This window comes from Bradyrhizobium sp. UFLA06-06 (assembly GCF_054820065.1).
Genome location: NZ_JADFUD010000032.1, coordinates 1 through 96048, shown reverse-complemented (window position 1 = coordinate 96048; position 96048 = coordinate 1). Strand labels below are relative to the sequence as shown.

The 96048-nt window shown below is 65.1% G+C and carries 87 protein-coding genes and 1 pseudogene; 34 read left to right on the top strand and 54 right to left on the bottom strand.

The features are described 5' to 3' along the window. Both IF803_RS25625 and IF803_RS25620 read right to left on the bottom strand, forming a co-directional pair. Window positions 1–362 (bottom strand): DnaJ domain-containing protein (locus IF803_RS25625; RefSeq protein ID WP_461193931.1); only part of this gene is annotated, 362 nt, incomplete at its 3' end. 118 nt (window positions 363–480) lie between these two features. After that, window positions 481–888 (bottom strand): RT0821/Lpp0805 family surface protein, encoded by a 408-nt coding sequence (locus tag IF803_RS25620; RefSeq protein WP_028339514.1) that lies wholly within the window; start codon window positions 886–888, stop codon window positions 481–483. A gap of 108 nt (window positions 889–996) precedes the next feature. Between IF803_RS25620 and pdxH the strand changes: the two genes are divergently transcribed. Both pdxH and IF803_RS25610 read left to right on the top strand, forming a co-directional pair. After that, window positions 997–1638: a pyridoxamine 5'-phosphate oxidase gene (gene pdxH / locus IF803_RS25615; protein ID WP_028339515.1), complete on the top strand. Its 642-nt coding sequence runs from the start codon at window positions 997–999 to the stop codon at window positions 1636–1638. Between the two features lie 156 nt (window positions 1639–1794). Beyond that, window positions 1795–2547 carry an SDR family NAD(P)-dependent oxidoreductase gene (locus IF803_RS25610; RefSeq protein WP_028339516.1) on the top strand — a complete coding sequence of 251 codons (753 nt, stop codon included), beginning with the start codon at window positions 1795–1797 and terminating at the stop codon, window positions 2545–2547. Window positions 2548–2681: 134 nt separating this feature from the next. On the opposite strand, the gene IF803_RS25605 is transcribed toward IF803_RS25610, so the two are convergent. Further along, window positions 2682–2903 (bottom strand): hypothetical protein, encoded by a 222-nt coding sequence (locus IF803_RS25605; protein ID WP_063607063.1) that lies wholly within the window; start codon window positions 2901–2903, stop codon window positions 2682–2684. Between the two features lie 130 nt (window positions 2904–3033). Beyond that, complete coding sequence (locus tag IF803_RS25600; RefSeq protein ID WP_304499071.1) at window positions 3034–4011, bottom strand: magnesium transporter CorA family protein; 978 nt, start codon at window positions 4009–4011, stop codon at window positions 3034–3036. 337 nt (window positions 4012–4348) lie between these two features. Here IF803_RS25600 and IF803_RS25595 point away from each other — a divergent pair, with 337 nt between their 5' ends. Continuing rightward, window positions 4349–5026 carry a L,D-transpeptidase gene (locus IF803_RS25595; RefSeq protein WP_028339518.1) on the top strand — a complete coding sequence of 226 codons (678 nt, stop codon included), beginning with the start codon at window positions 4349–4351 and terminating at the stop codon, window positions 5024–5026. Between the two features lie 17 nt (window positions 5027–5043). Here IF803_RS25595 and IF803_RS25590 read toward each other — a convergent pair whose 3' ends face one another. Next, complete coding sequence (locus IF803_RS25590) at window positions 5044–6219, bottom strand: extensin family protein (protein ID WP_461193929.1); 1176 nt, start codon at window positions 6217–6219, stop codon at window positions 5044–5046. A 76-nt stretch (window positions 6220–6295) separates the two neighbouring features. On the opposite strand from IF803_RS25590, the gene IF803_RS25585 reads away from it, so the two are divergent. Both IF803_RS25585 and IF803_RS25580 read left to right on the top strand, forming a co-directional pair. Further along, window positions 6296–7924: a fatty-acid--CoA ligase gene (locus tag IF803_RS25585; RefSeq protein ID WP_411780958.1), complete on the top strand. Its 1629-nt coding sequence runs from the start codon at window positions 6296–6298 to the stop codon at window positions 7922–7924. A gap of 289 nt (window positions 7925–8213) precedes the next feature. Continuing rightward, window positions 8214–9071: a DUF1499 domain-containing protein gene (locus IF803_RS25580; protein WP_304499070.1), complete on the top strand. Its 858-nt coding sequence runs from the start codon at window positions 8214–8216 to the stop codon at window positions 9069–9071. A 4-nt stretch (window positions 9072–9075) separates the two neighbouring features. Here IF803_RS25580 and IF803_RS25575 read toward each other — a convergent pair whose 3' ends face one another. The 4 genes from IF803_RS25575 to IF803_RS25560 form a co-directional block, all read right to left on the bottom strand. Next, on the bottom strand, window positions 9076–9993 hold the full coding sequence (locus IF803_RS25575; protein ID WP_461193928.1) for an MBL fold metallo-hydrolase: 918 nt from the start codon (window positions 9991–9993) through the stop codon (window positions 9076–9078). 111 nt (window positions 9994–10104) lie between these two features. After that, the gene (locus IF803_RS25570; protein WP_028334515.1) at window positions 10105–11319 is read right to left on the bottom strand and encodes an acyl-CoA dehydrogenase; all 1215 of its coding nucleotides are present in this window, start codon (window positions 11317–11319) and stop codon (window positions 10105–10107) included. Between the two features lie 148 nt (window positions 11320–11467). After that, the gene (gene ribB, locus IF803_RS25565) at window positions 11468–12544 is read right to left on the bottom strand and encodes a 3,4-dihydroxy-2-butanone-4-phosphate synthase (protein ID WP_028339523.1); all 1077 of its coding nucleotides are present in this window, start codon (window positions 12542–12544) and stop codon (window positions 11468–11470) included. Between the two features lie 251 nt (window positions 12545–12795). Continuing rightward, window positions 12796–14529: a cation:proton antiporter gene (locus IF803_RS25560; RefSeq protein WP_304499068.1), complete on the bottom strand. Its 1734-nt coding sequence runs from the start codon at window positions 14527–14529 to the stop codon at window positions 12796–12798. A gap of 59 nt (window positions 14530–14588) precedes the next feature. On the opposite strand from IF803_RS25560, the gene IF803_RS25555 reads away from it, so the two are divergent. Beyond that, complete coding sequence (locus IF803_RS25555) at window positions 14589–15131, top strand: DUF3124 domain-containing protein (RefSeq protein WP_461193926.1); 543 nt, start codon at window positions 14589–14591, stop codon at window positions 15129–15131. 55 nt (window positions 15132–15186) lie between these two features. After that, window positions 15187–16425, top strand: coding sequence for an aminotransferase-like domain-containing protein (locus IF803_RS25550; RefSeq protein ID WP_461193925.1), 1239 nt, complete (start codon window positions 15187–15189; stop codon window positions 16423–16425). 121 nt (window positions 16426–16546) lie between these two features. Here the strand turns inward: IF803_RS25550 and IF803_RS25545 are convergent, their stop codons facing one another. Continuing rightward, window positions 16547–17827, bottom strand: coding sequence for an amidohydrolase family protein (locus IF803_RS25545; RefSeq protein WP_461193924.1), 1281 nt, complete (start codon window positions 17825–17827; stop codon window positions 16547–16549). A 232-nt stretch (window positions 17828–18059) separates the two neighbouring features. Here IF803_RS25545 and IF803_RS25540 point away from each other — a divergent pair, with 232 nt between their 5' ends. Continuing rightward, complete coding sequence (locus IF803_RS25540) at window positions 18060–18290, top strand: hypothetical protein (RefSeq protein WP_050387960.1); 231 nt, start codon at window positions 18060–18062, stop codon at window positions 18288–18290. A gap of 89 nt (window positions 18291–18379) precedes the next feature. Here IF803_RS25540 and IF803_RS25535 read toward each other — a convergent pair whose 3' ends face one another. From IF803_RS25535 to IF803_RS25520, 4 genes are all read right to left on the bottom strand, one after another. Then, window positions 18380–19198, bottom strand: a complete 819-nt coding sequence (locus tag IF803_RS25535; protein ID WP_461193923.1) for an aldo/keto reductase — start codon at window positions 19196–19198, stop codon at window positions 18380–18382. 167 nt (window positions 19199–19365) lie between these two features. Further along, entirely contained in the window at window positions 19366–20946 is a 1581-nt protein-coding gene (locus IF803_RS25530) for an alkaline phosphatase D family protein (RefSeq protein WP_461193922.1), read from the bottom strand. A 308-nt stretch (window positions 20947–21254) separates the two neighbouring features. Beyond that, window positions 21255–21686, bottom strand: a complete 432-nt coding sequence (locus tag IF803_RS25525) for a hypothetical protein (RefSeq protein ID WP_028339531.1) — start codon at window positions 21684–21686, stop codon at window positions 21255–21257. Window positions 21687–21855: 169 nt separating this feature from the next. After that, window positions 21856–25329, bottom strand: coding sequence for an indolepyruvate ferredoxin oxidoreductase family protein (locus tag IF803_RS25520; RefSeq protein WP_461193921.1), 3474 nt, complete (start codon window positions 25327–25329; stop codon window positions 21856–21858). Between the two features lie 232 nt (window positions 25330–25561). On the opposite strand from IF803_RS25520, the gene IF803_RS25515 reads away from it, so the two are divergent. The 4 genes from IF803_RS25515 to IF803_RS25500 all read left to right on the top strand — a co-directional run bounded on the left by IF803_RS25515 (window position 25562) and on the right by IF803_RS25500 (window position 28347). After that, window positions 25562–26512 (top strand): hypothetical protein, encoded by a 951-nt coding sequence (locus IF803_RS25515; protein WP_461193920.1) that lies wholly within the window; start codon window positions 25562–25564, stop codon window positions 26510–26512. A 47-nt stretch (window positions 26513–26559) separates the two neighbouring features. Then, entirely contained in the window at window positions 26560–27114 is a 555-nt protein-coding gene (locus IF803_RS25510; RefSeq protein ID WP_461193919.1) for a carboxymuconolactone decarboxylase family protein, read from the top strand. Window position 27115: 1 nt separating this feature from the next. Next, window positions 27116–27916, top strand: coding sequence for an SDR family NAD(P)-dependent oxidoreductase (locus IF803_RS25505; RefSeq protein ID WP_461193918.1), 801 nt, complete (start codon window positions 27116–27118; stop codon window positions 27914–27916). A 212-nt stretch (window positions 27917–28128) separates the two neighbouring features. After that, a complete protein-coding gene (locus IF803_RS25500; RefSeq protein ID WP_016845043.1) occupies window positions 28129–28347 on the top strand; it encodes a hypothetical protein in 219 nt (72 codons plus the stop codon). A 36-nt stretch (window positions 28348–28383) separates the two neighbouring features. Here the strand turns inward: IF803_RS25500 and IF803_RS25495 are convergent, their stop codons facing one another. Both IF803_RS25495 and IF803_RS25490 read right to left on the bottom strand, forming a co-directional pair. Continuing rightward, window positions 28384–31566 (bottom strand): efflux RND transporter permease subunit, encoded by a 3183-nt coding sequence (locus IF803_RS25495; RefSeq protein ID WP_461193917.1) that lies wholly within the window; start codon window positions 31564–31566, stop codon window positions 28384–28386. A gap of 23 nt (window positions 31567–31589) precedes the next feature. Next, window positions 31590–32834, bottom strand: a complete 1245-nt coding sequence (locus IF803_RS25490) for an efflux RND transporter periplasmic adaptor subunit (protein ID WP_461193916.1) — start codon at window positions 32832–32834, stop codon at window positions 31590–31592. 204 nt (window positions 32835–33038) lie between these two features. Between IF803_RS25490 and IF803_RS25485 the strand changes: the two genes are divergently transcribed. Beyond that, the gene (locus tag IF803_RS25485; protein ID WP_028339538.1) at window positions 33039–33638 is read left to right on the top strand and encodes a TetR/AcrR family transcriptional regulator; all 600 of its coding nucleotides are present in this window, start codon (window positions 33039–33041) and stop codon (window positions 33636–33638) included. Window positions 33639–33691: 53 nt separating this feature from the next. After that, a complete protein-coding gene (locus IF803_RS25480; protein WP_461193915.1) occupies window positions 33692–35416 on the top strand; it encodes a SulP family inorganic anion transporter in 1725 nt (574 codons plus the stop codon). 135 nt (window positions 35417–35551) lie between these two features. Here IF803_RS25480 and IF803_RS25475 read toward each other — a convergent pair whose 3' ends face one another. The 9 genes from IF803_RS25475 to phnG all read right to left on the bottom strand — a co-directional run bounded on the left by IF803_RS25475 (window position 35552) and on the right by phnG (window position 42553). Beyond that, window positions 35552–36163: a pyridoxamine 5'-phosphate oxidase family protein gene (locus IF803_RS25475; protein WP_461193914.1), complete on the bottom strand. Its 612-nt coding sequence runs from the start codon at window positions 36161–36163 to the stop codon at window positions 35552–35554. A 72-nt stretch (window positions 36164–36235) separates the two neighbouring features. Continuing rightward, on the bottom strand, window positions 36236–36829 hold the full coding sequence (phnN, locus tag IF803_RS25470; RefSeq protein ID WP_461193913.1) for a phosphonate metabolism protein/1,5-bisphosphokinase (PRPP-forming) PhnN: 594 nt from the start codon (window positions 36827–36829) through the stop codon (window positions 36236–36238). Further along, window positions 36826–37980, bottom strand: a complete 1155-nt coding sequence (locus tag IF803_RS25465; protein WP_461193911.1) for an alpha-D-ribose 1-methylphosphonate 5-triphosphate diphosphatase — start codon at window positions 37978–37980, stop codon at window positions 36826–36828. The genes phnN and IF803_RS25465 overlap by 4 nt, the downstream gene beginning before the upstream one ends. Window positions 37981–37993: 13 nt before the next feature. Further along, window positions 37994–38692: a phosphonate C-P lyase system protein PhnL gene (gene phnL, locus IF803_RS25460; RefSeq protein WP_028339543.1), complete on the bottom strand. Its 699-nt coding sequence runs from the start codon at window positions 38690–38692 to the stop codon at window positions 37994–37996. 8 nt (window positions 38693–38700) lie between these two features. Next, complete coding sequence (gene phnK, locus IF803_RS25455; protein WP_461193910.1) at window positions 38701–39498, bottom strand: phosphonate C-P lyase system protein PhnK; 798 nt, start codon at window positions 39496–39498, stop codon at window positions 38701–38703. Next, window positions 39491–40375, bottom strand: a complete 885-nt coding sequence (locus tag IF803_RS25450; protein WP_461193908.1) for an alpha-D-ribose 1-methylphosphonate 5-phosphate C-P-lyase PhnJ — start codon at window positions 40373–40375, stop codon at window positions 39491–39493. The genes phnK and IF803_RS25450 overlap by 8 nt, the downstream gene beginning before the upstream one ends. Further along, complete coding sequence (locus tag IF803_RS25445; RefSeq protein ID WP_411782325.1) at window positions 40372–41475, bottom strand: carbon-phosphorus lyase complex subunit; 1104 nt, start codon at window positions 41473–41475, stop codon at window positions 40372–40374. Before IF803_RS25445 ends, IF803_RS25450 begins: the two co-directional genes overlap by 4 nt. Window positions 41476–41478: 3 nt before the next feature. Next, window positions 41479–42087 (bottom strand): phosphonate C-P lyase system protein PhnH, encoded by a 609-nt coding sequence (gene phnH / locus IF803_RS25440; RefSeq protein WP_461193906.1) that lies wholly within the window; start codon window positions 42085–42087, stop codon window positions 41479–41481. 4 nt (window positions 42088–42091) lie between these two features. Then, the gene (gene phnG, locus IF803_RS25435; protein WP_082653675.1) at window positions 42092–42553 is read right to left on the bottom strand and encodes a phosphonate C-P lyase system protein PhnG; all 462 of its coding nucleotides are present in this window, start codon (window positions 42551–42553) and stop codon (window positions 42092–42094) included. A gap of 128 nt (window positions 42554–42681) precedes the next feature. On the opposite strand from phnG, the gene phnF reads away from it, so the two are divergent. Then, the gene (phnF, locus tag IF803_RS25430; protein WP_461193904.1) at window positions 42682–43407 is read left to right on the top strand and encodes a phosphonate metabolism transcriptional regulator PhnF; all 726 of its coding nucleotides are present in this window, start codon (window positions 42682–42684) and stop codon (window positions 43405–43407) included. 166 nt (window positions 43408–43573) lie between these two features. Here the strand turns inward: phnF and phnE (IF803_RS25425) are convergent, their stop codons facing one another. The 4 genes from phnE (IF803_RS25425) to phnC form a co-directional block, all read right to left on the bottom strand. Further along, window positions 43574–44422 carry a phosphonate ABC transporter, permease protein PhnE gene (gene phnE / locus IF803_RS25425; protein WP_461193903.1) on the bottom strand — a complete coding sequence of 283 codons (849 nt, stop codon included), beginning with the start codon at window positions 44420–44422 and terminating at the stop codon, window positions 43574–43576. Further along, window positions 44419–45303, bottom strand: coding sequence for a phosphonate ABC transporter, permease protein PhnE (gene phnE, locus IF803_RS25420; RefSeq protein WP_461193902.1), 885 nt, complete (start codon window positions 45301–45303; stop codon window positions 44419–44421). The genes phnE (IF803_RS25425) and phnE (IF803_RS25420) overlap by 4 nt, the downstream gene beginning before the upstream one ends. Window positions 45304–45385: 82 nt before the next feature. Next, complete coding sequence (gene phnD, locus IF803_RS25415) at window positions 45386–46318, bottom strand: phosphonate ABC transporter substrate-binding protein (protein WP_028334544.1); 933 nt, start codon at window positions 46316–46318, stop codon at window positions 45386–45388. Window positions 46319–46397: 79 nt separating this feature from the next. Continuing rightward, window positions 46398–47213 (bottom strand): phosphonate ABC transporter ATP-binding protein, encoded by an 816-nt coding sequence (gene phnC / locus IF803_RS25410; RefSeq protein ID WP_461193901.1) that lies wholly within the window; start codon window positions 47211–47213, stop codon window positions 46398–46400. A gap of 210 nt (window positions 47214–47423) precedes the next feature. On the opposite strand from phnC, the gene IF803_RS25405 reads away from it, so the two are divergent. The 3 genes from IF803_RS25405 to IF803_RS25395 are packed head-to-tail and all read left to right on the top strand — an operon-like array spanning window position 47424 to window position 49966. Continuing rightward, window positions 47424–48089 carry an LbetaH domain-containing protein gene (locus IF803_RS25405; RefSeq protein ID WP_461193900.1) on the top strand — a complete coding sequence of 222 codons (666 nt, stop codon included), beginning with the start codon at window positions 47424–47426 and terminating at the stop codon, window positions 48087–48089. After that, on the top strand, window positions 48086–49258 hold the full coding sequence (locus tag IF803_RS25400; RefSeq protein WP_461193898.1) for an alpha-D-ribose 1-methylphosphonate 5-triphosphate diphosphatase: 1173 nt from the start codon (window positions 48086–48088) through the stop codon (window positions 49256–49258). The genes IF803_RS25405 and IF803_RS25400 overlap by 4 nt, the downstream gene beginning before the upstream one ends. A 9-nt stretch (window positions 49259–49267) precedes the next feature. Beyond that, window positions 49268–49966 carry a DUF1045 domain-containing protein gene (locus tag IF803_RS25395; protein ID WP_461193897.1) on the top strand — a complete coding sequence of 233 codons (699 nt, stop codon included), beginning with the start codon at window positions 49268–49270 and terminating at the stop codon, window positions 49964–49966. Window positions 49967–50137: 171 nt separating this feature from the next. Here IF803_RS25395 and hemC read toward each other — a convergent pair whose 3' ends face one another. The 18 genes and pseudogenes from hemC to IF803_RS25305 all read right to left on the bottom strand — a co-directional run bounded on the left by hemC (window position 50138) and on the right by IF803_RS25305 (window position 68630). Next, window positions 50138–51148 (bottom strand): hydroxymethylbilane synthase, encoded by a 1011-nt coding sequence (hemC, locus tag IF803_RS25390; protein WP_461193896.1) that lies wholly within the window; start codon window positions 51146–51148, stop codon window positions 50138–50140. 65 nt (window positions 51149–51213) lie between these two features. After that, window positions 51214–51834 (bottom strand): bifunctional nicotinamidase/pyrazinamidase, encoded by a 621-nt coding sequence (gene pncA / locus IF803_RS25385; protein ID WP_461193894.1) that lies wholly within the window; start codon window positions 51832–51834, stop codon window positions 51214–51216. Next, window positions 51834–52652: an aspartate dehydrogenase gene (locus tag IF803_RS25380; RefSeq protein ID WP_461193933.1), complete on the bottom strand. Its 819-nt coding sequence runs from the start codon at window positions 52650–52652 to the stop codon at window positions 51834–51836. The genes pncA and IF803_RS25380 overlap by 1 nt, the downstream gene beginning before the upstream one ends. Further along, window positions 52652–54070: a M20/M25/M40 family metallo-hydrolase gene (locus IF803_RS25375; protein ID WP_461193893.1), complete on the bottom strand. Its 1419-nt coding sequence runs from the start codon at window positions 54068–54070 to the stop codon at window positions 52652–52654. The genes IF803_RS25380 and IF803_RS25375 overlap by 1 nt, the downstream gene beginning before the upstream one ends. Window positions 54071–54199: 129 nt before the next feature. After that, window positions 54200–54700 (bottom strand): RidA family protein, encoded by a 501-nt coding sequence (locus IF803_RS25370; RefSeq protein WP_461193892.1) that lies wholly within the window; start codon window positions 54698–54700, stop codon window positions 54200–54202. Between the two features lie 22 nt (window positions 54701–54722). Further along, complete coding sequence (locus tag IF803_RS25365) at window positions 54723–55133, bottom strand: c-type cytochrome (RefSeq protein ID WP_461193891.1); 411 nt, start codon at window positions 55131–55133, stop codon at window positions 54723–54725. Then, window positions 55130–56722 carry a flavin monoamine oxidase family protein gene (locus IF803_RS25360; protein WP_461193890.1) on the bottom strand — a complete coding sequence of 531 codons (1593 nt, stop codon included), beginning with the start codon at window positions 56720–56722 and terminating at the stop codon, window positions 55130–55132. The genes IF803_RS25365 and IF803_RS25360 overlap by 4 nt, the downstream gene beginning before the upstream one ends. A 124-nt stretch (window positions 56723–56846) precedes the next feature. After that, window positions 56847–57599 (bottom strand): 2-amino-5-chloromuconate deaminase CnbZ, encoded by a 753-nt coding sequence (cnbZ, locus tag IF803_RS25355; RefSeq protein WP_461193889.1) that lies wholly within the window; start codon window positions 57597–57599, stop codon window positions 56847–56849. A 254-nt stretch (window positions 57600–57853) separates the two neighbouring features. Next, window positions 57854–58279 carry a GFA family protein gene (locus tag IF803_RS25350; RefSeq protein ID WP_038386545.1) on the bottom strand — a complete coding sequence of 142 codons (426 nt, stop codon included), beginning with the start codon at window positions 58277–58279 and terminating at the stop codon, window positions 57854–57856. 243 nt (window positions 58280–58522) lie between these two features. Then, the gene (locus IF803_RS25345) at window positions 58523–59743 is read right to left on the bottom strand and encodes an ABC transporter substrate-binding protein (RefSeq protein ID WP_461193887.1); all 1221 of its coding nucleotides are present in this window, start codon (window positions 59741–59743) and stop codon (window positions 58523–58525) included. A gap of 231 nt (window positions 59744–59974) precedes the next feature. Then, entirely contained in the window at window positions 59975–61420 is a 1446-nt protein-coding gene (locus tag IF803_RS25340; RefSeq protein ID WP_461193886.1) for an amidase family protein, read from the bottom strand. A gap of 24 nt (window positions 61421–61444) precedes the next feature. Then, window positions 61445–62863, bottom strand: a complete 1419-nt coding sequence (locus IF803_RS25335) for an amidase family protein (protein ID WP_461193885.1) — start codon at window positions 62861–62863, stop codon at window positions 61445–61447. Between the two features lie 43 nt (window positions 62864–62906). Continuing rightward, window positions 62907–63701, bottom strand: coding sequence for a FadR/GntR family transcriptional regulator (locus IF803_RS25330; protein WP_461193884.1), 795 nt, complete (start codon window positions 63699–63701; stop codon window positions 62907–62909). Between the two features lie 198 nt (window positions 63702–63899). After that, window positions 63900–64544: a hypothetical protein gene (locus IF803_RS25325; protein WP_461193883.1), complete on the bottom strand. Its 645-nt coding sequence runs from the start codon at window positions 64542–64544 to the stop codon at window positions 63900–63902. Between the two features lie 198 nt (window positions 64545–64742). Next, window positions 64743–65125: pseudogene (locus IF803_RS25320) on the bottom strand (amino acid ABC transporter permease); the annotation flags it as partial. Between the two features lie 17 nt (window positions 65126–65142). After that, entirely contained in the window at window positions 65143–66069 is a 927-nt protein-coding gene (locus IF803_RS25315; protein ID WP_304499032.1) for a hypothetical protein, read from the bottom strand. 250 nt (window positions 66070–66319) lie between these two features. After that, window positions 66320–67441 (bottom strand): amino acid ABC transporter permease, encoded by a 1122-nt coding sequence (locus IF803_RS25310; protein WP_461193882.1) that lies wholly within the window; start codon window positions 67439–67441, stop codon window positions 66320–66322. Window position 67442: 1 nt separating this feature from the next. Continuing rightward, window positions 67443–68630: an amino acid ABC transporter permease gene (locus IF803_RS25305; RefSeq protein ID WP_461193881.1), complete on the bottom strand. Its 1188-nt coding sequence runs from the start codon at window positions 68628–68630 to the stop codon at window positions 67443–67445. Window positions 68631–68784: 154 nt separating this feature from the next. Between IF803_RS25305 and IF803_RS25300 the strand changes: the two genes are divergently transcribed. The 5 genes from IF803_RS25300 to IF803_RS25280 all read left to right on the top strand — a co-directional run bounded on the left by IF803_RS25300 (window position 68785) and on the right by IF803_RS25280 (window position 74046). Next, entirely contained in the window at window positions 68785–69660 is an 876-nt protein-coding gene (locus IF803_RS25300; RefSeq protein WP_028339573.1) for a MurR/RpiR family transcriptional regulator, read from the top strand. A 5-nt stretch (window positions 69661–69665) separates the two neighbouring features. Continuing rightward, window positions 69666–71021, top strand: coding sequence for an aspartate aminotransferase family protein (locus IF803_RS25295; protein ID WP_461193880.1), 1356 nt, complete (start codon window positions 69666–69668; stop codon window positions 71019–71021). 85 nt (window positions 71022–71106) lie between these two features. After that, window positions 71107–72117: an amino acid ABC transporter substrate-binding protein gene (locus IF803_RS25290; protein WP_304499029.1), complete on the top strand. Its 1011-nt coding sequence runs from the start codon at window positions 71107–71109 to the stop codon at window positions 72115–72117. A gap of 163 nt (window positions 72118–72280) precedes the next feature. Continuing rightward, window positions 72281–72916, top strand: coding sequence for an aspartate/glutamate racemase family protein (locus tag IF803_RS25285; protein WP_304499028.1), 636 nt, complete (start codon window positions 72281–72283; stop codon window positions 72914–72916). A gap of 179 nt (window positions 72917–73095) precedes the next feature. Beyond that, window positions 73096–74046, top strand: coding sequence for a YiiG family protein (locus IF803_RS25280; RefSeq protein WP_304499027.1), 951 nt, complete (start codon window positions 73096–73098; stop codon window positions 74044–74046). Between the two features lie 228 nt (window positions 74047–74274). Here the strand turns inward: IF803_RS25280 and IF803_RS25275 are convergent, their stop codons facing one another. Continuing rightward, window positions 74275–75609, bottom strand: coding sequence for an MFS transporter (locus IF803_RS25275; RefSeq protein WP_461193877.1), 1335 nt, complete (start codon window positions 75607–75609; stop codon window positions 74275–74277). A gap of 328 nt (window positions 75610–75937) precedes the next feature. Here IF803_RS25275 and IF803_RS25270 point away from each other — a divergent pair, with 328 nt between their 5' ends. Next, the gene (locus tag IF803_RS25270; protein WP_461193932.1) at window positions 75938–77137 is read left to right on the top strand and encodes a multidrug effflux MFS transporter; all 1200 of its coding nucleotides are present in this window, start codon (window positions 75938–75940) and stop codon (window positions 77135–77137) included. A gap of 197 nt (window positions 77138–77334) precedes the next feature. Here IF803_RS25270 and IF803_RS25265 read toward each other — a convergent pair whose 3' ends face one another. Next, on the bottom strand, window positions 77335–77760 hold the full coding sequence (locus IF803_RS25265; RefSeq protein WP_461193876.1) for a DUF983 domain-containing protein: 426 nt from the start codon (window positions 77758–77760) through the stop codon (window positions 77335–77337). 95 nt (window positions 77761–77855) lie between these two features. Here IF803_RS25265 and IF803_RS25260 point away from each other — a divergent pair, with 95 nt between their 5' ends. From IF803_RS25260 to IF803_RS25250, 3 genes are all read left to right on the top strand, one after another. After that, window positions 77856–79232: an aminotransferase-like domain-containing protein gene (locus tag IF803_RS25260; protein WP_461193875.1), complete on the top strand. Its 1377-nt coding sequence runs from the start codon at window positions 77856–77858 to the stop codon at window positions 79230–79232. A 107-nt stretch (window positions 79233–79339) separates the two neighbouring features. Then, complete coding sequence (locus IF803_RS25255) at window positions 79340–80638, top strand: serine hydrolase domain-containing protein (RefSeq protein ID WP_461193874.1); 1299 nt, start codon at window positions 79340–79342, stop codon at window positions 80636–80638. A 700-nt stretch (window positions 80639–81338) separates the two neighbouring features. Then, window positions 81339–82334: an NHL repeat-containing protein gene (locus IF803_RS25250; protein ID WP_461193873.1), complete on the top strand. Its 996-nt coding sequence runs from the start codon at window positions 81339–81341 to the stop codon at window positions 82332–82334. 604 nt (window positions 82335–82938) lie between these two features. On the opposite strand, the gene IF803_RS25245 is transcribed toward IF803_RS25250, so the two are convergent. Continuing rightward, window positions 82939–84171, bottom strand: coding sequence for a rhodanese-like domain-containing protein (locus IF803_RS25245; protein WP_461193872.1), 1233 nt, complete (start codon window positions 84169–84171; stop codon window positions 82939–82941). 246 nt (window positions 84172–84417) lie between these two features. Between IF803_RS25245 and glgC the strand changes: the two genes are divergently transcribed. Both glgC and glgA read left to right on the top strand, forming a co-directional pair. Then, entirely contained in the window at window positions 84418–85680 is a 1263-nt protein-coding gene (glgC, locus tag IF803_RS25240) for a glucose-1-phosphate adenylyltransferase (RefSeq protein ID WP_026192423.1), read from the top strand. Further along, window positions 85677–87131 (top strand): glycogen synthase GlgA, encoded by a 1455-nt coding sequence (gene glgA, locus IF803_RS25235; RefSeq protein ID WP_461193871.1) that lies wholly within the window; start codon window positions 85677–85679, stop codon window positions 87129–87131. The genes glgC and glgA overlap by 4 nt, the downstream gene beginning before the upstream one ends. 10 nt (window positions 87132–87141) lie before the next feature. On the opposite strand, the gene IF803_RS25230 is transcribed toward glgA, so the two are convergent. From IF803_RS25230 to IF803_RS25215, 4 genes are all read right to left on the bottom strand, one after another. Next, a complete protein-coding gene (locus tag IF803_RS25230) occupies window positions 87142–87456 on the bottom strand; it encodes a hypothetical protein (protein ID WP_028339587.1) in 315 nt (104 codons plus the stop codon). Window positions 87457–87587: 131 nt separating this feature from the next. Beyond that, window positions 87588–88718 (bottom strand): serine hydrolase, encoded by a 1131-nt coding sequence (locus IF803_RS25225; protein ID WP_461193870.1) that lies wholly within the window; start codon window positions 88716–88718, stop codon window positions 87588–87590. Between the two features lie 526 nt (window positions 88719–89244). Next, a complete protein-coding gene (locus IF803_RS25220) occupies window positions 89245–89733 on the bottom strand; it encodes a DUF417 family protein (protein ID WP_461193869.1) in 489 nt (162 codons plus the stop codon). Between the two features lie 214 nt (window positions 89734–89947). Continuing rightward, on the bottom strand, window positions 89948–90583 hold the full coding sequence (locus tag IF803_RS25215) for a TetR family transcriptional regulator (protein ID WP_461193867.1): 636 nt from the start codon (window positions 90581–90583) through the stop codon (window positions 89948–89950). Between the two features lie 253 nt (window positions 90584–90836). On the opposite strand from IF803_RS25215, the gene IF803_RS25210 reads away from it, so the two are divergent. From IF803_RS25210 to IF803_RS25190, 5 genes are all read left to right on the top strand, one after another. After that, window positions 90837–92147: a phytoene desaturase family protein gene (locus IF803_RS25210; protein ID WP_461193866.1), complete on the top strand. Its 1311-nt coding sequence runs from the start codon at window positions 90837–90839 to the stop codon at window positions 92145–92147. Window positions 92148–92152: 5 nt separating this feature from the next. Then, window positions 92153–93007 carry an ABC transporter ATP-binding protein gene (locus tag IF803_RS25205; protein ID WP_461193864.1) on the top strand — a complete coding sequence of 285 codons (855 nt, stop codon included), beginning with the start codon at window positions 92153–92155 and terminating at the stop codon, window positions 93005–93007. After that, window positions 93004–93798, top strand: coding sequence for an ABC transporter ATP-binding protein (locus IF803_RS25200; protein WP_461193863.1), 795 nt, complete (start codon window positions 93004–93006; stop codon window positions 93796–93798). Before IF803_RS25205 ends, IF803_RS25200 begins: the two co-directional genes overlap by 4 nt. Next, window positions 93798–95732, top strand: a complete 1935-nt coding sequence (locus tag IF803_RS25195) for an AMP-dependent synthetase/ligase (protein ID WP_461193861.1) — start codon at window positions 93798–93800, stop codon at window positions 95730–95732. The genes IF803_RS25200 and IF803_RS25195 overlap by 1 nt, the downstream gene beginning before the upstream one ends. Next, the coding region (locus IF803_RS25190; RefSeq protein ID WP_461193860.1) for an ABC transporter permease subunit at window positions 95733–96048 on the top strand (316 nt) is incomplete at its 3' end.

Here is a 96048-nt window from a genome sequence, read left to right as displayed (position 1 = left end):
TTGCCGAACATGCTGTTGAGGATGTCCTCGAAGCTGCCGCCGCCCGTGCCGCCGCCGGGCCCAGAGCGGAAACTGTACTCGAAGCCGCCCGGACCGGCACGGCCGCCGGCGCCGCCACCAGGGAAACCCTGGAAGCGCGGCTTGCCTTCGGCATCGATCTCGCCGCGGTCGAACTGCTTGCGCTTGTCCTCGTCGCCGACGATCTCGTTGGCCGTGTTGATCTCCGCAAAGCGGGCCGCCGCCTTCGGATCATTCTTGTTGTTGTCAGGGTGATGCTTCTTGGCGAGCTTGCGATAGGCGCTCTTGATCGTCGCAGCGCTAGCGCTCCGCTGCACCCCCAAGACCTCATAGGGGTCGCGCATCCGTCACGTCTCCTTCACGGGAAAAATCAGTCCTGGCCGCGAACCCGTCCGGGCCCACTTTGCCTTCATGTGGGGGCTCAGTGGCATTTTTGCAACTAGTCCGGCTTCACCGGAATTCTCAGGATTTTCTCCAGGGCTTCAGGCTATGGATTTCCCACCGCCCTTGTCCAGCCTTGCACGCGGCGCCCTGCAGCCAGCTCTCGGTGGCTCCATTGACGTAGCTGGCAAGGAAATCCCGGCACGTCTTGCCGTCCTCGCCCGAATAGGCCTGGGCCAGCGGCGTCACCGAGCCGCGCGCGCCGGTTTCCGGATTTTCCCAGGGTTGGCTGGAATCCTTGTCGCCCTTGGTCAGCACGTCGGAGGCGGCATTGCGGGCGAAGGCGAGATCGCTGTCGGTCGGCATCACCGCATTGACCTGGGTCGGGCTGATCGAGCCCGTCACATCCTTGTCGTCGATCTTGGCGAAGGCGTCGCTGCGCGACAGGCTGCAGCCGCTTGCGCCGACGCCGATCAGGATCAATGTCACCACCGCGCCTGCGGGGTGGATCGCCGATAGGCCAACGCGCCCCCATGCCCTATATAGGGCTAGTAACGCGCTTTCAGACGCGGGCGGATGCAAATCGGGACTCCTGACATGACCGACACGACCTCCATCAAACACCCGACACCGTTAACATCGGGTGATTTCACCGCGGCGGAGGAGCCGTTCGCCCTGTTCGCCGAATGGTTTGCGGAGGCGGTCAAGTCCGAGCCGAACGATCCGAACGCGATGGCGCTTGCGACCGTCGATCCCGACGGCCTGCCCGACGTGCGGATGGTGCTGATGAAGGGCTTCGATGCCGACGGCTTCGTGTTCTACAGCCATATTGCAAGCGCCAAGGGCCGCGAATTGGCCGCAAATCCTAAGGCCGCTTTACTCTTCCACTGGAAATCGCTGCGCCGGCAGGTGCGCATCCGCGGGCCGGTCACGCCGGTGACCGATGCCGAGGCCGACGCCTATTTCGCCACGAGGCCGAAGCAGGCACAGATCGGCGCCTGGGCCAGCAAGCAGTCGCAGCCGCTGGAGAGCCGCTTCGCCTTCGAGCAGGCGATCGCCAAGACCGGTGCAAAATACGTCATCGGCGAGGTGCCGCGGCCGCCGGGCTGGAGCGGCTGGCGGATCACGCCGCAGCGCTTCGAGTTCTGGCACGACCGCCCCTACCGCCTGCACGACCGCATCGAATTCCGCCGCGACGGCGGCGACAGTGCCTGGTCGAAGGTACGGCTCTATCCCTGAAAGCTGCGACCGTCGTGGCCGGGCGAAAGCGCGAAGCGTGTCTTCGTGTAAGATGACCCCGGCCATCGACGTCTTGATCCCAAGTCATCCCAAGTCGTTCGAAGGCGTGGATGCCCGGCACGCCGCCGTGCATGACGAAAACGAAAGAAACCGTCGATGCCCCACCCATCCAATGCACCGCGGCGCACGCTGCTCCTGACCGGCGCAAGCCGCGGCATCGGCCATGCCACCGCGATCCGGTTCTCGTCCGCCGGCTGGCGCGTCATCACGCTGTCGCGGCATGCGTTTCCCGAGGTCTGCCCGTGGGGCGCCGGGCCGGAAGATCACATCGAGGTCGACCTCGGCAGCCATGACGACACCGTGCGCGCGATCTCCGAGATCCGCAGGCGGCTCGAGAACGATGAACTGCACGCGCTGGTCAACAACGCCGCGATCTCGCCGAAGGCTGCGGGCGGCGGCCGGCTCGGCACCATGGACACCGACATCGAGACCTGGACCCACGTTTTCCACGTCAACTTCTTCGCGCCGATCATGATCGCGCGCGGGCTGCTCGAGGAGTTGAAACACGCCAAGGGCGCGGTGGTGAACGTCACCTCGATCGCCGGCTCGCGCGTGCATCCGTTTGCCGGCGCGGCCTATGCGACGTCGAAGGCCGCGCTCGCGGCGCTGACGCGCGAGATGGCATCGGACTTCGGCCGCGTCGGCGTCCGCGTCAACGCGATCGCGCCGGGCGAGATCGATACCTCGATCCTGTCGCCGGGCACCGAGAAGATCGTCGACCAGCAGATCCCGATGCATCGCCTGGGCACGCCGGACGAGGTCGCCAAGATCATCTACGTTCTCTGCACGGAAACCAGCTCTTACGTGAACGGTGCGGAGATCCACATCAACGGTGGTCAGCACGTCTGAAGCTGGGAAAGAGCCGTATTTCGGGGAAGGAAGTTTTGAGGCGATCCCGGCCGCCGCCGCGGCCGTCATTGGGATTGCTTCACTTGCAGGCGTAACAAACGCAAACGAGGCTTCTGCCTCCGAGGCTTCGGCCTCTAGTCTGCGTAGAACCGACGCGACTTCTTCTCGGGCTGCCGCAGCGCGACGTCATTCAGCGCGCTGGAGCATTCGTCTTCGTCCTCGCCATCCAGCAACGCAGCGCCACAGTAACGGCAAAGTGTCGGCGAGATCGCCTGCACCTTGCCTGCTGCGCGGTCCTGTTGATAGCGCGCAAAGTCGATGACGTTACGCCGTGGCGTTATGATCTTCTCAACCATTGCTGTCCTCCGGCTTCGAGGCGGGCGTTATCGCAGACAAGTTTCGCCCAAACGTTCAGCGCAACGCTCAAATTTTAGCAGAGGAAATAAGGCAGAAAGCGCGTCCCAAAGCGCGACGTGTGGAACCGGTTTACAGCCACTTCTTCCACTTGAAGATCCAGTACGGCACAACGGCCGCAATCAGCATCAGCACCAGTGCATACGGATAGCCGTGGGCCCATTCGAGTTCCGGCATGATCTTGAAATTCATGCCGTAGATCGAGGCAATCAGCGTCGGCGGCATCAGCACCACCGCCATCACCGAGAACAGCTTGATGATGTTGTTCTGTTCCAGATTGACCACGCCGAGCATGGCGTCGAGCACGAAGGTGATCTTGTTGGAGAGATAGGAGGCGTGGTCCGTCAGTGAGGCCACGTCACGCTGCATGGTCTTGAGCTGCTCGCGCATGTCCTTGGACCATTTCACGCCCTCGACCACCGCGGAGAGGAAGGTGACGAGGCGGCCGATCGAGACCAGGCTTTCGCGAACCTTCGAGGTCAGGTCGCCCTTGCGGCCGATCGCGATCAGGATCTGCGAATATTGCTTGGCGTGACCGTGGCGCTCGCTCTCCGGCTCGAAGATGTCGTGGGACACCTGGTCGATATCGGCTCCGCAGCGCTCCAGGAGATCGGCGCAACGGTCGATCACAGCGTCCAGCAGTTCCATCAGCACCTGCTCGCCGGTGATGCCGGGAGCACAGGCGCGGGCCAGCTTGTTCTCGACCAGCGCGAAAGGTTTCGGCAAGTCGTAGCGTACCGTGACCAGGCGATGGCTGGTCAGGATGAAGGTGACCGCCGTGGTGCGCGGCATGTCGGTGTCGGACTGGCACATCAGCGTCGCGGTCATGTAGCGGGCGCTGTTCTCGATATAGAGGCGGCTGGAGATCTCGATCTCCTGCATGTCTTCCCGGGTCGGCACCGCGATCCCCGCGAGCTTCTCGACCGCCCGGTCCTCCTCCACCGTCGGATTCACCAGATCGACCCAGACCGCTCCCTCGGGCAGCGCGCCGAGGTCGGTCGCGGTGGCCTTCTTGAGCGAAAACTCGGACGGAACGAACACCGACAGCATCACGAACTCCACGAAACAGGGCTGGCAGGACCCGCCGACTTAGCGCGATTCTGGGGGGCGCTTCATGACCGGGGCATTAACCGGGCATCCATACTTGTGGCGGCCAGGCGGCAGTGACGTGGCGCCGACTCGTCGACCGTTGCCTGTTTGCACAAAAACCAACCCGGCGCCAGAACAGTTGCGGCAAAAAAGCCACAGACGACGTCCCGCGATGCGGGAAAGGCATCTAAAGTCTGGGAATAATGGCGCGTTTCAGCAATACTGCCCTCATGGAATCGTGGCGTTTGGGGCGTAATAGTGGCGCTTTCGGGCGCGGATTTTCGATTGGAATGTAATCATGTCGTCGCTCAAAGTTACCTTCGGGATTCTGGCCGCGGGCCTGATGTTGTCAGGCTGCATGCAGGCCACAACCTATGAGGCAACCAATACCTCGAACTTCAAGCCGCGTGACAAGGAACTCCTGGCCAAGACCACCTACGTCAAGACGCCGGTGGCTGAACCGTTCCGCCGCGCCATCGTCGAGTATCACCGCAAGGAAGCCCCCGGCTCGATCGTGGTCGATTCCGACAACCATTACCTCTATTACGTGCTGAACGACGGCAAGGCGATCCGCTACGGCATCACCGTCGGCGAGGAAGCCATGGCCTGGTCCGGCATCGCCAAGGTCGGCAGCATGACCGAATGGCCGGCCTGGCACCCGACCCCCGGCGAAATCTCGCGCCTCGGCGTCCCGACCTTCGTGGCCCCCGGCCCGGACAATCCGATGGGCTCGCGCGCGATGTATCTCTATTCGGGCGGCAAGGACACGCTGTTCCGCATCCACGGCACCAACCAGCCGGAATATATCGGCGCGTCGATCTCCTCGGGCTGCATCCGCATGACCAACGAGGACGTCATCGACCTCTACAACCGGGTCAAGCTCGGCACCATCGTCGTGGTGCTGGAGCCAAAGCACGGCGACTCGCCCTACAAGCCGCAGATGGCGCTACAGGGCGGCGGCGGCACGACCTACTGATCCCATCGCGACCGCGATCAAAAGCGCCGGCTTTGCCGGCGCTTTTTTGTTGGCTGCGTCTTGGTCTCGGCGCTGCGGTCAGGCGCAGCCGCATCATCTGATTTTGTGCCGTCCGGCTTCTTGCCGGCGTCAGACTTGCCGTGGTCAGCCTTGCCTTGGTCAATTCTGGGTGCGTCCGTCTTCGACGCGTCGGATTTGGCGGCGACCTCGCGCGGCGGCGCCTCTTCGGGGCGCTCGGCCGGCAACAGCGGCGCGACTTGCGGCAGCGGGTCGTCCACGTTCCACTGGCAGATCCGGTAATTGTTGCGACGCTCGATCAGGTCGAGATGGATGTGGTCCTCGTGGTACCAGTCCGAGCCCGGCCCGAGCACCGTGGAGAAGCGGGCGCAAACCGAGTGCAGCACCGTCTCGCGCAGATCACGCGGCACGCTGCGGTCAGTCAGCGAGATCGACTTGCCGTTGGCGAGACCGAGGGCGCGCACGTCAAGCGCATTGGCGCGGCCGTGCTCGGAGAGCTGCGCGCCGGCGACCCGATTGCGGCCGCGGCATTCGAACGAGTCGAAATTGTCGAGATTGCTGATCCCGCCCCCGAGGCTCTGCGCGAGCGGCGCGATATCGGTGCGGACCCAGTCGGCGACCGCAGCGGCCATCTTGCAGCGGAGGATCGCCGCGGGCTTGACCGCGACCTTGCGCTTGTCCGCCAGCACGATCGCCTCGAGCCGCACCAGATCCTCGCCGCCGCAGCCCCCGGCGCCGTGAATATCCGGAATGCTCGGGGCGACCGCGATCTCCTCGGTCAGGGCCTGCCGGCAGGCCGACAGCTGCGGCGCGGCGGGCTCGGCCGGCTTGGCCGTCTCGGCGGGCCTCGCAGCCTCAGTAGGCGCGGCCGGAGACTGCGTCTCGGCCGCGGGCGGCTCGGGCTCGGTTGCCGCCGGCGCGTGGGTTGGCGCCTGCGCCGGGCGCGGCTTCGGCAGCGGCACCGCTGAGCGGCGGACCGCCTTGTGCGGCCTTTGCGGCCGGGTGCCGAACAGATCATCCCACGGAAAGCTGGGCGCGCGGCGGGCGGCCTCGGCGGGGCCTGCTTGCATGCCAAGGCAAAGCAGCAGGGCGGCGGCGGTAACCATTGCCGCGCCCCCGCGACGAAACGCGCCAACAGGCCATTTTCGGCTTGCTTTCTCCGCGCTAAAGTTCATGTCAGTTCCATGATTTTACTGCCGGCCGTCCAAGATGCCGGCGGATCACGCGTGAGGATCGAGGAGGGATTTGCGTATGCTTGGTTTGATGCAAGATTGGCCCTTGCTGTGTCACAAGATTATTGAGCACGCCGCCAAATATCACGGCACGCAGGAAGTCGTGACGCGGTCGGTCGAAGGCCCCATTCATCGCACCACCTACGCCCAAATCCATGCCCGCGCATTGAAGGTCTCGCAGAGCCTGGAACGCGACGGCATCAAGCTCGGCGACCGCGTCGCCACCATCGCCTGGAACACCTGGCGCCACCTCGAGGTCTGGTACGGCATCATGGGGATCGGCGCGATCTGCCATACGGTCAATCCGCGCCTGTTTCCGGAGCAGATCGCCTGGATCGTCAACCACGCCCAGGACCGCATCGTCATCACCGACCTCACCTTCGTTCCGGTGCTGGAGAAGATCGCAGGCCAGCTGCCGAGCGTCGAGCGCTACGTGGTGTTGACCGACAAGGCGCACATGCCGCAGACCACGCTGAAGAACGCGGTCGCCTATGAGGACTGGATCGCGGCATCCGACGGCAAGTTCGAGTGGAAGACCTTCGACGAGAACACCGCGGCGGCGATGTGCTACACCTCCGGCACGACGGGCGATCCCAAGGGTGTACTTTATTCGCACCGCTCCAACGTGTTGCACGCGCTGATGGCCAACTCGAAGGACGCGCTCGGCACGTCCGCGTCGGACACAATGCTTCCGGTGGTCCCCTTGTTCCATGCCAACAGCTGGGGCATCGCCTTCTCCGCGCCGTCGATGGGCACCAAGCTCGTGATGCCGGGCCCGAAGCTCGACGGCGCCTCGGTGTACGAGTTGCTGTCGACCGAGAAGGTCACGCACACCGCCGGCGTGCCGACGGTGTGGCTGATGCTGCTGCAATACATGGCCGCCAACAACGTCAAGCTGCCGGATCTGCAAATGGTGATCTGCGGCGGGTCGGCGATGCCGCGCTCGATGATCAAGGCGTTCCTCGACATGGGCAGCCAGGTGCGCCACGCCTGGGGCATGACCGAGATGAGCCCGCTCGGCACGCTGGCGACGCTGAAGCCGCCGTTCACCGAGCGCACCGGCGAGGAGCGGCTCGACGTCCTGCAGACCCAGGGCTATCCGCCGTTCGGCGTCGAGATGAAGATCACCGACGATGCCGGCAAGGAGCTGCCGTGGGACGGCAAGACCTTCGGCCGTCTCAAGGTCTCGGGCCCGGCGATCGCCAAGGCCTATTTCCGGGTCGACAGCAACATCCTCGACGATACCGGCTATTTCGACACCGGCGACGTCTCGACGATGGACGAGCACGGCTACATGCGGATCACCGACCGCTCCAAGGACGTGATCAAGTCCGGCGGCGAATGGATCTCCTCGATCGATCTCGAGAACCTCGCGATCGGCCATCCGGCGGTCGCGGAAGCCGCCGTGATCGGCGTCCATCACCCCAAATGGGATGAGCGGCCGCTGCTGATCGTACAGCTCAAGCAGGGCCAGAGCGCCACGCGCGAGGACATCCTGAAGTTCATGGACGGCAAGATCGCCAAATGGTGGATGCCCGACGACGTCGCCTTCGTCGACGGCATCCCCCACACCGCGACCGGCAAGATCCTGAAGACGGCGCTGCGCGACCAGTTCAAGGACTACACGTTCCCAACCGCCGCGGCGTGAGGCAACACGAGAAATCGTAGCCCGGATGGAGCCAACGGGGCGCGCGTTCGCGCGACCCGTTGGCTCAATCCGGGCTACACAATTGCTGCGGCGTGAACGATCTGGGTTGACGCCGCAGCCCGGCAAGAGCGTGAAGCGCATCTTCGGCCAGATGGCCCGGGCACGACGGCCCATCCAAGGCGCTTCGACACCCAAATCCCTTGAATTCGCCGCAGGTCCGTGGTCTCACACCACTGATCGCGGCGGCCGAGGTCGCCTGAGGACATCTCAACCGGCAGATTTTTCGACGATGGCGCGCAGGTTTTCCGCTCCCTACCAGCAGGAGCCCGTGTCCGGTCTCGCCACCTGGTCGCGCAACCTCGCCATCTTCTCCGTCGTCGCGGTGGTGGTCTCGATCCTGATCGTCCGCTTCGGGTTCCTGGAGGTCAAACCGGCGCTGGCGACCTTCTTCGGCGCGCTGGGCCTGGCCGGCCTGTCGATCCTGCTTGGGCTGGCCGCCTTTGCCGCGATCTGGCAGAACGGCACCCGCGGCATGGGCCGGATCCTGCTCGCGCTGCTGATCGACGCGGCGATCCTCGCTTACCCGGCCTACCTCATCTATCAGTACCGCAAGCTGCCGCGGATCTACGACGTCACCACCGACGCGATCGACCCGCCGAGGTTCGAGGCGCTGGCGCGGCTGCGCACCGGGGAAGGCACCAATCCTGCCGCCTATGCCGGCCTCTATTCGGCCGAGAAGCAGCGCGCGGCCTATCCGGATATCGAAACCGTCGAGCTCGAAACCCCGGTCGACCGCGCCTATGAGCTGACGCTGCGGCTGGTGAACCGCCGCAAATGGCTCGTCATCGACGCCCGCGCGCCGCAGCCGCCGCGCCGCATCGGCCGCATCGAGGCGGTGGCGCGCACGCCGATCATGGGTTTCCGCGAGGACGTCTCGATCCGGGTCACGCCTGACGACGAGGACTCCCGCGTCGATATCCGCTCGGCATCGCGCTATTTCGACACCGATCTCGGCAGCAACGCCGCCCGCGTCAAGAAGCTGATCGAGGATCTCAACAGCGCCGCCGAGAACGACAATTCCAAGCCGGCGAAGAAGGCCGCTCCTGTCGCGCCAAAGGCACCGCCGGCGAAGACGGTGAAGAAATAGCGCCCTACGCCATCCGGTACGTCCCGCCGATCACGGGATCGCCATCCGTCGCCACGACACCGCGCGCGACGAGGTCCTCCAGATGCGCCAGCACCGAATAGCCGGCGGCATTGGCGAGGCGCGGATCGAGCCCGATATAGATCGCCCGCACCATGGTGGGGATGTCGGCCTCGCCCTTGCCGAGGCGATGCAGGATCGATGCCTCGCGCGCCCGGCGATGCCGCGCCAGGAAACGGACGTAGCGCGGGCCTTCCGGAATCTCCGGGCCGTGGCCGGAGAAATAGAGCTGCTCGGGCCGCTGCTCCAGCCGCTCCAGCGAGGCCATGTAGTCGATCATCGAGCCGTCCGGCGGCGCCACGATCGAGGTCGACCAGCCCATCACATGGTCGCCGACGAAATTGATGCTGCGCTCGGTCCAGGCGAACGCCAGATGGTTAGCGGTGTGGCCGGGGGTGGCGACCGCCTCCAGCGCAAAGCCCGCCCCCTCGATGACGTCGCCATGCTTGACCTGCACATCGGGCCGGAAATCGCGGTCGGCGCCGGATTCCGGATTGTGCTTCTCGCTCTCGAAGCGCGGGCGCGAGGCGCGGTGCGGTCCCTCGGCATAGACCGGCGCGCCGGTCGCGGCCTTGATCCGCGGCGTGTTCGGCGAATGGTCGCGATGGGTATGGGTGACCAGGATATGCGTCACGGTCTCGCCCTTGACCGCATCGAGCAGCGCCCTGGCATGCGCCTCGTCGTCGGGACCGGGATCGATGATCGCGACCTTGCCCTCGCCGACGATGTAGCTGACCGTGCCGGTGAAGGTGAACGGGCTCGGATTGTTGCAGAGGACACGGCGAACGCCGGGGCGGACCTGTTCGACCACGCCGGGCTTCAGCGGGAAATCGCGGTTGAACGGGATGTCGTAGGCGTCGGCCATGGGGATTTTCTCTGCATCGTCATTCCGGGGCAGCCCGACAGGGCTGAACCCGGAATCTCGAGATTCCGGGTTCGATGCTGACGCATCGCCCCGGAATGACTGTGAAAGGATTTACGAGAACGCCTGGATGCCGGTGATCGCGCGGCCGAGGATCAGCGCATGGACGTCGTGCGTGCCCTCATAGGTGTTGACCGTCTCGAGGTTCGCGGCGTGACGCATCACGTGATACTCGATCTGGATGCCGTTGCCGCCGTGCATGTCGCGCGCCATGCGGGCGATGTCGAGCGACTTGCCGCAATTGTTGCGCTTGACGATCGAGATCATCTCGGGGGCCATCTTGCCCTCGTCCATCAGGCGACCGACGCGCAACGAGGCCTGCAGGCCGAGCGCGATCTCGGTCTCCATGTCGGCGAGCTTCTTCTGCACCAGCTGGGTGGCGGCGAGCGGCCGGCCAAACTGCTTGCGGTCGAGCGTGTATTGCCGCGCGCGATGCATGCAGTCCTCGGCGGCGCCCAGTGCGCCCCAGGAGATGCCGTAGCGGGCGCGATTGAGGCAGCCGAACGGACCCTTGAGGCCGGAGACGTTGGGCAGCAGCGCGCTTTCCGGCACCACCACATTGTCGAGCACGATCTCGCCGGTGATCGAGGCGCGCAGCGAGAGCTTGCCGCCGACCTTCGGCGCCGACAGGCCCTTCATGCCCTTCTCGAGGATGAAGCCGCGGATCTGGTTGTCGTGCGCAGCCGACTTGGCCCACACCACGAACACGTCGGCGATCGGCGCGTTCGAGATCCACATCTTGGCGCCGTTGAGCTTGTAGCCGTCGGCGACCTTCTCGGCGCGGGTCTTCATGCCGCCGGGATCGGAACCGGCATCGGGCTCGGTCAGGCCGAAGCAGCCGACCCATTCTCCGGTCGCGAGCTTGGGCAGATATTTCTTGCGCTGGTTTTCGTCGCCATAGGCGTAGATCGGATACATCACCAGCGACGACTGCACCGAGTTCATCGAGCGATAGCCGCTATCGACGCGCTCGATCTCGCGCGCCACGAGGCCATAGGCCACGTAGCTCGCATTGGCGCAGCCATACTCCTCGGGCAGCGTCACGCCGATCAGGCCGAGCTCGCCCATTTCGTTGAAGATCTCGCGGTCGGTTTTCTCTTCCAGATAGGCCTTGGTGACCCGCGGCAGCAGCTTGTCCTGCGCATAGGCTCGCGCCGTGTCGCGGATCAGGCGCTCGTCTTCGGTGAGCTGGTCGTCGAGCAGGAACGGATCATCCCACTGGAAGCTGGCGGCAGCCGGCTTGTCCTTGGCCTGGGGGCGCACGCTCATGAAACATCCTTTCGCATCGTCTATCGGAAATTGGCGGATAAATTAAAGCGCTATGCTGCGAAGCGCAATTGGTGATCCTCTCACCGTCATTCCGGGGCGATGCGTCAGCATCGAACCCGGAATCTCGAGATTCCCCGGAATAACAGCGCTAGCTCTCCAGCTTCTCGTTCGACACAATCTCGATGCCGAAACCTGACAATCCCTTGTAGTCGTGCACCGACGAAGTCAGGTGCCGGATCGAGGTGACGCCGAGATCGCGCAGGATCTGTGCCCCGACGCCGACCTCGCGCCACTGCCTGTGGCGATCGGCCTCCGCCGTCTTCTGCTCGCCGACCGGCTCGACCGGAACACCGGCGGCACCATCGCGCAGATATACCAGCACGCCGCGGCCGGCGTCCTTGAAGTGCCGCAACACGGCTTCCATTCGCGCCGGCCCGGTGAACAGGTCTTTCACGATGTTGGGCTTGTGCAGCCGCGTCAGCACGTCCCGGCCGTCGCCGATGCCGTTATAGACGAAGGCGGCATGCATGATCTCGTCGAACGGCGAGCGATAGGCGTAGCCCTGCAGCGGGCCGATCGGGCTTTCGGTGGTGAAGGTCGCGACCCGCTCGATCAGCTTCTCGCGCGCCTGGCGATAGGCGATCATGTCCGCGATCGTGACATGCTTGAGCTTGTGGGCGGCGGCGAATTTCGCGACCTGCTCGCCCTTCATCACGGTTCCATCGTCGTTCATCAGCTCGCTGATGACGCCGACCGGCGGCAGGCCCGAGAGCCGGCACAGATCGACCGCCGCCTCGGTGTGCCCGGAGCGCAGCAGCACGCCGCCGTCGCGAGCGATCAGCGGGAAGATGTGGCCGGGGCGCGCAAAATCGTTGGCGCCGGCATTGGGATTGGCGAGCGCGCGGCAGCAGGAGGCGCGCTCCTCGGCCGAGATACCAGTGCCGCCGTCAGGCTTGTAGTCGATCGAGACCGTGAAGGCGGTGGTGTGGTTGGACTCGTTGTGCGCCACCATCGGGTCGAGCCGCAACCGGCGGGCGTCCTCGGTGGTGATCGGCGCGCAGACGATGCCGGAGGTGTGGCGAATGATGAAGGCCATCTTCTCCGCCGTGCAGAACGACGCCGCGACGATCAGATCGCCCTCGCCTTCCCGATCGTCATCGTCGGTGACGACAACGAGTTCACCCTTCGCAAAGGCTTGCAGCACTTCCTGGATCGTATCGGCCATTGTCCTGACATCTCGCTATATGCAGGCAGTGGATTAGCCGGGTTCCGATGTCAGCGCCAGTATCATTATGCAACCCGCCATGCATCCGGCAGGCATACCAGGGCGGTGACGGCGGTTTCCGTAGCCCGGATGGAGCGAAGCGCAATCCGGGACATTTCCGCGTGCACGATCCCCGGATTTCGCGGAGCCTGTCATCGGGCGCGCGTTCGCGCGACCCGTTGGCTCCATCCGGGCTACAAAACTGGCTCGCCCTATGGCAGCACCTCGCGCCGGTCGCTGAGCTGGACGTCAAGCTCGGCGCGCTTGTCGTCGAGCAGGCCGGCGTCGGCCGCCTCGATCACCGAATAGAGCTCGCCGGCGTCGCTGAGCCGGGTCACCGTCACGTAGTCGGCGCCGGCGCTGTAGAGGTCGTCGACGCCGGTCAGGAGGTCCGCGGTGGCAACGATCCGCGCGGTCGGATTGAGGGCGCGGACGTGGCGCACCAGCTTCTCATTGTCGGCGCCGACCAAGAGGAAGTCCGGCACGCTCAGGATGATGATCTCGGCCTTGCCGATGCCGGCATGAACCAGGGTGTCGACATTGCTGATGTCGCCATAGATCACATGCATGCCGCGGTCGGACAGCGTGCGGAACACCAGCGGGTTGAAATCGATGACGCTGATCTGCTCGAGCAACGACTGGTTCTGCCGCTCGATCTGGCTGATCAGCGCGCTCGCCGCGCGGAAAAAGCCGAGGATGACGATGCGCCGGATCTCGCCATGTCCGCCCTCCTGCCCGGCCTCGCCGCGGCCCTGGCCTTCCTGGTCGAGGTCGCGCAGCCCGATCCGCTTCAACGGACCGATCAGGCCGCGCACGATCTGGTCGCTGCGCCCCATCGCGAAGGTCGAGAGCACCGCCAGCACCACGAAGGCGAACGAGACCGCACTCGCGGTTTCGGTTCCGATGTGGTTGGCGGCGACACCGGTCTGGATCACCACCAGCGAGAACTCGGAGATCTGCGCCAGGTTGATCGCCGGCAGCAGGCTGGCGCGCAGGCCCTGCTTCATCAGGTAGAGCGGCGTGAACGTCGTGATCAGGCGGCTCGCCACCGTGAAGGCCGCGATGACAAGCGCAAGCCAGATCACCGAGAGGCCCGGAATCGGGATCGTCATGCCGAGCGCGACAAAGAACAGGGTGATGAAGAAATCCCGCAGCGTCGTGACCTTGGCGGTGACGTCGAGCGCGTAGGGAAAGGTCGAGATCGAGACGCCGGCGACCAGCGAACCCATCTCGCGCGACAGATGCAGCCGCTCGGCGATCTCGCCGATCAGGAAGCACCAGGCGAGCGCGCCGAGCAGCACGAGCTCGGGCCGCCGCGCGATCTGGTGGAACAGCCGCGGCAGCACGTAGCGGCTCAGCACTAGCGCGGTCGCGACCAGCACCGCGACGCGGGCAATCGACAGCAGCACGACACTGATCTGCAGATTGTCCAGGCTCGGCTGCACCGCCAGGAACAGGATCGCGAAGATGTCCTGCAGCACCAGCACGCCGAGCGTGATGCGGCCCGGCAGCGTGTCCAGCTCGCGCTTCTCGTAGAGCACCTTGACGATGATCACGGTCGAGGACAGCGCGCAGGCGACGCAGAGATAGATCGCGTCGAACTTGCCGCCGCCGACCGCAAGCCCGATAGCGGCGAAGAACGCCACGCCGATCAGACAGCCACCGATCAGCTCGCCGGCACCGGCGAACAGGATGACCTTGCCGGCACGGATGATCTTCTTGAGGTCGATTTCCAGCCCGATCATGAACAGCATGAAGATCAGGCCGAGCTCGGAGATGACGCTGATCGATTCCTGGGACTTGACCCAGCCCATGCCGAATGGACCAATGAAAAAGCCGGCGATAAGGTACGCCAGTATCAGCGGTTGCCGGGAGAAGTGGGCCAACAGCCCGATCCCCCAGGCAAAGAGAATACAGAGCGTGATATCGGGAATCAGTTCATGCATGCGTCAAAGACTTCCTGTTGCCGCAACCTAGAGGGCCGGGCGTGAGGATCAACCGAGCAATGTGTCACATCCGCGCAGGCGGCATTTTTCTCGCAGTTTTGCTCTGCCTGCTCACCGTGCGCATGTCAGAGGCGCTAGCACAATCCCCCGGAAGTATTGAACAAAATTTCGCGAACTCGTTGACGGCGGTGCCATCGGAGGGCCTCACCGCGTCCGGTGCATTCTACGTGCCAGTGTATTCCAGCGTGTCGATGAGCCAGGGCAAGCTCAGGGCCGATTTTTCGGTGACGCTCAGCGTGCACAACGCTTCCGAGACGAAGCCGCTGGTGCTGAAGCGGATCGCCTATTTCGACACATCAGGCAAGATGGTGGAGAGCTACCTCAAATCGCCGGTCGCGCTAAAACCGTTTGCGACCGTCGAGGTCGCGATCGCCACGACCGATACCCGCGGCGGCACCGGCGCGAATTTCGTGGTCGATTGGGCGGCCGCCGGCGACATCGCGGAACCGGCGGTCGAGGCCCTGATGGTCGGCAGTGTCGGCGCAGGGCACTACGCCTTCATCAGCCAGGGCCGGCCGATCCGGTTGGCCGGCAAGAACTAACCTCATGGAAGGCCGCGCGGCCTTCTCAACGATAACAACACGGAGCGAAACATCCATGTCCACCTCAGCCCAGTTCGACTTTGCACCGCTGCTCCCGGCCGGCCTGCCTGCGCCGGCCGCACGCTGGACCGGGCTCGCCAAATACAGCTTCGTCGGCGGCAACAACGATCCCGACCAGGTCCCGGTCGACGGGCTGCTGGAGGCGGTCAACGCCGTGTTGAAGCGCGAGGGCAGGAATCTCGCGACCTACAATCTCGCGCACGGGCCGCAGGGCTATCTGCCGCTGCGCCAGTTCCTGACCGAGAAGCTGAAGCGCGACGCCGGGATCGCCTGCACGGCGGACGAGATCATGATCGTCTCCGGCTCGCTGCAGGCGCTCGATCTGGTCAATCACACATTGCTGGCCAAGGGCGACACCGTGCTGATCGAGCAGGAAACCTATCAGGGCTCGCTGAACCGGCTGACGCGGCTTGGCGTCAATGCGGTCGGCATCCCCCTCGATGGCGATGGCATAAGGATCGATGCGCTGGCCGCGGCGCTCGCCGATCACAAGCGGCGCGGCATCACACCGAAATACATCTACACCATCCCGACGGTGCAGAACCCGACCGGCTCGATCCTTCCCGAGAGCCGCCGCGCCGAGATGCTGAAGCTGTCAAGGGAATACGGCGCGCCGATCTTCGAGGACGATTGCTATGCCGATTTGATCTGGAGCGGCGAACGGCCGCCGGCGATCTATGCCATGAGCAAGCATGGCGGCGTGATTCATATCGGCTCGTTCTCCAAATCGATCGCGCCTGCGCTGCGGGTCGGCTTCATCGTCGCGCCTTGGGAGATCATGTCGCGAATGCTGCCGCTGAAGACCGACGCCGGCTCCGGCGCGCTGGAGCAGATGGTGCTCGCGGAATATTGCGCCCCGCATTTTTCGACCCATGTGCCGCGCCTGACCAAGGGCCTGCGCGCCAAGCTCGATACGCTGATGGAGGCGCTGAACGAGCAGTTCGGCACCGCGGCCGAGTTCGAGGCGCCCAAGGGCGGCATCTTTCTCTGGGTCAAGCTGCCCGACAATGTCGACACGCTGAAGCTTTATCAGGCGGCACTTGCCGCCGGCGTCTCGATCAATCCGGGACCGGAATGGTCGACCAGCAAGGCCCATTCCGGCAGCCGGCTCCGCCTCTGCTTCGCCAGCCCCTCGCACGAGCAGATCCGCGAGGGCGTTGCCGTGCTGGCGGAGGTATGCCGCAAGGAGTTCGGTGTGCCGGCGCGCAGCAGCAATGTGGAGAAGCGCGGCTAGCCGTTTCGCTCGCCGGAAGATGGATTGCTTCGCTTTGCTCGCAATGACGAGGTAACCCGTCTCGACGTCATTGCGAGGAGCGAAGCGACGAAGCAATCCACGTTTCCACTTGCACGGAGTCTCACCTCACCGAGAACGGCGCCTGATAGGGCCGGCCGAACGGCACGCCGTTGACCACGGTCTGCACCGGCTTCAACAGCAGATTGCCGTCGCGCTTGTTGTTGCGGGTGTCGACGAAGGAGACCGGGCCTTCGACGAGGTCCATGATCGCGACGTCGCCGGGCGCGCCACGCTGCAGCGTGCCGATCTTCGGGGTGCGGTTGATGATCCGCGCCGGCACCGAGGTCGCCATCGCCACCACCTGATCCAGCGACGAGCCCATCGCGAGGAACTTGCTCATCACGTTCGGCAGGAACGGGATGCCGGGCGAGTTGCCCGAGAAGACGTGGATGTCGGAGGAGATCGTATCGGGGGTGCAGCCGGCGGGGATCGCCACTTCGGCCACCGTGAAATCGAAGCTGCCGCCGCCATGGCCGACGTCGAACAGCACGCCGCGCTGCTTGGCTGCGAGCGCAGCCGGCAACAGCTTGCCCTCCTGCACGATATTGGTGAAAGCGCCCGACATGTTCGGCGCGCCGGAATAGGCATGGGTCAGGATATCGCCGGGCCGCAGCAGATTGAGAATGTCGGACATCAGCTCCCTGGTCTCGACGCCGCCGATATGCACCATCATCCGCGCCGGCCAGCCGCACATCTCGCAGGCCTGGATGCCGCGCTTCAATGGCTCGAGGCCATGCTTGAAGATGACGTTTTCCGACATCCGCACCTTGACCCCGATCAGGAAGTCGGCGTTCTCGGCCAGCGCCATCGCGCAGGCTTCGACCTGGGCGTTGTCGATGTTGTAGAGCTCGGCCACCGGGAATGCCGATAGGCCGTTGTTGGCGATATGGACGAAGGCGTAGATCCGGGCCCGCGATTGCGCCACGATGAAGCGCCGCAGCGCCGCGAGGTTGTTGACACCGGCGTCGCCCGCCGAGACCACCGTCGTGGTGCCCTGGAATTGCACCAGCTCGTCGGCGGGAATGCCGATCGCCGATCCATACGGGTAGACGTGGCAGTGCAGATCGACCAGGCCCGGCATCACGACCTTGCCCGAGGCGTCGATGGTCTTGGCGGCGCGGGCAGCCGGGATCTCGTCTTCGATCGCCTCGATGATGCCCCAGCGGATGCCGATGTCGCGCTTGCCGCGCAGCGACTGGCTGGGATCGATGACATCGCCGTTCTTGATCACGAGGTCGAACTTGTCGTCCGGCCCCATCGCCGCAGCGGCCGGCCCGGCGATGGCGGCGGCAGCGGCCGATCCCGTCACTTTCAAAAAATCCCGGCGTGAAAATTCGCTCACGGCAACGTCCCCCCGAACATTGATTTTTATGACGCGATGATGCGTCGGACGCCGAAGTTAGGCAAGACCGCCGAGAGGGGGCGGCGGCGCTCGCTGTCGGTTATGCAGCCTGCTCGCGGCGAGCGCCGCAACGGCTGTTGTTGCTGAACAACTGTTCAGAAAACTCCTCTGGTTCCTGAGGAACGTTTCAATGTTCGCACGGTTTTCTCTTCACTTATTTGAGGAGGATGAGATGAAAAAGATTGGCTTTGTTCTTGCGGCGGTTGGTGCGCTTGCGGTGGCCGTCCCGTCGATCGCGAGCGCCGAGACGGTCGTGATCAGACATGGCGGTCATCATCACTGGGACCGCGGCTGGGGCGCACGCGCCGAAATGCGCCATGACCGTGGCTGGCATCGCGGTTGGCATCATGGCTGGCATCACGGCCATGACCGGACGGTGATCATCAAACGTCATCACTACTAAAACCGACACAACGGAAAAAAGACCGACACAACGGAAAATGGCTCCTCACGGAGCCATTTTCTTTTCTGCTTTCCTGAGGGCCTGCAGCCTCAATCCCACGCCGGCGCAAACCCCGGATTGACGCAGCGCATGTCCTTGCGCAGCGCCGCAATCGCCTTGCGGTCCTCGTCGTCGAGCTTGACCTTCAGTGCGTCGAGATTGGCCTTTTGGCTTTCGGCGCGCGAGGCTTTCGGAATAGCCGCCACGCCATCCTGATCGAGCAGCCATTTCAGCGCCACCTGTGCTGCCGTCGCATCATGCTTGCTGCCGATTTTCGCCAGCGTCTCGTCGGTGGCGAAGCGGCCCTGGGCGAGCGGACAATAGGCCACCAGCGGGATCGATTTCGCGGCGAGATATTTGCGCACCGGCGTCTGGTCCAGCATCGCGTGATATTCGATCTGGTTGCAGGCGATCGGTGCCTTGATGTCCTCGACCACGGTCTTGAGCAGCGCGGTGGTGAAATTGGCGACGCCGATCGCGCGGGTGCGGCCTTCCTCCTTCAGCTTCATCAGCGTCTCGAAAACGGCAGGCAGCTTCATGCTCCGCGACGGCCAGTGCACCAGATAGAGATCGACGTGATCGAGCCGCAGCTTCTTCAAGCTGGCGTCGAACGCTGTCCGGATCGCATCCGGCGCCAGGTTCTCGTGCCAGACCTTGGTGGTCACGTGCAGGTCCTTGCGTGCGACATTCGATGTCGCGATCGCCGCCCCGATTGCCTCTTCATTGCCGTACATCTCGGCGGTGTCGATATGCCGATAACCGAGCCCGAGCGCGCTCTCGACCGCCGCGCGGCAGGCGTCGCCCTGCATGCGGAAGGTGCCGAGCCCGAGCTGCGGCAGGCTGATGCCCTGTGTCTGCAGATTTTCCATGGATAGCTCCTGACGCGTGGGACGCCGATGCCATCGACGACGTCACGCCAGCAAATTGTTTCGTGGGAATGAAATTGGCAGGACTGCCGACATGCAGTCTGCCCGCAAACCGGCCCTTCGGGCAAGACGCCGGCAATCAAGATGTCGCGACGGGATCAGAGACGGCGCTAGATGTGTTGCGCCATGATCTGGCCGGGCCGCGCGTCCGGCCGCGGCTCGATATCGACCGACCAGAGATCGTGGTTGTCGACGTCCTTCAGCGTCACCGTCATCACCCCGGTCTTGCCGTCGATGTCGACGCGGCCGAAGAATTGCAGGCCGAAGCACGGCGCGAGATTGTCGCCCTGCTCGGCCGAGCAGCCCTTCTGGTACATCGCCTTCGGGCCAAAGGTGTTGTCGAGCTGGCCCGGCGACCAGGTGCCGGCATGCAGCGGACCGGAGACGAACTCCCAGAACGGCTCGAACTCCTGGAACATCGCGCGGTTCGGATCATAGTGATGCGCGGCGGTGTAGTGCATGTCGGCGGTGAGCCACACCGTGTTGCGGATGCCGGCGCGCTTCATGAAGGACAACAGATCGGCGATCTCGTGCTCGCGCCGCGCGGGCGGGCCGTCGCCGAGCGCGACCGCATCCAGGCTGACGAGGCCGATCGGCAGATCCGCCGCGATCACCTTCCACACAGCATCCGACGCCACCAGCTCCCGCTTCAGCCAGGCGAGCTGACTCTGGCCGAGGATGCAAGCCTGCTCCGGATCGCCCTGCTTGTTCCAGCTGGAATCGCGGTACGAGCGCATGTCGATGATGAAGACGTCGAGCAGAGGCCCGTAGGGAATCTTGCGGTAGACGCGGCCATCGCGCTCCGGCATCAGCCGCATCGGCATGAATTCGTGGAAGGCGCGGCGTGCCCGCGCCACCAGACGCGAACTGCCGTCCGCCTCATAGCCGGTCGCATCAGTGGTGCCGAGCGGCGACCAGTCGTCGGCCACCTCGTGGTCGTCCCACTGCGCGAACATCGGCACCTCGGCGTGGAAGGCGCGGAAATTCTCGTCGAGCCAGTTGTATCTGTAGTTGCCGCGAAACTCATCGAGGCTGTGCGCGACGACGGATTTCTCCTCGGTGACGATGTTGCGCCATACCTCGCCGTTCGGGAGCTTCTGCTCCGACGGCACCGTGCAATCGGCATAGATGTGATCGCCGGAATGGATGAAGAAGTCCGGGCGCTCGTCCAGCATGGTGCGGTAGCTGCGCAAGCCGCCGCGCGCGGGGTCGATGCCCCAGCCCTGCCCGACGACGTCGCCCGACCAGACGAAGGAGACCGAGCGGCGGTCGACCGGCGCGGTGCGGAAATGCCCGATGCGGCTTTCGCCTGATGTGCCGTCGCGGTCCTCGAAGCTGACGCGATAGAACAGGTCCTGGCCCGGCGGCAGGCCGTCGAGCAACAGCTTTGCGGTGAAGTCGCGCTCGGGCAGCGCGTCAGCGGACGCGGCGCGCAGGATGGTGGCGAAGCTTTCGACCGCCGCGCATTCGATGCGCATCCGCGCCGCGCGATCGGCGCGGGCCCAGATGACAGCGGAATCGCTTGCGACGTCGCCGGACTGGATGCCCGCGATCGCGGGCCGATCCGCGGCGCGGCTCAGATACGGTCTTGCCAGCGCGCCGAATCCCGCCAGCGCCGCGGTCGACGCCGAGCGCACCAGAAGCTGACGCCGGGTGAGGCCTCGCCGCCTCGCGGAGTTCGCTGTCGGCATCGAATAACCTTCGTCGAATCGCAACGAAGGTTTTGCCTGCGCTCCTTGACTCCGGCCTTACGGTTTCTTGACTCTCCGTCGACGGTTTTGCGACGGCGGGATGACTCGGCCACGTCGATTGGAACGCAGCACGCCGAGCATTCGATCTAAACCCGTCATCCTGAGGCGCGAGCGGAGCGAGCCTCGAAGGATGAATCGGCCACGGACGGGGCCGTCCATCCTTCGAGACGGCCGCTTCGCGGCCTCCTCAGGATGACGGGCTTAACATTCTTGTGGATGCGCACGTGGATCTGCGCCAGAGCGCCGCCTCACCGATGCCAGTTGCAGATGCCGCCGGTGCGGCACGGCCAGGTCTGGATCCGTGTGTCGCGGGCCTCCGCATCGAGCGGGTTCGAGTGGCGGCGCGCGAGCTTGGCGCGGGCGGGAACGTGCGCGGCCGCGCGCTTCCGCTCACGCGGCGCGGTTACCCCGGTGGTCCGCACGGCTTTCTTCGGCGCGACTTTCGTCTCCTCGACCTGCGGCTCGACATTCGCATGCTGATCGGGACCGTGGTCGGCCTTCGCCTCGACCGGAACCGGCTCGAACTGCGCCGGCGGGCCAAGCCGCTTCGGCGACAGCACCGCCTTGGAGAGATCGAGGCTGAAGAACTCGCTGGGGCCGTACTCGTCGGCAAACGCCACGCCACCCCAAGTCAGGCACGCGGTGCAGACGATTGCAACAAAAGCGTTTTTCAGGACCATCAAACGGCCTCCTGAAATCACTCGAACAGAACAGCCATCATGTAGGGGCCCCGGCCGCGCGAATCCAGCCACGGCTTGCGGCAGGGTTACCGGTCAACCAGGGCGGCGGTGGAAAGTTCCCCAGCCGCCACCTGGAGCCCTTTCCGTTCCGATGGAATAACGCTCTGCCCTATTCGGCCGCCTGCGCCAACGGCTGGCCGATCGCGCGCTCCAGCCGCGCGCATTCGGTGCGGTAGCGGGCGACGTTGCCTTCCTTGATGTGGCCATAGCCGCGCACGAGATCCGCAGCCTTTGCCAGCGCCACGAGCCGCGGCAAGTCGAGCGGCTTCCTGCCGTCGAGGTGACGCAGGATCATCGCCGAATAGTCGACCGGCAATGCGCGCTCCATCTTGCGCTCCGCGGTGTAGCCGAAAATGTCGAAGGCGGTGCCGCGCAGACCCTTCAGCTTCGCCAGCATGCCGAACGCGGTGAAAATCCACGCACCGAATTCACGCTTCTGCAGCCGCCCGGTGACGGAATCGCGCTGGGCCAGCAGCGGCGGCGCCAGCAAGACCTTCAGACCGGAATTGCCCTCGAACTGCTCCCTCAAGGCCTTGCTGAACTCGCCGTCGGAATAGAGCCGCGCGACCTCGTATTCGTCCTTGTAGGCCATCAGCTTGAACAGGCCCTTTGCGAAGGCTTCGGTCAGGTCCTGCGAGCCCGGCGCGGCCGCCGCCTCGGCGGTGCGGACGCGCGCGACGTCGTCGAGATAGCGCTTGGCGTAGGCTGCATCCTGATAGTCGGTGAGGAATTTGGCGCGGAAGGCGATCGCCTCGTCGAGCGTCTTCTTGGCCGGCGCGGCACCGGCGCTCTTGAAGCGCGCGGCGCTGACCACGCGCTGCAGATCATGCGCGGCGAGCCGGCCCCATGAGAACGCGGTCTTGTTCATCTCGATGGCGGCGCCGTTGAGCTCGATCGCCTTCAGGATCGCTTCCAGCGACAGCGGGATCGCGCCGCGCTGGAACGCAAAGCCGAGCATGAAGGCGTTGGTGGCGATGCTGTCGCCCATCAGCGCGGTGGCCAGCCCGGTGGCATCGAGGATGTCGAGATCATCGGGTCTCACCGCGCCGTTCAGCGCATCGCGCATCGAGCTGGCCTCGAAGTCGATATCGGGATCGATCACGAAGCTCGCGGTCGGCAAGAGATCCGCGTTGACGACAGCGCGGGTGACGCCGCGCTCGGCGCGGCTCAGCGCCGGCACGCTGGTGGCGACGACGAGGTCGCAGCCGAGGATCAAGTTGGCATTGCCGGGCGCGATGCGCACCGTGGTCAGCATGTCGGAGGCGGGTGCGAGCCGGACGTGGCTCATGACCGCGCCGTTCTTCTGCGACAGGCCGGTGAAGTCGAGCGTCGAGCAGGCAAGACCTTCGACATGCGCGGCCATGCCGAGCAGCGCGCCGATGGTGATGACGCCGGTGCCGCCAATGCCGGTGATCAGGATGTTGTAGGGATTGCTCAACGTGGCCACAGGAGGCGTCGGCAAATCGAGGAACAACGCCTTGGGATCGGCGGCGGTACGGTCGGCCTTGCGCAGCTTGGGATCCTGCACCATCACGAAGCTCGGGCAAAAGCCCTCGATGCAGGAGAAATCCTTGTTGCAGTTCGACTGGTCGATGCGGCGCTTGCGACCGAGTTCGGTCTCCAGCGGCTGCACCGAGACGCAGTTCGACGCCACCGAGCAGTCGCCGCAACCCTCGCAGACGCGCTCGTTGATGAAGACGCGCTTGGCCGGATCGGGGAACAGCCCGCGCTTGCGGCGGCGGCGCTTCTCGGCGGCGCAGGTCTGGTCGTAGATCAGGACGGTGAGGCCCTCGATCTCGCGCAGGGTGCGCTGCACGGCATCGAGCTCGCGGCGATGATGGATGGTGGCACCCGACGGGAAATAATTGGCGGGATATTTGTCGGGATCGTCGGAGACGATCGCGAGCCGCTTGGTGCCCTCCGCCCAGACCTGGTGTGCGATCTGCGACACCGTAAAGCCGCCTTCGGCCGGCTGGCCGCCGGTCATCGCCACCGCGTCGTTGTAGAGAATCTTGTAGGTGATGTTGACGCCGGCCGCGGCCGCCGCACGCAGCGCCAGCAAGCCGGAATGCGTGTAGGTGCCGTCGCCGAGATTCTGGAACACATGCTGTTCGCTGGTGAACGGCGCCTGCCCGATCCAGCTCACCCCTTCCGCGCCCATATGCGAGATGGTCTGGGTGTTGCGGTTCGGCACCGACAGCGCCATGCCGTGACAGCCGATGCCGGCCATGGCGCGGCTGCCCTCGGGAATCTTGGTCGACGAGTTGTGCGGGCACCCCGAGCAGAAATACGGCGTGCGTTGCAGCTTCGCGGTGCCCGTGCCCTCGGCCGGGCGATCGAATGCCTCGAGTTTTGCCAAACGCTGCTCAAGCAGCGGGCTGCGGTGACCGAGCCGGCGCAGCCGCGCCACCACGGCGGCGGCGACCATGGTCGGCGTCAGCTCGCCTTCGCTCGGCAGCAAGGGAGCGCCGCTCTCGTCGCGCTTGCCGACCACCGACGGACGCTTTGAGGCGTCCATGTTGTAGAGGATGCGGACCAGCTGGTCCTCGATGAAGCCGCGCTTCTCCTCGACGACAAGCACATCCTGCAGGCCCTCGGCGAAGGCGCGCGCGCCGCGCGCTTCGAGCGGCCAGGTCAGCGCCACCTTGTAGATGCGCAGGCCGAGCGCCTGCGCATCGGCATCGGTGATGCCGAGATCAGCGAGCGCCTGGCGCAGATCGAGATAGGCCTTGCCGGTCGCCATGATGCCGAGCCGTGCCGGCTTGGAATCCAGCACGATGCGGTCGAAGCGGTTGACGCGGGCGAAGGCCGCGACCGCCTCCATCTTGGGCCCGTGCAGCCGGCGCTCCGCCTCGAGCGGCGGATCCGGCCAGCGGATCGAGAGCCCGCCCAGTGGCATCTCGAAATCGTCGGGCGTGATGATCTTGATGCGATCGGGGTCGCTGACGATCGAGGCCGAGCTCTCCACCGTCTCCGAGATCGCCTTGAAGCCGACCCAGCAGCCGGAATAGCGCGACAGCGCGAAGCCGAGGATGCCGAGATCGAGATAGTCCTGCAGCGTCGCCGGATTGACCACCGGCATCAGCGCCGAGGCGAACACCTGCTCGCTCTGATGCGCCAGGGTGGAGGATTGGCAGCCATGGTCGTCGCCGGCCAGCGCGATCACGCCGCCGTTCGGCGAGGCGCCGGCCGAATTGGCGTGCTTGAGCGCATCGAGCGAGCGGTCGACGCCGGGGCCCTTGCCGTACCAGATGCCGAACACGCCATCGACCTTGGCGCCGGGGAACATGCCGACCTGCTGGCTGCCCCACACCGCGGTCGCCGCCAGATCCTCGTTGAGGCCGGGAACGAAGGCGATGTCGTGCTCCTTCAGGAAGGATTTCGCCCGCCACAGCGCGTGGTCGTACATGCCGAGCGGCGAGCCGCGGTAACCGGAGATGAAACCGGCGGTGTTCAGCCCGTGCGCGCGGTCGCGTTCGCGCTGCAACATGGGCAATCGGACCAGCGCCTGGGTACCGGAGAGGAAGATTCGTTTGGTATCCAACCGGTACTTGTCGTCCAGTCCAACTTCCATCAACGCCATCAGTTTCCCCGTCAGTCAGCCACGCCGGTCCGAACCGGTCTGATTATCTTCCGAATGATCATGCATCAGCATGCACTGATTTTGTTATGCATGAACAGCCCCGTTCCATGGCCGCAGCACATATCTCATGTTGCGCATGCGAGGCCTTGTTCTCTGCGAGGCCTTTGTTGCTCTGCGAGGCTTGCCGAACCCCGGCATCTTTGAAACGGTGGCGCGCAAAGGGAGACCAAGGATGATTACAGTCGAATCCGCGTTCACGACGGAAATCGTGGAGAACGGCGATCTGCTGGTGGGTCCCTGGCGCAGCCCGAAGCAGATGCTGCAGGCCCAGACCTACGATTCCCACGCTTCGATTCACGACGACGCAACCGCGCAGAAGCTCGGCTTCCGCGGCGGCACGATCGAGGGACCGACCCATTTCAGCCAGTTCGCGCCGCTGTGCGAGCGGATCTGGGGCCGCGCCTGGTTCATGACCGGATGCCTCTCGGCGCATTACCGCAACCCGGTGTTCGAAGGCGAAGAGGTGCAGGCCCAGATCGAGAAGCCGAAGCCCGGCCAGACCGTTTGCACGATCGCGATGATCAAGCGCGACGGCACCGAGATCCTGCGCGGCACCGCCTCGATCGACGGCGACGGCAGCGAGACGGCGCTCAGCCACCGGCTCGGCGAATTGAAGCCGCTGACCGATCCCGTGATCCTCGCCGACATCAAGGTCGGCATGAAGACGCCGCGGCAGGCGATCAAGATGGATTTCGACCAGAACATGGGCGATCTCTATCCGTTTTCGCTGGCCGACAAGCTCAAGGTGATCACCGAGCCATCGGACTATTATTCGCTGGAGCACAATCCCTGGGGCCGCGCCATCATCCCGATGGAGATGCTGAGCGTGCTGTTCCAGTACCGCGCGCGCGAAGACCGGCTGCCGGTCCGCGGCCCCGCGGTCGGGCTGTTCGCCGACCAGGAGATCCGCCTTTTGCGCGGGCCGCTATTCCCCGGCGAGACCTATTGGGTCGAGCGCGAGGTCGTGGCGCTCTCGGGCAGCAAGCGCACCGAGAGCATGTGGGTGCGCTTGACCGTGTTCGATGCCGACAACGCCTTGGTTGCGACCATGCTACTCAACGGCGCCAGCATGAAGGACTCCTACGCCAACTACGACAGCGAACACAAAGCCCTCTACGGCTGAAACAACAGCCGCCTCTTCCGCAAGCCGCCGAAAAAAGGACAACAACAATGGCCCGCCTGCCCTATCTCGAAGCCGATCAGGTCGCCCCCGAATATCGCGACATGCTCAAGCGCAACACCAATCTGCACAAGCTCCTGGTGAACTCGCCGGACATGGCGCGCGCCTTCAACGGCGTCGGCGGCTATATCCGCTTCAAGAGCAAGCTCGATCCGCGCTTACGCGAACTCGCGATCCTGCAGGTCGGCTGGCTCGAGCAGTCGGAATACGAGTTCACCCACCATGTGAAGATCGGCAAGGAGTTCGGCGTCACCGACGAGGACATCCGGGGCTTGATCGCGGAGACCGATGGTAGACCCTCGAAGCTCGAGCCGCTGGCGAAGGCGATCCTCAAAGGCGCCCGCGAGATGGTGCGCGAGCTCGCGATGTCGGATGCGACCTTCGCCGAGATCAAGCAACATCTTTCCGACGAGCACATGACTGACCTCGTGCTGACGATCGCGTTCTACTGCGCCGTGGTGCGCGTGCTTGCCACCATGCAGATCGACAACGAACCGCACTACAAGGAGGTACTGCAGCAGTACCCGCTACAGGGAGTGAAGTGACATGCGCCTGCAAGATCGCGTCGCCATCGTCGTTGGCGCCGGCCAGAGCCCCGGCGAGGGCATCGGCAACGGCCGCGCCACCGCGCTGACCTTCGCGCGCGAAGGCGCCAGGGTGCTGTGCGTCGATTACAATCTGGCTTCGGCGCAGGAGACGGTCGACCTGATCGCGGCCAAGGGCGGGACTTCAGTCGCCTTCAAGGCCGACGTCACCAAAAATGCCGACATCAAGGCGATGGTGGCAGACGCACATGGCCGCTGGGGCAGCGTCGACATCCTGCACAACAATGTCGGCGTCAGCCTCTCCGGCGGCGATGCCGAACTGCTCGACATATCGGAGGAGGCGTTTGATCGCTGCGTGGCGATCAATCTGAAGAGCTGCATCCTCGCCGCCAAGCATGTGATCCCGATCATGCGCGCGCAGCAGCGCGGCTCGATCATCAACATCTCGTCGATGGCCGCGATCACAACCTATCCTTACGTCGCCTACAAGGCGACCAAGTCGGCGATGATCGCCTTCACCGAACAGCTCGCCTACCAGAATGCGCAATATGGCATTCGCGCAAACGTGATCCTGCCGGGATTGATGAACACACCGATGGCGGTGGACACGCGCGCCCGCGAATTCAAGAAGAGCCGCGCCGAGATCGAGGCCGAGCGCGACAGCAAGGTGCCGCTGCGTCACAAGATGGGCACCGGCTGGGACGTCGCCAATGCCGCGCTGTTTCTTGCCTCCGATGAGGCCAATTTCATCACAGGTGTGACGTTGCCGGTCGATGGCGGCGCAAGTGTGCGTCGCGGTTAACCGCGACGAACCTATGTGACGATGCCGGTTAATCACTGTGACGACATCACGCGTCAATGCGCCGCAATGATTCGAAAAAATTGAAGTATTCCAATGACACGGCGATGTGACGACGCGTCCACATAAATCGAAATCCTGACTCGTTGTGGTCGCACGAAATTCATCTGCGCTCTGTATCTCGCACGCCAAGAACTTCTGGAGTGCCTGGACCGATGAGCGAAGAATTCGAACTCAGACCCGATCAGTGGGATGCGCTGAAAGCGTTGCGGGCCCCCGCAGCAAACCCTTCACGGCTGAACCGGTTTGCCGTCGAAAGCCTGGTCACGCTCGGCTATGTTGCGGTGCGAGGAGACTCGTTCGAGCTGACGCCCGCGGGCCGCAAGGTGCTGGTCCGCGGTTCGTCACTGCTGCTGCTCGATATCGCAGCCTGATCCTTCGAAGCTGACATCAAGCTTACACACGCGGCATCATGCCGCGTGTGCTTTTCCGGGGATGGTCGTCTCGCCGTGCTGCGTCAGCGGCTTCATCCCGGTGAGGCTGCGCAGCAGCACATAGAACACCGGCGTCAGGAACAGGCCGAACACCGTGACGCCGATCATGCCGGAGAACACCGCGACGCCCATCGCGCGCCGCATCTCCGAGCCCGCACCGGTCGACAGCACCAGCGGCAGCACGCCCATGATGAACGCCATCGACGTCATCAGGATCGGCCGCAACCGCAACCGGCTCGCCTCGATCGCGGCACGGATCGGTGACCGCCCGGCGAATTCGAGCTCGCGCGCGAATTCGACGATCAGGATGGCGTTCTTGGCCGACAATCCGACCAGCACGATCAGGCCGATCTGGGTGAAGACGTTGTTGTCGCCCTTCGACAGCCAGACCCCGAACATCGCGGCCAACAGCCCCATCGGCACGATCATGATGATCGAGAGCGGCAGCGCCAGGCTTTCATAGAGCGCGGCGAGCACCAGGAACACCAGGAGGATCGCCAGCGGAAACACCCAGATTCCGGAATTGCCGGCGATGAACTCCTGATAGGTCAGGTCGGTCCATTCGAAGGCGAATCCGGGCGGCAGCACTTCGGCCGCGATCCGCGTCGCCGCCTCCTGCGCCTGGCCGGAGGAATAGCCCGGCGCGGCGGCGGCGTTGATGTCCGACGACAGGAAGCCGTTGTAGCGGATCGCACGCTCCGGACCTGCGCTCTGGCGGACCTTCAGCAGTGCCGACAGCGGCACCATGTCACCCGACGACGAGCGCACCTTCAATTGCCTGATGTCGTCGGCACGCGCGCGGAACGGCGCGTCCGCCTGCACATAGACCGAATAGGTGCGGCCGAATTTATTGAAGTCGTTGACGTAGTAGGAGCCGAGATAGATCTGCAGCGTGTTGAAGACCTCCGTGACCGGCACGCCGAGCTGCAACGCCTTGGTGCGGTCGATGTCGGCGAACAGCTGCGGCACGTTGACCTGGAAGCTCGAGAACACGCCGGCGATCTCCGGCGCCTTCTGCATCGCCGCCATGAACGCCTTGGTCGCGTCGTTCAGCGCCTCATAGCCGAGGCCGGCGCGGTCCTCGATCTGGAGCTTGAAGCCGCCGATGGTACCGAGGCCGTTGACCGGCGGCGGCGGGAACATGGCGATGAAGGCATCCTGGATGCCGGCATATTTCTTGTTCAGCGCCGCCGCAATCGCCGGACCACTGAGCGAGGGATCCTTGCGCTCGTCGAACGGCTTCAAGGTCGAGAACACGATGCCGGCGTTGGAGGAGTTGGTGAAGCCGGAGATCGACAGGCCGGGGAACGCCACCGAGCTTTCGACGCCGGGCTGGGTCAGCGCGATGTCGCTCATCTTGCGGATCACTTCCTCGGTGCGGTCGAGCGTGGCGCCGTCAGGCAGCCGCGCGAAGCCGACCAGGTACTGCTTGTCCTGACCAGGCACGAAGCCCGACGGCACCTGCTTGAACAGCACGCCGGTCAGGCCGATCAAGAGCACGTAGAGGCCGATCACCACGGCCTTGCCGTAGATCACCTTGGTGACGGTGCGGCCGTAGTTCTCGGAGGACTTCGTAAAGACCTTGTTGAAGCCGCGGAAGAACCAGCCGAGCGATCTTTCCATGACCCGGGTCAGCCAGTCCTTCGGCTCGTGATGGCCCTTCAGCAGCAGCGCCGACAGCGCCGGCGACAGCGTCAGCGAATTGATCGCGGAAATTACGGTCGAGATCGCGATGGTCAGCGCGAACTGCTTGTAGAACTGTCCGGTGAGGCCGGAGATGAAGGCGAGCGGCACGAACACGGCGATCAAGACCAGCGCGATCGCGATGATCGGGCCGGACACTTCGCGCATCGCCTGGTTGGTAGCGTCGCGCGGCGACAGGCCGGACTCGATGTTGCGCTCGACGTTCTCGACCACGACGATGGCGTCGTCGACCACGATGCCGATCGCCAGCACCAGGCCGAACAGGCTGAGTGCGTTGATCGAGAAGCCGAACACATGCATCACCGCGAAGGTGCCGACGATCGACACCGGGACCGCGATCAATGGAATGATCGAGGCGCGCCAGGTCTGCAGGAACAGGATCACGACCAGCACGACGAGCGCGACCGCCTCGAGCAGCGTGTGGATGACGGCCTCGATCGACGAGCGCACGAATTGCGTCGGATCGTAGACGATCTGGTACGACACGCCTTCCGGCATGTTCTTCTTGATCTCGGCCATCGTCGCGCGAACATGGTCGGAGATCTCCAGCGCGTTCGAACCGGGCGCCTGGAAGATCGGGATCGCGACCGCCTGCTTGTTGTCGAGCAGCGAGCGCAGGCCGTATTCGGAGGCGCCGAGCTCGACCCGCGCGACGTCGCGCAGCCGCACCACCTCGCCGGCCGAACCGGTCTTCACCACGATGTCGCCGAACTGCTCCTCGGTCGACAGCCGTCCCTCGGCGTTGACGGAGAGCTGGAGGTCGATGCCCTTGACGCTGGGCGAGGAGCCGACCACGCCGGCGGCGGCCTCGACGTTCTGGGCCTGGATCGCGCGCACCACATCGCTCGCGGTCAGGCTATGCTCGGCGGCTTTCCGCGGGTCGACCCAGACCCGCATCGAATAGTCGCCGGCGCCATAGAGCTGGACGTCGCCGACGCCGTCGATCCGCGCCAGCCGGTCCTTGACGTTGAGCACCGCGTAGTTGCGCAGATACGTCATGTCATAGCGGTTGTTCGGCGACAGCAAATGCACGACCATGGTGAGGTCGGGCGAGCTCTTCTTGGTGATGATGCCGAGCTGGCGCACCACGGCCGGCAGGCGCGGCTCGGCCTGCTGCACGCGGTTCTGCACCAGCTGCGTCGCCTTGTCGGGGTCGGTGCCGAGCCGGAACGTCACCGTCAGCGTCATCGCGCCGTCGGTGGTCGCCTGGCTCGACATATAGAGCATGCCTTCGACGCCGTTGATCTGCTCCTCGATCGGGGTCGCGACGGTCTCGGCGATCACCTTCGGATTGGCGCCGGGATAGGTTGCGCGCACCACGACCGACGGCGGCACCACGTCAGGATATTCCGAGATCGGCATCGCCAGCAGCGAAATCAGGCCGGCCAGGAAGATCAGGATCGAAAGCACGCCGGCGAAGATCGGCCGGTCGATGAAGAATTTTGAGAGATTCATGGCTCCGCCCCCGCGCGCAGCGCCTAGCGCCGCACGACGTGCTGGTTGGTTTCAGTGGATGCCTGCTGCATGCCGCGCGCGCCCATTTCGGCGACTTCCATCTTCAGAAGCGCACCCGGACGCACACGCTGCAGGCCGTTGACGACGATGCGGTCGCCGGATTTCAGGCCGGCGGTCACAATCCGCAGGCCATCGACCGCGCCGCCAAGCGTGACGGAGCGATAGACCGCGCGGCTGTCGTCGCCGACCAGCATGACGAACTTCTTGTCCTGGTCGGTGCCGACGGCGCGCTCGTCGATCAGCACCAGCGTCTGCTGCTTGGGCTGGCCCATGCGCACGCGGGCGAACTGTCCCGGGATCAGCCGGCCGTCATCGTTCTTGAACACGGCGCGGACGCGGATGGTGCCGCTCTGCCCGTTGACCTGGTTGTCGATCAGCTGGATGTGTCCCTTGGCGCCGAGGCCGCCCGACGTCACCATGTCGACCGGAATCTGGTCGAGATTGCCGCGCTTGCCGGAGGCGTCCGCGATCGAGTTCAGCGCGCGCAGCACGACTTCCTCGTCGGCATCGAAGCTCGCATAGATCGGATTGACCGAGACCAGCGAGGTCAGGACCGGCGAAGACGTACCTGCCGCGACGAGATTGCCGACGGTGACCTCGATCCTGCCGACCCGGCCGTCGACCGGTGCCCGCACCTCGGTGTAGTCGAGATTGAGTTTGGCCGTCTGGAGCGCGGCCTCGGCGGCCTTGACGTTGGCGACTGCCTCGCGATTGGCGTTGTCGCGCTGGTCGAAATCGCGCTTGGTCACGATGTTGTTGCCAACCAGCTGCGCGCCGCGCTCGACTTCGCTCGTGGTGAACACGACGCGGGCCTTGGCGGCCTCGAGCTGCGCCTGGGCGCGATCGACCTCGGCGGCGTAGGGCGCAGGGTCGATCTTGAACAGAATATCGCCGGACTTCACCAGCGCGCCCTCGGTGAAGTTGGTCGAAAGGATCGCACCGGCCACCCGCGGCCGGAGCTGGACACGATCGACGGCTTCGAGCCGGCCCGAAAAGTCATCGAACAGCGTGGTCGGCCGCGGCTGGATCACGGCAACGGTGACCGGGACCGCCGGCTCGGGAGCCGCGGCAGTCGCGGTCGCCTGTGCGGCATGAAAATAGTGGCCGGTCGCGATCGAACCGGCCACCGCGAGGGCGCCAAGGATCACGATACCGCCGACGACACGTCGGAAGCGGCCGGAACGGGGATTTTGGGTTGACGAGGGCATTCAGGCGCTCCAGATATCTGTAGTGTTCGCTACAGATGTGGAGCTGGACGCCGGTTCGCAAGATACTTATGTATCGAGCACTATGAATTTCTTATCTCATTCATGGGGAAATGGGAAGTCGCGGAAAAACATCACGTGCAACAAGAGGATAAGCCAGGGACAATCCGTCATAGAAACGGCACCCGGCTTACGGAGCAACGAAAAATGGGAATGGGACGCCCCCGCGCTTTCGACGCGGACGCCGCTTTGGACCAGGCCATGGATGTGTTCTGGCGCCACGGTTACGAGGGCGCGACGATCGCCCAGCTCACCGAGGCGATGAACATCAATCCCCCGAGTCTCTATGCTGCCTTCGGCAGCAAGGAGGGCCTGCTGAAGGCCGCGCTCGACCGTTACACCGAGAAGCGCGACGCCTGGATGGAAAAGGTTTTGGGCGCCGCCACCGCCCGAGAGGTAGCCGAACGATTTCTGATGGAGCACGCGGACGCCCAGACCGATCCCGCCAACCCGCCGGGCTGCCTGCTGGTGCAGGGCGGCCTTGCCTGCGGCACCGGCTCGGAGAATGTTCCATTTGAACTGGCAGCTCGCCGCACCCGAACCGAGGACCAGTTGCACGAACGTTTCGTCCGCGCGAAGGCCGAACGCGACCTGGGTGAAAGCGCCGATCCGGCCACCCTTGCCCGCTATCTCTCCGCGGTGACATCAGGCATGTGCGTGATGGCCTCCTCGGGCGCCGACCGCAACGCGCTGCGCGAGATTGCAGCGGTGTCGCTGAAGGCGTTTGATGAGCAGGCGAAGGGGTAGAGCAGTTCACGTCAAGCGCCTGCGAACCCCAACGAAGTTGGGAGTGACCGGGGATGAATCATTGGACCGGCTGGCTGCCGGGTCTCGACACGCTGCGTCGATATCAAGCGGCGTGGCTCCCACACGACATCGTCGCCGGGCTGGTGCTCGCGACCATGCTGGTCCCGGTCGGCATCGCCTATGCGGAAGCATCCGGCCTGCCCGGCATCTACGGGCTCTATGCGACGATCGTTCCGCTGCTCGTGTACGCGCTGTTCGGGCCGAGCCGCATCCTTGTCCTTGGACCTGACTCGGCGCTTGCGGCCATCATCCTCGGCGTCGTGGTTCCGCTGTCGGGCGGCGATCCGATGCGTGCGGCAACCCTGGCCGCCATGATGGCGGTCGTCTCCGGAACGATATGCATCGTCGCGGGCATCGCGCGGCTGGGATTCCTGACCGAGCTTCTCTCCAAGCCGATCCGCTACGGCTACATGAACGGAATAGCCCTGACCGTGCTGATCAGCCAGCTGCCAAAGCTGTTCGGCTTTTCCATTGAAGGCGATGGACCTCTGCGCAGTCTCTGGGCGGTCATCGGAGCAATCGTCGACGGAAAGACGCATTGGGCGACCCTCGGGATCGGCACCGCGACGCTGGCGGTGATCCTGCTGCTCGCCCGGAACAAGCGGCTGCCGGGCATTCTGATTGCCGTCGTCGCGGCGACGGTCATCACCGGCGTTTTCGATCTCGGGGCACGCTTCGGCGTGACAGTCCTGGGTTCGCTTCCCCAGGGCCTGCCGGGATTTGCCATTCCCCGGATCGGCTATGGCGACATCGTGCAGGTGCTGATCGGCGGCAGCGCCGTCGCGCTGGTGTCGTTCGCCGACACCAGCGTGCTTTCGCGCGCCTATGCGGGACGATTGGGCGATCGTGTTGATCCCAACCAGGAGATGGTGGGGCTCGGCGCGGCCAATCTGGCGGCCGGCTTTTTTCAGGGTTTTCCGATCAGCAGCAGCGGATCGCGCACGCCCGTTGCGGAAGCTGCCGGAGCGCGCACTCAATTGACCAGTGTCATCGGCGCGCTTGCCATCGCCTTTCTGCTGCTGATAGCGCCGAACCTGCTCCAGCACCTGCCCAACGCCGCGTTGGCCGCCGTCGTCATCGCCGCCGCACTCGGCCTGTTTGAGGTCGGCGACCTCAGGCGAATCTACCGCATTCAGCAATGGGAATTCTGGCTATCGATGGTCTGCTTTGTCGGCGTGGCCGTGCTGGGCGTGATTCCCGGAATAGGCCTCGCCATCGTGCTCGCCATCGTCGAGTTCTTGTGGGACGGCTGGCGGCCGCATTCCGCAGTGCTGGGCCGCGCCTCCGGCGTGAAGGGCTATCACGACATCACGCGATATCCGGATGCGCGCCAGATCCCCGGCCTGGTGCTGTTCCGGTGGGATGCGCCGCTGTTCTTTGCCAATGCCGAGTTCTTCAAGGAACGCGCGCTGGATGCGGTGGCGAAATCTCCGACGCCGGTGCGCTGGCTGGTGGTCACGGCCGAGCCGGTCACCAGCGTGGACGTGACCGCGGGCGACATTCTCGCCGAGCTCGACGAGGCGTTGCACGCACAGAAGATCGAGCTGTGCTTTGCCGAGCTCAAGGATCCTGTCAAGGACAAGCTGAAGAAATTCGGCCTGCTGGCGCAACTCGGCGAGAACAACTTCTTCCCGACCATCGGCGTCGCCGTTGCGCGCTACCTCGAGATCAATGCTGACGTGACCTGGGAGGACTGGGAAGACCGGGCTGAAGCCTAAGGCGCGATGGGTCCAATCGTCTGCGCGCTAAAGCGCTTTTGTTTGAGCATGATCTCCGCGCAAACGCTTCGCGTTTGTCGCAGGGAAAACCGCTTCGCACTTTTCCGGATCATGCTTCCCAGCCGTCCGCGCGGATCACCACATCGTCTGCCGCGCGCGCTCCGGCCATTCGCGATCGTATTTTTCGCCGCCAACCGTGTGCTCGCTCATCTCGGCGAGGATCTGGCCCGGCGTCGGCAACGCCGTCGGATCGACCCGCTTGTCCGGATTCCAGAGATCGGAGCGCACGATCGCACGGGCACACTGGAAGTAGATTTCATCCACGGTCATCACGATCACCGTGCGCGGCGCCTTGCCTTCCATCATGAAGGAGGCGAGCAGCTCCGGCTCCGCCGTGACATGGGCTCGGCCGTTGACGCGCAGCGTGCTGCCCGAACCCGGAATCAGGAACAGCAAGCCGATGCGGGGATCGCGAACGATGTTGCGCAGCGAATCGCAGCGATTGTTGCCGCGGCGATCCGGCATCATCAGCGTCTTCGCATCATGGATGCGCACGAAGCCCGGCAGGTCGCCGCGCGGCGAGCAATCGAGCCCTTCGGGGCCTGCGGTCGCAAGCGACACGAACGGCGACTTCTCGATGAGCACACGATAGAGCGGCGTCACTTGATCGGCGACCTTCACGGTCGACGCGTCATTCGGGAAGCCGTAGATCGCCTCAAGTTGCTCGACCGTTTCGATCACCGACATTCGTGCCGTTCTCCTCTTCTTTTTGACGCGTTTTCTTCACGCGAACCGGTATCCACTTCGCTCGAAAACGCTCTAGTCGTCCCAGCGTTCGCCTTTGATGATGCGGACAAGCTGTCGCGCATGATAGTCGGCGGTGCCGGAATTGACGATGGTGAAATCGGGCGTCGACGTGCTCTCGTCGACGGTGCGGGCCAGCCGCTGCTCGAGAAGGCCGTCGCTGCTGCGCGCCCGCATTGCGAGCCGCGCAACCAGCACCTCCGGCGGCGCCGTGACCAGCACCACGACAGCATTGGCATAGTTGCGGCGCGCCGCCGCGATCACGGTGCGCGAGACGTTCGCGATCACGGTGCGTCCTGCAGCGATATCGTCGTTGATCGACCGCGACAGCGCGTAGCGATGGCCGTGCGCTTCCCAGTGCATGGCGTAGTCACCGGCAGCTACCGCGCGCTGGAAGCTTTCCGCGCTGACCTCCTCATTGTCCTCCGACGCCGAGGCCTGGCGGGTGATCAGCCGGCGGGGAAACACGACATCGCGATCATCGCCACAGGCCGCCTTGGCGAATCCCAGCAGCGTGTCCTTGCCGGCGCCGCTCGGGCCGACCACCAGGATCAGCCGGCCGGGACCGCTTCCGGCGCGCCGATCGGCGACGACGGATGCATCGGTCATGCGACCCTCCCTCCTTCGCGCCAGACGCTGCGCACGACAGGCAGGTCGCGCGCGACGTGCACGCGGATCAGATCGGCACGCCGGCCGACCGCGATCTCGCCGCGGTCGTTGAGCCCGACCGCCTCGGCCGGTGTCTTGGTCACGGTGCGCACGGCGGAGGCGAGATCGATCGCCGGCACATGCCTCGGCAATTGCAGCGCCGCCATCAGCAGGCTGGACGGAATGTAGTCCGACGACAGGATATCGAGCATGCCCTCATTGGCGAGATCGACCGCTGCGATATTGCCGGAGTGCGAGCCGCCGCGCACCACATTCGGCGCGCCCATCAGGATGTCGATGCCGGCGGCGTGCAAGCCCCGCGCGGCTTCCATCGTGGTCGGGAATTCCGCCACCGCGACCTTGTCGTTGACGGCGTCGACCACGTTCTCGTCGGTGGTGTCGTCATGGCTCGCCAGCGGGATCCGGTATTCATGCGCCAGCGCGACGATGGCGCGGGTGTTCGCCACCGCATATTCCTTCTGATAGGCGAAGCGGCGCGCGAACAGCACGTCGAGCTGGGCGTCGGTCATGCCGCCGCCCTTGCCGCGGTAGTAGTCGCGCAGCTTCACCTCGTCGCGGAACTGGCGCTGGCCCGGCGTGTGGTCCATCAGCGACATCAGCCGCACGTCCGGCCGGTCGATCAGTTCCTTGGCCTCGGCAACCACATCCGGCATCGGCACCTCGCAGCGCAGATGCAGGAAGTGATCGGCGCGCAGCAGATTCTCCTCGCGCGCCGCCGCGATCGCCGCCGCCAGCACGCCGGCGCGGCCGTCGACATCCTCGGCGCCGTCCTCGCGCCAGACCCGCAGCGAATCCAGCACCGTGGTGATGCCTGAGGTCGCGAGCTGACCGTCATAGGAGATCACGGCCGCGACCGGATTCCAGAACACCTTCGGCCGCGGCACATAGTGCATCTCGAGATGGTCGGTGTGCAGCTCGATCAACCCGGGCATCAGGAGGTCGCCGCCGGCATCCTCGGCGGCCTCGGGCGCCCTGCCCTCGCCGAACTCCGCGATCCTGCCGTCGGATATCGCGACCCAGCCCTGCTCGATCACGCGATCGGCGAGAACCAGCCGGGCGTTGCCGATGATGGTGTCTTGCTTGGCGGTCATTTCAAACGGTCCTTCAGGCAGCAGCGGCGAACGAGGTCACATCGACGATGCGGTCGGCAATCAGATGACGGATTTCGTCGTCATGGACAATCGCGACCATCGCGACGCCCTTGGTTTTCTTCTCGGCGATCAGCTCGACCACCACGGCGCGATTCGCCGCATCGAGCGAAGCGGTCGGCTCGTCCAACAGCAGGATCGGCAGGTCCGAGATGAAGCCGCGCGCGATGTTGACCCGCTGCTGCTCGCCGCCGGAGAAGGTCGAGGGCGGCAAGGTCCACAGCCGCTCCGGAATGTTGAGCCGGCGCAGCAGCTGGCCGGCGCGCGTGCGGGCCTCCTCGCGTGCCACGCCGTTGACGATCAAGGGCTCGGCAACGACGTCGATCGTCGCCACCCGCGGCACGGCACGCAGGAACTGGCTGACATAGCCGATGGTCGAGCGGCGGATGCTCAGCACCTGGCGCGGCTCGGCGGTGGCAAGGTCGACAACCTTGCCGTGATGGCGGATGCCGATCCGGCCGTTGTCACAGCGGTAGTTGCCGAAGATCATCTTCAGGATCGAGGATTTGCCGGCGCCCGACGGGCCCGACAGCACCACGCACTCACCCGGATCGGCATGGAACGAGACGCCGCGCACCACGGGCAGTTCGACGCCGCCCTGCAGGTGCATGGTGAAGGTCTTCTCGGCGTTGGCAAGTTCGATCATCGCGGTCATTGGCACGCTCATGGCGGAAGAATCGAGGAAACGAGCAGCTGCGTGTAGGGCTCGCGCGGATCGTCGAGCACCTGGTCGGTGAGGCCGGTCTCGATGACGCGGCCGCCCTTCATCACCATCACGCGATGCGAGAGCAACCGCGCCACGGCGAGATCGTGGGTCACGACGATCGCGGCGAGACCGAGCTCGCTGACGAGGTTGCGCATCAGGTCGAGCAAACGCGCCTGCACCGAGACGTCGAGGCCGCCGGTCGGCTCGTCCATGAACACCAGCCGCGGCTCGGTGACGAGGTTGCGGGCGATCTGCAGCCGCTGCCGCATGCCGCCGGAATAGGTCTTCGGCGCGTCGTCGATGCGGCCGGTATCGATCTCGACCCGCTCCAGCCAGGTCGACGCGGTGGCGCGAATGCGGCCGTAATGATTCCAGCCGACCGCCATCAGCCGCTCACCGACATTGGCGCCGGCCGACACGCCCATGCGCAGGCCCTGCGCCGGGTCCTGGTGCACGAAGCCCCAGTCGGTGCGAAACAAGAAGCGCCGCTCGGCCTCGCCCAATTCGGCGAGATCGCGCAGCACGCCGTCGCGCATCCGGTAGGATACCCGGCCCGCGCTCGGCGCGAGCTGCGCCGAGAGCAGCTGCAGCAGCGTCGACTTGCCCGAGCCAGACTCGCCGACGATCGCCAGCACCTCGCCGGGATAGAGCGCGAACGAGACGTCGCGGCAGGCCGCAAGCCGGCCGTAAATCTTGGCAAGCCCCTCGGCCACCAGCAGCGGCTCATCGTTCTCGAGGCTCGAGAGCTCAGACATGCGCCTTCTCCTTGTGCGGCGCTGCGCTCTCGGTGCCGTGATGGCCGGCGGCCTGGCGCTGCTCGCAGAAGTCCGTGTCGGAGCAGACAAATATCCGCCCGCCCTTGTCGTCGGTGACGATCTCGTCGAGATAGGAATTGTCGGCGCCGCACAGCGCGCAGGGCGCGTTGAAGCGGTAGCGCGTGAACGGGTGATCCTCGAAGTCCAGCGACACCACGGTGGTGTAGGGCGGGATCGCGTAGATGCGCTTCTCGCGGCCGGCGCCGAACAGCTGCAGCGCCGAGCAATTGTCCATCTTCGGATTGTCGAATTTCGGTGTCGGCGACGGGTCCATCACGTAGCGTGCGTTCACCTTCACCGGATAGGCGTAGGCGGTGGCGATATGGCCAAAGCGCGCGATGTCCTCGTAGAGCTTGACGTGCATCAGCCCGTATTCGGCGAGCGCGTGCATGCGCCGTGTCTCGGTCTCGCGCGGCTCGAGGAAGCGCAGCGGCTCGGGGATCGGCACCTGATAGACCAGCACCTGTCCGGCATGCAGCGACGCCTCGGGAATGCGATGCCGGGTCTGGATCACGGTCGCGTCCGTGGTCGAGGTCGTGGTCGCGACACCCGCGGTCTTGCCGAAGAACTTCCGGATCGAGATCGCATTGGTGGTGTCGTCCGAGCCCTGGTCGATCACCTTCAGCACGTCGTCGGGACCGAGGATCGCCGCCGTCACCTGCACGCCGCCGGTGCCCCAGCCATAGGGCATCGGCATCTCGCGGCTCGCAAACGGCACCTGGTAGCCGGGGATCGCGATCGCCTTGAGGATCGCGCGGCGGATCATCCGCTTGGTCTGCTCGTCGAGATAGGCGAAATTGTACGTCGGCGCGTTCATTCCGCGGCTTCCTGCATTTCCACCGCCTCGTTGGCTTCCGCAAACTCCTGCCGCAGCTTGCGCAAGAGGCCGAGCTCGGACTGGAAGTCGACATAGTGCGGCAGCTTGAGATGCTCGACGAAGCCGGTCGACTGGACATTGTCGGAGTGCGACATCACGAACTCCTCGTCCTGCGCCGGCGCCGCCGCCTCCTCGCCGAGCTCGCGCGCACGCAGCGCGCGATCGACTAGCGCCATCGACATGGTCTTGCGCTCGCTCTGCCCGAAGGCGAGGCCATAGCCGCGCGTAAAGCACGGCGCCTCGGTGGTCGAGCCCTTGAACTGGTTGACCATCTGACACTCGGTCAATTCGATCGAGCCCAGCGGCACGGTAAAGCCCGCGTCCTCGGCGAAGAACTCGACCTCGACCTCGCCGAAGCGGATCTCGCCGGCGAAGGGGTGATTGCGGCCGTAGCCGCGCTGCGTCGAGTAGCCGAGCGCGAGCAGGAAGCCTTCGTCGCCGCGCGCCAGATTCTGCAGCCGCAAGTCGCGATCGGCCGGAAAGCTCAGCGGCTCGCGCGTGAGGTCGCCGACCGGCGTGTCGCTATCTGCCTGCGGTGAGGATTCGATCAGGCCGTCACGGCCGAGAATGTCGGTCACCCGCGGCGTCGCCGCCTGCGAGGCTTCTGCGGTCTCCGGCTGCTCCGGCACAAAGCCTTCCGCGAGCTGGGGATCAAGCAGGCGATGGGTGTAGTCGAAGGTCGGCCCCAGGATCTGGCCGCCCGGAACGTCCTTGAAGGTCGAGGAGATCCGCCGCCGCACCTGCATCTCGCCGGTGTTGACCGGCTCGGTGGCGCCGAAGCGCGGCAGCGTGGCGCGGAAGGCGCGGACCAGGAAGATCGCCTCGATCATGTCGCCGCGCGCCTGCTTGATCGCGAGCGCCGCGAGCTCGCGGTCGTAGAGCGACCCTTCGGTCATCACGCGATCGACACCAAGCGCGAGCTGCCCGGAGATCTGCGCCAGCGTCACCTCGGGCACATCGCGGTCGCCGCGCCGCTCATGCGCGAGCAGACGATGGGCGTTCTCGATGGCGCGCTCGCCTCCCTTGACGGCTACATACATCGCTCACACTCCGCTTGCGATCAGCCGCGTGGTGCGCGGGATCGCCACAATGGCATCGTCATGAACCAGCACGACATCGATGCCGCGCGGGAACAGGGCTTCGTTGATCGCAAGCCGCTGGAACAGGTCGCGCGGCTTGAGCATCGCCTGCAGCACGGCGCTGCCGTCGATGCCGGGCCCTTTCAGCTCGAAGGCCGGGCCCTGCGACAGGCTGTCGACCTGCAGGATCAGCGTGGTCGACCGGTCAGGATATTCGCTGCTGCCGAATGCGAAGCGATCCAGCGCCGGCAGGCTCGCGGCGTCGCCAACCAACGCGAAGCTCGCGATCGAGGAATCGACCACCACCGGCGCGCTGGCGTGAAACTTCAGCCAGCGGGCGACGTCCGGCGTCGCCGACATCGCAGCGTCAAGCCAGATCGGCGTGTCGTGATCGAACAGCGTCAGCGCGATCGCGGCCGCGCCGCGCATCATGCCGGCGGGCGTTCCCACGCTCGCGGCGACGTGCTGCACGTTACCCGGGCGCGCCATCGCATCCATCACGGAACGGAAAGTCGACTGCGCCGACAGCACCTTGTCGGCAAAGCCCGCGGGCATTTCGGCAATCGTCGTCATTGCATCATCCCTCACCGCGCACCATCGTGTAGAAATCGACCCGCGTCGCCGCGGTTTCCGCCGCCTTGCGGCCGCGTTCGGCGTTCATGGCGACGCGCAGCGGCGCGATCACCTTGGCCTCCACCTCGCCGGACAGCTCCGCCGACTGCACCATGGCGTCGCACAGCGCGATCATCTGCGCCTTGCGCGCGTCGCGGCCGAGCGTGTAGCCGAAGCCGACCTCGCCGGTCGCAAGCCGTACCGCCGCGCGCGACACCGTCGCCTCGCCGAGATTGAACGGCGCACCGTCGCCGCCGATCCGCCCGCGCAGCATCACAAGGCCGTTTTCCGGCTCGCGCAGGTTCTCATGCGCGGGCACCGCGATCGCCGCCAGCCTGCCGGCGATGTCGGTCGCGGCGGCGTGCGCCAGCACCGTCATCGCGGCCTTGCGCTGGGCCTGTTTGCTGTTTGGTCCGGTCGGACTCATGGTCGAACTCATGGGCAAACCTTCGGGCAACCTTGCTTGCATCAAGTTGTCTATGATACTAGACAACTTGATAGCGGAGCGCCATGACTGTTTCGTGACAAACCAAAGATTTCTGGTATCACCGCGCCATGAGCATGCAGGAAAGTTCCGGCGTCGCCTTGTGGCGGCAGGTCGCCGACGGCATCGAGCGCGGCATCGCTGACGGCCGCTTTGCCGCCGGCGAAAAGCTGCCCGGCGAGATGGAGATCGCCGAGACGTACCGGGTCAACCGCCACACCGTGCGGCGGGCGCTCGCCGCATTGGCCGAGCGCGGCCTGGTGCGCGCGGAGCGCGGCAGCGGCACCTATGTCGAAGCCCAGCGCCTCGCCTATCCCTTGCGCTCACGCACGCGATTTTCCGAGATCGTCGGCGCCGGCGGTCACGAGCCGCGCGGCCAGTTGATCGAGGCAGGCGACGACATTGCCAATCGCGAGATCGCCCGCGAGCTGGGCCTGAAGATCGGTGCGCCACTGATCCGGATCGAAGCGGTGCGGCTCGCCGACCGGACGCCGATCTGCGTTTCCACCACATGGCTGTCGGCAGAACGGTTTCCCGATGCCGGCAGCGTATTTGCCAGCGTTCGCTCGATGACCAAGCTGCTCGGACATTACGGCGTCAAGGACTACCATCGCGCCTCGACCCGAATCACTGCGGCGATCGTCGATGCGACCGACGCCGCGCGGCTCGACCTGCCGCTGGGACGGCCGGTGCTGGTGGTCGACGCCACCGACGTCGACATGCTGGACCAGCCGCTGGTGACCAAGCGCTCGCGCTTCGCCGCCGAGCGCGTCGAGTTTCTGGTCGAGAACGGTTGACGTACTTCTGCTCCCTCGCCCCACTCTTGCGGGGAGAGGGTTGGGGTGAGGGGCTGTCTCCGCGACTTCGAAAGCTTTGAGTGGGCGGAGAGTCCCCCTCACCCGGAATTTGCGCTGCGCGAAAATTCCGGGCTCTCCCCGCGCGCGGGGAGAGGCGAAGAAGAAGCTACACCACCGCCCTTTGCCCGATGATCGCAAAGCGCAGCTTGCTGGAGATGAAATCGATCGCGGCAACCGCGATCAGGATCATCAGGATCAGGAACGATACCTTCTGCCATTCCAGCACGCGGATCTGCTCGGCGAGCTGCAAGCCGATGCCGCCGGCGCCGACGATGCCGATGATGGTCGCCGAACGCGTGTTCGACTCGATGAAGTAGAGCACCTGCCCGGCGATCACGGGCAGCACCTGCGGCAGCAGGCCGAAGCGGATTTCATGCAGCGCGTTGCCGCCGGACGCGCGGATGCCCTCGACCTGCTTGCGATCCGCCGCCTCGATCGCCTCCGAGAACAGCTTTCCGAACGCACCGAAGTCGGACACCATGATCGCGAGCACGCCGGCGAACGGGCCGAGACCGACGACGTTGATCCAGACCAGCGCCCAGATCAGCGTATCGACGCCGCGGATCGAATCCAGGAAGCGGCGCACCGGAAAGCGGATCAGGTTCGAGGGGATGATGTTGCGCGCCGCCAGCAGGCTGACCGGCAGCGCCAGCAGCGCGGCAAGCGTGGTGCCGAGCACCGCGATCGACAGCGTTTCGCCGAGCGCCTGCATGTAGAGCGGAAACGACGAGCCCGGATTCGGCGGGAGCATCAGCATGGTGATCCAGCCGAGCTGGCCGAGGCCCGCGATCAGCCTGGACGGCGAAAAGTCGAGATCGACCAGGCCGAACACGAAGATCGCAAGCGCCGCCGCGATCATCGCCGGCAGCGCCAACCGCGCCGAAGCGGGCCGGTCGAAGGCGTCGGGATATTTCGCGCGCAGCCCGCGCGTATCCGGCTTCGGCAGCTGGCTCATCGGCGGGTCTCCTTGCCGAACAGGCGGCCGCGCAGCCAGCCGGTCGAGATGTCGATGATGAAGACCGTGATGATGATGGTGATGAGGATGGCGCTGACGTCGGAATAGTAGAACTTGCGGATCGCGACCACGAGCTCCTGGCCGATGCCGCCGGCGCCGACGAAGCCCATCACCGACGCCTCGCGGACGTTGATCTCGAAGCGCAGCAGCGCATAGCTGGCATAGCCGGCCGAGACCTGCGGCAGCACGGCAAAGCGCATGCAGGACAGCCAGCTCGCGCCGGTGGAGCGGATGCCCTCGACCGGCTTCATGTCGGCATTCTCGACGATCTCGGCAAACAACTTGCCAAGCGCCCCGGTGGTGTGGATCGCGATCGCCAGTACGCCGGCCATCGGCCCGAGGCCGAACGCGATCACGAAGATCAGCGCGAACACGATGCCGGGAACGGTGCGCGCGAATTCCAGCAGGCGGCGGATCGTGAAACGTACCCACGGGCCCGGCGACGTATTCTGGGCCGCGAAGAAATTGAGCGCGAAGGCGAGCACGGCACCCGTCAGCGTGCCGACATAGCTGATCAGGATCGTCTCGCCGAGCATCTTCAGCCATTTATGCCAACCCCAGAACCATTCGGCGGGATCGGTCCAGACCCGCGCGCCGGAATCCAGCGTCAGGATGCGATCGAAATAGCTGACGAAATTGCCGAAATAGGTGAACAGCGTGCGCAGGTTCACTTCCGCGCCGAACGCCGCGATCACCAACACCGCACAGAATGCCGCCGTTGCCAGCGCGGCCTTCAACCGCTTGCGTGCGACGGACTTGCGGTAGGCGTCCTCCAGCGTCGCCAGTTGCTGCGCTGGAAGAATGGATACGGCGGTCGCCATCGACGCGTGCCAGTCCGGTTCGGAGTTGAGTGGAGAGAAAGGGCCGGGCTATACGCCCGGCCCTCGTGACTCAGGCGTGCGATCAGCTCGCCTTCTTGCGCAAACCGTCGACGAACTTGATCAGCTCGATGGTGCCGTCCCAATCCTTGGTGGTGGCGGGATGGAAGCCCTTCTTCTGGCCGTCGGACAGACGGTCGAAGGCGGCCTTGTCCTTGGTCGGGGCGTCGAAGAAGGCCTTTGCGATCGCAGCCTTCAGATCCTCCGGAAGATCGGTGTTGTACGCATAGGGGCCGTTGATGATCAGCGCCGACTTGTGGATGATGCGGAAATCATCCTTCTTCATCGCCGAGCCGTCGGCATTCTTCAGCATGCCCTTGGTCAGCATCTGGGCGAGCGTGGAATCGTCCTCGTTGGTCCACTGGTTGGCGGCCACATCAACGGTTCCCTGCGACAGCGCCAGGACGGCGTTCTCGTGGCTGCCGGTGAATACGACCTTGCCGAAATAGCCCTCGGCGTTCGCGATGCCCATCTTGTTGAGTTCGAAGCGCGGCACGTTGTTGCCGGATGTCGAGTTGGGATCGACCAGGCCGAGATTCTTGCCTTTCAGGTCCTCGACGGTTTTGTACGGGCTCGACGCCTTGACGAAGAACACCGAGTAATAGCCGGTCGAACCGTCGGCGTTCATATCGTTGGCGAACGCGTCGGTCTTGACGCCGGTCAAGCGCGCGCGAGAGAACGAGGCCGAGCCGTAGCTGGCGATCTGGATGTTGCCGGCGCGCTGGCCTTCGATGACGGCCGCGTAGTCGTTGGCAATGCGCAGCGTGACCTTCACGCCGAGCTCCTTCGACAGGTACGCGACGAACGGCGTCCAGCGCTCGGTGACGCCGGAGGCGTTCTCGGCCGGCACCACCGCGAAGGTCAGCTCCGGATATTTTGCCTTCCAGTCCTGCGCAGAGGCCGAACCGGCAAATGCCAGCGCGGCGGCGCCAGCCAGAATGATGCGACGAGTGAACATGACTACCCCTCTTTTGTCGTAGTTGCACCTGTTGGCCGGGCAAAATGCTCGGCCTCCCAGATTGAAAAGTGCGCGACGCTCAGGCCGCGGCTGCGGTGCCGAGTGCCGGCGCAGTTGCACCGTCGGGCGCGGGCAGCGGTGCCGCGCCGATGACGTCATTGGCCTCGAGATCGTAGAGCTCGCGGGCGATATGGTCGGTGAGCGCCGCGGGGGCGCCATCGAACACCACGCGACCCGCGGCCATGCCGACCAGGCGGTCGCAATAGGTCCGTGCCAAGTCGAGCGAGTGCAGATTGCAAAGCACAGTGATGCCGAAATGCTTGTTGATGCGCAGCAGCGCATCCATCACGATCTTGGTGTTGCGCGGATCGAGCGAGGCGATCGGCTCGTCGGCGAGAATGATGTCGGGCTCCTGCACCAGCGCGCGGGCGATCGCGACACGCTGCTGCTGGCCGCCGGAGAGCTGGTCGGCGCGCTGTGCCGCGAGCTGGGCGATGTCGAATTGCTCGAGCGCCGACAGCGCGAGCGCCCTGTCCTGCTCCGGCCAGGCCTGCGCCAGCGAGCGCCATGACGGAATCTGGGCCAGCCGGCCCATCAGCACGTTGGTTAGCACATCAAGGCGGCCGACCAGATTGAACTGCTGGAAGATCATCGCCGAGCGCGCGCGCCACCGCCGCAGTTCCGTGCCTCGCAACGCGGTGACGTCGGTGCCTTCGAACAGGATACGGCCGGAGGTCGGATCGGCGAGACGGTTGATCATCCGCAGCAGCGTCGACTTGCCGGCACCGGAGCGGCCGATCACGCCGACAAAGCTGCCCGGCGCGATCGAAAAGGACGCGTTGTCGACTGCGGCTTTCGTGCCGAACCGGCACGTCAAACCTTCCACCACCAGCATGTAATGCTCCAACCGCGCCTCGTTGGGCCATCGCTATCCCCGGCGTTTTACAGTTATGTGACGACAGCGCTGCGGTGCGGCGATCGTCCACACCCCTCCCTTGTCGCTCCCTTGCCGTCATCGCAACGTCATGATGTTGTCATCAAGCGTCCCGATGACGAGCACACATCCCCGGAAGCCCAAGATTCTTGAACATTTGCGGAGGCCCTGATGGCCGGAAAAACACTCTCGGTTGTGCCGACCGTCGGCCCGACTGCGTCGGTCCGTGAGAGCAAGCTCGGCAAATATACCGAGGTCGGCGCGCGCACGATCCTGCTTGAAGTGAGCATGGATGACTATTCCTACGTCGTGAACGACAGCCAGATCACCTACACCTCGATCGGCAAGTTCTGCTCGATCGCGGCGATGACCCGCATCAACCCCGGCAACCACCCGATGCATCGCGCGACGCAGGCACATTTCACCTATCGCGCCAGCGCGTATTTTCCCGGAGAGAGCGACGACACCGACTTCTTCAACTGGCGACGTGCGCATCATGTGCATATCGGCCATGACGTCTGGATCGGGCATGGTGCGATCCTGTTACCAGGACGGAACATCGGAACCGGCGCTGTCGTCGCCGCCGGCGCGATCGTGACCAAGGACGTCCCCGCCTACACCATCGTCGCCGGTAATCCGGCGCTGCCGGTGAAGCGGCGTTTCTCCGAGACGATCGCCGACCGTCTTGCCGCGCTCGCATGGTGGGACTGGGATCACGAAACACTTCGCCGTGTCCTGCCCGACTTTCGCAAACTCGCGGTCGAGGAATTCCTCGACAAGCATGAGGCCGAGGCCGTATCTCAATCACAAGCCAAACAACGGAGCGCCGCATCGTGACGGACATTTTCATCGAGGGCGGGCGCACGCTGGTTGACGGCGCCTTGGTCGAGACCTCGCTGCGGACCGCGGGCCGCGACATCGGCGCGCTCGACGCCGAGCAGGGTCGCGCCGCGCTCCACATCGATGCCACTGGCCTGCTGGTGCTGCCCGGCATCATCGACCTGCACGGCGATGCGTTCGAGCGGCAGATGATGCCGCGCCCAAGCGTCGACTTCCCGACCGACGTGGCGCTGATCGACAGCGACCGGCAGGCGATCGCCAACGGCATCACCACCGTGTTCCATGGCACGACCTGGTCGTGGGAGTCCGGCCTGCGCAGCGCGGAGAATGCGCGCAAGCTGCTCGACGCGATCGAGGCGCTGCGGCCGCAGCTCGCCGCCGACACCCGCTTCCACCTGCGTCACGAGACCCACAATCTCGAGGCCGAGGCCGAGATCATTCAATGGCTCAGTGAAGGCCGCATCGACCTGTTCGCCTTCAACGACCACAGCAACGTCAAGCCGAAGAAACGCAACCAGCTGGCCGAACGCACCGGGCTCTCCGTCGAGGCCGTCAACGACATGCTCGACCGGGTCGTGGCGCGCCGCCCCGAGGTGCCCGCCTCGATCGCGCGACTGGCAGCCGCTGCGCGCGCGGCTGATATCCGTATGCTCTCACACGACGACAACAGCCCGGCGATGCGCCAGGAGTTTCGCACGCTGGGCGCCACGATCGCCGAATTCCCCGTCAACGAGGAGACCGCGCGCGACGCCGCTGATGCGGGCGACTTCATCGTGTTCGGCGCGCCCAATGTGGTGCGCGGCGGCAGCCATACCGGCTGGACCAAGGCATCCGACATGATCGCACAGGGCCTCTGCTCGGTGCTGGCGTCGGACTACTATTATCCGGCGCAGCTGCTCGCGGCGTTCCGCCTCGTCGCCGACGGCATCCTGCCGCTCGCCAAAGCCTGGGACCTGATCTCGTCGGCACCGGCGCGCGCGGCGGGGCTCGCCGACCGCGGCGTGCTCGCCGCGGGCCGCCGTGCCGACATCGTCGTCGTCGACGACAAGGTGCCGCTGCGGCCGCGCATCGTCGCCGTGATCTCAGCCGGACGGCTGGTGCATCTGGCGGACGCGAGCTGCCTCGTTCATTCGCGCGCGCCGCGCAAGGCGGTTGCGGCGGCGTAGCCCAGTCCCATGGCCAGCACTCCGCGCTACGCGATCTATTATGCGCCGTCACCCGACAGCGTCCTGCACCGCTTCGGTTCGACACTGCTCGGTTACGATGCGGTGTCGGGCGATGACCTGCCGTTTCCCGAAGGCGTCACGCCGGACTGGCGCGAGATCACCGAAGATCCGCGCAAGTATGGATTCCACGCCACGCTGAAAGCGCCCACCGCGCTCGCGGACGGTCGGAGCGAGGCCGAGCTTCTCGACGCCTGCGCCGCCTTCGCCGGCCGCGCGCGGCGCATTCCGGTGATCGAACCGGTGATCGACGCGATCAGCGGCTTCATCGCGGTGATCCCGGCCGGCCGCTCGGATGATCTGCAGCAGCTTGCCGCCGACTGCGTCACGGAATTCGACGCGTTCCGTACCCCGTTGACGGCCGCGGATCGCGCGCGGCGCAAGCCCGAACGGCTCACCGCGCGGCAGTGCGACTATCTCGACCGCTGGGGCTATCCCTACATCATGGAGGAGTTCCGCTTCCACATGACGCTGACGGGGCGGCTGAGCGACGAGCGGCGCGGCCCTATCGTGGCGCAGCTGCGCACTCGGTTCACGGCGATCGACCTCACGCGGCTCGCAATCGACCGCATCGCGCTGTTCAAGCAGACCGACAGCGCATCGTGCTTCCGCATCATCGGCAGCTGGCCGCTGCGGGCGGATCGGGATTAGGCCCCACACACCGGTGTCGTCCCGGCCTAGTGCGCAATTGCGCACGGGAGCCGGGACCCATCACCACCGTCGGTAGTTGTTCAAGCGAGCTGCGGTCCCAGCATCGTCCCACAACCAACATTCGTGGTTATGGGTCCCGGCTTTCGCCGGGACGACGTGGGATGGATATCGCTATTCGTCGATCCGGGTGCGGGCGATGATTTCGGCGGCGCCCTTCTCGAGCAGCTCCATGCCGACGGCGCGGCCGAGTTCGCGCGGACGATCCGCAGGCCCGCGCCGCGTCACCTCGATGAAGCCGGCACCGGTCTCGTCGAGCACCGAGGCGCGCAGCGTCATCTCGCTACCCGCGAGCGTGGCGTGGCCGGCGATCGGCGAATTGCAATGACCGTTGAGCACCCACAGCACCTCGCGCTCGGCCTCGGCAGCGAGCCGGGACGGCGCGTTGTCGATTCCGGCCAGCCGCGCACGCGTCGCCCAGTCGGTCTCGACGCATTCCACCGCGACAATGCCCTGGCCGACGGCCGGCAGCATCTCGCCGACCGAGAAATCATGCGCGATGCGCGCGGTCATGCCGATGCGCTCCAGACCCGAGCGCGCCATCACCAGCGCATCCGCCGGCCCGACCTCGCCGCCGCCGGGCAGCCGCTGCTTGTCGCCGCGATCGAGCTTGGCCACCCGCGTATCGGCGGCGCCGCGATAATGGATCACGGTCGCTTCCGGAAACAGCCGGCGCAGATAGGCGGCGCGGCGGACTGCATTGGTGCCGATCATGAAGCCCTTGCCGCGCGCGGCGCGGAGGGTGTCGAGCGACAGGCCCGGCCGCAGCACCAGGCTGTCGTTGGCGGCATCGCGCGCCAGCATCGCGGCGATGACGAGACCCGGCGTCTCCTCGTTGCCCGGCACGTCCTTCAGCGAATGCATCGCCGCCTGCAAGGTGCCGGCGCGCATGGCTTCGCGGATCTCGGCAACGAAGGCGCCGCCCTTGCCGCCATGGCGCAACAGCTTGCTGGTCTGGTCCTGGTCGCCGCGGGTCTCGAACTTGACGATGTCGACGGCAAGGTCCGGCGCCGAAGCGCGCAGCAGGCGCGCGACCTCATCCGTCTGCGCGAGCGCCATCGCGCTCTTGCGCGTCCCAATCCGCAAAACCTGTCCCGACACGAAAGCTCCGCTGCGCGTGATCATCAACGGCTGGGGATTAGAACAAAAAGCCAGTCAAAACAACGGTTTTTGCCCCTCTTTGGCCCCGCTCAGACAAGCTCCTCAACAAGCTCCACCCCGGCCTCGCGCATCGCCGCGCTGGCGACAGCAAGCGAGCCGCCGAGATCGATGGCGCGGCAGCCCGCCAGCACGACAATGGTCTCGAAACCGAGCCGGCGCGCATCGAGCGCCGAATACTGCACGCAATAGTCCGTGGCGAGCCCCGCCATCACGACGCGCCTGAGGCCGCGCTCGCGCAGATAGCCGGCGAGCCCGGTCGGCGTCTTGCGGTCGTTCTCGAAGAACGCCGAATAGGAATCGATCGCAGCCCGGAACCCCTTGCGGATCACGAGCTCGGCCCGGTCGGTCGCAAGGTCGGGATGAAACGCCGCGCCCGCGCTGCCCTGGATGCAATGATCCGGCCACAGCGTCTGCGGCCCATACGGCATGGCGATCTCGGAGAACGGCGCCGCGCCCGGATGCGAGGTCGCAAACGAGCTGTGGCCCGCCGGGTGCCAGTCCTGGGTCAGCACGACATGGTCGAAGCGGCTGGCAAGCCGGTTGACGACCGGCACCACGGCATCGCCGTCCGCGACCGCCAGCGCACCGCCGGGGCAGAAATCGTTCTGCACGTCGATGACCAGGAACAGATCGTCGGGCGCAATCTTCATCAGGTGCCGATCCGCAATGACGCGCGCAGCTTGCGCAGGCAGGCGATGACCGACAGCGCGGTGATGCGGCCGGTCTTCGGGTTCTCCGAGGGAATGTTCTCGATCATCATCGAGAACTGGGCGGAATCGGAATCGACCTCGATCCGGTGGGTGTTGCGGGTCACGGTCGGATCCGCCCAGATCTCGACCCTTGTGCGGTCGGGGCCGATGCCGGCCAGCGACAGCGCCACCGCGACGTTGAGGTTGGCCGGAAAGCCCTTTGCGGCGTCGCGCGCACTGCCCTCGAAGATGCGCAGCGGCTCGGTGATGCCTTCAATCTGGATGTTGTTCTCGACGAGGTGCGGCGCGCCGACGAGGCCCGCAACCGGCTTGCGCGTCACCAGCTTCGCCGAATGAATGGTCCCGATCGCCGCGGCGGTCACGGCATCGAGCCCGATCAGCGCGCCGGTCGGCACGATGATCTGGCCGCCATGGGCTCTCGCAAGATCGACGAGGTCCTCGTTCTGCAGCAGCGCGCCGACGCTGAGCACGACAGCGGTCTTGCCGCGCTCGACCACCGGCGCCACGATCGAACGGACCACCCTGCTCGGCGCGCACTCGACCACGATGTCGGCGACCTCGGCCAGTTGCTCGATCGGCACCAGCTTCGGCGCCGACTTGAGCTCCGCCACCCAGCCGCGGTGCTTGTCCGGGCTGTTCGCCGACACCGCGACCAGCGTCAGGCCCTCGATGCCCTGGTCGAGCGCCTTGACGACGTCGGTGCCGATCGCGCCGAGGCCGGCGACCGCAACCCGTGTCTTTGCCTTGCTGTCAGCCATCATTTCCCGCCGGCGAGCATCTTGACCAGGCGATAGAGATACTCCTCGCCCTCGTAGAACGACTTGACGAGCACGCGCTCGTCCTTGCCATGGTTGCGGTTGTCGTCGACATCGGCGGCCAGCCCGGAATGACCATAGGTCGGAATGCCCGCGTTACGCAGATAGCTGCCGTCGGTTGCGCCGGTGCTCATGACCGGAACGATCGACGCATCCGGCCAGAACTCCTTCGACAGCTTCTCGATCGAACCCATGATCTCCTCGTTCAGGGGCGACGGCGGGCTCAGCACAGCCTTGCCGGTCGGAGCCACCGCGATCTCCTTGTCGGCGAGCACGCGCTCGATCGTCGCCTGCACGCCCTCGACCGGCTCGCCCGGCAGGATCCGGCAGTTCACCTTGGCGGTCGCCAGCTGCGGCAGCGCGTTGATGGCGTGACCGCCCTCCAGCATGGTCGCGACACAGGTGGTGCGGAGCTGCGCATTATAACCCGGATTCTCCGACAATCGCGCCAGCGCCGCCGGATCGGGCTGCGGCGCCAGGATCGCCCTGATGTCGTCGGCATGCGACGTGTCGACCTCGGCGGTCTTGGTGAAATAGATCCGCGTGGTCTCGTTGAGGTTCATCGGGAAGCTGTAATTGGAGAGCCGCACGAGGCCTTCGGCGAGGTGATAGATCGCATTGTCCTTGCGCGGCAGCGACGAGTGGCCGCCGCGATCCTTCACCGTGAGCTGGTAGCCGATCGAGACCTTCTCGCTGGTCTGCACGCTGTTGCGGATCGCCTTGCCGTTCTTGAGACCGACGCCGCCGCCTTCATTGAGCGCGAACTCGGCATCGATCAGGTCGCGGTGGTTCTTGATCAGCCACTGCATGCCGAGACCGTTGGCATCGAGGATTTCCTCGTCGGTCTCGAGCGCCACGATGATGTCGCGATCGGGCTTGTAGCCCTCCTTCCTGTAGCGGATCAGATTGGTGATGAAGGCGGACGCCATGTATTTGTCGTCGCTGGAACCACGTCCGTAGAAATAGCCGTCCTGCTCGGTGAGCTTGAACGGATCGACCGACCAGTCCTCGCGGTTGGCGGGGACGACGTCGATATGGGCGACCAGGAGGATCGGCTTGCGCGCGCCGGAGCCATGCAGCCGCGCCACCAGATTGCCCTTGTGCGGCGCCGGCGAGAACACGTGCACGTCGGCCTCGGGGAAACCCGCCGCGCGGAGCCGCGCGCCCATCGCCTCTGCCGCCTTCTGGGTATCCCCGGTCGCGGTGGTCGTGTTGATCTCGACCAGCTCCTGGTAGATGCCGCGGGCGAATTGCTGCTGCTCGGTCAGCCCCTGCGCCGCGGCGCCGGTTGCGAGCAGCGCCGGTCCAAACGCCGCCGCGAGCCGCAGCGATCGAATCGTGTTTCGGGCCTTGTGCGACATCGTACTCTCCCAGAATTCCGCCACCTGATTGGAGCGAATTCAGACAGGCGACACGCGCTTTGGCAAGACGGCGAGCCCTTCAATTTCCGCGCGCATGCTCCGCAGTTTCGCGCACGCTATTTGCAGTCCTTATTTCGAATCCTTGTTGGTGTCCTTGGCCGCGATCACCTCGATCTCGACCAGGAATCCGGGATTGGCGAGGGCGGCGACGCCGACCACCGAGCGCGCCGGCAGGTTCGGCTGGCTGCCGCCGAAGAACTGGGTGTAGCCCTCCATGAAGGCCTTGAAGTCCATCGGCGCCGACGCGCTGTGCACCAGGAACACCTGCATCTTGACGACGTCGCCCATGCCAAGGCCCTGGCCTTCCAGAATGGCCTTGATGCGGTTGAGCACGCCGACGGTCTGCGTCCTGGTATCGCCATAGGCCTGCGGGCTCGACGGGTCGGCGTCCTTGTTGATCGCCGGCGGCACCTGGCCGCTGACATAGACGGTCGTGGTGTTGCCGGTGACGGTCACGGCCTGCGCGATCGGGAATGTCGAGTTGGGAATCGGATGCCTGACCACGTCAGCGCAGGCGGCAGTCGCAACCGCGGACAGCGCGGCGCCCAGTGCGATACCGATGAATTTCATCAAACTCTCCCCGAGCAGTTTGTCAGCGGCGGGCGTCCTGGACATCCTTGGTCGTCACCGCGTCCTCATAGTTGTTGCTGAAGTGCGTCCGCAGATAATTCACAACGGCGGCGATCTGACCATCGGTCATCATGTCGCCGAACGCCGGCATGCCGCGGCGGCCATTGATGACCAGGAAGACCGGATAGCTGCCGGCCTCGAGATTCTTGTTGCCGGCCAGCGACGGATAAGTGCCCGCCCCGCTCGCGCCCGTCGCATCCGGCATGTGGCAGCCCTGGCACACATTGGCGAACAGCTCCTCGCCGGTCATCTCGACGAAGCGGTAGCCCGAAGAGAAGGTGCGCTTGCCCGCGCCACTGTCCTGCCCAAGGGCTGCCGTCGCCGACAGCAGCGCCAGTGCAGCGATGACGGATGTTGCAGTCCGCATCATCATGTCTTCACCACGCGTTCGTGCAGCCGGGAGATGACGTCGAGCGCGGACAGGATCGCGCCCTCCTGCCAGGCCGGCAGCTGCGAGGCGTGCTCGCCCGCCAGCACGATACGGCCGTCGATCTGGCAGAGGTTGCGGTAATGCTGCGCGCGGGCTGCCTCGGTCCATTCGCCGGCGCAGCCGAGCGTGAACGGCACGCGATGCCAGGCCACCGCGACGCCGTTCTCGAATTCGTTTCTGTACTGCGGATGGATTGCGGCGCCGAACTCGACCGCGCTGGCGACCCGCTCGGCCGGCGTCATCGCGGTGAACTCGAAGGAATTGGCACCGCCATACATGTAGGCGCCGAGCAGAATGCCGCGGCCGCCGCGGTTGAAGCCATAGTTCGGGTAGGCGATCTGCCGGATCGGCAGGTCGGTGTAGCTGATGCCGCCATAGATCGCGTCATCCTCCTCCCAGAACCGCCGCTTGAACTGCAGGCCGATCTTCACCGAGGCGGCATAGGGCACGGAGTCGATCGCACTCTTCATCGGCGCGCTGACATCGACCGGCAACTGGCTCAGGATCGGCAACGGGATGGTGCAGATGCACCAGTCGGCGGTGGCCTGCTGCACCGTGGATGGACTGGCGGTGTCGACATAGCTGACGGTGACGCCGGAGCCGTTCTGCTGGATCTGCGTCACCTTGGCGCCATAGCGGATGAGATCGCCGACCTCGCGCGCGAACGCCTTGCCGATCATGTCCATGCCGCCGACCGGCTGGAACATGGTGGTCTGGAAATCGTAGCGCGCGAAGGTCTGCAGATAGCGCCACATCCGCGACCGCAGCAGCTCCTGCAGCGGGATCGGGTCGCTGGGCAGCGGATCTCCCATCAAGCCGCCGCCGGGATCGCGCGCATAACCGCGGAACTCGGCCGACACGAGGTTGGCATTGTACTTGTAGTCGCGATCCAGCGCGCCCCAGTCGCGCAGCGACTGCAGCAGGATCTCCTGATCTTCCTTGCCGACGGTCTCGTCGAGCCGGCCCTGCTGGGTGATCTTTGCGAGCAGCTCCGAGACCCCGCCCTGGAAATCCGCCTTGATGCTGCGAAAGCGCTGCGGCTTGCCGCCGAATGCACGCGTCGCGTGCAGATAGGCGTTGTGGTTGAGCTGGATGAAGGGTTCCAGCGTCACATTGAGCCGGCGGCAGTAGTCGAGCAGCGCACGGTGATGATAGGGAATCCGCCAAGGGCCGGGATTGAGATAGAGCCCCTGCTCGAACTGGCTGGTCTGCCTGAAGCCGCCGAGCTCGACAAAACTGTCGCCGCCGCGGATCGACCAGTTGCGGCCGCCGGCGCGGTTGTTGAATTCGAGGATCTGCACCTTGTAGCCGGCCTTGCGCAGCTCCAGCGCCGCCGTCATCCCGGCAAGCCCCGCGCCGAGAATCAGCACCGAGGCGCCCTTCACGTCGCCTGCGAGCTTCAGCGGCCCCTTGTAGGCGGATTCCGACGCGAAGCCGAGGCTCGTCATCGCGTGATACATCGCCGAACTGCCGGCAATGGTGCCAATCAGCGCCAGCAGATCCCGCCGCCTGATCACAGATTCGTTCTGCACCCGCGCTCACCCAGCCGCTGACGTCGATGGCGAAGGGAAACGGTTGACGCGATCCGTGTCAAGAAAGGGCACACGCTTCCACATGCACCCACACGCGCTTTTGATGCATCACGCGACCGACACATCACACCACGCGCTCGCGATGCACGCGCCGGCAATCCATTTCGAAGTCGAGGCCAACCACCGGCGGCCGGTCGAAATGCCAGGTCAGGCCGTTGCGAAGCACGCCGCGGCGGCCGAGCTCGCTTTCCAGCACCGGATAGGCGTCGTGCACGGTGTAGAGCTGCACCGCGGTGGTGTCCTGCCAACGGCCGCCGAACGCGCTCATCCGGCGTTCCATCTCGTCGGCCACGAATTTCGCCTTCGCCAGGAGGCCGGCCGGGCTGGTGTCGCCGAGGGCGACTGTATGATCGCGATAATTGGCCTTGCCCTCGACCGACTCGCCGCTGCCGGCGACGACAAAGCTGGTTGGTGCGTCCTTGGCGGCCGGCACCGTGTAGCAGAAGGCGTGGAAGCTCGGCTCGCCCGGCGGATCGAGCTTCGGACAGACATTGCTGCGCGCCACCGGATTGACGCTGTCCCGCATCACGCCCCAGGCCACCAGCGTCTTGATGTAGATCTCGTTGAAGGCCCTGAAGCCGTCCTCGGTGAACGGCGCCGGGGAGCGCAGCTCGCAGGCGCCGAATGCTGTCAGCGGACGGCCTGAGGCCCCGATGATATCCGCGATCCTTGCAAAACCCGCGCCCAGCGGCACCGGTTCAGAGAACCTGACGCGCTCGATGGCAAAGCCGGGCAGCGCACCGATGCCGCAGGAATACTGACTGACGCCGGGCATGAAGCGGTAGCCGCCGTCGGAAGCCTCGATGGTGTTGGTCATGGTGCCTCGTGAACACGGTGATGGGGCCGCCGCGATGACGTCCCGCTTGATTTCACCACAGCTGTCGTCCCTGCGAAAGCAGGGACCCATGCTCCGCGGCGGCTGTTGTTAAGAGGACTCGCTGTTCCAGCGACGCGCAATAATCAGCATCGGTGGTTATGGGTCCCTGCTTTCGCAGGGACGACACTGAACTTGTTGCACGATCTCACCGTCGTCCCGCGACGAGCCGGGCGGTCGTCGGCCGACAGCGATCGTTAGTCGGCGGGGATGAAGCGGAGTGTGCCTGCCCGGCGCGTCGGCTTGCCGGTGTCGTTCGTATGATTGACGCCGTCCATCACAGGCACCTCGGGGAAATCGAATGGGCTTACGCCGTCCAGGCAGGCCACATTGACGGCATACAGGTTCTGGTTGGATCGTCGTTGATGATGGGTGTAGATTCCGCAGCGCGAACAGAAGAAGTGCTGCACCGATCCGGTATGGAAGCGGTAGCTCGTTAACGCATCCTCGCCGTGCAGGACCTTGATCCCGCCCATCTCCGCCATGGCAACGACGGCACCCCGCATCCGGCAGTAAGAGCAGGTGCAGCGGCGGATCGAATTGAAGCCGTCGCTGAGCGTCACCTCGAAACGCACCGCGCCGCAATGGCACTGGCCGGCCCGAACACCCGTGTCGCCCGTCATGTTGCTGCGTCTCCTGTCCAGATCGCTCCTGCGCCCGGCCTTGCAGGGCGGACGAGAAGGTCTCAGCGAGCTCAACGCGCCGCACGCCGCAGTTCCGAGCGAACTGCGCAGGAGCATCATCTGCCGACTGAGACTGATCTCAATCCGAACGTATCGTCAGGATCGGCGCCGGACAACCGATCAAAACTCGCGCATGATGGCAGAAAAACTCACGCGAGGGTCCGATGCAAATTTCTGACGGCACTAGTGCGATTTGGCGACGTAGGGGCAGCCGCCTTCATCGAGCGGACGGAAGGCCTGGTCGCCCGGCACCGTCGCGAGATACTCGTAGAGATCCCACTTGCTCTTGGACTCTTCCGGCTTCTTGATGCGCATCAGATACATGTCATGCACCATCCGGCCGTCCTCGCGCACGAGGCCATTCTGGGCAAAGAAATCATTGACCGGGGTCTTGCGCATCTGCCCGATCACGGTTTCCGAATCGACCGAGTTGGTGGCGGCGACCGCCTTGAAATAGTGCCGGAGCGCCGAGTTGACGCCGGCCTGGTAGGCGGTTGGCATCGCGCCATGACGCTTGAAGAACTCCTGGGCGAAGACGCGCGTCTCTGGCGTGCGATCCCAATAGAAGGAATCGGTGAACAGCAGATCGTGCGCATGCGCGAGGCCAAGCGCGGGCACGTCGGTGAGTGTCACCTGCAGTGCGACGACCTGCATGCTGGCGCGGATGTTGAACTCGTCGGCCTGCGACACCGCGTTGCGGAAGTCGGAACCGGCATTGGCAAGCGCCAGGATCTTGGCGCCGGAGGACTGGGCCTGCAGCAGGAAGGACGAGAAATCGGCGGTGTCGAAGGGGTGGCGGACCGCGCCGAGCACCTTGCCGCCGGCCGATGTCACGGCCTTGCTCGCATCGCGCTCCAGCGCCTGGCCGAACGCATAATCCGCCGTGAGGAAAAACCAGGGCGTGCCACCGCGGGCAACCACGGCCTTCGCCGTCGCATTCGAGGAGGCATAGGTGTCATAGGTCCACTGCACGCTGGTCGGCGAGCATTGCTTGCCGGTGAGATCAGACGAACCGGAGCCCGAAATCAGGAACAGCTTCTTGCGTTCGCGCGTCACCGTCTGGATCGCGAGCGCCACCGCGGAATTGACGCCTTCGGCGACCACGTCGACACCCTTGTTGTCGATCCAGTTGCGCACGATGCCGGTCGCCACGTCAGGCTTGTTCTGGTGATCGGCCGAAATGATCTCGATCTTGCGGCCGGCGACCGTGCCGCCGATTTCCTCCGCCGCCATTTGCGCCGCGATCACCGATCCCGGGCCATTGCCGTCGGAATATTGCCCGCTCATGTCGGTGATGATGCCGACCCGCAGCACGCCATCCTCCGCTCGGGCAGCGCCGGCCGCAAATGAGAGACACACCGCGGCAACTGTGACGAAGACATGCGAGCGTTTCGTGATGGACATTTCGTTCCCAGGGGTTTCGACGTTTCGGACGATCTCCTGAAGCAATCGGGGATCGCCGACAACCCCGTCGCCGGCATGGCGCCCTGCGATTCCGTTCAGAAATTCCGGGAGAAGGAACACAGCCATTGCGTCGACACGTGCGAGGCCGATCGTGCGAACGCCGCGACGAGATTTCGCCGCGGCGTGCGCTGAATCATACGAATGGATAATGCGTCGTGGCGCCGAGATCGCTCAGCGCCGCTGCCACAATTGTCGTGCCAGAATGCCGGCCTTGCGTTCGATCGCCTCGGCGGCGTCGAGACACAGGTCCTCGCGATAGCGCGAGCCGACGATCTGGACGCCGACCGGCAATCCCTCATCGAGGCCGACCGGTACCACGGCCGCCGGCAGCCCCAGCACGTTCATCGACGAAATGAAGCGCAAATCGTTCCAGAACAAATCCTTGACGCGCTGATCGCCGCCGAGATCGGCATTGACCTCCGGCGTCTTGCGCACCGTGGTCGGCATCAGCACCAGCGGATACTGCTCGAGGAAGGTCATCCAGTTCCTGATGTGGCGCGAGCGCTCGGCGATCGCCTTCATGTAGCCGGCCTGATCGAGCTGATTGGCCAGCGCGATGAAGCCGCGGAATGTCTTCTGGAAGTCGGCGCTGGTGGTCGCCAGCATCTGGTCCTGCTGCAGGACGCGAACCTCGGTCATGATCAGGTCGCACCAGAGCTGCCAGACCTTGTTGAGGTCGGGGACCTCGACCTCGCTGACCGCATAGCCGGCATCGGCGAGATGATCCGCCGCCTTGCGCTGGAGCGCAATGACGCCGCGATCGGTCGCCATGTCCTCGGGGATCTTTGCGAGCGCGACCTTGATCGGCCCAGCCGGCTTCGGCCCCGTCAGCGGCGCCGGCACATACCAGGGATCGCGCGGGTCGCGTTGCGCCATCACCTCGAGGCCGAGGCGCACGTCGGCGACGTGGCGCGCCAGCGGCCCTTGCGACGACATGAACTGCGCCATCAGCGGCCGCTCCGCCGTGGCGCTGGGATTGAACGCGGGAATGCGGCCCTGGGTCGGCTTGATGGTGGCGATGCCGTTGCAATGCGCCGGCCAGCGCAGCGAGCCGCCGATGTCGTTGCCGTGCGCGATGGTGCCGATGCCGGCGGCGATCGACGCGCCGGCGCCGCCCGAGGAGCCGCCACAGGTCACGTCGGCATTCCAGGGATTGCGCGTCAGGCCGTGCAGCGGGTTGTCGGTGAAGCCGCGCAGCGAGAACTCCGGCGTGTTGGTGAGGCCGATGATGACGGCGCCGGCCTTCTTGAGATTGGCCGTCACCGGCGAGTCGCCCGGCGCGATATTGTCCTTGAATGCCACCACGCCGTTCGAATTGGCCTGGCCCTCGACGTCGATATTGATCTTGATCGTGACCGGCACGCCGTGCAGCGGCCCGACGGCGCCGCCTCCGCGCTTGCTCGCGGCCAGCGCCTCGTCCGCGGCCTTGGCGGCCCGCATCGCTGACGCGCCGAGATCGACCACGACGGCGTTGAGCGCCGGATTGGCTTCCTGCATGCGGTCGAGATGGGCGCGGACCACCTCCTCCGACGTCACTTGGTTGTTTCGGATCGCCGCGGCTGTGTCGACGGCAGACCATTGCCAGATCGGTGCGTTCGTCACGTGATGTTCTCCCATGATGTTCAGTGCTTTGTTGTTGGTTCAATCTCGCGGGTCGATCGGCGTCAGCTTTGATGCACGCGCCTCGATCAGCTCGGCGACTGCGAGACAGACGTCCTCCCGGAAGCGGCCGGCGATCACCTGCACGCCGACCGGCGCGCCGCCGGCGGTTCCGGTCGGCACGACGACCGACGGAAAGCCGAGCGCGGGCACCGCAAGCAGCGGCCGCTGCGCATCGAGCAGCGCGCGCACGACGTTCGCGTCTTCCTGATCCTGATCGAAACGGAACGGCAGTTGCGCCGAGACCGGCAGGATGATGACGGGACAGCGCTCCTGGAACAGCTGCCAGGCCCGCACCATCGCCAGCCGCTGCTCGAAACAGGCGAGCACCTGATCGCCCTCGAGCTCGGGCGCGTAGGCGATATGGCACTCGAGATTGTAGCGGCTCCGATCGTCGCCGAACTTGCGGATCATCGGCGCCAGCACGCGCCGCTCCTCATTGATGACGAGGCGATGCCAGAGATCGGCGGCCTCCGCGAGCAGCGGCGGCACGGTCTCCTCCACGGCAAAGCCGGCCTCCGCGAGCCAGCGCCCGGCGGCGCGCACCGCCGCGCTCACCTCGCCCGCCTCGTCGCCGAACGGCGCCGCTGCGATCGCAACGCCGATCGGACGCTTGAGCGGCGCACCTTGCAGCGGCACCGGCAGCCAGGTGCCGTCGCGCGCGTCCGCCTGGGCCATGGCGGCGAGGCCGATGCGCAGGTCGGCGACCGAGCGGGCAAGCGGCCCCTGCACCGACATCATCTGCGCGGTGATCGGACGGTCGCTGGTTGCCGACGGATTGAACGCGGGGATCCGCCCCGGCGTCGGACGCAGGCCGGCGACGCCGCAGGCGTAAGCCGGATAGCGGATCGAGCCGCCGAAATCATTGCCGTGCGCGATCGCGCCCATTCCGGAAGCAACGGCCGATGCGGCGCCACCGCTGGAGCCGCCCGGCGTCAGCCGACGGCTCCACGGATTGTAGGTCGCGCCGTGCAGATCGTTGTTGGTGAACCAGCGGTGCGAAAAGGCCGGCGTGTTGGTGCGCCCGACAATGACGGCGCCCGCCTTGCGAAGATTCGCGACCACAGGGCTGTCCTCGGTGGCGATCACATCGCGGAAGGCAACGACCCCGTTGGTGGTGGCGCAGCCGCGCTGGTCGACATTGACCTTGATGGTGACCGGAACGCCGTGCAGCACGCCGAGCTCCGCGCCTGACTTCACGGCGACGTCCGCCGCGTCCGCGGCGGCCAGCGCCTCGTCGGCGAGGACGGCGACAATGGCGTTCAAGGCCGGATTGACCTCGGCGATGCGATCGAAACTGGATTGCACGGCTTCCCGGCTGGAAATCGCGCGCGTCGCGATCGCACGGGCCAGATCGACCGCCGACCAGCTCCACAACTCATTCTCGCGCCGCGTGTCCATTGTCGTTTTCTCCAAGGCGTGATGCAGCACTCGGCCGATGCGGTTAATCGAGCCGCAACGGCTGGTGAAAGACGGGCAGATCGATGCGCCGGTCTTCCGCGGGAACGACCACCGCCTCGGCGCTCAGCACATGATCGAGCATCACGCGCCGGGCGCGCGCGGCATTGCCGGAGCGGAACGCGGCCAGCAGACGCTTGTGAAACTCGATATTCTCGCAGGTGAAGCTGGATGCGAATTCCTGTACGCCGAGCTTGCCGATCAGATGCCTGATCGCCTCGTTGACGAACCGGCACATCAGGCCGAGCAGCGGGTTGGGACAGGCCTCGATCAGGATGTCGTGGAAATCGATCTCGGCGTGGCGATGATGTTCCCAATCGGCATCGCCGTCGGGATGATGCTCCTGGACCGCGATCGCCTTTTCCAGTGCGGCGAAATGCTCCGCCGTGAGGTGTCCGACCACGCTGAAGGCGAGCTCCGGCTCGATCAGCCGGCGGATCTGGTAGATCTGCGCGGTGCTGGTCGACTGGAAGTAGAAATAGTTGCTGAGCAGGCCGACGATCCGGTTGATCGAGACCGGCGCCACCCGCGCGCCGCCGCCGGGGCCGGTGGTGTTCTGCACCAGCCCCTGCACTTCCAAAGATTTGAGCGCCTCGCGGATGGTCGAGCGGCTGCAGCCGAACATCTCGATCAGCTCCCCCTCCTGCGGCAGCCGGTCGCTCGGCTGCAAGCCGGCCTGGAAGATGTGGCTGCGGATCAGGTCGGCGACGGCGTCCGAGCGCTTGCGCTTGATCGAGGCGCGGCGCGAAGGGTCGAGGGACGGGAGAGCCGATTTATCCATTTTATGATCATAAATAGGATCGCGATCACTTTGCAAGCCATGTCGGTGTTCTCGTGATGCCGCGACCCGCCATGATGGGATACCCGGGCCGCCTGTCGGCGGTCCCGGGGGCGTAGCGCCTACGCGGTCAAAGCGCCGACCGGATGCGGGAGATGGTGAAGACGATGAGGAGCCCGCGGAGCCGAGGCGGCGTCGCGCTCAAAGCGGACTATGGTTCACGGTGTGGCGCATCTGGCGACAGAAGCCCTCCACGAACTGCGCAAGCGCCTCGAAATTGACCAGCAGCCTTTCGGCCTGCTCCCGGTCAGCCGAACCGGGGGCAAACGATTCCGCCAGACGCCGCTGGCGATCTGCGCGATCCCGGCAGGCTGCGGCCCTGCTTTCGGCAAACTCCAGTTGCTCGCGTCGGCGGCCGAGCTTGTCTTCTTCCTCAAGCAACCGCTTGTTGAGCATCGATCTCGTGTTGGTTGGAACGTCCGGGCGCTTCAGCAGATCCAGATAGTGGTCGATGTTTGCGCGCGCGGTATACTCGTTCACGTATGTGCCTCCGGCCAGTCGCAGTCTCGGTCGGCGAGGCACAGCTTCAACACTCAGGAATTGCTCGATCTCCGCCAGGAGTTGGCGAAGCTCATCGGTCGAAAAGCCTTGCAGGGCATCGTGGACCTGGCTTCGGGTGCTTTCCGGATAGACGGCGTTGTCTTCGGCCATTGGCGTACGGCAAAAATCAAAAAGTAAAGCCCTGTCAGGCACACACCAAATCAACAAATCAACGGCAGCTCGAACGATGCCCGCGCGAACAATGATACTGTCATCGCGCGCGCTCGCGAATCCAATGGCGCTCAAGATAAGTTACGGGCGGAACATCGCCTAGTGCACTCTGTGCCAGCCGCGCCTTTGCGCCAACCATCGGCCAAGTCTTGGTTGCCGCATCGTTAAAGCCAGAACAGGCCGCTCCAAAAATCAAGGCAGACGGCTGCGGATGCGAACAGGCCGGCACCGTGATGCGGCATGTGAGGGCAAGCGACGGAGAATCCGGATCGCTCAGCCGTGCGCGCGCTGCGCCTCGAGGCCGCGGCTGTAGCGCGACATCGCAAAGCAGAACACGAAGTAGATCACGCCGACGAACACATAGACTTCGACGCTGAAGGCCTGCCAGGCCGGATCGACGATCGCGGTCTTGGCGGTGGTCAAGAGATCGAAGATGCCGATGATCAGGACCAGGCTGGTGTCCTTGAAGAAGCGATGAAGGTGTTGACCAGCGGCGGGATGACGTGGCGGATCGCTTGCGGCAGCACGATCAGCGCGTTCTTCTCCCAGCAGGACAGCCCGAGCGCGTCGGCGGCCTCATATCGTCCGCGCGGCACCGCCTGCAGACCGCCGCGCACGACTTCGGCGAGATAGGCGCCGGCATGGAAGGTTACGGCAGGCGAGCGATGGGCCGCTATTGTGAAAACGCCCAGTAAAGGTGCTTCTCGTCTTCCGACAACAGCCTCACATGGTTGATAAAGTCCCAGACCATTTCTCCGAAGGCACTGCCGCCGCCCTGGCTCGACTTGGCGGATACCATATCGAGCTCGTGCCAGCCCCTGTACATTTCCTCGTCGATGCTTTCCAAGCGGTCCTTCATGGCCTGAGCATTGAAAGCGCCGCAAGATTCGGTGAACAGGCTTCTGACCGGATGGATTTGCCACATGCCGCGATGGCGCTCTTCGCTGCCCTGCTGCCCGTAGACACCCGACTCTCCACTGAACGGAAACGCGCCGCGCGTCGCCTTGATCATCTCGCGGCGCTTGGCGTTGCCTTCCTTGATGTCGACATACACCGATATGACCATATCGTTGTAGTACCAGAGGTCCAGGCACGCCGGATATCCAGCGTTCAGGATCACTTGCACGAGCTTTTTGATACGCTGCCCCTTGTAGCCCTTCATGCCCTGCGCAAGCGCGAGCAGGCGCATCAGAAACGTCTTGGCATCATTTGGAGTCCAGACACAGATATCCTCGGCCTCGAAATCGATCGGATCACGATCGACGGGCGGGATGTAGATGATGCCGGGATTGGCCGAATTGCTGAACATCCAGTTGTTGCCGCTGGGGCTGACTTTGACGCATCCCACATAGTGGCTGAGGTACCAGTTCACGACATCGGGGTCGTCGGTCATGAAGTTGAAATAGATCAGCTCCTTGACTCCGACACTGAACTTCTCGGCGACGGTGTACCAGTCTTCCTGAGGCCGGGTATCTCCCGGTCGGACGGGGCCGTGCGGCCGGTAGGGAATGCCGCCTTGCATCAATCCCCAATTGCGTGGGACGGGCATGCCCTTTGGCGGTCGCTCGATCGGGTGAGGCGAGCGTTTCGGGGGCGCCATGGCATCGATCTCCTCATATGCGGCGTGATCGCATCACATGAGTGCAAGTTGCCGCTGCCGGGGTTCACGCGCTCACGGAGATGTTTTCCACTTTCTCAAGCTTGTCCAGATGGGGCATCTCAGGTTCCGCGCAAAGCGGATCGATCCATCACGGCAGGCTCCAAAACGTCCCATGCGACGAAGGAAAATGCGATGCGACCCAGACAAACGCATAGAGGTCGAGGCTTCGCGCTCGAACGTGATCACCGCCTCAGCCGTGCGCGCGCTGCGCCTCGAGGCCGCGGCTGTAGCGCGACATCGCAAAGCAGAACGCGAAGTAGATCACGCCGACGAACACATAGACCTCGACGCTGAAGGCCTGCCAGGCCGGATCGACGATCGCGGTCTTGGCGGTGGTCAAGAGATCGAAGATGCCGATGATCAGGACCAGGCTGGTGTCCTTGAAGAAGGCGATGAAGGTGTTGACCAGCGGCGGGATGACGTGGCGGATCGCCTGCGGCAGCACGATCAGCGCGTTCTTCTCCCAGTAGGACAGCCCGAGCGCGTCGGCGGCCTCATATTGTCCGCGCGGCACCGCCTGGAGGCCGCCGCGCACCACTTCCGCAAGGTAGGCGCCGGCATAGAGGATGAAGGCGATCTGGGCGCGCAGCAATTTGTCGATGTTGACGCCGTCCGGCATGAACAGCGGGAACATGACGCTCGCCATGAACAACAGGCTGATCAGCGGCACGCCGCGGATCAGTTCGACATAGAGCACGCAGAGCGAGCGGATCGCCGGCAATTTCGAGCGGCGGCCGAGCGCGACCAGGATTCCGAGCGGGAAGCCGAACGCAAGCCCGAAAGTCGCAAGGATCAGCGTCACCGGCAGCCCGCCCCAGCGGTCCTGCGTGACAAAGGACATGCCGAGAAAGCCGCCCCACATCAGGCACCCGATCGCGATCAAGGAAGCGGCCCACAGCAGGAACAGCTCCTTGCGCCAGAAGCTGCGGCGGCTCGAGACCACGAACAGCGCGATGAAGATCACGACCGCGAGCGCCGGCCGCCACTGTTCGCTGAACGGATAGGTGCCGAACAGGATGAAGCGGTACTTCTCGGGGATCACCGCCCAGCAGGCGCCGACGCCGCGCAGCGCGCGGCAGGCGCCGGTGTCGTTGCCGGAGACGATCCAGATCGCGTTGGCGATGCCCCATTGCCAGAGGCCGATGCACGCCTTGGCGAGCACGAACAGCAACAGCAGCGTCATGATGCTCGACGTCACGGACGCGAACAGGTTGGCGCGCAGCCAGGCCACGATCTGGCCGCCGAGCGTGCGCTGCACGCGGCGCCGGCCGATCGGCAGCGGATCCTGCGGGAGATGTGCGACCGAGCTCATGTCAGCGCTCCACCAGCGCGATCCGCGCGTTGTACCAGTTCATGAACAGGCTGATGCCGAGGCTGATGGTGAGGAACACCATCATAATCAGCGCGATCGACTCGATCGCCTGCCCGGTCTGATTCAGCGTGGTGTTGGCGATCGAGACGATGTCCTGGTAGCCGACCGCGACCGCGAGCGAGGAATTCTTGGTCAGGTTCAGGTACTGGCTGGTCATCGGCGGGATGATGACGCGCAGCGCCTGCGGCAGCACGATGTGCTGCAGCACGAAGCTGCGCTTCAGCCCGAGCGCCTTGGCGGCGTCCGACTGGCCGCGCGGCACCGCCTGGATGCCGCTGCGCACGATCTCTGCGATGAACGCCGAAGTATACGTGACGAGCGCGATCAGCAGCGCGAAATATTCCGGCGCCAGGGTCAGCCCGCCGACGAAATTGAAGCCGCGCAGTTCGGGCAGCATGACGCTCCAGCTCGCGCCCAGAAGCCACGACACCAGCGCCGGCAGCGCGATGATGAGGCCGAGCGCGTAGGGCCATGCCGGCCGCGCCTTGCCATCGAGCATCTGCTGCGCGATCAGGCGGCGCCTGACGATGAGGAAGACGATCACGCCGGCGGCCAGCGCGACGAGCGTCCAGCCATTGGCCTCATGCAGCGGCACCGACGGCAGCACCAGGCCGCGGTTGGACAGATAGACCCCGTCGACCGGCTTCCACGCCTGGCGCGCCGCCGGCAGGCCCTGCATCAGCACGTACCAGAACAACAGCTGCAGCAGCAGCGGCAGGTCGCGCAGCACCTCGACATAGACGGCGGCGAGCCGCGCCAGCAGCCAGTTCGACGACAGCCGCGCGATACCGACCAGCGTGCCGATCACGGTCGCCAGCACGATGCCGATGACCGCGACGCGCAGCGTGTTGACGACGCCGACGATGAAGGCGCGCAGATAAGTGTTCTTCGGCGTGTAGTCGATCCAGCTGTCGGCGATCGGCATGCCGGCTTCGCGGCCGAGGAAGGCAAAGCCGGTCGAGATGCGGCGCACCGAGAGGTTATGGACCGCGTTCGACCACAGCCAGGCGACGACGGCGACCGCGATGGCGACCACCAGGATCTGCCAGAACAGGCCCGCGACGCGGGGATCGCTGAGCGAAAGCCGCCAGGGCCGGGCGGGAGGGCGTTTCGGCGTCGATGTCGTCACAGCACAAGGACCCCAGTGAGAAGCGATCTTCTGCCATGCGCAAGAGCGTTTTCGAGCGAAGCGGATACCGGTTCGCGTGAAGAAAACGCGTCAACCTCAAATCCTGCGCGCGTCATATGTTGCACCAAATTAATATTTGTGCAACATATGTTTCATGGCCCAGGCCCAGCCGAAACCATCGCCCCTGAACGAATTGTGCAGCGCACTGCCGTCGCTGCCGATGCGCTTGCAGGAGGTCGGCCGGTTCGTCGCCGCCAATGACTACGACGCCACCACCCGCTCGATGCGCGAGCTCGCCTCCGTCGCCGGCGCCGATCCTGCCTCATTCACCCGTCTTGCCAAGGCACTCGGCTATTCCGGCTGGGACGAATTGCGCGCCGCACTCACCGAGGCGCGCCGGCCGGCACAGGGCTCGCCGTTCTCCGGCCGCGCCAGAAGCCGCCGTGCCGGGCCGAATGCCGATGTCAAACTGGTGCACGACAAACTGGAGGCCGAGGCCGCGGGCCTTGCGCGGATTTCAGCGAGCGCGATCGCGGAAGCCGCCCGTGCGCTGCACTCGGCTGACCGGATCTGGATATCGGGGTTTCGCAGCTGCCGCAGCGTCGCGGAACTCTTGACCTATCAGCTTCGCCTGTTCCGCCCCGATGCCGTGCAATTGGTCGGCGGCTCCGGCCCGTTCGATCTCGACCACGGCGCCTTCCGCTCAGGCGATGCCGTGGTCGTGATCGGCTTTGCGCCCTACACCCTGGTCAGCGTCGAGACGGCGCGCGCGGCGCATCAGGCGCGCGCCGCGCTGATTGCGATCGCCGACACCATCACAGCTCCGATGGCCGAAGGCGCCGATCATCTGCTGCTGTTCGAGGCCGCCTCCTCCCCCGGCTTCTTCCCGAGCCTGACCGGCGCGATCGCAGTCGCCCAGTCGCTTGCGGCCGTCGCCTTCACGCTGGGCGGCGCCGGGGCAAAGCGCAAGCTGGAGGAGACCGAGGGCCGGCTTGCCGAGATGTCGCAATACTTTGTCGAGAAAGGATGACTGTCATGGCAGCCAACAAGAGCCGCGTGATGCATCGCAGCCTGCGCGAAACCCCGCCGAAGGCAATCGGCGGCGATGGCGTCTGGCTGATCGCGGAGGATGGCCACCGCATTCTGGATTCCTCCGGCGGCGCCGCGGTGTCATGCCTCGGCCATCAGCATCCACGGATCCTTGCCGCGATCGGCAAGCAGGCCTCGAAGATTGCCTATGCACATACCGGCTTCTTCTCCTCCGAGCCTGCGGAAGAGCTCGCCGAGCGGCTGGTCGGCCACGAACCCGGCGGCCTCGGCTATGTCTATTTCGTCAGCGGCGGGTCGGAAGCGATCGAGGCCTCGATCAAGCTGGCGCGGCAATATTTCATCGAGCGCGGCGAGCCGAAGCGCGCCCGCTTCATCGCGCGCCGCCAGAGCTATCACGGCAATACGCTCGGCGCGCTGTCGGCCGGCGGCAATGCCTGGCGCCGAGAGCCCTACGCGCCGCTGCTGTCGCCCTCGTTCAGCCATGTCACGCCGGCCTTCGCCTATCACGAGAAGCGCGACGATGAATCGGAGGCGACGTTCGTGGCGCGGCTAGCCGCCGAGCTCGAGGCCGAATTCCAGCGGCTCGGCCCCGATACGGTCGCGGCGTTCATCGCCGAGCCCGTGGTCGGCGCCACCGCCGGCTGCGTGCCGGCGCCGGAGGGTTACTTCAAGGCGGTGCGCGAGATCTGCAACCGCCACGGTGCGCTTCTGATCCTCGACGAGGTGATGTGCGGCATGGGCCGCACCGGCACGCTGCACGCTTGGGAGCAGGAAGGCATCTCGCCCGACATCCAGGCGGTCGCCAAGGGCCTCGGCGGCGGCTATCAGCCGATCGGCGCGATGCTGGCCAGCGGCACGATCGTCGACACGGTACGCAACGGCTCCGGCGCATTCCAGCACGGCCACACTTATCTGGCGCATCCGCTCGCCTGCGCCGCTGCGCTCGAGGTGCAGAAGGTGATCGCTGAGGAGAAGCTGCTCGACCAGGTCAAGGAGCGCGGCCGTCAGCTCGAGCAGCGGCTCACCGAACGGTTCGGCAATCACCGTCATGTCGGCGACATCAGGGGCCGCGGCCTGTTCTGGGGTATCGAGCTGGTCGCCGACCGTGCCACGCGGCAGCCGTTCGATCCCAAGCTGAAGCTGCATCAGCGGATCAAGTCCGCGGCCTTCGCCGGCGGGCTCGGCTGCTATCCGTCGGGAGGCACCGCCGACGGCCAGCGCGGCGATCACGTGCTGCTCGCCCCGCCCTATATCGCGACTTCGGGCGACATCGACATGATCGTCGAACGGCTCGGCGCTGCGGTAGACAGCGCGTTGAAGGATGTTGGTCACGGAGCATGATCCGGAAAAGTGAGCACCGGTTTTCCCGCGACAAACGCGAAGCGTTTGCGCAGGGGTCATGCTCAAACGTTAGGAGGAGGAAGACATGCTGAGGGGTATCATCACTCTAACCGTTCTCGCCGCGGGCATCGCGGGCGCAAACGCGGCGACGCTCGACACCGTCAAGCAGCGCGGCACGCTGGTGTGCGGCGTTTCGACCGGCTTTGCCGGCTTCTCGGCGCCGGACTCGCAAGGCAACTTCAAGGGCCTCGACGTCGACTATTGCCGTGCGCTTGCCGCCGGCGTGCTCGGCGATCCCGCCAAGGTGCGCTACGTCGCGCTGACCGCGCAGAACCGCTTCACCGCGCTGCAGTCGGGCGAGATCGACGTGCTCTACCGCAACTCGACGCAGACCTTTCTGCGCGGCACCACGCTCGGGCTGCGGCAGGGACCGGTCAATTTCTACGACGGTCAAGGCTTTGTCGTGAAGAAGGACCTCGGCGTGAAGGAGCTGAAGGACCTCAAGGGCGCCACGGTGTGCGTCGCCCAGGGCACCACGCATGAAGTGACGCTCGGCGACTACGGCCGCGCCAACGGCATCGACTGGAAGCCGCTGGTGTTCGACCGCGTCGACACCATGTACCAGACCTTCTTCGGCGGCCGCTGCGATGCCATGACCCAGGATGCTTCCGCGCTCGCCGGCGCGGTCGCGACCGCAGCCCCGAAGGCCGATGACTATGTCGTGCTGCCGCAGACCATCAGCAAGGAGCCGCTCGGCCCGTTCACCCGCAACGGCGACGAGGTCTGGAGCGACATCATCACCTGGCTGCATTACGGCCTGATCGAGGCCGAAGAGCTCGGCGTCACCCAGGCCAATGCCGACGAGATGGCGAAGTCACAGGTCCCGGCGATCCAGCGCCTGCTCGGCGCGTCGGGCGATCTCGGCTCGCGCCTCGGGCTCGACAACAAATGGCTGGTCGCCGCCATCAAGTCCGGCGGCAATTACGGCGAGATCTTCGAGCGCAATGTCGGCAAGGCAAGCCCGCTGAAGCTCGAGCGCGGCCTCAACGCCACCTGGAGCAAGGGCGGGTTGATGTACGCGATTCCGTTCAAGTGAACGAAGTTACCTCGCCCCGCCTGCGGGGAGAGGTCGGATTGCGAAGCAATCCGGGTGAGGGGGAGCCTCCGCATACCCTCCTCTCACCTGTTACGACGATAGAGCCCCTCACCCCAACCCTCTCCCCGCGAAAGAGCGGGGAGAGGGAGAGCAAGAAACATCGATGCGCATCACGCTGATTCACGCCCTGAAACACTCGATCGTGCCGATCGAGGCATCATTCGCACGGCATTGGCCGGAGGCGCGGCTGATGAACCTGCTCGACGACAGCCTGTCGGCGGACCTCGCGCGCGACGGCAAGCTTGACGAGCGCATGACCGAGCGGTTTCTGACCATGGGCCGCTATGCCGTCGGCACCGGCGCCAATGGCATTCTGTTCACCTGCTCGGCGTTCGGGCCGTGCATCGAGGCGGTGGCGCGCGAGCACGCGCCGATGCCGGTGCTGAAGCCGAACGAGGCGATGATCGAACAGGCGGTGGCGAAGGGCCAGCGGATCGGCCTGCTCTCGACCTTTCCGCCGACGCTGGTCTCGATGCCGCCGGAATTCCCGTCGCGGGTCACGCTGGTGCCGAAGCTTGCCGAGGGCGCGCTGGCCGCGCTCGACCGCGGCGACCGCGCCGAGCATGACCGCATCGTGGTCGAGGCGTCCAAGGAGCTGCGCGACTGCGACCTGATCGCGCTCGCCCAGTACAGCATGGCCCCGGCGGCCGAGCGCGTCGCTGAAGTCACTGGCCGCGAGGTGCTGACGACACCCGACAGCGCGGTCAAGAAGCTGAAGGCGATGCTGGGAATCAGCTAGGCGCGTCCATGATCGCCGGGTTCGGCGGTAGTGGCTTCTGGCCCGTAGCCGACAAACAAGTTGATCGATAGTGTGCCTCGCGGCCTCGGCGGAGACTCGTGTGACGTCTCCTTCTGCCGTCACATAAGCTTTCCAGGCTGAGGCGGCCAATTTCCGGCCGAGACGAGGGCAAACTACCGATGCGAAATACCCCTTTCCTTGCGATTGCGGCCATCGTTGCTTTCCTCGAACCTGCCGCCGCGCAACAGGCCCCGCCTGCGTCGTCGGCCAGCGCCTCCTCCGCGCAACTGACGCACAAGCTGAACGCCTATGTCGGGTGCATCAACCGTCTCTCGGCGCGCTCGTACGAATCCCGCGAACGCTACTTTTCCTGGGCCGCCAAGAACGGTCCCACCGGCAAGGAACGGATCATCTACGGAACGTACACGATCTACGACACGTCCGACTGCAAGACGAGCGTCGCGGCTGCCAATGCAGCGGACCCGCACGACGCCGAGCTTGAAGCCGCCGCGAACACGTATGTTGCAGCCGTCACCACGCTTGAGCCGCTGTTGAAGGAGGCGGACGACTACTACACCCAGGAAAATTACAAGGACGACAGGATGGCCAAGGGCAAGGCGCTGCATCCGCGCCTGGTCGCGGCCTGGGATGCGTTTGCCGGCGCCGACAAGGCGCTGCGCGCCGGCGTCGAGGCCATCAATGACAAGCGCGCCGCCGAGCAACTGGCCGCGATCGAGGCCAGCGAAGGCCGCAAGTCGCACTACTATGTCGAGGCCCTGATGATCCAGGCCAAACGCGTGCTTCGCGCGCAGCAGGCCGACAAACCCAACCTCGACGCGATAACCCAGGCGCTCAACGAGTATGAGGTCACGGTGAAGGCAATGGACGAGGCCTCGGGCAAGGACGGCGACGCCAAGCTCGGCTCGATGTTCATCGGCAGCGCCAAATCATTCCTCACCACGGCGAAGCAGCTCATGCGCCGCGTTCGCGACAAGGTGCCCTACAGCTCCGGCGAAAAGATGATGCTGAGCAATGCCGGCGCCGGCTGGATGGTGGAAGGATCGCCGGCGCGGCTGATGCGCGACTACAATCAGCTCGTCGACGGCTACAACCGCGGCGCCCGCATCTGAATGACCGCGCCGACAGTGCGGTGCGGTGCCGGAATGGCAGGCGATGCTTCCCGTCATTGCGAGCCACCCGGTCGGCGCGAAGCGCCGCCGGATGACAGGCTCCGCGAAGCAATCCATCGCTCCGCATATGCGGATAATGGATTGCTTCGTCGCTTCAGCGCAAAATTGCTTCGCAATTTTGTCGCGAGCTCCTCGCAATGACGGAGCCGCCAATCTTCGTCAGGCCGCTCACGCCCCCGCGTCGTGCACGTTCAGATCGATGCCCTGCGGATCCCTAATCGTCGACACCGTGATCAGCGAGATCAGCGAGAGCACCGCGATGTAGATGCCGACGCGCCAGGACTGGCCGTAGGTGCCGATGATCCACTGCGCGATCATCGGCGCGAAGGCGCCGCCGAGAATGGCGCCGAGCGCATAGCCGATCGAGACGCCGGAATAGCGCACCTTGGCTGGAAACAGCTCGGCATAGAGCGCCGCCTGCGGGCCGTAGGACAGGCCGAGCGCGATGGTGAGGCCGACGGCGCTGACGAAGAACAGCAGCAGATTCTTGCTGTCGATCAAGAACCACATCGGCACCGCCCACAGCACCATCAGGGTGTAGCCGATCTGGAAGCAGCGCACGCGGCCGATCTTGTCGCCGAGGATGCCGCCGAGCAGCGTGAAGATGAACCAGCTCACCGCCGCGAGCGTGCCGATCAGCAGCAGCTGCTCGGACGGCATCTTCAGCGTGTTGGTGCCGTAGCTGATGATGAACGCGATCAGGATGTAGCCGGCCGCATTGTTGGCCATGAAGATCAAGGCCGTGCGCAAAATCTCCTTGCTGTGATTGCGCATCAGGTCGCGCAGCGGCGCGGAGGATTCCTTGTGCCGCCGCTGCATCGCTTTGAACACCGGAGACTCTTCGACCGTGCGGCGGATCACGATGCCGACGACGATCAGCACGATCGACAGCAGGAACGGAATCCGCCAGCCCCACTCGATCATCGCCTGCTTGCCGAGCGTCGCGGTGAGCACCCACAGCACGCCGGTCGCCAGGATCATGCCGAGCGGCGTGCCGACCTGCGGGAACGAGCCGAAGAAGCTGCGCTTGTCGACGGGAGCCGATTCCACCGACATCAGCGCCGCGCCGCCCCACTCGCCGCCGGCCGAGAAGCCCTGCAGGATGCGTAGGAGAATGAGGAGCGCCGGAGCCCAGGCGCCGATCTGCGCATAGGTCGGCAGCAGGCCGACCAGCGCGGTCGCAGCCCCCATCAACAGCAGCGTGACGACGAGCATGTTCTTGCGCCCGAAGCGGTCGCCGAGATGGCCGCAGACGATGGCCCCTAACGGGCGGAACAGGAATGACAAGCCGAGCGTCGCGAACGACACGATCTGCGCCAGCAGCGGATTGTTCGCGTTCATCGGCGCGAAGAACAGCGCGCCGAACACCAGGCCCGCCGCCTGGGCGTAGACGAAGAAGTCGTACCACTCGATGGTGGTGCCGACGAGCGTCGCGGTGAGGACCTTGCGCTCCTCATCCGACAGTTCGGCGCCGCGCGAGCGCGCGGACAGTTCGATGGACATTATGGCCTCCCCAAAACCCGTTCTGAACCTGTTCTTGGCCGCGCGGGCGTGATCGGCGGCGATGCGCCTGCCCGCACGGATGCTGGCCCCGGGATTAGCAGAGGTTTCCGCGCGCCACGAGCAAAATAGTTGCAGCCGCAACGATAATCGACCAATTGTGCTTTGGCCCCGGTTCCCGACCCCGCTACCTCGACCGCCATCGGCGGGCAGCCATCCCGAAACGCCGATTGTGCATCGCAGCAAGATCGCTACGATGCGAGGATTCCCAAGAGGTTGCTAAGTGTCTGACATCAATGCCGATGCCTGGGTTTCTTCAGGCCACCGCCCGATGGGCTTTCCCGAATTCGTCGTCGTCATCGCCTCGATCATGGCGCTGAACCCGCTGGCGATGGACATGATGCTGCCGGCGCTGCCGAACATCCGTTCCGCGTTCCAGATCGCCGACGCCAACCGCCCGCAGATGGTGCTGTCGATCTTCCTGGTCGGCTTCGGCGTTGGTCAGTTCGTGATGGGCCCGCTGTCGGACCGCTTCGGCCGCCGCCCGGTGCTGCTCGGCGGCATGACCGTCTACACCATCGCCGGCCTGCTCGCGATCATGGCGCCCTCGTTCGAGACGCTGCTGCTGGCGCGCGCGCTGCAAGGGCTCGGCACCGCGGCGACCCGCGTGATCGCGACCTCGATCGTGCGCGACTGCTATGCCGGACGGCGGATGGCGAGCGTGATGTCGCTCGCGATGATGGTGTTCATTGCGGTGCCGGTGATCGCGCCGTCATTCGGCCAGGCGGTGATGCTGCTGACGCACTGGCGCGGCATCTTCGTGCTGCTGATGATCTATGGCGTGATCGCGCTGGCCTGGAGCGCGATGCGGATGCCGGAGACGCTGCCCAGGGAGCTGCGCAAGTCGTTGGCGATCCCGGAGGTCTTGTCCGCGTTCCGTCAGACCATCACAAACCGCCAGACGTTCGGCTACGCGCTCGCCGCCGGCGGCGTGCAGGGCTCGCTGTTTGCCTTCGTGTTCTCCTCGCAGCAGATCTTCACCGAGATCTTCAAGCTCGGGCATTACTTCCCGGTCGCCTTCGCGACCTGCGCGGTCGGCGTCGCGATCGCCGGATTCCTCAATTCGCGCATCGTCGGCCGCATCGGCATGCGGGTGATCTCGCACGCCGCGCTGACCGGCTTTGCCGTTGTCGCAGGCGCCCTGCTGCTGGCGGTGAAGACCGACACGCTGTCGCTGCCGCTGTTCATGGTGCTGTCGTGCCTGATGATGTTCGCGTTCGGGCTGATGATGGCGAATTTCACGGCGCTCGCGATGGAGCCGCAGGGCAAGATCGCCGGCACTGCGTCATCGCTGTACGGCACCATCACGACGTTGCTCGGGATCGGCGTCGGCATCACGATCGGCCAGGATTACGACGGCACCTTGCTGCCGTTCGCGACCGGCTTCTTCCTCTGCACGCTGGCCGCGCTCGCCGTCGTCTTGGTGACGGAGAAGGGCCGGATGTTCCGGCCGCATCATCATCCGATTTGATCTTCGTAGCCCGGATGGAGCGCAGCGCAATCCGGGACGGTATCGCCTGCCGCACGAACCCCGGATTGCGCTTCGCTCCATCCGGGCTACAATTCTGACTGGTTGCATCACTGTAGCCCGCATGAGCGCAGCGATATGCGGGACCACTGCTCCCGGATATCGCTTCGCTCATCCGGGCTACAAGTCCGGAACCCGCGTCAGGCTTCGCGAGTCCGTCCGGCGGCACTTCGCGCCCGCGCCGGAGCGGCGACACGCCGCGTCGCCGCAAATCCCTCCATCCCGAGCTGCCACTGCAGCCCCACGATCGCGCCCTTGGTCGGCTGCAGCAGCGCGAGCGCGCTGAACAACGTCACCGGCAGCCAGATCGCCAGTTGCAGCCAGGCCGGCGGCGCGTAGTTCATCTCGAGCCAGAGCAGCGCCGGCACCACGACGTGGCCGACCACGACGATCACGAGATAGGCCGGGAAATCGTCGGCGCGCTGCGGGGTGAAGTCCTCGCTGCAGACTTCACAGTGATCGGCAACCTTGAGGAAACGGCCGAACAGATGGCCGCGCCCGCAGTTCGGGCACTTCATGGTGAAGCCGCGCCACATCGCCTTTGGCAGGGAAACCGTCTCGGTCATCGTCGTTTTCCTTTGGCCGTTGTCCTTGACCTGATCTCATGATCCATACAATATGCAATCTAACACATACAATCAAAGACAAAGCGTCGGATTGCATGGACTGGATCCCTACAGTTTCGGAATGGCACGGCCCGATGTTCCTGCGCATCGTCGACGCGCTGGCCGCCGACATCGCGAGCGGCCGGCTGGTCCGCGGCCAGCGGCTGCCGACCCATCGCGCGCTGGCCTCGGCGCTCGATATCGATCTCACCACGGTGACGCGGGCCTATGGCGAGGCGCGGCGGCGCGGACTGCTCGACGCCCGTGTCGGCCAGGGCACATTCGTCTCGGAGACCACCGCGCGCGCCGCCTCCGACCTGCCAGCGCCCGTCAACATCGACCTGTCGATGAACCTGCCGCCGCAGCCGGTCGAAGCCAATCTCGACCTGCGCATCGCGCAGGGTCTTGCGACCATCCGCTCCGAAGCCGGGTTCTCCGCCTATCTCGGCTATGCGCGTCCCGGCGGCACCACTGCGGAGCGCGAGGCCGGCGCCGGGTGGCTCGCGCCGCGCGTGCCGCAGGCGGCGGCCGACCGCATCGTGATCTATCCGGGTTCGCAGGCGATCATCTTCAACGCGCTGCTGGCGCTGACATCGCCGGGCGATGTCGTGGTGACGGAGGCGTTGACGTTTCCCGGCATCAAGGCCGCGGCAGCGCGGCTCGATGTCCGCCTGGTCGGGGTTGCGATGGACGCCGAGGGCGCGCGGCCCGAGGCGCTCGACGAGGCCTGCCGCAAGCACAAGCCGAAGGCGGTCTATCTGGTGCCGACGCAGCAAAACCCGACCACCGCGACGATGAGCGCGATCAGACGCAAGGCGATCGCCGATATTATCAGCAAGCGCGGCTGCGTCCTGATCGAGGACGACGTCTACGGGCCGCTCGAACCGCAAATGGCGCCGATCGCAACCCTCGTTCCGGAGCGCACCTACTACGCCGCGAGCATCGCAAAATGCATCGCGCCGGCCCTGCGCGTCGCCTATCTCCTGGCGCCCGATGCGAGTGCCGAGCAGCGCATGCGCGCCGGCATGCAGGCTACCATGCAGATGCCGCCGTCGCTGATGGTCGCGCTGGTCACACAATGGATGCGCTCCGGCGTCGCCGCCGACATCATCCGCGCCATCCGCAACGAGGCGGCCGCGCGCCAGCAGCTTGCGGCCCGCTTCCTCAAGGGCGTCAGCTATGCGGCGCGGCCGGCGAGCCACCATCTCTGGATGCCACTGCCGAAGCATTTCGACGGCACGGACCTGTTGTCGCATCTGATGCGCAACGGCCTCGCCGTGGTCGGCGAAGACGCCTTTGCGGCGGGCGAAGCCGCGCCGCGCGGCCTGCGCGTGTCGCTGGGCGCCGCGCGCAACCGCGCCGAACTGAGCCAGGCGCTGCAGGTGCTGTCGAATGCGGTGCGCACGCCCGTCGGCGCTACCCAAATCGTATAATTTCGGCCATCGCCGGGAATAAACTCGCTCCAAAATGATCATGGTGCGCGGGAGCGCGCGCCGCTAAAACTCTGCGCTCAGGGCATCAGGCAGGGGCAGGCTTTTCAATGTCATGCGGATATGACCGGGCAGTCCACCGTGCTGTGCTGACGCTTCGCGGGGCAGTGACCGCGATCGGTTGTCTTGCGATTGTCATATCGGACGCGGCGCGCGCCTCCGATGCCCCTGCCCCGGCACCGGAGAAACTCGAACGCATCACCGCGTTCTTTGACAACGAGGTTGCGACAGGAAAAATTCCGGGCGCAGTCATCCTGATCCAGCAGCACGGCAAGCCGGTCTATCTGAAGACCTTCGGCTATCGCGACGTCACGACCAAATCGCCGATGCGGCCGGACACGATGTTCGCGCTGCATTCGATGACCAAGCCGATCACCAACACCGCGGCGATGATGCTGGTCGACGAGGGCAAATTGTCGCCGCAGGATCCGCTGTCGAAATACATCCCGGCCTTCGCCGACGTGAAGGTCGCGATCGAACCGGATGGCGGGAACGATCCGGCCAAGGTGGAGCTGGTGCCGCCGATCCGGCCGGTGACCATTGAAGATATCATGCGGCACACTTCGGGTATCACCTACGAATATATCGGCGCCGACTGGATCCAGAAGATCTACCGCGCAGGGCATCTGTTCGACGGCAAGTTCGACAACAAGGAATTCGTTGCTCGGCTGGCCAAGCTGCCGCTGTCGCGGCAGCCCGGCACGCTGTGGCGTTACGGTCATTCCACCGACGTGCTCGGCCGGGTGATCGAGATCGTCTCGGGCAAGACGCTCTATCAGTTCGAGAAGCAGCGCATCTTCGATCCCCTGGGGATGAACGACACCACATACGTGCTCGACGCCGAGACCGAACGGACGCGGCTGGCGGAGCCGCTGCCCTCGGACACGATCCTGATCGAGGGAGAGAATGACCGGCGCGCGCATCCGGAGTGGGAATCCGGCGGCGGCGGCCTGGTATCGACCATCCTCGACTATGCGCGCTTCGCGCAGATGCTGCTCAATGGCGGCGAGCTCGACGGCAAGCGCTATCTCAGCCCCGCAGCCTTCAAGGCCATGACGACGGACCATATCGGGCCTGGCTCCGGCGTCGGCCGCGACTACTGGTACTTCCCCGGCGACGGCTTTGGCTATGGCTACGGCATTGCCGTGCGCACCGATCCCGGCATCGCCAAGCCACCACCGCCAGGCTCGATCGGCGAGTTGAAATGGGACAGCGGCAGCGGCACCTATTTCGGCGTCGATCCGAAGCTCGACATGATCTACATCATGCTCGAGCAGACCCAGAACGAGCGCCAGCGCATCACGCCCGCGTTCCGCAAGCTAGTCTACGACGCCTTCAGCCCGGATTGAAATCCCGCAGCAACTTCGTCATTGCAAGGAGCTCGCGATAAAATTGCAAAGCAATTTTACGCTGAAGCGACGAAGCAATCCCAGGCCTATGAGGCACACATCCGCGCCTGGGTGGCGAAGGTCAACCATCTGGCGTGAGGTGATCGGACGCCGGCGAAACGCACAGACGCTCGGCGGCACACACCGCTGTCGTCCCTGCGAAAGCAGGGACCCATACTCCGCAGCGGATGTTGTGAACGGGACTCGTCGTTCCAGCAGCGCAAGATAATCACCATCGGTGGTTATGAGTCCCTGCTCCCGTGCGCAATCGCGCACTAGGCAGGGACGACACTGACATTGTTGCATCTATCCACGCATTGGCGGATAGGTGGATTGCTTCGCTCGCAATGACGGAACCGGAAGTATCCCGCCTCACGACTTCCGCCGAACCATCTCCTGCCTGCGCCGTGCTGCATCCGCGATCAGGGTCGCGGTGCATTCGTCGCAGGCGAACGCACACGCATTGCTGGCGCGATGCCAGCTCTCGTTCCATGACGTCAACGCAGCTTCCCTCACGCTATATACTATCGTATATATCGAGACGACAAGGCAGGCGGGTGAACAATCCGGTCGGGAACCCTGCAGACAACAACCATCGACCGGAGACGATCGCCGAGAAAATCCTGCCTGGTCCAACCAGGTTCATTGAGGAAACGCGATCATGATAAAGAACAATGGCGACGCGGGACGTCCGCGCGCAACGGGAGAACTGCTCAAGATCCGCCGCGCATCGCTAGCGGCCATCGTCCTTGCGCTCGGTGCTGCCGGCGCAGTGCGCGCCGAAACCGCTCCGGTCGGCGTTCCCGACAAGAGTTTTCCGGAGAGCGTGACCTCGACCTCCGACGGGACGTTTTACGTCGGCAGCTTCAACCATGGCGGCGTGACGAAGATCTCGGGCGGCAAGGCCGAGCAACTGGTCAAGCCGGGCGCCGCCGACAGCCGCTCGACGCTCGGCGTCCTCGCCGACGAGAAGAGCGGCACGCTCTATGTCTGCTCCAACGACATCAGCGCGATGGGCGTTGCGGGGCCAAGCGACGTTAAGGGCGCCTGGCTGAAAACCTTCGATCTCAAGAGCGGCGCGCCAAAGGGCAGCTTTGCCTTGAGCGATCCGAAATCGTTCTGCAACGACATCGTGGTCGGTGCGGACGGCACCGCCTATGTGAGCGATTCCTTTGCGCCGTTCGTCTACAGCCTGAAGCCGGGCGGCACGGCGCTGGCGACGTTCGCGACCGATCCGCAGCTCGCGCCCGCCAAGGACGGCGTCGGGCTCGACGGCATCGCGATCGGCGCCGACGGCAATCTTTACGTCACGACCTTCATTCCGGCCAAGCTGTTCAAGATCGAGGTGAAGGACGGCAAGGCCGGCGCCGTGACCGAGCTGAAGCCATCGCGGCCGCTCGACCACGCCGACGCGCTGCGGGCGCATGGCGGCGGCTTCCTGCTGATCGAGGGCAACGGCAAGCTCGACAAGGTCACCGTGAAGGGCAGCGAGGCCACCGTCGACACCATCAAGGATGGCCTCGCCGAACCGGTCTCGGTGACGCAGGTCGGCGATGTCGGCTGGGTCGCCGAGGGCAAGCTGTCCTACGTGATCGGCGACAACAAGGGCAAGGACCCCGGCCCGTTCAAGCTGACGCCGATCGCGCTGCCGAAATAGCGGCGGACATATACTTAGCCGCGTCATTGCGAGGAGCGATAGCGACGAAGCAATCCATCTGGCCGCGTATGCGGTAGCGATGGATTGCTTCGCGGAGCCTGTCATCCGGCGGCGCTTCGCGCCGACCGGGTGGCTCGCAATGACGGGGATGGGCCGCGGCCCTTCGCCTCAAGCACAGACGTCTCTGGAATACTGGATCACCCATGCGCATGCGCGGGTGATGACACCGCGTGGTGTGACGCCTTATCGAGAACCATCCTCATCGTCGTCCCTGCGAAAGCAGGGACCCATAACCACAAATGCCGATTGTTGGGCGATGCTGGAACGACGAGTCCCCTTCAACAAGATCCGCCGCGGCGTATGGGTCCCTGCTCCCGTGCGCAATTGCGCACCAGGCAGGGACGACGTGTTGGAGGAGCCCCGGACTCATATCACAATTTCTGAATAATGGAAGAGTGCCGCTGATTTGCCCGACGAGTCAAGTTGCCGTGTCCGCCGGCAGCCACCGGCTCCTTTGCATGGGGTTGTTTTCGATATTTTGGCAGTGCGCCCCTGCGGCTCGGCACCGACCGATGCGGTCGCACCGCCGTCATCACGTCATCCGCTAGATCACATAGAACCCATGCGTGCCGTCGCGGCGCAGCTGCTCGACGAGGCCGTACTCCCAATCGAGATAGGCCTGCATCGCCTTTTCCGCGACGCCGGTGCCTTCATAGGGTCGCCGGTAGCGGTGCGCGGGATCGGGCCGCGGCACGATACGCGGCGGCCCGACTTCGAGCCGGCCGTCATAGCCGCCGTCGAGCACACAGACCTCCCAGCCCATCTGCGCGAGCCAGGACGCCGTCATGTCGGCGCGAATGCCTTTGTCGTCGCTCAGCACGATGCGCGCGCCGCGCACGGGCGCGGCCATGTCGATTTCCTGCACCAGCTGGCCGCCGGCATAGTGGCGGAAGCCGGCAAGGTGACCGGCCGTGTATTCCTCGGCATCGCGCACGTCGAAGCGATACAGCGTGCGCTGCGCATCCTCGTCCAGCGCGGCGAGTTCATCGATCCCGATGTGGCGAACGCCGGCGCGATAGGCGACGTCGCGCGCATTGTCGCCCGCGCCCTCGAACGGACCGATGCTGCCGCGCTTGCCGGCGCCGTGCTCGAGATCGTACTTCACCAGCGTCCAGCCGATCGTGCCGTTGCGCAGCGCCCGCACCTTGTTGGGCAGTCCGGCATTGATCAGGGATTGCGTGCCGATGATCGAGCGGGTGCGGCCGGCGCAGTTGACGATGATGGTGGTGTCGGGATCCGGCGCCGCGCCGCCGGCGCGCAGCACCAGCTCGGCGCCGGGCACGCTGACCGAGCCCGGGATGTTCATGGTGGCGTATTCGTCGAAGCGGCGGACGTCGAGGATCGCGATGTTGGCCTTGTCCGAGATCAGCGCGGCGACCTCGTCGGCGCTCAGCGACGGCGTGTGCCTGCGCGACTCGACCAGCTCGCCGAACGCCTTGGCGTAGGAATTGACGTCCTCGAACACCTCGTAACCGGCCGCCTTCCAGCCCTGCAAGCCGCCCGCAAGCGCAGCAACGTCGCTATAGCCCAGCGCCCGCAACTGGTCGGCCGCGGCGACGACCAGCCCCTCGCCGTTGTCGTAAAGGACGATCGGCACGTCCTTGCGCGGCAGTCGCAGCTCGGCTTCGAGCGCGATCCGGCCGGCCGCCATGTTGGCGGCGAACAGCGGATGGCCGGTGGCGAATTCCGCTTCATGCCTGACGTCGAGCAGCGCGATCTCCCGGCGCAGCAGCAGCGTTGCGCGGATGTTCTGGGGCGTGACGGAAACAAGTGTCATGGAATGCTGGCCTCGGCAGGAAACGGGCAGGCTTGCTCTAGGCCGAAATCGCGCCTCGTCAATAGCTTTAACCGGCCCGCAACCCCGATCTCCGGGAGACCGGGTTCGGGGAACGAAAGCTCGCCATCCGCTTTGCTCAACCGGGATGCACTTGCTACGTTCCCAATCGGCCCCGTTGGCGCCCGATCAGGCCTTCCGGACAAGAGAAGGCAGCGGGGCCGCGCCTGAAGTTCTGGGAGGATGACCATGAGATCAGTCGGAAATGAACCATTGTCGCGTCACGCCCTCGCTTTCGTGCTGGCCGGCGGACGCGGCAGCAGACTTCAGGAGCTCACCGACAGGCGCGCCAAGCCGGCGGTGTATTTCGGCGGCAAATCCCGCATCATCGATTTCGCGCTCTCCAATGCTGTGAACTCCGGCATCCGCCGCATCGCGGTGGCGACCCAGTACAAGGCGCACAGCCTGATCCGGCATCTGCAGGGAGGCTGGAACTTCTTCCGTCCGGAACGGAACGAGAGTTTCGATATCCTGCCCGCAAGCCAGCGCGTCTCCGAGACGATGTGGTATGTCGGCACGGCGGATGCGGTGTATCAGAACATCGACATCATCGAGGCGCACGGCACCAAGTACATTCTGGTGCTGGCCGGCGACCATGTCTACAAGATGGACTACGAGATCATGCTGAAGCAGCATGTCGAGAGCGGCGCCGACGTCACGGTCGGCTGCCTCGAGATGCCGCGCGCGGAATCCTCCGGCTTCGGCATCATGCATATCGACGAGACCGGCCTGATCCAGTCGTTCCTCGAGAAGCCGGCCGATCCGCCACCGATGCCCGGCAAGCCCGACAAGTCGCTGGCCAGCATGGGTATCTATGTCTTCAATTCGGAATTCCTGTTCGACGAATTGCGCCGCGATGCCGCCGACCCGAACTCGGCGCACGATTTCGGCAAGGACATCATCCCCTATATCGTGAAGCACGGCCGCGCGATCGCGCACCAGTTCAACGATTCCTGCGTCCGTTCCGGCGACGATCCGCGCGCCTACTGGCGCGACGCCGGCACCGTCGACGCCTATTGGGGCGCCAACATCGATCTCACCGACGTGGTGCCCGAGCTCGACCTCTACGATCGATCATGGCCGATCTGGACCTATGCCGAGATCACACCGCCGGCCAAGTTCGTCCACGATGAGGAAGGCCGCCGCGGCCAGGCGGTCACCTCGCTGGTCTCGGGCGCCTGCATCATCTCGGGCGCGTCGCTGCGACGCTCGCTGCTGTTCACCGGCGTCCACGTCAATTCCTACGCCAATGTCGAGAATGCGGTGATCATGCCCTATGTGAATGTCGGCCGCGGAGCGCGGCTCAGAAACGTCGTGATCGATCGCGGCGTACGGATTCCGGAAGGGCTCGTGGTCGGCGAGGATCCCGCATTCGACGGCAAGCGCTTCCGCACCACCGAGAACGGGATTACGCTGATCACGCAGGCGATGATCGACAGGCTCGAGACATGACGCAACTGCGCGTCCTCGCGGTCGCTTCGGAAGTCTACCCGATCATCAAGACCGGCGGCCTCGCCGACGTGGTCGGTGCGCTGCCGGCGGCGCTGAAGCAGTACGGCGTCACGACGCGGACGCTGGTGCCCGGCTATCCCGACGTGCTCAAGGCGCTGGCTTCGGCGGAGACGCTGCTGCACTGGCCGGAATTCTACGGCGGGCCGATCCGCGTGCTCGGCGGCACGCATGACGGCCTCGATCTGTTTGCGCTCGACGCGCCGCATCTCTATGGGCGGCCCGGCAATCCCTATGTCGGTCCGGACGGACGCGACTGGCCGGACAACGGCATCCGCTTTGCCGCGCTGTCGCGGATGGCGGCGGAGATCGGCCAGGGCGCGATCACCTCCTTCGTCCCCGACATCGTGCATGCGCATGACTGGCAGGCGGGCCTCGCACCCGCCCTCCTGCATTATGCCGGGCAACCGCGGCCGGGCACGGTGATGACCGTGCACAACCTCGCCTATCAGGGCCAGTTCTCGCCGGACATGCTCGCCGCGTTCGGCCTGCCGAGCGAATCCTACGCGCTGCACGGCGTCGAATATTACGGCACCATCAGCCTGTTGAAGGCCGGCCTGCAATTCGCCGACCGCATCACCACGGTGTCGCCGACCTATGCGCGGGAGATTCAAAGCGACGAGGGCGGCATGGGGCTCGGCGGCCTCTTGCGCGAACGCGCCGACGTGCTGAGCGGCATCCTCAACGGCATCGACATATCAGTGTGGAATCCGGCCACCGATCCCGACATCGCGGCGCGCTTCAGCGCCGAGCGGCCGGCGGAGCGCGCTACCAACAAGGCGGCGCTGCAGCGGCGCTTCGGGCTCGATCCGGCGCCGGATGCGATGCTGCTCGGCGTCATCAGCCGGCTGTCATGGCAGAAGGGCCTTGACCTTCTGCTCGAGAACATCCCGACGCTGCTTAGCGAAGGCATTCAGCTTGCGCTGCTCGGCAGCGGCGATCGCGACCTGCAGGATCGCTACGCCGCGCTGGCGCACGACAATCCCGGACGGATCGCGGTCGTGATCGGCTACGACGAGGCGCTGGCGCATCTGATCCAGGCCGGCGCGGACGCGCTCGCGGTGCCGTCGCGCTTCGAGCCGTGCGGCCTCACCCAGCTGTGCGCGCTGCGCTACGGCGCGGTCCCTGTTGTCGCCAATGTCGGTGGCCTTGCCGACACCGTGCTCGACTTCGACGACGTCGCGATCACCGGCGATGCGCCGACCGGCGTCAAGTTCGCACCCGTGACCTCGGATGCGCTTGCCCATGGCTTGCGCAAGGCAAACCTGCTGTTCAACGACAAGGTGACGTGGCGCCGGCTGCAGCAAGCCGGCATGGCCACCGATGTGTCCTGGCACAATCGCGCCGGCCGCTACGCCGCCCTCTATCGCGAGCTCGCGACGACGCGGCGCTAAACCGCCGCGATCAATTCAGGAGATCGCAGGACGCGACGCGGTTGATGTCGGCCAGGCGCCGGTCAGGATTTCCCTTGAGATCAAGGCTTGCGACGAGATCGAGCAGCCGGCCATAGGCGCGGTCGGCGACCGCGACGGGCAGCGGCTCCTCGTCGAAAGTTTCGACGTAATTGCCGACGAGACCGCTCAGCAACCGGCAAACGCCGCGTTGCTCCGGGTCGTCCCTGCCGAGGATCTCGAGTTTTTGCTGGAAGGTCCTGAAGGTTCGCAACCCATGGGGCTGTTGCGAAAGCCAATTGTGCAAATCAGGATACAGATCGGTCATATCAGCCTCTTCAAAATGGAGAAGAAGCTATCGGCTTATACAGCCGATCACGGTTCCGCGCCATCGCGATTTTTGCATGCATCCCCTGCCCTGCCGCGCAGGCCGTGTCATTGGACTGGCACGTCCTGCGACTAGAGTCGCGCGAGCGCCGGCAAAATTCTGTAGCGCGCGATCTCGTGCGGATAGTCGCCGCGATTGGCGAGCAGCACGATGCCGAGCCTGCGCGCAGGCACCAGCCCGACATAGGCTGAGGCGTTATTGAGACCGCCCGGCTTGTCGATCACGGTGACGCCGTCCAGCCGCACATGCTCCCACGCCATCGCCTGGCCGAACTTCTCGTCGACGCGAAAACTCTCCCGCTCGGTCATCTGCAACGCCGCGCGCAATTCGGGATCGATCACCGCGCCGTCGAGGCAGGCACCCAGCAATGTGCCGAGATCGCGCGCTGTTGAGAACATCTGGCCGGTGCCTGGAAAATCATAATAGCGCTGCTGATTGCCGGGCTGACCGATCGCCGTGCCGTCGTGGGAATAGCCCTGAACCACACGCTGCATCATCTCGGGCGCCATCCCCACGCGGTCGTCTCCGCTGCGGTCCGGAACGAAGGTCGACGTCATGCCGAGCGGCTTGAGGATTCGGCTCCCGATCAACGTCGCGATCGGCATGTTATAGCGCCGCTCCAATACCAGTTGCAGCAAAACATAGCCGGCATGGCTGTAGATGCGCTGCTTGCCCGGCTGCTCTCCTGCCGGTGGCGTCCATGCATTGAGCATCGCGATGAACTGATCACGGCTGAAGGTCCCGACCGGCCATGGCGGATGATCGGTCGGCAGCAGCAGCCCGGACGTATGATTGACGAGCTCGCCGATGGTAACGCGGCTGACGTAGTCCCCGTGCAATTCGGGCAGATATTTGTTGACGGGATCGTCCAGCCGCAATTCGCCGCGTTCCGTGCCGAGCGCGACCAGCGTCGCCTCGAACAGCTTGCGCAACGAGGCGAGATTGAACAGCGTGTCCGGGGTAACCGGCCGCTTCGCCGCTGCGTCAGCGAAACCGTAGTTGAAGAAGGTGACCCGGCCGCCGGCATAGACCGCCGCGGCGAGGCCGCCTGGGTCGGCCGCAGTCGCGGTCGGCGCGAGTTCCGTCGTGACGATGTCCCTGATCTGCGCATCCATGTCGGAATCCGCGCGCGCCATCCCAAGCGCGCTAACAGCGACGACGAGCAGGACGGCCGCGATCCGGACGGTGAGCCATTGTCTCATGAAGAACGAAATCAGGACGATGTTGCGATGTGACCCGCGAGCGAGTCTGTTCACCATCGAGAGATGGCGACATCACGATCCTAGCGGTGGAACCGATGCGTCCGAATTCACGATTACGCGTCTTGCGCCGTTACCATCCCGACTGGGGACGGGGCGGCCCGATCGCTGTTCCGGTGGTCACTTCCGGAAGCCGCGATCGCGACCGCCCTCCCACTCCAGCCACGGTGCGGGAACTGCAATCGAACTAAAAAATGCGGGACGTTTGAAAATGACGGGAGTGGGCTTCGACGAAAACGCAAGATCGGCGCTTGCCGATCGGGCCAAGGATATTTCTGACTTCGTCACATTCCGCTCCCAACCGGGGACGTTTCTTCCTAGCAACAATTCGTCAATCGAAGGTTGCATAAGCCGATTGGATTCGATTTTCAAGACACGGTCGTCCGCGACGTTTTGTCCTGTTCCAGATGCCGGATGCGCGCGATGCCTCGTTAAACGTCGATTAACCATCGATCGCGCCGCGCGAGAGCTATGTGGCGCGCGAGCGGACGATCGACCGCGGCAACGACGCCAACAGCAGCACGAGGCAGACGCAGAGCAGCACGATGTCCTTGAACAGGAACTCGCCGGCCAGGTTCCAGGCCATCGGATCGGTCGACAGGCTCCATTTGACCACCCCCGGCGTCGTGAAGAAGAACGACCACGTCACCGCGAAGGTGATGACGCCCATCAGCGAGCCGATCGCCGAGAGAAGCGGGCTGAACGCGCCGGCGACGAGCAGCGCCGCAATGCCGAACTCGGCCACCCCGAGCACATAGGCCTCGCCCCGGAGGCCGAACACCGACAGCCACGAGATGAACGGGCTGTTGCTGATGAACTGCGCGATGCCTTGCGCCGATTGCAGCGTGAATTTCTGCATGCCGAACGACACGAAGATCACGACCATGACCCAGCGCAGGATCGCGAGCGCTCGATAAGACCCCTCGCCCTGTTCGGCGATGTTGAACGACAGATTCATGCGGATGTTTCTTCCCTCGCTGCGATGCCACCATTGGCCGCTGTTGCGGTGCTTGTCGGCTGGTCTACGCAGCGCGCCGCGCGCGCGTTACGCGCGGGACAACGTCTCGGCCTTCACGATGATGTGCAGACGAGACGAGGAATAATCGATGCGAGAGATATCTCGCTGCGAGAGATATCATCGGCGCGCAGCCGCAGAGCGCGCCGCGTCGGCCTCAGGCGCGCTGGCGGAGCGGCCGCGCGGCGTCCTTTGCCGGCACCGGCATGGTGAAGCCGTACAGGAACAGGTCCACCACCATGTCGGCGAACTCCCCTGGATCGATCCCACCCTTCGGATCGTACCAGGTGTGGCTGAAGTTCAGGATGCCGAACAGCATCATGCTGTAGATTTTCTTGGTCCGCTTGACGATCTTGCCTTCCTTGTCGAGCTTGACCAGCAGATCCGAGACCGTGTCGACGAGCTGGCGCTCCAGCGCCTTGATCGCATCCTGCTCGGTCTCGCCGAGGAACGAGAGATCGTTGAGGATCACGCGCTGCTCGTCGCTCGAACGCGCATTCAGCGCGACGATGGCCTGGATCGCGGCGCGGAACTGCTCCAGCGTCGTCGCCTTCGCGGCCATCGCGGCCTCGACGTCGGTGATCATCTCGCGGATATGGGCGTCGAGGATCGCGAACAGGATCGCTTCCTTGGAATCGAAATAATGGTACAGCGCGCCGCGCGACAGCTTGCAGGCATCCGCAAGGTCGGCGATCGAGGCACGCATATAGCCCTGCCGCGCGAACAGGCCGCAGGCGGTGGTGAGAATGTTCCGCTGAATCTCGTCGTAATTCTCTGAGCGCGTCCGCGCCATTGCCGTCTCTCTCTCATGCACCATCGGCGCCGCCGGAATCGGGCGACTGCCGTCTCTCTATACTACCGACGCCGCACGCTCTCCTCCCCTTTGCGGGCACCATCCACCAGAACTCTTCGATCGCCCACGATGACGCGACCTGCGTCAAAAAAAATAATTTGAACGACCGGTCGGATTATATTAGACTGCCTTCCGTCAAGCAAGCGGATTGCGCACGCCGGGACCAACCCGGCGGCATCGCGGGAGGTTGCGCGTGGATTCTCAGAGGATCGATGCTGTCGTGATCGGAGCCGGTGCCGGCGGGCTGTGCGCCGCGGCGCGCCTTGCCCATGGCGGGTTGCACACGCTCGTCGTCGACGACAAGGACCGGCTCGGCGGCCGCGCCTCGACCGAGGAGATCGACGGCTTCAAGGTCAATATCGGGGCGATCGCGATCGAGTTCGGTGGCGTGTTCGAGGAAACCTTCCACACCGTCGGCGCCCCGCTCGACATCCGCGCGCCGGAGCCCGCGAGCTCGTTCTTCATCGACGGCAAGGTGATCGATGTCGGCCGCGGCGGCTGGTCGCTGCTGCTCGGCCAACTGACCAAGCAAGCCTCGCGCATCCTGGAGAAATTCGCCGACGCCCGCTCCGGCAACCTGCCCGACGGGCGGCAATCGACCGAAGACTGGCTGAAGGGCTACACCAGCAACGCCACGGTGCACGCGCTGTTCCGCAATCTCTGCGCGGCAATCTTCGCCTGCAACGCCGCCGAGCTGCCAGCGCGCGCCTTCCTCACTTATTTCACCAGCAAGGGCGCCTTCAAGAAATTCGGCTTCTGCCCGCAGGGCACGATCGGCGTCTGGAATAGTCTCGGCAACGCTGTCAGGCGCAATGGCGACATCTGGCTCGGAACGCCGGCGACGACGATCCACACCGCCAACGGCCGCGTCGAGGGCGTCACCGTGCTCAGGAACGGCGAGCGGGTGCGGATCGACACCGATCTCGTGATCAGCAATGCCGGGCCAAAGGCCACGGTCGCGCTTGCCGGCAGCGAGGCGTTCCCGGCGGATTATATCGCCCGGGTGAAGAACGACCTGCGCCCAGCCGCCAACATCGTCATCAATGTCGCGAGCCGCGAGCCGCTGATCAATCATCCCGGCATCGTCACCTTCGGCAAGACGCGCCGGCTCTGCAACATGGCGAACCTCTCCGCCACCTGTCCGGAATTGGCGCTGCCCGGCTGGCACCTCTACGTCGCCTATGCCGTGCCGGTGCCCGCACTCGGCGATTTCGATGCCGACGCGGAGGTCGCGCTCGCGCTCGAGGATCTGCGCGAGCAGTTCGCGAATTTCGACCAGGCCAAAATCCTCTCGATCCGGGTGATGCGCGACGACTGGCCGGCACAACGCAGCTGCGCCGGCTACGATCTGCCGCGCGAGACCGGCATCGAGGGCCTGTGGTGCGTCGGCGACGCGGTGAAGCAATATGGCAATGGCGGCACCCAGGCCTGCGCCGAGACCGCGAAGCTCGTCACCGATGCGATCCTCGCCGCGCGGCCGCGCTTATCGGCCGGCCGGGTCTGAGCACGATGCCGACGACCATCCCGCATCCGATGCCGCAAGCAGCGCCAGAGGCCATGCCGGCGCAGGATTGCCTGCTCGAATTCCGCAACATCCGGATCGTCTACGACAATGCGATCGAGGCGATCCGCGACGTCTCGATCGCGGTGCCCGAGGGCAGCATCGTCGCCCTGCTCGGCTCCAACGGCGCCGGCAAGTCGACGCTGCTGAAGGCGATGTCCGGCATCCTCCATACCGAGGAAGGCGTGATCGAGAACGGCAGCATCCGCTTCCGCAATGACGAGGTGCATCGCCTTGCGCCGGACGAGCTGGTCCGCCGCGGCATCGTGCAGGTGCCGGAGGGCCGCCGCGTGTTCGCGGCACTCACCATCGACGAGAACCTGCAAATGGGCGGCTACACCAGGACCAGCGCCGAGGCGCACGAGCGCCGCGACAAGGTGTTCGCGCTGTTTCCGCGGCTATATGAGCGGCGCGACCAGATCGCCGGCTACATGTCCGGCGGCGAGCAGCAGATGCTCGCGATCGGCCGCGCGTTGATGACCGATCCCGTGCTGCTGGCGCTCGACGAGCCGTCGCTCGGCCTCGCGCCGCTGATCATCGACCGCATCTACGAGGTGATCGTCCGGCTGCGCGACGAACTGAAGATGACGGTGCTGCTGGTCGAGCAGAACGCGCAGCGCGCACTCGATATCGCCGACTACGGCTACATCCTGGAGACCGGCCGCGTCGTGCTCGACGGCACGGCAGCGAGGCTCACCGCCAACGAGGACGTCCAGGAATTCTATCTCGGCGTCTCCTCCGCCGGCCGCAAGAGCCTGCGCGACGTCAAGCATTACAAGCGCCGCAAGCGGTGGCTGTCGTGACCGCGCTGCTCACAGTCGAAAACCTCTCAAAGCGCTTCGGCGGCCTGCAGGCAGTCGCCGATGTCAGCCTGCGCGTCGCGCCCGGCGAGATTTGCAGCGTGATCGGTCCGAACGGCGCCGGCAAGACCACGCTGTTCAACATGATCTCGGGCGTGCTGCGGCCGAGCGGCGGCCGCATCAGCTTCGACGGCATCGACCTCTCAACGATCTCGCCGTGGAAATTCGCCGCGGTCGGTATCGGCCGCACCTTCCAAAATCTCGCGCTGTTCAAGCACGGCACCGTGGTCGAGAACATCCTGACCGGCCGCCACACCCATCTGCGCTCGACCGTGCTCGATGCGGTGTGGTTTTACGGGCGTACCCGCAAGGAGGAAATCGCGGCACGGCAGCGTGTCGAACACATCATCGAATTCCTCGAGATCGAGCACATCAGGGACGCCGTGGTCGGCACGCTGTCCTACGGCCAGCAAAAGCGCGTCGAGCTCGCCCGCGCGCTGGCCTGCGAGCCGAAGCTGTTGCTGCTCGACGAGATGGTCTCCGGCATGAACCAGGAGGAGACCGAGGACATCGCGCGCTTCGTGCTCGACATCCGCGACGAGCTCGGCATCACCGTCGTGATGATCGAGCACGAGATGCGCATCGTGATGGACATCTCCGACCGCGTCCATGTGCTGAACTTCGGCCGCAAGATCGCCGAAGGTACACCTGGTGAGATCAGGCGCGATCCGGCGGTGGCGGAGGCCTATCTCGGCGGCCAGCGCTCCGAGGCGATGGCAAAGGCGGGCGCGTGATGTCGACGCTGGACAGCCTGCGCACCGCTCATCCGCCGCGGCAAGCGAGCGCGCCGCGGAATCCGCCGGCAACCGGGGCCGACGCGTTCCAAACCGCGCTTGCGGATGCCGCCATCACCATCCCGCAATTGCTGCGGCAGCGCGCCGCCATGCACGGCGAAGCGCTGGCGCTGCGCGAGAAGGACTACGGCATCTGGAATCCCTATTCCTGGCGCCACTATTACGACACCGCGCGCGCGGTGGCGCTCGGCCTGCTCTCGCTCGGCATCAAGCCGGGCGACCGGATCGCCATCGCCGGCGAGAACACGCCGGAATGGTTTTATGCTGATCTTGGTGCGCAGATGATCGGCGCGGTCGCGGTCGGCATCTATCCGACCAATCCCTGGGTCGAGCTGCAATATATCGTCAAGCATTCGGGTGCCCGCATCGTCGTCACCGGCGACCAGGAGCAGACCGACAAGGTGCTGGATGCGATGGCGGGCAATGGCGGCCTGCCGGATCTGGAGGCCATCGTCTGCATCGACATGAAGGGCCTGCGGCATTACCGGCAATCGGAACTGATGTCGTTCGCCGCATTGTGCGAGCGCGGCAGGGCCTACGCGCAGCAGAACCCGGAGGCCGACGCCACGCTCGACCGCCTGATCAGCCAGGGCGCGCCCGACGACGTCTGCATCCTCGTCTACACCTCGGGCACGACAGGTCCGCCCAAGGGCGCGATGCTGACCCATCGCAATCTCGTCTACGCCGCCTATGCCTACGCCAGGACCGTCGGGATCGCCGACAAGCCGTTCGAAGCGGTGAGCTATCTGCCGCTGTGCCACGTCGCGGAGCGCTGCTACGGCACGGTGACCCATCTCGTGCTCGGCGGCTCCGTGTCCTTTGCCGAATCGATCGACACGGTCGCGATCAACATCCGCGAGATCGCACCGACCTTCTTCGTCGGCGTTCCCCGCATCTACGAGAAGCTGCAGCAGGGCTTTCTGTTCCGCCTCGGCGAGAGCGGCCGCCTGCGCCAGAGCTTCACCAGGGCCTGTCTCGCCTGGGGCCGCACGCTGTCCGACCGCCGGCAGGCCGGCAACGATAATTGGCTCGATCGCGTGGCTTATGGGGTGCTCTATCTCCTGATGTTCCGCAATTTGCAGCGCCATCTCGGCTTCGCCTACAGCCAGCACCGGCTCTGTGCCGGCGCCTCGATCTCGCCGGAGACGCTGCGCTTCTTCGACATCATCGGCCGCCCGGTATCACAGGGCTACGGCCTCACCGAAAGCGGCGGCGTCGCCTTCATCCAGACCGAAAACCATCACCGGATCGGCGGCTGCGGCGTGCCGCTGCCGCAGACCGAATGGAAGTGTGATACCGACGGCGAGATCCTGCTGCGCAACCCGGGCGTCTTCAAGGGCTACTTCCTCGACGAGAAAGCCTCGACCGCCTCGCTGGAACCCGGCGGCTGGCTGCGCACCGGCGACATCATCGATGTCCTCGACAATGGCGAGATCGCCGTGGTCGACCGCAAGAAGGCGATCATCATCACCGCCGGCGGCAAGAACATCGCGCCGTCGGAGATCGAGAACGCGCTGAAGGATTCCGAGTTCATCAAGGAAGCGATCGTGGTCGGCGAGGCCAAGAAGTATCTCGGCGCCATCATCCAGGTCGACTACGACAATGTCGGCCGCTGGGCACGCGACCGGGCGCTCGCCTACACCAACTACAAATCGCTGTCGCAGCTTCCCGAAGTGAATGAGCTGGTCGAGCGCGTCGTCAATGAGACCAACAAGCGGTTCGCCCGGGTCGAGAACATCAGGCGGTTCGCCATCCTGGAAAAGGAGCTCGACCATGACGACGGCGAATTGACCGCCACCCAGAAGGTACGCCGCGCCATGATCGAGAAGAAGTTCGCCCGCGAGCTCGCCATCATCTACCGGGCGGAGGGCTGAATGCAGTATCTGATCCAGCTGCTGATCTCGGGACTCGCGATCGGCGCGATCTACGGCCTGATCGCGATGGGTTTCGCCGTGATCTACAAGTCGACCGGGCTGGTCAATTTCGCACAGGGCGAAATGACCATGATCACGGCCTACATCGCCTGGACGATCTCGACCACGGTCAGCGGTAACGTGTTCGTCGTCGCGGTGGGCGCGATTCTCGCCGCCATCCTGCTCGGGCTCATCATCGAGCGGCTCGTGATGCGGCCGATGCTGGGCGAGCCGGTATTCGCGACCGTGATGGTGACGATCGGGCTCGCCGTGATCC

What these genes read in the sequence shown, in the direction of transcription:
- pdxH (WP_028339515.1), top strand. Translation starts at nt 997, where the DNA reads ATGACCGACACGACCTCCATCAAACACCCGACACCGTTAACATCGGGT.
- IF803_RS25610 (WP_028339516.1), top strand. Translation starts at nt 1,795, where the DNA reads ATGCCCCACCCATCCAATGCACCGCGGCGCACGCTGCTCCTGACCGGC.
- IF803_RS25605 (WP_063607063.1), bottom strand. Translation starts at nt 2,903, where the DNA reads ATGGTTGAGAAGATCATAACGCCACGGCGTAACGTCATCGACTTTGCG.
- IF803_RS25600 (WP_304499071.1), bottom strand. Translation starts at nt 4,011, where the DNA reads ATGCTGTCGGTGTTCGTTCCGTCCGAGTTTTCGCTCAAGAAGGCCACC.
- IF803_RS25595 (WP_028339518.1), top strand. Translation starts at nt 4,349, where the DNA reads ATGTCGTCGCTCAAAGTTACCTTCGGGATTCTGGCCGCGGGCCTGATG.
- IF803_RS25590 (WP_461193929.1), bottom strand. Translation starts at nt 6,219, where the DNA reads ATGAACTTTAGCGCGGAGAAAGCAAGCCGAAAATGGCCTGTTGGCGCG.
- IF803_RS25585 (WP_411780958.1), top strand. Translation starts at nt 6,296, where the DNA reads ATGCTTGGTTTGATGCAAGATTGGCCCTTGCTGTGTCACAAGATTATT.
- IF803_RS25580 (WP_304499070.1), top strand. Translation starts at nt 8,214, where the DNA reads ATGGCGCGCAGGTTTTCCGCTCCCTACCAGCAGGAGCCCGTGTCCGGT.
- IF803_RS25575 (WP_461193928.1), bottom strand. Translation starts at nt 9,993, where the DNA reads ATGGCCGACGCCTACGACATCCCGTTCAACCGCGATTTCCCGCTGAAG.
- IF803_RS25570 (WP_028334515.1), bottom strand. Translation starts at nt 11,319, where the DNA reads ATGAGCGTGCGCCCCCAGGCCAAGGACAAGCCGGCTGCCGCCAGCTTC.
- ribB (WP_028339523.1), bottom strand. Translation starts at nt 12,544, where the DNA reads ATGGCCGATACGATCCAGGAAGTGCTGCAAGCCTTTGCGAAGGGTGAA.
- IF803_RS25560 (WP_304499068.1), bottom strand. Translation starts at nt 14,529, where the DNA reads ATGCATGAACTGATTCCCGATATCACGCTCTGTATTCTCTTTGCCTGG.
- IF803_RS25555 (WP_461193926.1), top strand. Translation starts at nt 14,589, where the DNA reads ATGTGTCACATCCGCGCAGGCGGCATTTTTCTCGCAGTTTTGCTCTGC.
- IF803_RS25550 (WP_461193925.1), top strand. Translation starts at nt 15,187, where the DNA reads ATGTCCACCTCAGCCCAGTTCGACTTTGCACCGCTGCTCCCGGCCGGC.
- IF803_RS25540 (WP_050387960.1), top strand. Translation starts at nt 18,060, where the DNA reads ATGAAAAAGATTGGCTTTGTTCTTGCGGCGGTTGGTGCGCTTGCGGTG.
- IF803_RS25535 (WP_461193923.1), bottom strand. Translation starts at nt 19,198, where the DNA reads ATGGAAAATCTGCAGACACAGGGCATCAGCCTGCCGCAGCTCGGGCTC.
- IF803_RS25530 (WP_461193922.1), bottom strand. Translation starts at nt 20,946, where the DNA reads ATGCCGACAGCGAACTCCGCGAGGCGGCGAGGCCTCACCCGGCGTCAG.
- IF803_RS25525 (WP_028339531.1), bottom strand. Translation starts at nt 21,686, where the DNA reads ATGGTCCTGAAAAACGCTTTTGTTGCAATCGTCTGCACCGCGTGCCTG.
- IF803_RS25520 (WP_461193921.1), bottom strand. Translation starts at nt 25,329, where the DNA reads ATGGCGTTGATGGAAGTTGGACTGGACGACAAGTACCGGTTGGATACC.
- IF803_RS25515 (WP_461193920.1), top strand. Translation starts at nt 25,562, where the DNA reads ATGATTACAGTCGAATCCGCGTTCACGACGGAAATCGTGGAGAACGGC.
- IF803_RS25510 (WP_461193919.1), top strand. Translation starts at nt 26,560, where the DNA reads ATGGCCCGCCTGCCCTATCTCGAAGCCGATCAGGTCGCCCCCGAATAT.
- IF803_RS25505 (WP_461193918.1), top strand. Translation starts at nt 27,116, where the DNA reads ATGCGCCTGCAAGATCGCGTCGCCATCGTCGTTGGCGCCGGCCAGAGC.
- IF803_RS25500 (WP_016845043.1), top strand. Translation starts at nt 28,129, where the DNA reads ATGAGCGAAGAATTCGAACTCAGACCCGATCAGTGGGATGCGCTGAAA.
- IF803_RS25495 (WP_461193917.1), bottom strand. Translation starts at nt 31,566, where the DNA reads ATGAATCTCTCAAAATTCTTCATCGACCGGCCGATCTTCGCCGGCGTG.
- IF803_RS25490 (WP_461193916.1), bottom strand. Translation starts at nt 32,834, where the DNA reads ATGCCCTCGTCAACCCAAAATCCCCGTTCCGGCCGCTTCCGACGTGTC.
- IF803_RS25485 (WP_028339538.1), top strand. Translation starts at nt 33,039, where the DNA reads ATGGGAATGGGACGCCCCCGCGCTTTCGACGCGGACGCCGCTTTGGAC.
- IF803_RS25480 (WP_461193915.1), top strand. Translation starts at nt 33,692, where the DNA reads ATGAATCATTGGACCGGCTGGCTGCCGGGTCTCGACACGCTGCGTCGA.
- IF803_RS25475 (WP_461193914.1), bottom strand. Translation starts at nt 36,163, where the DNA reads ATGTCGGTGATCGAAACGGTCGAGCAACTTGAGGCGATCTACGGCTTC.
- phnN (WP_461193913.1), bottom strand. Translation starts at nt 36,829, where the DNA reads ATGACCGATGCATCCGTCGTCGCCGATCGGCGCGCCGGAAGCGGTCCC.
- IF803_RS25465 (WP_461193911.1), bottom strand. Translation starts at nt 37,980, where the DNA reads ATGACCGCCAAGCAAGACACCATCATCGGCAACGCCCGGCTGGTTCTC.
- phnL (WP_028339543.1), bottom strand. Translation starts at nt 38,692, where the DNA reads ATGACCGCGATGATCGAACTTGCCAACGCCGAGAAGACCTTCACCATG.
- phnK (WP_461193910.1), bottom strand. Translation starts at nt 39,498, where the DNA reads ATGTCTGAGCTCTCGAGCCTCGAGAACGATGAGCCGCTGCTGGTGGCC.
- IF803_RS25450 (WP_461193908.1), bottom strand. Translation starts at nt 40,375, where the DNA reads ATGAACGCGCCGACGTACAATTTCGCCTATCTCGACGAGCAGACCAAG.
- IF803_RS25445 (WP_411782325.1), bottom strand. Translation starts at nt 41,475, where the DNA reads ATGTATGTAGCCGTCAAGGGAGGCGAGCGCGCCATCGAGAACGCCCAT.
- phnH (WP_461193906.1), bottom strand. Translation starts at nt 42,087, where the DNA reads ATGACGACGATTGCCGAAATGCCCGCGGGCTTTGCCGACAAGGTGCTG.
- phnG (WP_082653675.1), bottom strand. Translation starts at nt 42,553, where the DNA reads ATGAGTCCGACCGGACCAAACAGCAAACAGGCCCAGCGCAAGGCCGCG.
- phnF (WP_461193904.1), top strand. Translation starts at nt 42,682, where the DNA reads ATGAGCATGCAGGAAAGTTCCGGCGTCGCCTTGTGGCGGCAGGTCGCC.
- phnE (WP_461193903.1), bottom strand. Translation starts at nt 44,422, where the DNA reads ATGAGCCAGCTGCCGAAGCCGGATACGCGCGGGCTGCGCGCGAAATAT.
- phnE (WP_461193902.1), bottom strand. Translation starts at nt 45,303, where the DNA reads ATGGCGACCGCCGTATCCATTCTTCCAGCGCAGCAACTGGCGACGCTG.
- phnD (WP_028334544.1), bottom strand. Translation starts at nt 46,318, where the DNA reads ATGTTCACTCGTCGCATCATTCTGGCTGGCGCCGCCGCGCTGGCATTT.
- phnC (WP_461193901.1), bottom strand. Translation starts at nt 47,213, where the DNA reads ATGCTGGTGGTGGAAGGTTTGACGTGCCGGTTCGGCACGAAAGCCGCA.
- IF803_RS25405 (WP_461193900.1), top strand. Translation starts at nt 47,424, where the DNA reads ATGGCCGGAAAAACACTCTCGGTTGTGCCGACCGTCGGCCCGACTGCG.
- IF803_RS25395 (WP_461193897.1), top strand. Translation starts at nt 49,268, where the DNA reads ATGGCCAGCACTCCGCGCTACGCGATCTATTATGCGCCGTCACCCGAC.
- hemC (WP_461193896.1), bottom strand. Translation starts at nt 51,148, where the DNA reads ATGATCACGCGCAGCGGAGCTTTCGTGTCGGGACAGGTTTTGCGGATT.
- pncA (WP_461193894.1), bottom strand. Translation starts at nt 51,834, where the DNA reads ATGAAGATTGCGCCCGACGATCTGTTCCTGGTCATCGACGTGCAGAAC.
- IF803_RS25380 (WP_461193933.1), bottom strand. Translation starts at nt 52,652, where the DNA reads ATGGCTGACAGCAAGGCAAAGACACGGGTTGCGGTCGCCGGCCTCGGC.
- IF803_RS25375 (WP_461193893.1), bottom strand. Translation starts at nt 54,070, where the DNA reads ATGTCGCACAAGGCCCGAAACACGATTCGATCGCTGCGGCTCGCGGCG.
- IF803_RS25370 (WP_461193892.1), bottom strand. Translation starts at nt 54,700, where the DNA reads ATGAAATTCATCGGTATCGCACTGGGCGCCGCGCTGTCCGCGGTTGCG.
- IF803_RS25365 (WP_461193891.1), bottom strand. Translation starts at nt 55,133, where the DNA reads ATGATGATGCGGACTGCAACATCCGTCATCGCTGCACTGGCGCTGCTG.
- cnbZ (WP_461193889.1), bottom strand. Translation starts at nt 57,599, where the DNA reads ATGACCAACACCATCGAGGCTTCCGACGGCGGCTACCGCTTCATGCCC.
- IF803_RS25350 (WP_038386545.1), bottom strand. Translation starts at nt 58,279, where the DNA reads ATGACGGGCGACACGGGTGTTCGGGCCGGCCAGTGCCATTGCGGCGCG.
- IF803_RS25345 (WP_461193887.1), bottom strand. Translation starts at nt 59,743, where the DNA reads ATGTCCATCACGAAACGCTCGCATGTCTTCGTCACAGTTGCCGCGGTG.
- IF803_RS25340 (WP_461193886.1), bottom strand. Translation starts at nt 61,420, where the DNA reads ATGGGAGAACATCACGTGACGAACGCACCGATCTGGCAATGGTCTGCC.
- IF803_RS25335 (WP_461193885.1), bottom strand. Translation starts at nt 62,863, where the DNA reads ATGGACACGCGGCGCGAGAATGAGTTGTGGAGCTGGTCGGCGGTCGAT.
- IF803_RS25330 (WP_461193884.1), bottom strand. Translation starts at nt 63,701, where the DNA reads ATGGATAAATCGGCTCTCCCGTCCCTCGACCCTTCGCGCCGCGCCTCG.
- IF803_RS25315 (WP_304499032.1), bottom strand. Translation starts at nt 66,069, where the DNA reads ATGGCGCCCCCGAAACGCTCGCCTCACCCGATCGAGCGACCGCCAAAG.
- IF803_RS25310 (WP_461193882.1), bottom strand. Translation starts at nt 67,441, where the DNA reads ATGAGCTCGGTCGCACATCTCCCGCAGGATCCGCTGCCGATCGGCCGG.
- IF803_RS25300 (WP_028339573.1), top strand. Translation starts at nt 68,785, where the DNA reads ATGGCCCAGGCCCAGCCGAAACCATCGCCCCTGAACGAATTGTGCAGC.
- IF803_RS25295 (WP_461193880.1), top strand. Translation starts at nt 69,666, where the DNA reads ATGGCAGCCAACAAGAGCCGCGTGATGCATCGCAGCCTGCGCGAAACC.
- IF803_RS25290 (WP_304499029.1), top strand. Translation starts at nt 71,107, where the DNA reads ATGCTGAGGGGTATCATCACTCTAACCGTTCTCGCCGCGGGCATCGCG.
- IF803_RS25285 (WP_304499028.1), top strand. Translation starts at nt 72,281, where the DNA reads ATGCGCATCACGCTGATTCACGCCCTGAAACACTCGATCGTGCCGATC.
- IF803_RS25280 (WP_304499027.1), top strand. Translation starts at nt 73,096, where the DNA reads ATGCGAAATACCCCTTTCCTTGCGATTGCGGCCATCGTTGCTTTCCTC.
- IF803_RS25275 (WP_461193877.1), bottom strand. Translation starts at nt 75,609, where the DNA reads ATGTCCATCGAACTGTCCGCGCGCTCGCGCGGCGCCGAACTGTCGGAT.
- IF803_RS25270 (WP_461193932.1), top strand. Translation starts at nt 75,938, where the DNA reads ATGGGCTTTCCCGAATTCGTCGTCGTCATCGCCTCGATCATGGCGCTG.
- IF803_RS25265 (WP_461193876.1), bottom strand. Translation starts at nt 77,760, where the DNA reads ATGACCGAGACGGTTTCCCTGCCAAAGGCGATGTGGCGCGGCTTCACC.
- IF803_RS25260 (WP_461193875.1), top strand. Translation starts at nt 77,856, where the DNA reads ATGGACTGGATCCCTACAGTTTCGGAATGGCACGGCCCGATGTTCCTG.
- IF803_RS25255 (WP_461193874.1), top strand. Translation starts at nt 79,340, where the DNA reads ATGTCATGCGGATATGACCGGGCAGTCCACCGTGCTGTGCTGACGCTT.
- IF803_RS25250 (WP_461193873.1), top strand. Translation starts at nt 81,339, where the DNA reads ATGATAAAGAACAATGGCGACGCGGGACGTCCGCGCGCAACGGGAGAA.
- IF803_RS25245 (WP_461193872.1), bottom strand. Translation starts at nt 84,171, where the DNA reads ATGACACTTGTTTCCGTCACGCCCCAGAACATCCGCGCAACGCTGCTG.
- glgC (WP_026192423.1), top strand. Translation starts at nt 84,418, where the DNA reads ATGAGATCAGTCGGAAATGAACCATTGTCGCGTCACGCCCTCGCTTTC.
- glgA (WP_461193871.1), top strand. Translation starts at nt 85,677, where the DNA reads ATGACGCAACTGCGCGTCCTCGCGGTCGCTTCGGAAGTCTACCCGATC.
- IF803_RS25230 (WP_028339587.1), bottom strand. Translation starts at nt 87,456, where the DNA reads ATGACCGATCTGTATCCTGATTTGCACAATTGGCTTTCGCAACAGCCC.
- IF803_RS25225 (WP_461193870.1), bottom strand. Translation starts at nt 88,718, where the DNA reads ATGAGACAATGGCTCACCGTCCGGATCGCGGCCGTCCTGCTCGTCGTC.
- IF803_RS25220 (WP_461193869.1), bottom strand. Translation starts at nt 89,733, where the DNA reads ATGAATCTGTCGTTCAACATCGCCGAACAGGGCGAGGGGTCTTATCGA.
- IF803_RS25215 (WP_461193867.1), bottom strand. Translation starts at nt 90,583, where the DNA reads ATGGCGCGGACGCGCTCAGAGAATTACGACGAGATTCAGCGGAACATT.
- IF803_RS25205 (WP_461193864.1), top strand. Translation starts at nt 92,153, where the DNA reads ATGCCGACGACCATCCCGCATCCGATGCCGCAAGCAGCGCCAGAGGCC.
- IF803_RS25195 (WP_461193861.1), top strand. Translation starts at nt 93,798, where the DNA reads ATGTCGACGCTGGACAGCCTGCGCACCGCTCATCCGCCGCGGCAAGCG.